This window comes from Streptomyces sp. NBC_01571 (genome assembly GCF_026339875.1).
In the GTDB taxonomy this organism is placed as follows: Bacteria; Actinomycetota; Actinomycetes; order Streptomycetales; family Streptomycetaceae; genus Streptomyces.
The window spans coordinates 7081057-7196399 of the sequence record NZ_JAPEPZ010000001.1; the positions used below are offsets into that span (position 1 = coordinate 7081057).

General features: G+C 70.9%; 104 protein-coding genes and 5 tRNA genes (2 of these 109 only partly in view). 73 read left to right on the plus strand and 36 right to left on the minus strand.

Annotated features, from left to right (window positions below; genetic code table 11):
• Together OHB41_RS31955 and OHB41_RS31960 are read left to right on the plus strand one after the other, a co-directional pair.
• Positions 1-1310, plus strand: partial view of an acyl-CoA carboxylase subunit beta gene (locus OHB41_RS31955; RefSeq protein ID WP_266701587.1) — the 3' portion only. It extends 280 nt beyond the left edge of the window; the window shows 1310 of its 1590 coding nt (coding positions 281-1590); its start codon lies beyond the left edge, outside the window; it ends in the stop codon at positions 1308-1310.
• 57 nt (positions 1311-1367) lie between these two features.
• Positions 1368-1562, plus strand: coding sequence for an acyl-CoA carboxylase subunit epsilon (locus OHB41_RS31960; RefSeq protein ID WP_148014275.1), 195 nt, complete (start codon positions 1368-1370; stop codon positions 1560-1562).
• A 370-nt stretch (positions 1563-1932) separates the two neighbouring features.
• Here OHB41_RS31960 and OHB41_RS31965 read toward each other — a convergent pair whose 3' ends face one another.
• The 8 genes from OHB41_RS31965 to OHB41_RS32000 form a co-directional block, all read right to left on the minus strand.
• Complete coding sequence (locus OHB41_RS31965) at positions 1933-2514, minus strand: GTP-binding protein (protein ID WP_030793786.1); 582 nt, start codon at positions 2512-2514, stop codon at positions 1933-1935.
• On the minus strand, positions 2495-3085 hold the full coding sequence (locus OHB41_RS31970; protein WP_266701590.1) for a DUF742 domain-containing protein: 591 nt from the start codon (positions 3083-3085) through the stop codon (positions 2495-2497). The genes OHB41_RS31965 and OHB41_RS31970 overlap by 20 nt, the downstream gene beginning before the upstream one ends.
• A gap of 94 nt (positions 3086-3179) precedes the next feature.
• Positions 3180-3593, minus strand: a complete 414-nt coding sequence (locus tag OHB41_RS31975) for a roadblock/LC7 domain-containing protein (RefSeq protein ID WP_005479603.1) — start codon at positions 3591-3593, stop codon at positions 3180-3182.
• Between the two features lie 10 nt (positions 3594-3603).
• Complete coding sequence (locus OHB41_RS31980; protein ID WP_266701598.1) at positions 3604-6834, minus strand: sensor histidine kinase; 3231 nt, start codon at positions 6832-6834, stop codon at positions 3604-3606.
• 350 nt (positions 6835-7184) lie between these two features.
• Positions 7185-7760, minus strand: a complete 576-nt coding sequence (locus OHB41_RS31985; protein WP_028802395.1) for a GTP-binding protein — start codon at positions 7758-7760, stop codon at positions 7185-7187.
• Positions 7741-8139, minus strand: coding sequence for a DUF742 domain-containing protein (locus OHB41_RS31990; RefSeq protein WP_148010631.1), 399 nt, complete (start codon positions 8137-8139; stop codon positions 7741-7743). Before OHB41_RS31990 ends, OHB41_RS31985 begins: the two co-directional genes overlap by 20 nt.
• 111 nt (positions 8140-8250) lie before the next feature.
• A complete protein-coding gene (locus tag OHB41_RS31995) occupies positions 8251-8664 on the minus strand; it encodes a roadblock/LC7 domain-containing protein (RefSeq protein WP_010984127.1) in 414 nt (137 codons plus the stop codon).
• A 9-nt stretch (positions 8665-8673) separates the two neighbouring features.
• Positions 8674-12477 carry a sensor histidine kinase gene (locus tag OHB41_RS32000; RefSeq protein ID WP_266701601.1) on the minus strand — a complete coding sequence of 1268 codons (3804 nt, stop codon included), beginning with the start codon at positions 12475-12477 and terminating at the stop codon, positions 8674-8676.
• Between the two features lie 598 nt (positions 12478-13075).
• Here OHB41_RS32000 and OHB41_RS32005 point away from each other — a divergent pair.
• The 10 genes from OHB41_RS32005 to OHB41_RS32050 all read left to right on the plus strand — a co-directional run bounded on the left by OHB41_RS32005 (position 13076) and on the right by OHB41_RS32050 (position 19485).
• Positions 13076-13264, plus strand: a complete 189-nt coding sequence (locus tag OHB41_RS32005; RefSeq protein WP_266701603.1) for a hypothetical protein — start codon at positions 13076-13078, stop codon at positions 13262-13264.
• A 120-nt stretch (positions 13265-13384) separates the two neighbouring features.
• Complete coding sequence (locus OHB41_RS32010; protein WP_266701605.1) at positions 13385-14173, plus strand: fumarylacetoacetate hydrolase family protein; 789 nt, start codon at positions 13385-13387, stop codon at positions 14171-14173.
• Entirely contained in the window at positions 14166-15680 is a 1515-nt protein-coding gene (gltX, locus tag OHB41_RS32015; RefSeq protein ID WP_266701607.1) for a glutamate--tRNA ligase, read from the plus strand. The genes OHB41_RS32010 and gltX overlap by 8 nt, the downstream gene beginning before the upstream one ends.
• A 174-nt stretch (positions 15681-15854) precedes the next feature.
• A complete protein-coding gene (locus OHB41_RS32020; protein WP_266701609.1) occupies positions 15855-18098 on the plus strand; it encodes a FlgD immunoglobulin-like domain containing protein in 2244 nt (747 codons plus the stop codon).
• Positions 18099-18134: 36 nt separating this feature from the next.
• Entirely contained in the window at positions 18135-18866 is a 732-nt protein-coding gene (locus OHB41_RS32025) for an HAD family hydrolase (protein ID WP_266701611.1), read from the plus strand.
• Positions 18867-18956: 90 nt separating this feature from the next.
• Positions 18957-19028 (plus strand) — tRNA-Gln (locus OHB41_RS32030).
• 42 nt (positions 19029-19070) lie between these two features.
• Positions 19071-19143: transfer RNA gene (locus OHB41_RS32035), tRNA-Glu, on the plus strand.
• 62 nt (positions 19144-19205) lie between these two features.
• Positions 19206-19278 (plus strand) — tRNA-Glu (locus tag OHB41_RS32040).
• A gap of 33 nt (positions 19279-19311) precedes the next feature.
• Positions 19312-19383: transfer RNA gene (locus OHB41_RS32045), tRNA-Gln, on the plus strand.
• 29 nt (positions 19384-19412) lie between these two features.
• A tRNA-Glu gene (locus OHB41_RS32050) sits at positions 19413-19485 on the plus strand.
• 102 nt (positions 19486-19587) lie between these two features.
• Here the strand turns inward: OHB41_RS32050 and OHB41_RS32055 are convergent.
• A complete protein-coding gene (locus OHB41_RS32055) occupies positions 19588-20232 on the minus strand; it encodes a MerR family transcriptional regulator (protein ID WP_266701613.1) in 645 nt (214 codons plus the stop codon).
• 81 nt (positions 20233-20313) lie between these two features.
• Between OHB41_RS32055 and OHB41_RS32060 the strand changes: the two genes are divergently transcribed.
• Entirely contained in the window at positions 20314-20865 is a 552-nt protein-coding gene (locus tag OHB41_RS32060) for a DUF4188 domain-containing protein (RefSeq protein WP_266701615.1), read from the plus strand.
• A gap of 330 nt (positions 20866-21195) precedes the next feature.
• Here the strand turns inward: OHB41_RS32060 and ndgR are convergent, their stop codons facing one another.
• The gene (gene ndgR / locus OHB41_RS32065; RefSeq protein ID WP_037625007.1) at positions 21196-21912 is read right to left on the minus strand and encodes an IclR family transcriptional regulator NdgR; all 717 of its coding nucleotides are present in this window, start codon (positions 21910-21912) and stop codon (positions 21196-21198) included.
• Positions 21913-22102: 190 nt separating this feature from the next.
• On the opposite strand from ndgR, the gene leuC reads away from it, so the two are divergent.
• From leuC to OHB41_RS32085, 4 genes are all read left to right on the plus strand, one after another.
• Entirely contained in the window at positions 22103-23530 is a 1428-nt protein-coding gene (gene leuC, locus OHB41_RS32070) for a 3-isopropylmalate dehydratase large subunit (protein WP_266701619.1), read from the plus strand.
• A 3-nt stretch (positions 23531-23533) separates the two neighbouring features.
• On the plus strand, positions 23534-24127 hold the full coding sequence (gene leuD / locus OHB41_RS32075) for a 3-isopropylmalate dehydratase small subunit (protein WP_266701621.1): 594 nt from the start codon (positions 23534-23536) through the stop codon (positions 24125-24127).
• A 289-nt stretch (positions 24128-24416) separates the two neighbouring features.
• Positions 24417-24647 (plus strand): SCO5555 family protein, encoded by a 231-nt coding sequence (locus tag OHB41_RS32080; RefSeq protein ID WP_266701623.1) that lies wholly within the window; start codon positions 24417-24419, stop codon positions 24645-24647.
• A 138-nt stretch (positions 24648-24785) separates the two neighbouring features.
• The gene (locus OHB41_RS32085; RefSeq protein WP_266701625.1) at positions 24786-25439 is read left to right on the plus strand and encodes an HU family DNA-binding protein; all 654 of its coding nucleotides are present in this window, start codon (positions 24786-24788) and stop codon (positions 25437-25439) included.
• A gap of 92 nt (positions 25440-25531) precedes the next feature.
• On the opposite strand, the gene OHB41_RS32090 is transcribed toward OHB41_RS32085, so the two are convergent.
• Together OHB41_RS32090 and cofC are read right to left on the minus strand one after the other, a co-directional pair.
• On the minus strand, positions 25532-25735 hold the full coding sequence (locus OHB41_RS32090) for a hypothetical protein (RefSeq protein ID WP_266701627.1): 204 nt from the start codon (positions 25733-25735) through the stop codon (positions 25532-25534).
• A gap of 715 nt (positions 25736-26450) precedes the next feature.
• Positions 26451-27098 carry a 2-phospho-L-lactate guanylyltransferase gene (cofC, locus tag OHB41_RS32095; protein WP_266701629.1) on the minus strand — a complete coding sequence of 216 codons (648 nt, stop codon included), beginning with the start codon at positions 27096-27098 and terminating at the stop codon, positions 26451-26453.
• A gap of 145 nt (positions 27099-27243) precedes the next feature.
• Here cofC and OHB41_RS32100 point away from each other — a divergent pair, with 145 nt between their 5' ends.
• The 3 genes from OHB41_RS32100 (at position 27244) to OHB41_RS32110 (ending at position 30402) form a co-directional block, all read left to right on the plus strand.
• The gene (locus OHB41_RS32100; RefSeq protein ID WP_266701631.1) at positions 27244-28080 is read left to right on the plus strand and encodes a lysophospholipid acyltransferase family protein; all 837 of its coding nucleotides are present in this window, start codon (positions 27244-27246) and stop codon (positions 28078-28080) included.
• The gene (locus OHB41_RS32105; protein ID WP_266701633.1) at positions 28077-29087 is read left to right on the plus strand and encodes an NAD(P)H-dependent glycerol-3-phosphate dehydrogenase; all 1011 of its coding nucleotides are present in this window, start codon (positions 28077-28079) and stop codon (positions 29085-29087) included. Before OHB41_RS32100 ends, OHB41_RS32105 begins: the two co-directional genes overlap by 4 nt.
• A gap of 157 nt (positions 29088-29244) precedes the next feature.
• Positions 29245-30402: a D-alanine--D-alanine ligase family protein gene (locus OHB41_RS32110; protein WP_266701635.1), complete on the plus strand. Its 1158-nt coding sequence runs from the start codon at positions 29245-29247 to the stop codon at positions 30400-30402.
• A 112-nt stretch (positions 30403-30514) separates the two neighbouring features.
• On the opposite strand, the gene OHB41_RS32115 is transcribed toward OHB41_RS32110, so the two are convergent.
• Together OHB41_RS32115 and OHB41_RS32120 are read right to left on the minus strand one after the other, a co-directional pair.
• Entirely contained in the window at positions 30515-31009 is a 495-nt protein-coding gene (locus OHB41_RS32115; protein WP_266701637.1) for a DUF3515 domain-containing protein, read from the minus strand.
• Positions 31010-31029: 20 nt separating this feature from the next.
• A complete protein-coding gene (locus OHB41_RS32120; protein ID WP_003997603.1) occupies positions 31030-31263 on the minus strand; it encodes an Lrp/AsnC family transcriptional regulator in 234 nt (77 codons plus the stop codon).
• 206 nt (positions 31264-31469) lie between these two features.
• Between OHB41_RS32120 and OHB41_RS32125 the strand changes: the two genes are divergently transcribed.
• On the plus strand, positions 31470-32435 hold the full coding sequence (locus tag OHB41_RS32125) for a thiamine-phosphate kinase (RefSeq protein WP_266701639.1): 966 nt from the start codon (positions 31470-31472) through the stop codon (positions 32433-32435).
• 143 nt (positions 32436-32578) lie between these two features.
• On the opposite strand, the gene rpmB is transcribed toward OHB41_RS32125, so the two are convergent.
• Positions 32579-32764, minus strand: coding sequence for a 50S ribosomal protein L28 (gene rpmB / locus OHB41_RS32130; RefSeq protein ID WP_003973430.1), 186 nt, complete (start codon positions 32762-32764; stop codon positions 32579-32581).
• A gap of 260 nt (positions 32765-33024) precedes the next feature.
• On the opposite strand from rpmB, the gene fakA reads away from it, so the two are divergent.
• On the plus strand, positions 33025-34782 hold the full coding sequence (fakA, locus tag OHB41_RS32135; RefSeq protein ID WP_266701642.1) for a fatty acid kinase ATP-binding subunit FakA: 1758 nt from the start codon (positions 33025-33027) through the stop codon (positions 34780-34782).
• Positions 34783-35255: 473 nt separating this feature from the next.
• Here fakA and OHB41_RS32140 read toward each other — a convergent pair whose 3' ends face one another.
• Positions 35256-38291 carry a tetratricopeptide repeat protein gene (locus OHB41_RS32140; protein WP_266701644.1) on the minus strand — a complete coding sequence of 1012 codons (3036 nt, stop codon included), beginning with the start codon at positions 38289-38291 and terminating at the stop codon, positions 35256-35258.
• Positions 38288-40126, minus strand: coding sequence for an HSP90 family protein (locus OHB41_RS32145; RefSeq protein WP_266701646.1), 1839 nt, complete (start codon positions 40124-40126; stop codon positions 38288-38290). The genes OHB41_RS32140 and OHB41_RS32145 overlap by 4 nt, the downstream gene beginning before the upstream one ends.
• A gap of 166 nt (positions 40127-40292) precedes the next feature.
• Between OHB41_RS32145 and recG the strand changes: the two genes are divergently transcribed.
• From recG to mutM, 8 genes are all read left to right on the plus strand, one after another.
• Complete coding sequence (gene recG / locus OHB41_RS32150; RefSeq protein ID WP_266701648.1) at positions 40293-42518, plus strand: ATP-dependent DNA helicase RecG; 2226 nt, start codon at positions 40293-40295, stop codon at positions 42516-42518.
• 384 nt (positions 42519-42902) lie between these two features.
• Entirely contained in the window at positions 42903-43490 is a 588-nt protein-coding gene (gene rsmD, locus OHB41_RS32155; RefSeq protein WP_266701650.1) for a 16S rRNA (guanine(966)-N(2))-methyltransferase RsmD, read from the plus strand.
• A gap of 26 nt (positions 43491-43516) precedes the next feature.
• On the plus strand, positions 43517-43996 hold the full coding sequence (gene coaD / locus OHB41_RS32160; RefSeq protein WP_266706294.1) for a pantetheine-phosphate adenylyltransferase: 480 nt from the start codon (positions 43517-43519) through the stop codon (positions 43994-43996).
• Positions 43997-44095: 99 nt separating this feature from the next.
• Positions 44096-45166 (plus strand): F0F1 ATP synthase subunit B, encoded by a 1071-nt coding sequence (locus tag OHB41_RS32165; RefSeq protein WP_266701653.1) that lies wholly within the window; start codon positions 44096-44098, stop codon positions 45164-45166.
• 135 nt (positions 45167-45301) lie between these two features.
• On the plus strand, positions 45302-45958 hold the full coding sequence (locus tag OHB41_RS32170) for a YceD family protein (protein WP_266706296.1): 657 nt from the start codon (positions 45302-45304) through the stop codon (positions 45956-45958).
• 2 nt (positions 45959-45960) lie between these two features.
• Positions 45961-46134 (plus strand): 50S ribosomal protein L32, encoded by a 174-nt coding sequence (gene rpmF / locus OHB41_RS32175; protein ID WP_006139588.1) that lies wholly within the window; start codon positions 45961-45963, stop codon positions 46132-46134.
• A gap of 19 nt (positions 46135-46153) precedes the next feature.
• Positions 46154-47011, plus strand: a complete 858-nt coding sequence (gene rnc, locus OHB41_RS32180; protein ID WP_266701655.1) for a ribonuclease III — start codon at positions 46154-46156, stop codon at positions 47009-47011.
• Between the two features lie 193 nt (positions 47012-47204).
• Positions 47205-48065: a bifunctional DNA-formamidopyrimidine glycosylase/DNA-(apurinic or apyrimidinic site) lyase gene (gene mutM / locus OHB41_RS32185; RefSeq protein ID WP_266701656.1), complete on the plus strand. Its 861-nt coding sequence runs from the start codon at positions 47205-47207 to the stop codon at positions 48063-48065.
• Between the two features lie 61 nt (positions 48066-48126).
• Here the strand turns inward: mutM and OHB41_RS32190 are convergent, their stop codons facing one another.
• Positions 48127-48534, minus strand: coding sequence for a winged helix-turn-helix transcriptional regulator (locus OHB41_RS32190; RefSeq protein WP_266701657.1), 408 nt, complete (start codon positions 48532-48534; stop codon positions 48127-48129).
• Positions 48535-48634: 100 nt separating this feature from the next.
• On the opposite strand from OHB41_RS32190, the gene OHB41_RS32195 reads away from it, so the two are divergent.
• Positions 48635-49219 (plus strand): flavodoxin family protein, encoded by a 585-nt coding sequence (locus OHB41_RS32195; protein WP_266701659.1) that lies wholly within the window; start codon positions 48635-48637, stop codon positions 49217-49219.
• Positions 49220-49382: 163 nt separating this feature from the next.
• On the opposite strand, the gene OHB41_RS32200 is transcribed toward OHB41_RS32195, so the two are convergent.
• Complete coding sequence (locus tag OHB41_RS32200; protein ID WP_266701661.1) at positions 49383-50351, minus strand: CAP domain-containing protein; 969 nt, start codon at positions 50349-50351, stop codon at positions 49383-49385.
• Between the two features lie 142 nt (positions 50352-50493).
• On the opposite strand from OHB41_RS32200, the gene OHB41_RS32205 reads away from it, so the two are divergent.
• From OHB41_RS32205 to OHB41_RS32220, 4 genes are all read left to right on the plus strand, one after another.
• Complete coding sequence (locus OHB41_RS32205) at positions 50494-50775, plus strand: acylphosphatase (RefSeq protein WP_266701663.1); 282 nt, start codon at positions 50494-50496, stop codon at positions 50773-50775.
• Positions 50776-51156: 381 nt separating this feature from the next.
• A complete protein-coding gene (locus OHB41_RS32210; RefSeq protein WP_107021972.1) occupies positions 51157-51360 on the plus strand; it encodes a hypothetical protein in 204 nt (67 codons plus the stop codon).
• Positions 51361-51567: 207 nt separating this feature from the next.
• Positions 51568-55278 (plus strand): SMC hinge domain-related protein, encoded by a 3711-nt coding sequence (locus tag OHB41_RS32215; protein WP_266701667.1) that lies wholly within the window; start codon positions 51568-51570, stop codon positions 55276-55278.
• A gap of 304 nt (positions 55279-55582) precedes the next feature.
• The gene (locus OHB41_RS32220; protein WP_266701669.1) at positions 55583-57001 is read left to right on the plus strand and encodes a sugar porter family MFS transporter; all 1419 of its coding nucleotides are present in this window, start codon (positions 55583-55585) and stop codon (positions 56999-57001) included.
• Positions 57002-57084: 83 nt separating this feature from the next.
• Here the strand turns inward: OHB41_RS32220 and OHB41_RS32225 are convergent, their stop codons facing one another.
• Entirely contained in the window at positions 57085-58065 is a 981-nt protein-coding gene (locus tag OHB41_RS32225) for an LLM class flavin-dependent oxidoreductase (protein WP_266701671.1), read from the minus strand.
• A gap of 46 nt (positions 58066-58111) precedes the next feature.
• A complete protein-coding gene (locus OHB41_RS32230) occupies positions 58112-59554 on the minus strand; it encodes a cytosine permease (protein ID WP_266701673.1) in 1443 nt (480 codons plus the stop codon).
• A gap of 132 nt (positions 59555-59686) precedes the next feature.
• Here OHB41_RS32230 and ftsY point away from each other — a divergent pair, with 132 nt between their 5' ends.
• Entirely contained in the window at positions 59687-60898 is a 1212-nt protein-coding gene (gene ftsY, locus OHB41_RS32235) for a signal recognition particle-docking protein FtsY (protein WP_266701675.1), read from the plus strand.
• 110 nt (positions 60899-61008) lie between these two features.
• Here ftsY and OHB41_RS32240 read toward each other — a convergent pair whose 3' ends face one another.
• Positions 61009-61671: a bifunctional DNA primase/polymerase gene (locus OHB41_RS32240; protein ID WP_266701677.1), complete on the minus strand. Its 663-nt coding sequence runs from the start codon at positions 61669-61671 to the stop codon at positions 61009-61011.
• Between the two features lie 483 nt (positions 61672-62154).
• Here OHB41_RS32240 and nsdA point away from each other — a divergent pair, with 483 nt between their 5' ends.
• The 6 genes from nsdA to ftsH all read left to right on the plus strand — a co-directional run bounded on the left by nsdA (position 62155) and on the right by ftsH (position 71997).
• Complete coding sequence (gene nsdA / locus OHB41_RS32245; protein WP_266701679.1) at positions 62155-63630, plus strand: transcriptional repressor NsdA; 1476 nt, start codon at positions 62155-62157, stop codon at positions 63628-63630.
• 337 nt (positions 63631-63967) lie between these two features.
• Complete coding sequence (locus tag OHB41_RS32250; RefSeq protein WP_266701681.1) at positions 63968-65305, plus strand: ammonium transporter; 1338 nt, start codon at positions 63968-63970, stop codon at positions 65303-65305.
• Positions 65302-65640 (plus strand): P-II family nitrogen regulator, encoded by a 339-nt coding sequence (locus tag OHB41_RS32255; RefSeq protein ID WP_054235369.1) that lies wholly within the window; start codon positions 65302-65304, stop codon positions 65638-65640. Before OHB41_RS32250 ends, OHB41_RS32255 begins: the two co-directional genes overlap by 4 nt.
• Before the next feature lie 26 nt (positions 65641-65666).
• Positions 65667-68237 carry a [protein-PII] uridylyltransferase gene (locus OHB41_RS32260; RefSeq protein WP_526024987.1) on the plus strand — a complete coding sequence of 857 codons (2571 nt, stop codon included), beginning with the start codon at positions 65667-65669 and terminating at the stop codon, positions 68235-68237.
• A gap of 117 nt (positions 68238-68354) precedes the next feature.
• Positions 68355-69908 (plus strand): signal recognition particle protein, encoded by a 1554-nt coding sequence (gene ffh / locus OHB41_RS32265; RefSeq protein ID WP_266701683.1) that lies wholly within the window; start codon positions 68355-68357, stop codon positions 69906-69908.
• Between the two features lie 151 nt (positions 69909-70059).
• Positions 70060-71997, plus strand: coding sequence for an ATP-dependent zinc metalloprotease FtsH (ftsH, locus tag OHB41_RS32270; RefSeq protein WP_266701685.1), 1938 nt, complete (start codon positions 70060-70062; stop codon positions 71995-71997).
• A 173-nt stretch (positions 71998-72170) separates the two neighbouring features.
• Here the strand turns inward: ftsH and OHB41_RS32275 are convergent, their stop codons facing one another.
• A complete protein-coding gene (locus tag OHB41_RS32275; protein ID WP_266701687.1) occupies positions 72171-73028 on the minus strand; it encodes a methyltransferase domain-containing protein in 858 nt (285 codons plus the stop codon).
• A gap of 199 nt (positions 73029-73227) precedes the next feature.
• On the opposite strand from OHB41_RS32275, the gene proS reads away from it, so the two are divergent.
• The 15 genes from proS to OHB41_RS32350 all read left to right on the plus strand — a co-directional run bounded on the left by proS (position 73228) and on the right by OHB41_RS32350 (position 85039).
• A complete protein-coding gene (proS, locus tag OHB41_RS32280; protein WP_266701689.1) occupies positions 73228-74643 on the plus strand; it encodes a proline--tRNA ligase in 1416 nt (471 codons plus the stop codon).
• A 251-nt stretch (positions 74644-74894) separates the two neighbouring features.
• A complete protein-coding gene (locus tag OHB41_RS32285) occupies positions 74895-75491 on the plus strand; it encodes a hypothetical protein (protein ID WP_054235363.1) in 597 nt (198 codons plus the stop codon).
• A gap of 286 nt (positions 75492-75777) precedes the next feature.
• Positions 75778-76206, plus strand: a complete 429-nt coding sequence (gene rpsP, locus OHB41_RS32290) for a 30S ribosomal protein S16 (protein ID WP_266701692.1) — start codon at positions 75778-75780, stop codon at positions 76204-76206.
• Between the two features lie 2 nt (positions 76207-76208).
• The gene (locus OHB41_RS32295; RefSeq protein WP_005479813.1) at positions 76209-76448 is read left to right on the plus strand and encodes an RNA-binding protein; all 240 of its coding nucleotides are present in this window, start codon (positions 76209-76211) and stop codon (positions 76446-76448) included.
• A gap of 107 nt (positions 76449-76555) precedes the next feature.
• Positions 76556-77110: a ribosome maturation factor RimM gene (gene rimM / locus OHB41_RS32300; RefSeq protein ID WP_266701694.1), complete on the plus strand. Its 555-nt coding sequence runs from the start codon at positions 76556-76558 to the stop codon at positions 77108-77110.
• Positions 77110-77931: a tRNA (guanosine(37)-N1)-methyltransferase TrmD gene (gene trmD / locus OHB41_RS32305; protein WP_266701696.1), complete on the plus strand. Its 822-nt coding sequence runs from the start codon at positions 77110-77112 to the stop codon at positions 77929-77931. The genes rimM and trmD overlap by 1 nt, the downstream gene beginning before the upstream one ends.
• 132 nt (positions 77932-78063) lie before the next feature.
• Positions 78064-78414, plus strand: coding sequence for a 50S ribosomal protein L19 (rplS, locus tag OHB41_RS32310; RefSeq protein WP_037741626.1), 351 nt, complete (start codon positions 78064-78066; stop codon positions 78412-78414).
• A 45-nt stretch (positions 78415-78459) separates the two neighbouring features.
• Positions 78460-79176, plus strand: a complete 717-nt coding sequence (lepB, locus tag OHB41_RS32315; protein ID WP_266701699.1) for a signal peptidase I — start codon at positions 78460-78462, stop codon at positions 79174-79176.
• Positions 79169-80251, plus strand: a complete 1083-nt coding sequence (gene lepB, locus OHB41_RS32320; RefSeq protein WP_266701701.1) for a signal peptidase I — start codon at positions 79169-79171, stop codon at positions 80249-80251. The genes lepB (OHB41_RS32315) and lepB (OHB41_RS32320) overlap by 8 nt, the downstream gene beginning before the upstream one ends.
• Positions 80136-81080 (plus strand): signal peptidase I, encoded by a 945-nt coding sequence (lepB, locus tag OHB41_RS32325; protein WP_266701703.1) that lies wholly within the window; start codon positions 80136-80138, stop codon positions 81078-81080. Before lepB (OHB41_RS32320) ends, lepB (OHB41_RS32325) begins: the two co-directional genes overlap by 116 nt.
• A gap of 81 nt (positions 81081-81161) precedes the next feature.
• Positions 81162-81908, plus strand: coding sequence for a signal peptidase I (gene lepB, locus OHB41_RS32330; protein WP_266701705.1), 747 nt, complete (start codon positions 81162-81164; stop codon positions 81906-81908).
• Between the two features lie 79 nt (positions 81909-81987).
• The gene (locus OHB41_RS32335; protein WP_266706298.1) at positions 81988-82524 is read left to right on the plus strand and encodes an NUDIX hydrolase; all 537 of its coding nucleotides are present in this window, start codon (positions 81988-81990) and stop codon (positions 82522-82524) included.
• 55 nt (positions 82525-82579) lie between these two features.
• On the plus strand, positions 82580-82888 hold the full coding sequence (locus tag OHB41_RS32340; protein WP_003965949.1) for a DUF2469 domain-containing protein: 309 nt from the start codon (positions 82580-82582) through the stop codon (positions 82886-82888).
• Positions 82889-83051: 163 nt separating this feature from the next.
• Positions 83052-83423 carry a YraN family protein gene (locus OHB41_RS32345; RefSeq protein ID WP_266701707.1) on the plus strand — a complete coding sequence of 124 codons (372 nt, stop codon included), beginning with the start codon at positions 83052-83054 and terminating at the stop codon, positions 83421-83423.
• Entirely contained in the window at positions 83423-85039 is a 1617-nt protein-coding gene (locus OHB41_RS32350; RefSeq protein ID WP_266701709.1) for a YifB family Mg chelatase-like AAA ATPase, read from the plus strand. The genes OHB41_RS32345 and OHB41_RS32350 overlap by 1 nt, the downstream gene beginning before the upstream one ends.
• Positions 85040-85104: 65 nt before the next feature.
• On the opposite strand, the gene OHB41_RS32355 is transcribed toward OHB41_RS32350, so the two are convergent.
• Entirely contained in the window at positions 85105-85398 is a 294-nt protein-coding gene (locus tag OHB41_RS32355; RefSeq protein WP_266701715.1) for a hypothetical protein, read from the minus strand.
• Here OHB41_RS32355 and dprA point away from each other — a divergent pair.
• From dprA to OHB41_RS32370, 3 genes are all read left to right on the plus strand, one after another.
• On the plus strand, positions 85393-86520 hold the full coding sequence (dprA, locus tag OHB41_RS32360; protein WP_266701718.1) for a DNA-processing protein DprA: 1128 nt from the start codon (positions 85393-85395) through the stop codon (positions 86518-86520). The genes OHB41_RS32355 and dprA overlap by 6 nt on opposite strands.
• Positions 86521-86791: 271 nt before the next feature.
• Positions 86792-87634, plus strand: a complete 843-nt coding sequence (gene whiG, locus OHB41_RS32365) for an RNA polymerase sigma factor WhiG (RefSeq protein ID WP_266701720.1) — start codon at positions 86792-86794, stop codon at positions 87632-87634.
• A gap of 133 nt (positions 87635-87767) precedes the next feature.
• Positions 87768-88325 (plus strand): TetR/AcrR family transcriptional regulator, encoded by a 558-nt coding sequence (locus OHB41_RS32370; RefSeq protein ID WP_266706300.1) that lies wholly within the window; start codon positions 87768-87770, stop codon positions 88323-88325.
• 514 nt (positions 88326-88839) lie between these two features.
• On the opposite strand, the gene OHB41_RS32375 is transcribed toward OHB41_RS32370, so the two are convergent.
• On the minus strand, positions 88840-89511 hold the full coding sequence (locus OHB41_RS32375) for a murein hydrolase activator EnvC family protein (RefSeq protein WP_266701722.1): 672 nt from the start codon (positions 89509-89511) through the stop codon (positions 88840-88842).
• Between the two features lie 270 nt (positions 89512-89781).
• Here OHB41_RS32375 and rpsB point away from each other — a divergent pair, with 270 nt between their 5' ends.
• The 5 genes from rpsB to OHB41_RS32400 all read left to right on the plus strand — a co-directional run bounded on the left by rpsB (position 89782) and on the right by OHB41_RS32400 (position 94409).
• Entirely contained in the window at positions 89782-90705 is a 924-nt protein-coding gene (gene rpsB, locus OHB41_RS32380) for a 30S ribosomal protein S2 (RefSeq protein WP_266701724.1), read from the plus strand.
• A gap of 95 nt (positions 90706-90800) precedes the next feature.
• The gene (tsf, locus tag OHB41_RS32385; RefSeq protein ID WP_266701726.1) at positions 90801-91637 is read left to right on the plus strand and encodes a translation elongation factor Ts; all 837 of its coding nucleotides are present in this window, start codon (positions 90801-90803) and stop codon (positions 91635-91637) included.
• 179 nt (positions 91638-91816) lie between these two features.
• A complete protein-coding gene (pyrH, locus tag OHB41_RS32390) occupies positions 91817-92587 on the plus strand; it encodes a UMP kinase (RefSeq protein ID WP_266701728.1) in 771 nt (256 codons plus the stop codon).
• A gap of 137 nt (positions 92588-92724) precedes the next feature.
• On the plus strand, positions 92725-93282 hold the full coding sequence (frr, locus tag OHB41_RS32395; protein ID WP_153288324.1) for a ribosome recycling factor: 558 nt from the start codon (positions 92725-92727) through the stop codon (positions 93280-93282).
• Complete coding sequence (locus OHB41_RS32400; RefSeq protein ID WP_266701729.1) at positions 93282-94409, plus strand: phosphatidate cytidylyltransferase; 1128 nt, start codon at positions 93282-93284, stop codon at positions 94407-94409. The genes frr and OHB41_RS32400 overlap by 1 nt, the downstream gene beginning before the upstream one ends.
• Before the next feature lie 121 nt (positions 94410-94530).
• Here OHB41_RS32400 and OHB41_RS32405 read toward each other — a convergent pair whose 3' ends face one another.
• Positions 94531-95511, minus strand: a complete 981-nt coding sequence (locus tag OHB41_RS32405; RefSeq protein ID WP_266701730.1) for an MBL fold metallo-hydrolase — start codon at positions 95509-95511, stop codon at positions 94531-94533.
• Entirely contained in the window at positions 95508-95966 is a 459-nt protein-coding gene (locus OHB41_RS32410) for a PaaI family thioesterase (RefSeq protein WP_266701731.1), read from the minus strand. Before OHB41_RS32410 ends, OHB41_RS32405 begins: the two co-directional genes overlap by 4 nt.
• 310 nt (positions 95967-96276) lie before the next feature.
• On the opposite strand from OHB41_RS32410, the gene rlmN reads away from it, so the two are divergent.
• From rlmN to OHB41_RS32430, 4 genes are all read left to right on the plus strand, one after another.
• On the plus strand, positions 96277-97383 hold the full coding sequence (gene rlmN, locus OHB41_RS32415; RefSeq protein WP_266701732.1) for a dual-specificity RNA methyltransferase RlmN: 1107 nt from the start codon (positions 96277-96279) through the stop codon (positions 97381-97383).
• A gap of 235 nt (positions 97384-97618) precedes the next feature.
• Complete coding sequence (locus tag OHB41_RS32420) at positions 97619-98713, plus strand: thiamine ABC transporter substrate-binding protein (protein WP_266701733.1); 1095 nt, start codon at positions 97619-97621, stop codon at positions 98711-98713.
• The gene (locus OHB41_RS32425) at positions 98689-100368 is read left to right on the plus strand and encodes an ABC transporter permease (RefSeq protein ID WP_266706302.1); all 1680 of its coding nucleotides are present in this window, start codon (positions 98689-98691) and stop codon (positions 100366-100368) included. Before OHB41_RS32420 ends, OHB41_RS32425 begins: the two co-directional genes overlap by 25 nt.
• A complete protein-coding gene (locus OHB41_RS32430; RefSeq protein WP_266701734.1) occupies positions 100368-101483 on the plus strand; it encodes an ABC transporter ATP-binding protein in 1116 nt (371 codons plus the stop codon). Before OHB41_RS32425 ends, OHB41_RS32430 begins: the two co-directional genes overlap by 1 nt.
• Positions 101484-101731: 248 nt before the next feature.
• On the opposite strand, the gene OHB41_RS32435 is transcribed toward OHB41_RS32430, so the two are convergent.
• The 7 genes from OHB41_RS32435 to OHB41_RS32465 form a co-directional block, all read right to left on the minus strand.
• Positions 101732-102415: an LAETG motif-containing sortase-dependent surface protein gene (locus tag OHB41_RS32435; RefSeq protein ID WP_266701735.1), complete on the minus strand. Its 684-nt coding sequence runs from the start codon at positions 102413-102415 to the stop codon at positions 101732-101734.
• A 149-nt stretch (positions 102416-102564) separates the two neighbouring features.
• Entirely contained in the window at positions 102565-103680 is a 1116-nt protein-coding gene (locus tag OHB41_RS32440; RefSeq protein ID WP_266701736.1) for an LOG family protein, read from the minus strand.
• 102 nt (positions 103681-103782) lie between these two features.
• Positions 103783-104190, minus strand: a complete 408-nt coding sequence (locus OHB41_RS32445; RefSeq protein ID WP_266701737.1) for a VOC family protein — start codon at positions 104188-104190, stop codon at positions 103783-103785.
• A gap of 105 nt (positions 104191-104295) precedes the next feature.
• Positions 104296-105561: a hypothetical protein gene (locus OHB41_RS32450; protein ID WP_266701739.1), complete on the minus strand. Its 1266-nt coding sequence runs from the start codon at positions 105559-105561 to the stop codon at positions 104296-104298.
• Positions 105543-106280 (minus strand): ABC transporter ATP-binding protein, encoded by a 738-nt coding sequence (locus OHB41_RS32455; RefSeq protein WP_266701740.1) that lies wholly within the window; start codon positions 106278-106280, stop codon positions 105543-105545. The genes OHB41_RS32450 and OHB41_RS32455 overlap by 19 nt, the downstream gene beginning before the upstream one ends.
• A 186-nt stretch (positions 106281-106466) precedes the next feature.
• On the minus strand, positions 106467-107846 hold the full coding sequence (locus OHB41_RS32460) for an aspartate aminotransferase family protein (RefSeq protein ID WP_266701742.1): 1380 nt from the start codon (positions 107844-107846) through the stop codon (positions 106467-106469).
• Complete coding sequence (locus tag OHB41_RS32465) at positions 107831-108349, minus strand: Lrp/AsnC family transcriptional regulator (protein WP_148010704.1); 519 nt, start codon at positions 108347-108349, stop codon at positions 107831-107833. The genes OHB41_RS32460 and OHB41_RS32465 overlap by 16 nt, the downstream gene beginning before the upstream one ends.
• 165 nt (positions 108350-108514) lie before the next feature.
• Here OHB41_RS32465 and OHB41_RS32470 point away from each other — a divergent pair, with 165 nt between their 5' ends.
• A complete protein-coding gene (locus OHB41_RS32470) occupies positions 108515-109954 on the plus strand; it encodes a gamma-aminobutyraldehyde dehydrogenase (RefSeq protein ID WP_266701745.1) in 1440 nt (479 codons plus the stop codon).
• A gap of 592 nt (positions 109955-110546) precedes the next feature.
• Positions 110547-111728 carry a polyamine ABC transporter substrate-binding protein gene (locus tag OHB41_RS32475; RefSeq protein ID WP_266706304.1) on the plus strand — a complete coding sequence of 394 codons (1182 nt, stop codon included), beginning with the start codon at positions 110547-110549 and terminating at the stop codon, positions 111726-111728.
• Between the two features lie 20 nt (positions 111729-111748).
• On the opposite strand, the gene OHB41_RS32480 is transcribed toward OHB41_RS32475, so the two are convergent.
• Positions 111749-112882 (minus strand): hypothetical protein, encoded by a 1134-nt coding sequence (locus tag OHB41_RS32480; RefSeq protein ID WP_266701747.1) that lies wholly within the window; start codon positions 112880-112882, stop codon positions 111749-111751.
• Between the two features lie 172 nt (positions 112883-113054).
• On the minus strand, positions 113055-114008 hold the full coding sequence (locus tag OHB41_RS32485; protein ID WP_266701749.1) for a 5'-nucleotidase: 954 nt from the start codon (positions 114006-114008) through the stop codon (positions 113055-113057).
• A gap of 494 nt (positions 114009-114502) precedes the next feature.
• Between OHB41_RS32485 and OHB41_RS32490 the strand changes: the two genes are divergently transcribed.
• Together OHB41_RS32490 and OHB41_RS32495 are read left to right on the plus strand one after the other, a co-directional pair.
• Complete coding sequence (locus tag OHB41_RS32490; protein WP_266701751.1) at positions 114503-114871, plus strand: Tat pathway signal sequence domain protein; 369 nt, start codon at positions 114503-114505, stop codon at positions 114869-114871.
• On the plus strand, positions 114868-115343 hold the 5' portion of the coding sequence (locus OHB41_RS32495) for a class F sortase (protein WP_266701753.1). 151 nt of this gene lie beyond the right edge of the window; 476 of the gene's 627 nt are visible here — the first part of the coding sequence; the start codon lies at positions 114868-114870; its stop codon lies off the right edge, out of view. Before OHB41_RS32490 ends, OHB41_RS32495 begins: the two co-directional genes overlap by 4 nt.

Sequence of the window (115343 nt, forward strand, 5' to 3'; positions counted from 1 at the left end):
GCACGGTGGAGGGCCGTACGGTATTCGTCTACGCCCACGACTTCCGTATCTTCGGCGGCGCGCTCGGCGAGGCGCACGCCACGAAGATCCACAAGATCATGGACATGGCCATCGCGGCCGGGGCGCCGCTGGTCTCCCTCAACGACGGCGCGGGCGCCCGGATCCAGGAGGGTGTCTCCGCGCTGGCCGGCTACGGCGGCATCTTCCAGCGCAACACCAAGGCCTCCGGCGTCATCCCGCAGATCTCGGTGATGCTCGGCCCGTGCGCGGGCGGCGCGGCCTACTCGCCGGCCCTGACCGACTTCGTGTTCATGGTCCGTGAGACCTCGCAGATGTTCATCACCGGCCCGGACGTGGTCAAGGCCGTCACCGGCGAGGAGATCAGCCAGAACGGGCTCGGCGGCGCCGACGTGCACGCCGAGACCAGCGGTGTCTGTCACTTCGCGTACGACGACGAGGAGACCTGCATCGCGGAGGTCCGCTACCTCCTGTCGATGCTCCCGCAGAACAACCGCGAGAACCCCCCGCGGGTGGCCTCCGAGGACCCCGCGGACCGGCGCGGCGACGTCCTCCTCGACCTGGTGCCCGCGGACGGCAACCGGCCCTACGACATGACGAAGGTCATCGAGGAACTCGTCGACGACGGCGACTACCTCGAGGTCCACGAACGCTGGGCCCGCAACATCATCTGCGCGCTGGCCCGCCTGGACGGCCAGGTGGTGGGCATCGTCGCCAACCAGCCGCAGACCCTCGCCGGCGTCCTGGACATCGAAGCCTCCGAAAAAGCTGCGCGCTTTGTCCAGATGTGTGACGCTTTTAACGTTCCGATCATCACCCTCCTGGACGTTCCGGGGTTCCTGCCCGGTGTGGACCAGGAGCACGGCGGGATCATCCGGCACGGCGCGAAGCTCCTGTACGCGTACTGCAACGCGACGGTGCCGAGGATCTCGCTGATCCTGCGCAAGGCGTACGGCGGTGCCTACATCGTCATGGACTCCCAGTCCATCGGCGCGGACCTCACGTACGCGTGGCCCACCAACGAGATCGCCGTGATGGGCGCCGAGGGCGCCGCCAACGTCATCTTCCGCCGCCAGATCGCCGACGCCGCCGATCCCGAGGGCATGCGGGTGCGCATGGTCAAGGAGTACAAGGCGGAACTCATGCACCCCTACTACGCGGCGGAGCGCGGGCTGGTCGACGACGTCATCGACCCCGCCGAGACCCGCGAGGTCCTCATCCGCTCGCTGGCGATGCTGCACACGAAGCACGCGGACCTGCCCTCCCGCAAGCACGGCAACCCCCCGCAGTAACCCTGCGGCTCCTCCGCGGCAGCGCCGCGGAAACCTCTCTCACGGAGACTGACACCTATGAACGACCCTGAGATCCGCGTCGAGAAGGGCCACGCCGAGCCCGAGGAAGTCGCCGCCATCACGGCCATCCTCCTGGCCCGTGCCGCCGCCCAGCCGGACACCACCCCCACCCACCGCGGCCGCGCGAAGGCCGGCTGGCGCCGCCTGGAGCGCGAGCCCGGCTTCCGTGCCCCGCACAGCTGGCACGGGTAGCCTGCGGCGCTCGTGCGTGACGAGGGGCCCGCTCCGTATCCGGAGCGGGCCCCTTCGCCGTACCTGTGGCGACCCCATGGGCTCCCGGCCCCGGGGGAGCGTCTCGGGGCGCGCGTGCCCCTGCCGTACGACCTACGGCACGGGCCCGCAGTCGTACGCCGGAAGGGCCACTGCCCCGCGTCCACGTGACCGGGAGGGAAGCGCCACCGCGGGAAGGCGTCACCAGCGGATGTCCCGTGGGGGAGGAACTCCACCGGAACGGAAACGCCCAGGGGGCGGAAACGCTGCCGAGGGTGGCGTGGAGCACGGCGGAGGGGCGGCTTCTCCAGGGAGAAGCCGCCCCTCCGTTGGCGTTCGTCGCGCGGAGCGGCTACCGCAGGCGGGCCATGAGCGCGTGCTCGACCAGCGTGATGAGCGCGCTCTTCGCGTCCGCGCGGTGGCGGGCGTCCGTCGTGATGATCGGAGCGTCCGGGCCGATCTGCAGCGCCTCGCGGACCTCGTCCGGGTTGTACGGCTGGTTGCCGTCGAACCCGTTGAGGGCGATGACGAAGGGCAGTCCGGAGTTCTCGAAGTAGTCGACCGCGGGGAAGCAGTCGGCGAGGCGGCGGGTGTCGACCAGGACGATCGCGCCGATGGCGCCGCGGACCAGGTCGTCCCACATGAACCAGAAGCGGTCCTGACCAGGGGTGCCGAAGAGGTACAGGATCAGGTCCTGGTCCAGGGTGATGCGGCCGAAGTCCATGGCGACGGTGGTGGTCGTCTTGTCTCCGGTGTGCGTGAGGTCGTCGATGCCCGCGGACGCGGACGTCATGACGGCCTCGGTGCGCAGGGGGTTGATCTCCGAGACGGCGCCGACGAACGTGGTCTTGCCCACGCCGAAGCCGCCCGCCACCACGATCTTCGCGGACGTGGTGGAGCGGGAAGGCCCTCCGCTAGAGCTTGCGAAGTCCACTGAGCACCCTTTCGAGCAAAGTCACGTCTGGCTGGCCGCCGGCGTTTTCGTCGCCGCCCGGCTGATGGATGGCGACCAGGCCCGCCTCCGCCAAGTCGGCGACGAGAATCCTGGCCACGCCGAGAGGGATGGTCAGCAGGGCCGAGATCTCGGCCACCGACTTGATCTCCCGGCAGAGATTGCAGATCCGCTGATGCTCGGGCAACTGGCCCTGCATCTGGTGCGGTTGTGCGGTGGTGTGCACCAGCGCCTCGATGGCGAGCTGGTAACGAGGCCTGGTGCGGCCGCCCGTCATGGCGTACGGACGCACCAGAGGGTTGTTCGACGAACCCGCGGGCGCCGCCTCCGGTGTGCGTCGCTGCGGCTGTACGGGCTGGATGCGCGGCGCCGGGGGCTGGTCGTACGGCGAGGGGCCGGGGCCCTGCGGCGTGTACGGCTGCTGACGGCGGTGGCTTGGTGCGGAGGGGAAGTTGTACCGGTTCGGGTTCTGCGAACCGTCACCCTGGCCCTGCCCCTGGCCGGGGCCGTACGACCAGTTGCCCGAAGACGAACCGCCTGGGGGTGTTGCCACTTTCTCCTCCTCCGACTGTGCCTGGCACCCATCCGTGTGGGACCGCGTCCCGAAACCTTACGGCCCCGGGACGCCAAAACGCACGGTCTGGCTGTTAGTTGAGAAGGCTCCCTTGGAGCTCCGCTCGAAGATCCGGTGTCAGGACCGTACCCGCACGGTCCACCAGAAGGGCCATCTCGTACCCGATGAGACCGATGTCCGCTTCGGGATGTGCAAGGACCGCGAGCGACGAACCATCGGAAACGGACATGATGAAGAGGAATCCTCGCTCCATCTCCACAACTGTCTGGTTCACACTGCCGCCCTCGAAGATGCGGGACGCACCCGCGGTCAGCGAGGTCAGACCGGACGCGACAGCCGCGAGCTGGTCGGCGCGGTCACGGGGAAAGCCTTCGGACATCGCCAGAAGGAGTCCGTCGGCGGAGACCACCACGGTGTGGGACACCCCGGGGGTGTTGTCCACGAAGTTGGTGATCAACCAGTTCAGGTTCTGCGCCGCCTGGCTCATCGGGCTCACACTAACGCTCCTGGTTGTAGGTGCTGTCAGAACCGAAGCCCTGACCGTTCGTGTCACTACTGGCATTGCGTCCCTGCTGCACGCCGCGGCGCAGGTTGCTGAGCCTGCCCCGGATGTCCTCGGGAGCACGGGAGACCTGAGGGCCACCCTGCGGGGTCGATTCCGCGGTTCCCTCGACCAGGTTGGCCTTGGGGACCCGACGCGGCAGCCCGGACGAGGTGACCCCGCCCGCCTTGGGCTTCTTGAGCTGCTCGGCACGCTGCCACCGGTCGTCGTTGTTCGAACGCCAGTCGTCGTTGCCGTTGCCGTCGCTGTTGCCCGCGGGCGGCGTCTGGACCTCCTGGGCACCCGGCACGGCAGGGCGCCGGCCGTTGGCCCCGTTCGCGGCGGATCCGCGGCGCGGCAGCCCGGCGTCGGTCATCTGGTGCGCGGACGAGGGGGCAGGACCCGGTCGGCCGAAGCCTACGCGGTCCTGCTCACCCGCGTCAGCGACCTGCGCGGATTCCGCCTCCGGAGCGTACCCGGACCGGTGGTCGTTCCGGTACGCGTCCCGCTGCGGCCAGTCGTCCTGGTAGGACGGCTCCTCGAACGCGGAGAACGTCTCCGGGGCGGCACCGCGGGCCTCCACGGGCTCCGCCTGGGAAGGCTCCGCGTACCCGGGTTCCGGGTAGCCGCCGTTCGTCGGGAAGTACGTCTCGTCGTACGTCGGCTGCTGCGGTGCCTCGTACGCCGACTGCTGGTCGTACGTCGCGGGCTGCTCCTCGTAGGCCCTCTGCCCGTTGCCGTACGCCGGCTGTCCGCCCTCGAAGGACGGCTGAGCGCCGTCGTAGCCGGGCTGGGGCGCGTTGAAGTTCTCCGGGTACTGCCCGGCCTCCAGCGCGTCCGGCTGGCCCGTCGTCTGGGCCTCCAGGGCCGCGCGGCGCTCCTCGCGGACCAGGGAGCGGCCGACGGGGTCCAACTCGCGGATGTCGTCGGGGACTTCGGCGTAGCGGCTGTCGTCGAAGCCGAGTTCCGCGGCGGTGCGTGTCGACTCGGCCTGGAAGGACTCCGCCCGGAAGGACTGCTGTTCCGGGATGATCTGCGACACGGTGAACTCGTCGCGCTGCACCTGCTGTTCGCCTCCACCACCATGGGTGATCGCGTCGGGGAGCATGACCAGCGAGGTCGTTCCGGCCTGCTCGCCCGAGGGACGCAGCTGGACGCGGATGCCGTGCCGGTCGGACAGCCGGCCGACCACGAACAGGCCCATGCGCTGGGAGATCGCGGCGTCCACGGTCGGCGGGTTGGCCAGCTTGTGGTTGATGTCCGCGAAGTCCTCGGCGGTGAGGCCGATGCCCTTGTCGTGGATCTCGACCATGACGCGGCCGTCCGGGAGGCGGGTCGCGGTGACGCGGACCTTGGTCTGCGGGGAGGAGAACGTGGTGGCGTTCTCCAGCAGCTCGGCGAGCAGGTGCACGAGGTCGGTCACGGCGCGGCCGTGGATCTCGGCCTCCGGGACGCCGGAGAGCTCGATGCGCTCGTACTGCTCCACCTCGGAGGAGGCGGCGCGCAGGACGTCCACGAGGGGCACCGGCTGGTCCCAGCGGCGGCCGGGCTCCTCGCCGGCGAGGACGAGGAGGTTCTCGCCGTTGCGGCGCATACGGGTCGCGAGGTGGTCCAGGCGGAAGAGGTTCTCCAACTGGTCCGGGTCGGCCTCGTTGTTCTCCAGGTCGGTGATCAGGGTCAGCTGGCCCTCGATCAGCGACTGGTTGCGGCGCGACAGGTTGGTGAAGATCGCGTTGATGTTGCCCCGGAGGAGGGCCTGCTCGGCGGCGAGCCGGACGGCCTCGCGGTGGACCTGGTCGAAGGCGCGGGCGACCTCGCCGATCTCGTCCGTGGTGGTGATCGGGATGGGCTGGACGCGGGTGTCGACGCGGCCGGGGTCGGTGCGCGAGAGCTGGTCGACCAGCATCGGCAGACGCTGTTCGGCGACACTGAAGGCCGCGTTGCGCAGCTGGCGCATCGCGCGGCTCATCTGGCGGGCCACCATGCCGGCCAGGATGAACGCGGCGAGCAGGGCGACCACGACGGCGCCGCCGGTGATGAAGGCGTCGGTCTTGGCGTTGTCGGCGATGTCGGCGGCCTCGGCCACCGCCTTGTCGGCGAGGTCCGACTCGATCTGCCGGTAGCCGTTGTACTTGGCGGTGTTGACCGCCCACCAGTTCTGCGGGGTGACGCCGTTCGTGGCGAGCTCGGCGCGCTCGGAGTCGAGCGGCGACTTCAGGCCGACGATCCGCGTGACCATGTCGGCCGGCGGGGGGACGTACTTCTGGCCCTGGGCCGCGGCGGCGGTCCCGGCCTGGGTGGCCTGGCTCTTGAGCTCGGCCGTGATCTGCTTCGTCACCGCGTCGAGCTTGGCGGCGTCGGCCGGGGTGCCACCGCCGAGGTACTCCTCGACGGCGATGCCCTCCAGGTAGGCGTACGAGGAGAGGGCGGTGCGCTGGGTGGCGAGAGCGCCCAGACCCGGGCCCGGCTTGATCAGGAGGTGCATGCCGATGGACCGCTCGAGGGACAGCGCGGCCTTGGACAGTGAGATCGCGTAGACCGTACGGCCGTAGCTGGTGATGTTTCCGGTGCCCAGGCCGAGCTCGTTGGCGAACTCCATCAGCGGGTGCTGGATCTGGAGGTAGCCCTCTTCGGTCTTCACGTTGTCGAGCTTGTAGGCGACCTTGCGCAGGTTGCCGAGACCGGGCTCCACCTTGCGGAAGTTGGCGAGCCGGCGCTCCAGGCCCGGCGTCTTCGGCATGTTCTGGGCGGCCCGGTTGAAGACGGTCGCTGCCGCGTCCGTGTCCTTGTAGGCCTTGACGACCGTGGGGTCGCTGGCGCCCTTGCCGTTCTTGTTCTCCAGCAGCGGCTGGGCGGTGACGTCACGCTCGACGAAGAGCTTGTCGCCGTAGGCCAGCGCGGCCTGCACCAGACGGGCCGTCTTCTCCGCGTCCTGAGCCTGCTGCCAGGTGTTGATGGAGCTCTTCACCTGGAAGCCGCCCATGACGAGGCCGACGACCACGGGTATGAGCAGGATCGCGTTCAGCCTGGTGGGTACGCGCCAGTTGCGGGGGGACAGACGACCGCCGCTCGGCGCGGGCGCCGGCACGGGCTCCGGAACAGGCACCTGTGCGGGCGCCGCTCCGCGCGGCGGCGGGGTGAAGTTGCCCCGTGCCGTCGGCTCGGGACCGTTCTTGCTTCGCCTCACTCGACCAACAACCTCTCGGCGTCGGCACCTACGTTGTGCCGCGGTGTCTCCAGCGCCCTTGACTACTGGGCAGTTCAGCGCATTCCAGCACGTCAGGCGGCGCCCTTCCAAACACTCGGAACCGAGGGTTCCGAGTGATGCATCCCCCAGATAAAACGGTCATAAAGAACGAGCCCCGTCAAAAGACGGGGCTTTTATGAGCACAGCGGCACCGGGTGACCGCGATGCGTGGTGGTGCCCATCGAATTCCATGTCGAAACGTTATGAACACTGTGGCCGGCCGTGTCAAACGACACAGCCGGCTCCAATGCGTCTACGACAACTTCCTTATGAAACTGTCGACTTGAGTGCTAGCGCAGACGTGCCATGAGTGCGTGCTCGACCAGCGTGATGAGCGCGCTCTTCGCGTCCGCGCGGTGCCGGGCATCCGTCGTGATGATCGGAGCGTCCGGGCCGATCTGCAGAGCCTCGCGCACTTCTTCGGGGTTGTAGGGCTGGTGTCCGTCGAACCCGTTGAGGGCGATGACGAAGGGCAGTCCGGAGTTCTCGAAGTAGTCGACCGCGGGGAAGCAGTCGGCGAGGCGGCGGGTGTCCACCAGGACCACGGCGCCGATGGCGCCGCGGACCAGGTCGTCCCACATGAACCAGAAGCGGTCCTGACCCGGCGTACCGAAGAGGTACAGGATCAGGTCCTGGTCCAGGGTGATGCGGCCGAAGTCCATGGCGACGGTGGTGGTCGTCTTGTCTCCGGTGTGCGTGAGGTCGTCGATGCCCGCGGACGCGGACGTCATGACGGCCTCGGTGCGCAGCGGGTTGATCTCCGAGACGGCGCCGACGAACGTGGTCTTGCCCACGCCGAAGCCGCCCGCCACCACGATCTTCGCGGAGGTGGTCGCCCGACCTCCGTCAGAGCTTGCGAAGTCCACTGAGCACCCTTTCGAGCAAAGTCACGTCTGGCGCGCCGCCGTTGTTCTCATCGCCGCCCGGCTGGTGGATGGCGACGAGTCCGGCCTCCGCGAGGTCCGCGACGAGGATCCTGGCCACACCGAGCGGCATGGACAGGAGGGCCGACACCTCGGCCACCGACTTGACCTCACGGCACAGGTGGCAGATCCGCTGGTGCTCCGGGAGCAGCCCCATCAACTGCGTGGGGTCGGCCGTGGTGCTGATCAGCGCCTCGATGGCGAGTTGGTACCGCGGCCGGGTCCGGCCGCCGGTCATCGCGTACGGACGTACCAGCGGCTGGTCGCCCTCGTCCCCGTACGGCTCAGCGTACGGATCATGAGAGGCGGTGGGCGGGGTCATGAATCCTCCGGGCGGGACAGCAGGTCGGTCAGTCGTGCCGTCTGTTGGGGCCGGTGGGGGGATTGTGGCGGCCGGACGGTGATTTCGTGCAGTCGGTAGAACCAGGAGCCGTCAGTGGAGCAGACTTCCCTGTAGTTCGGCGCGCAGGTCCGGAGTGAGTACAGCGCCCGCCCGGTCGACGAGCAGTGCCATTTCGTAGCCGACAAGGCCGATGTCGCACTCCGGGTGTGAGAGGACCGCGAGGGACGAGCCGTCCGAGACGGACATCAGGAAGAGGAAGCCGCGCTCCATCTCGACGACCGTCTGGGCCACCGTGCCGCCCTCGAAGATCCGGGAGGCCCCGGCGGTCAGTGAGGTCAGCCCGGACGCGACGGCCGCGAGCTGGTCGGCGCGGTCGCGCGGGAATCCTTCGGACATCGCCAGAAGGAGCCCGTCGGCGGACACGACGACGGTGTGGGACACCCCGGGGGTGTTGTCCACGAAGTTGGTGATCAACCAGTTCAGATTCTGTGCGGCCTGGCTCATCGGGCTCAACTAACGCTCCTGCTGGTGAGTGGGGCTGGGGAAGCTGCCGGTCTGGCCGGTACCGGCCTGGCGACCCTGCTGAATGCCCCGACGGAGATTGGTCAGCCGGCCGCGTACGTCATCGGGCGCACGGGAGACCTGCGGACCTGTTTGGTGCTGTTGCTGCTGTGCCGTGCCCGCGACGAGGTTGGCTCGCGGGACCCGGCGCGGCAGGCCGGAGGTGGTGACCCCGCCTGCCGACGGTTGACGGACGCGCTCGGCCTGACGGACGAGGTCGTCGTTCGGGGACGTCCGCCAGGAGGCGGAGGCCTGTGGGGTGGCGGCCCGCTGGGGGGCGGCGGGAGCCTGGGGCTGCTGCTGGGGAAGCTGCGAGCCGTTGGCGTGGGCGCCGTTCTGAACGCCGCCCTGGGCGCCGTTCTGAACGTTGTGGTGAGCTCCCGTCTGGGAGCCGTTCGCCTGACCGTGGAACCAGTTGGTCTCCAGCGTGTCGTACAGCGGCGTACGTCCGTCACCGGGTCCGGCGGCCGGCGGCAGCGCCTCCGGCTCCTGGGCACGCGCGGGCCGCTGCTGCGGCCGCTCGTACTGACCGGTGGACGAGGGGTCCTGGCCGTTGCCGTAGCCCGGGGCGGCGAACTGGCCGGTGGACGAGGGGTCCTGGCCGTTGCCGTACCCCGGCCGCTGGAACTGGCCGGTGGACGAGGGGTCCTGGGGGTTGCCGTAGCCCGGGTTGGCGAACTGGCCGGTGGACGCGGGGCCCTGGCCGTATCCCGGGTTCGCGAACTGACCCGTGGAGGACGGATTCGTGGTCGCGGTGCCGAACACGTCCGGGCGCACGAACTGGCCGGTGTTCTGGCCGTGGTTCTGCCCGTTGTTCTGCGGCGCGCCCATACCGGGGCGCGGGCCGTCGAAGTCGGGGCGGGCGAACTCGGAGGTGACGGCGGGACCTTGACGGTCGTCGATGCGCGGCATCTCCGAGGTCGAGGCCGGGCCGTGCCGGTCGTCGATCCGCGGCATGCGCGAGGTGGCGTCGGGCTCCTCGTGACCGCGCGGGGAGTCCAGCGAGGCGCGCGGCACGGGCGGCTGCGCGTTCTCGTCGCTCCAGCTCGGCCGGGACTGCTGCGGGCTGCCACCGGGCAGCTCGGCACGCGGACCACCGCGTCCCGGCAGCTGCGGCCGACGACGGCCGCCGCCCTTGTTGCCCGAGGGCTGCTGCTGCGGGGGCGTCGCCGCGGGGGCGCTGTCACCGAAGCTGAAGCCCTGGCGGGTACCGGGTCCGTCGCCGAAGCCCTGGGGCGTGCCGGCTCCGGTGGCCTGCAGACCCTGCGAGGCTCCGGGCGCGCTCTGTCCGAAGACACCCGCACCGGCACCGGCACCGGCCGGGGCCGGCCTGCCCTGCTGCGGGTTGCCCGGACCCTGCGGTCCGCGCGCTCCACCCGGAGCACCCGGGTGACCACCCTGGCCGCTGCCGGGAAGAGCGGCCCGCGGGCCCTGTCCGGCGCCGACCTGGCCACGCTGCGGCGCGCCGCCGAGCAGACCGCCGCCGCCGGCGGGCGCGCCCGCTCCGAGGGACGGACCGCCCTGACCGCCTCCGCGGCGGGCCGCGGCCACACCGGCCGAGGCCTGCGCGGCGGCCGGGCCGGCGGAGGAGGGAGCGCCCTGGCCCGGCTTGCCCGGAGCCTTCTTGCCGCCCTGGGCGACATCGACGGGGAGCATGACGAGCGCGGTGGTGCCGCCGGAGTCCGACGGACGCAGCTGGATACGGATGCCGTGACGCTGCGACAGACGACCGACCACGAAGAGGCCCATGCGCCGGGAGACGGAGACGTCCACGGTCGGCGGCGCGGCGAGCCGCTCGTTGATCGCGGCGAGGTCCTCGGGGGACAGGCCGATACCGGTGTCGTGGATCTCGATCAGCACCCGGCCGTCGGGCAGCGCGTGACCGGTGACCTTGACCTTGGTCTGCGGGGAGGAGAACGAGGTGGCGTTCTCGAGGAGCTCGGCGAGCAGGTGCACGAGGTCGTTGACGACCCGGCCCGCGACCTGGGTGGTGGGGACCGAGGACAGCTCGATGCGCTCGTACTGCTCCACCTCGGAGGCCGCGGCGCGGAGCACGTCGACCAGCGGGACCGGGCGGGTCCAGCGGCGGCCGGGCTCTTCACCGGCGAGAACGAGGAGGTTCTCACCGTTACGGCGCATGCGGGTCGCGAGGTGGTCGAGCTTGAACAGGGAGGACAGCTGGTCCGGGTCGGCCTCGCGGGACTCCAGTTCGGAGATGAGCGAGAGCTGACGCTGGATGAGGCCCTGGGAACGGCGCGAGAGGTTGGTGAACATCGCGTTGACGTTGCCTCGCAGGAGGGCCTGCTCGGCGGCGAGGCGGACGGCCTCGCGGTGCACGTCGTCGAAGGCCGCGGCCACCTTGCCGATCTCGTCCCGGGAGTGCACACCGACCGACTCGACGGAGGTGTCGACGTCCTGCGGGTCCGACTCCGAGAGCTGCTTGACCAGCTCGGGCAGCCGGTCCTGGGCGACCCTGGTCGCGGTGTCCTGCAGCCGGCGCAGCGAGCGGATCATGGACCGGGCCACGACGAAGGCGCCGACGAGGGACACGCCGAGGACGAGGAGGATCAGCGCACCGGAGATGATCGCTTCCTGCTGGGAGGCGTTCTTCAGCTCACGGGACTTCTGCGTCATCTCGCCGAGCAGCGAGATCTCGATCTTCGCCATCTGGTCGATCTTGGCGGTGTCGGCGTCGAACCAGTCGCTGTACGACTTCTTGTCCTGGGTGCTCAGGCCACCCGCCGAGTCCAGTACGCGCTTGGAGTACTGGTCGGCCGCCTGGATGGTCGGGTTGCCCTGGTCGATCGGCTCGGTGAGCTTCTCGGCGCCGGCGCCGTAGATGCTCGCGAAGCTGGTGCGCTCGGAGGCCTCGCTGTCCTGGGCCGAGGTCGCGTACAGGCGGTCGTTCTCGGAGAGCTTGCCGAAGGTGTCGTCCTTCGTCGGCAGCGCGGCGGCGATGATCGCGCGCTGGACGGAGGCGTACTCCTTGGCCGAGGAGAAGGCCGACAGGGCGCGGGTGCGCTGGATCATCTCCGGGTTGCTGGTCGCCTCCGCCATGTCCTGCGAGAGGTCGATCAGCTCGGTGATGAGGCGGTGGTAGCCGTCGACCGTCTGCGAGGCGTTCTGCGGGTCGCTGTAGGACGAGTTGCGGATGGTGCCGAGCTTGTTCAGCTCGCCCGCGATGGCGACGAGGCTGTCACGGACACCGGAGAGCTGTCCGCTCGCACTGGCGTCGTCGATCTCCTGGGTCCCGGAGAGGAACTGCGTCTTGGCGCGGTCCGTCGCGTCGCGGATCAGCGTGATCCGGGAGTCCTTGGCCGTAACACCGTGCGCCAGGGGGCCGGCCGACCCGTCGCGCTCCTTCTGGAGCGCCGCGGCGAGCTCGGTCGCCTGCTTGGTCATGTCGGTCAGCAGCTTCATGTTCTCGAGCTGCTGGATGTCGTCCATGGACTGGTTGATGCGCAGCGCGCCCAGTGTGGTCGCGGCGACCACGGGGAGCGCGAGCAGCGACACCAGTCGCGTGGAGATGCGCCAGTTGCGCAGAGCCACTCGGGGGCCGGGGCCCGGAGGGGCCTTCGGCTTCACGGGCGGTGTGTCGGGAGCCGTAGCGCCGGGGCGCGCGGAGCGCTCACCACCACCGCCGAGCTCTGATTGTCCCGGGTTCTGGGCGTGCTGGGGCGAGGAACCGCGGTCGGTCCCGCCGTGCGGCTCCGGCTCCGCCGAAGCGCTGCCATCCCTCTTGAAACGTCCCTGCACTAGCGTCGCAACCTCTGGACCAGGCGCCCCTCCGCGCAAACGGCGGGACGGTGTCGGCGTCGTTCAGGGGCGCAGACGCGCCCCCTGGTGTGGTCGTGAGTGACCGGCGCTGCTCCCCCTCCCCGCCGCCACTCGGCGCTGAGTCGCGCCTCCTGCGCGCCGGTTCGATCCCGCGGCGGTCCGTGGAATTCCAGCACAGTGCAGGATCTCCAACAAGGGCCGTGTACCAGGCTGTGACCACCGTGACAGCTTGTGAGGGCAAGGTCACGACACGTAGAAAGTGATCTCGTACATTCCGGTCGTATCCCTACGATCCAGCGACGTGCGAGGGGTGTCCCAGTCGCCATGATCAGGAGCGGAATGTTGGGTTCAGTGAAGCAATGTCCGTTTCGCCGGAGCGCGTTGACGGCCTGAATTGACCGGTTTGGCAACCCCCGAGTGAGCAAACTCACACGTCGATCATGAGGTCTTCACGGCTTCCACCGGGAATCGCATGTTTAGCCTGGCGCTTTACAGGGATGGCAAATCCGACAACCTGCGCCGACGCGGGGGCTCTTGAGCCCACCCGGCGCCCGCTCTGACGAGGTCGAAGAGAACAGTGAAGACGACGATGATGTTCCGCAACATAGCCAACCCGCGACGCACCACGCTGGCGCACCTCGAGGACGCCGACGCGCTGCAGGCGCAGGAGCAGCCGGAGCACTCGCTCGACCTTCCCGCCCAGACCGCCAACCCGCGCCGCACCATCCTCATGGAAGCCCCGGTGGCGGCCTCCGTCGCCGACTAGTACGCACGCCGGCCCCCGCCCGCTCACCGCGCCGACGGATATGCGCGGGGCGCGGACCCCTCTCCGCGTTAGCCTGGAGCGTCAGACTCCAGCCAGCTCAGTGAGGGGCGCAAGGATCCCGTGCGCATCGCCAGGTTCTCCATCGACGGCAACGTCGCGTTCGGCGCGGTCGAGGGCGACAAGCCGGACGAACTCGTCCTCGACATCATCAAGGGCATCCCGTTCGCGGACTTCGAGCTCTCCGGTACGAAGGTCCCCCTCAGCAAGGTCCGGCTCCTGCCGCCGGTGCTCCCGAACAAGGTCGTGGCCTTCGGCCGCAACTACGCGGAGCACGCGAAGGAGCTGGGCAACGAGGTGCCCGACGCCCCGTTCGCCTTCTTCAAGCCGTCGACCTCGGTGATCGGCCCCGGCGACGACATCCAGTACCCCTCCTTCTCGAACGAGCTGCACCACGAGGCCGAGCTCGCCGTGGTGATCGGCCGGATGTGCCGCGAGGTGCCGCGTGAGCGCGTGAAGGACGTCATCCTCGGCTACACCTGCGCCAACGACGTCACCGCGCGCGACGTCCAGAAGCGCGAGAAGCAGTGGGCGCGGGCCAAGGGCTTCGACAGCTCCTGCCCGCTCGGCCCCTGGGTGGAGACGGACCTGGACCTCGCCGCGATCTCCGAGGGCATCACCATCCAGTGCACCGTCAACGGCCAGCAGCGCCAGCTCGGCCGCACCAGTGAGATGACCCACTCCGTCGAGGACCTGATCGTCAACATCACCGAGGCCATGACGCTGCTCCCCGGCGACGTGATCCTCACCGGCACCCCCGCGGGGGTCGGCCCCCTGAACGTCGGCGACGAGGTCGCCGTCACCATCGAAGGCATCGGCACTCTCACCAACAAGGTGATCAAGCGTGGCTAACGCGAATTCCCCCAAGTCCTCGGCGCCGCTCGGACAGGGGGTGCCCCCACGCGTACGTTTCTGTCCGTCCCCGACCGGCAACCCCCATGTGGGCCTGGTCCGTACGGCCCTGTTCAACTGGGCGTTCGCCCGGCACAACGAAGGCACTCTGGTCTTCCGCATCGAGGACACCGACGCGGCCCGCGACTCCGAGGAGTCGTACGACCAGCTGCTCGACGCGATGCGCTGGCTGGGCTTCGACTGGGACGAGGGCCCCGAGGTCGGCGGCCCGCACGCGCCCTACCGTCAGTCGCAGCGGATGGACCTCTACAAGGACGTCGCCCAGAAGCTGCTGGACGCCGGCCACGCGTACCGCTGCTACTGCTCCACCGAAGAGCTGGACGCCCGGCGCGACGCCGCCCGCGCCGCCGGCAAGCCCTCCGGCTACGACGGTCACTGCCGCGACCTCTCCGCCGAGCAGAAGGCCGCGTACGAGGCGGAGGGCCGCACCCCGATCGTCCGCTTCCGGATGCCCGACGAGACGATCACCTTCACGGACCTGGTCCGCGGCGAGATCACGTACCTCCCGGAGAACGTGCCGGACTACGGGATCGTACGAGCCAACGGCGCGCCCCTGTACACGCTGGTCAACCCGGTCGACGACGCCCTGATGGAGATCACCCACGTCCTGCGCGGCGAGGACCTGCTCTCCTCCACCCCGCGGCAGGTCGCCCTCTACAAGGCGCTGACCGAGCTGGGCATCGCCAAGGAGACCCCGGCCTTCGGTCACCTCCCGTACGTCATGGGCGAGGGCAACAAGAAGCTCTCCAAGCGTGACCCGGAGTCCTCGCTCAACCTCTACCGGGAGCGCGGGTTCCTCCCCGAGGGGCTGCTGAACTACCTCTCCCTGCTCGGCTGGTCGCTCTCGGCGGACCGCGACATCTTCGGCATCGACGAGATGGTCGCCGCCTTCGACGTCACGGACGTGAACCCGAACCCGGCCCGCTTCGACCTCAAGAAGGCCGAGGCGATCAACGCCGACCACATCCGGCTGCTCGACGTGAAGGACTTCACGGAGCGCTGCGCCCCCTGGCTGAAGGCCCCCTTCGCCCCCTGGGCGCCGGAGGACTTCGACGAGGCGAAGTGGCAGATGATCGCCCCGTACGCGCAGTCCCGGCTGAAGGTCCTCTCCGAGATCACGGACAACGTCGACTTCCTGTTCCTGCCGGAGCCGGCCCACGACGAGGCCTCCTGGACGAAGGCGATGAAGGAGGGCTCGGACGCGCTCCTGCGTACGGCCCGCGAGAAGCTGGACGCGGCCGACTGGTCCTCCCCGGAGTCCCTCAAGGAGGCCGTCCTGGCCGCCGGCGAGGAGCACGGCCTCAAGCTCGGCAAGGCCCAGGCCCCCGTCCGTGTCGCCGTCACCGGCCGCACGGTCGGCCTGCCGCTCTTCGAGTCCCTGCAGATCCTGGGCAAGGAGAAGGCGCTGGCGCGGGTCGACGCCGCGCTCGAGCGGCTCACCGCGTAGGCGCACGGCGTACGCACAGGGGGGCGGTGCCCGGTTCGGGCGCCGCCCCCTCGTTCGTGTACCGACCCGTCACCCGGAGTTCACCGATTCTCTCAACTCCCGCTCTTGTGGCGACAGTTGGATATCCCCTGTGCGCATGACGCGTCTGTGCGCCATGCCTCAGGGGAGGGGAACGTGACCCGTTCACGAAGACTTGCCGCACTGGCCCTCAGCGGGGCCGCAGCCCTGTCGTGCGCCGTGCTCACCGCGCCCGCGCCCGCGCACGCCGCGCCGGCCGTCGACACACCCGTGGCCACCGTGCAGCTGAGCAGCACGCTGCCGACCGAGATCGACTACACCTGGGCGGGATCATCCGGGTTCCGCTACCGGCTGCCCGAGAACTCGGGTGCGCTCCAGTGGGCCGACTACCCGGGTGTCACCCCGCCCGCGCACGCGGGCCCGGACGACCTGTCCACCGGCACCGACGTCCTCACCACCGTCTCCGGCGCCACCGTGACCCAGCGGCACCGTTCCACCGGCGTGACCGCCACGGTCACCGTCCCGTCCGGCCAGACGTACCGGACCGCATCGGGCTGGAGCGTGCTCACCCAGGACGCCGCGGGTGCCCCGCACGTGCTGCGCGCCGCCGCCGACGGCACCACCACCGATCTTCCGGTGACCGGGCTCCCCGAGGGCGCCCAGCTCACCGGCACCTTCGTCACCGGCGGCTCGGTCCGCCGCCTCGCGGTCGTCTACACCCGCGACGGCGCCACCGACGTGGGGCTCGTGGACCTCGCGGACGGCACCTTCCGCACGTACCTCACCGGTGTCGGCACCTCGCCCCGGGTCGTCTTCAACGACCGCTGGCTGGTCGACGGCACCAGGGCGATCCGCGTGGACTCCGCCCCCGGCACCGCCCCCAGCACCATCACGGCGCCCTTCTTCGGCGAGGCGCAGGCCGTGGTGGGCGACCAACTCCTCGCCGCCAACGCCATGTTCCTGCCCGGCGGCACCACCCCCGAACTCACGGCCGTCTCGCTCACCGACAACACGGCCCGCACCCTGCTCGCCGACTCCAAGGGGTCCTACCTCGCCACCCCGGACGGCGGTGCCCTCGCCACCGCCGGACCGTCGAGCGTCGACTGGCACGTGTACCGCGTCGCCCCCGCCGAGGACGGCACCGCCGCCACCGGGAAGGCGCTCGACCTGCCCGCCTGGCAGGCCGCGCCGGACGGCATGACGCTCGCCGGGGGCGAGCTGCTGATGTACGGCAACACGACGCACACCGGCGGCATCTACGGCTTCTACGGCATCCCGCTGGACACCGCCGGCAGGCCCACCGGCCTGCAGTCCCGCCGCGGCCCCACCCTCCAGGGCGCGACCTGCCCGGGCGGCGACGCCGCATGCCCGCAGCTCGAAGCACTGGGTGACGGCCGGGTGGCCTCGCTGTGGACCGACACCCAGGGCGAGGAGCACGTCCTGGCCGTCGGGCTCGACACGACCACCGTCGCCGACGCGCCCACCGGCGACGCGGGCGGCCGCATCGGCACCGGCACCGGGCGCTACGTCCTCTACAACGGCGGCACCCCCGGCAGCCAGCGGGTCACCGACGTCCCCCGCGGTGCCACCGCCGGTGCGACCGCGCTCGACCGCACCCGCACCGCCGCCGCGGTCTGGGGCCAGCGCCTGTGGACCCCCGGCAGCACCCAGGGCACCGTCGTGGCGTACGACCTCAAGACCAAGAAGAACGTCGCCACCGTCGACACCGGCGCCCCCTGCGCGCCCAGCGAGATCCAGGCCGTCAACGCCTGGCTGTACTGGAGCTGCGGCACGGCCGGCCCCGCGGGCGTCTACGACCGTGCCACCAACCGCGCCATCACCGTCCCGGCCGGCCAGGCCCGCCTCGCCGACGGCTGTCTCGTCCGCGAGAACCGCACCACCCACGAACTGCTGCTCACCGACTTCCACGCCGGCACGGCGACCACCCGGACCGTGGCCGTGCTGCCCGGCGCGGACCAGAACACCGGCGGCAGCACCGGCCGCTGGGCGGTCGACCGGTTCGGCGGCAACGTCGCCTACCTCACGGACAGACGTCAGGTGGCGATCGTCACGGCGGGCGTGCCGACCTCGGCGCTCGCCCAGATGGAGGCACAGACCGACCCGCAGCCGGGCGGCCCCACCACGGCGAACCCCTGGCGGCCCGTGTGGCAGCTGAACAAGCCCTCGACGTGGCGGCTGACCCTGAGCAACGCCTCCGGCACCGTCGTGCGCACGCTCACCGGTGCCTCCACCGCCGCCGCGGTCCGCCCCTCCTGGGACGCCCGTACCGACTCCGGCACCTTCGTACCGCCCGGCACCTACACCTGGAGACTGATCGCCGAGCCGCGCGACGGCCAGGGGGCCGCGCTCGCCCTGACCGGCACGACCACCGCCGGCTGAGGGACAACCGCCCGCACCCGGGGATACGGTCGGTGCATGAGCATCGACGCGGTGGTCTGGGACATCGACGACACGATCTTCGACTACACGGCCGCGGACCGGGCGGGCATGCGGAACCATCTGGCGGCCGAGGGCCTGCTCGGCGACGCGTCCGTCGAGCAGGCCCTCGCGCGCTGGCGCGAGGTCACCGACGCGCAGTGGGCGCGGTTCTCGGCGGGCGAGACGGACTGGCAGGGCCAGCGCCGGGAACGGGTCAGGGTGTTCTTGGGGGAGTCGCTGAGCGACACCGAGGCCGACGCCTGGTTCGACCGCTACATCACGCACTACGAGTCCGCCTGGACCCTCTTCCCGGACGTCCTGCCCGTCCTGGACGACCTCGTCACCAGCCACCGACACGCGGTCCTGTCCAACTCCAGCCTTCTCGTACAGGACCGCAAGCTGCGCGTCCTCGGCGTGCACGACCGCTTCGAGGCGATCCTGTGCGCCGCCGAACTGGGCGTCTCCAAGCCCGCCGCGGCCGCCTTCCACGCGGCCTGCGAGGCCCTGGACCTGCCGCCGCACCGGGTCGCCTACGTCGGTGACCACCCGGAGATCGACGGACGGGGCGCCGCCGAGGCGGGCCTGCTCTCCGTCTGGATCGACCGTGACGGCACTCACACCGCCGTCGGCGACCCGCGGACGGGTCCGCACCGGATCGTCTCGCTGGCCGAACTCCCCGCGGTCCTCCGCGTCGATACCCGTTTTGGAGCGCCGTCCACCTTCAGGTAATGTTCTTCCTGCGCCGCCGAGAGAAGGCCGAAAGGCCGGAGCTCGGAGGCGCAAGCTAAAACGAGATCCCAACAGGGGATTGAGTTTCAGTGGCCTATGGTGTAATTGGCAGCACGACGGTTTCTGGTTCCGTTAGTCTAGGTTCGAGTCCTGGTAGGCCAGCTCGCAGAGCTCATCTGCAAACGCGGAGATCAATTCCGCAACGCCCCCGTTGTGTAGCGGCCTAGCACGCTGCCCTCTCACGGCAGTAGCGCCGGTTCGAATCCGGTCGGGGGTACAGATCCTTCCCAGGAAGGCAGTCAGGGTCGCACCCGCTGCCTCTCATGCAGGATCGCTAGGGCCCCCGTTGTGTAGCGGCCTAGCACGCTGCCCTCTCACGGCAGTAGCGCCGGTTCGAATCCGGTCGGGGGTACTGATCTAAACCATCTAATGGTCTAGACCACCATGGGCTATGGTGTAATTGGCAACACTACGGTTTCTGGTACCGTCATTCTAGGTTCGAGTCCTGGTAGCCCAGCTCGGATCTGCGGAAACGCAAGATCCAAGGCCCCCGTTGTGTAGCGGCCTAGCACGCCGCCCTCTCAAGGCGGTAGCGCCGGTTCGAATCCGGTCGGGGGTACAAGAGTCCTACGGGCCTCCACTTCGGTGGGGGTCCGTAGGCGTTTCCCGGGCGGCCCCGGACCTCGTCGTACGGATCGACGAGCCCCGCCCGGACGGCCGCTCACTCGATGCCGTACCGCCGCGCCGACTCCTGCTCCTGCGCCAGCCGGTGCAGCGCCCGCAGCACCGGCTCGAAGAGCACGGCCGAGGCGACCGCGGTCTCCACCCGCTCAGCGTCGGACGTGTGCGTCTCCAGGTAGTCCAGGTCCCGCACGGCCACCTGACGCATCAACTCCGCGTACGGCGTGAGGAGTTCGGCATCCCAGGAGTAGCCGAGCCGGATCAGCGTGGCCACCGCCGCCACCAGCGAGCGGTGCACGGGGGAGAGCGGGGCGAGTTCCCGCGCGGTCTCCCAGCCCAGGTCCGCCAGCAGCCGGTCCACCTCGCGGCGCGCGGACCGGACGGCCGGGTCCTGGTCGTCCGGCTCGGGCTCCTGCGGCAGCGCCCACAGTGCCGCCCCCAGCCGGATCGTCGTGCCCAGGGACTCGTCGTCGACGTGCCCGAGGACCTCCCTGGCCGTGGCCACCGGCACCCGGCCCACCTGGATCAGCGCCCGCACCAGCCGCAGCCGGCGCAGATGACTCTCGTCGTAGTCCGCCGTCGTCGCGTTGACCTGGCGCCCGGGAGTCAACAGCCCTTCCCGCAGGTAGTACTTGATCGTCGCGGTGGACACTCCGCTCCGCTCGCTCAACTCCGCAAGCCGCATCTCTTGCGTCCTTCCTTGGATGGCGCGACTATCCAAGCATGGCGCCATCGGATAGCGTCGCTCGCCAACGGAGGGGACGAGATGTCCGGCACCCGCGTGACCGCAGGCCGTACCACCGCAGCCGCCGAGGGGGACGTGGTCGTCCTGCTGATCGGTATGCGCGTCAACCACTTCTGGGCGGTGCACCAGTGGGTACCGGTGTTCCTCGCCATGCTGCGCATGCTGCGGGGCCTGGAGAAGGAGCCCGGCCGAGGCCTCCTCGGCCGCATCCTGCTGACGGCGTCGCCGCGGACGTACTACGTCGTCCAGTACTGGGAGTCCAAGGACAAGCTCTACGCGTACGCGTCGGCGCCCGACATGTTCCATCACCAGGCGTGGGCGATCATCAACCGCAAGGAGCGGGCGGGCGAGCTCCGGCAGCACGTGGGGCTCTGGCACGAGACGTACGTCGTGCCGGAGGGGTCGTACGAGTCGATCTACGCGGACATGCCGCCCTTCGGACTGGCCGCCGCGCACGGGGTCCTGCCGGTGGAGAAGCGGGGACGGCGGGGGGCCGACCGGTTCGCGCACCGGTCGCCCCGGGCCGAGGCGGGAGCGGAAGCGGGAGCGGAGGCCGGGGGAGGGGCGGGCTGACCGGACGGCGCGGGCCGGCTGCGGCGGGGTGCGCGGTTCCTCGCGCCCCTGGGGGTGCTGGTTGGTGGGCCCGTGCCGGGTCGTGTGTGGTTGAGCGCGCAGTTCCCCGCGCCCCTATGGGGGGGGTGGCGATGGGGCGGGCTGTGCCGGTTGTGCGTGGCTGGGTGCGCGGTTCTCGCGCTCCTGTGGGGCGCTGGTCGGTCGGACGGCGCGGGTTGTTCGTGTAGTTCCCCGTGCCCCTCGCGGGCGGTCGGGCCGGGGGGTCCCCGGGGGACGAGCCTGCCGCGGCGTTGAGACCGGCCCGCTCCCGTGACGTGTGCGGGGTGTGGGTCAGCCCGTGCGGCGCAGGGCCTCGGAGAGGCGGCCGGCGGCGTCGATGACCGCCTGGGCGTGCATCCGGCCCGGGTGCCGGGTCAGACGCTCGATCGGCCCGGAGACCGAGACGGCGGCCACCACGCGGTTCGACGGTCCGCGCACCGGCGCGGAGACGGAGGCGACGCCCGGCTCGCGCTCGCCGATCGACTGGGCCCAGCCCCGGCGCCGTACGCCCGACAGCGCCGTCGCCGTGAAGCGGGCGCCCTGCAGACCGCGGTGCAGCCGCTCCGGCTCCTCCCAGGCCATCAGGATCTGGGCCGAGGACCCGGCCTTCATGGTGAGCGTGGAGCCGACCGGGACCGTGTCCCGAAGGCCGGACAGGCGCTCGGCCGCGGCGACACAGATACGCATGTCGCCCTGGCGGCGGTAGAGCTGGGCGCTCTCGCCCGTGATGTCGCGCAGGTGCGTGAGCACCGGGCCCGCCGTGGCGAGCAGGCGGTCCTCACCCGCGGCCGCGGCCAGCTCGGAGAGGCGGGGGCCGAGGATGAAACGCCCCTGCATGTCGCGCGCCACCATCCGGTGGTGTTCCAGCGCCACGGCGAGACGATGTGCCGTGGGTCGTGCCAGTCCGGTCGCCGCGACCAGGCCCGCGAGGGTGGCCGGACCGGACTCCAGAGCGCTCAGGACAAGGGCTGCCTTGTCCAGAACGCCGACGCCGCTACTGTTGTCCATGAAACGATACTCGCGTCTCACTCTGTGAAACGCAAGTTCAATTTTCGGTGGAACGCGCCACCCTTGTAGACACAGCGGCCCGCGGACCAACGGGCCTGGCGGACGACGTCCGGACGAGGGGTACGAACGTCTGCCGCACCGGAAATCTCTAGTTGGGCCGGCGCCACACAAGCCGGCCGGAGGGAAAGCGATGGGTAGGACACTCGCGGAGAAGGTCTGGGACGACCATGTCGTCCGGCGCGCCGAGGGCGAGCCCGACCTCCTCTTCATCGATCTGCACCTGCTGCACGAGGTGACCAGCCCCCAGGCCTTCGACGGCCTGCGTCAGGCGGGACGCCCCGTGCGCCGTCTCGACCTCACCATCGCCACCGAGGATCACAACACCCCGACCCTCGACATCGACAAGCCCATCGCGGACCCGGTCTCCCGGGTCCAGCTGGAGACGCTGCGCAAGAACGCGGCCGAGTTCGGTGTGCGCCTGCACTCCCTGGGCGACGTCGAGCAGGGTGTCGTCCACGTCGTGGGACCGCAGCTGGGCCTGACCCAGCCGGGCACCACCGTGGTCTGCGGCGACTCGCACACCTCCACGCACGGCGCCTTCGGCGCGCTGGCGTTCGGCATCGGCACCTCGCAGGTCGAGCACGTGCTGGCCACCCAGACGCTGCCGCTGGCCCGCCCCAAGACCATGGCCATCACGGTCGACGGCGAACTGCCCGAGGGCGTCACCGCCAAGGACCTGATCCTGGCGATCATCGCCCGGATCGGCACCGGCGGCGGCCAGGGCTACATCCTGGAATACCGCGGCTCCGCCATCGAGAAGCTCTCGATGGAGGCCCGGATGACCATCTGCAACATGTCGATCGAGGCCGGCGCCCGCGCGGGCATGATCGCCCCCGACGAGACGACCTTCGCCTACCTGCGGGGACGCGCCCACGCGCCCGAGGGCGAGGACTGGGACGCGGCGGTCGCGTACTGGAAGACGCTGAAGACGGACGAGGACGCGGTCTTCGACGCCGAGGTCGTCATCGACGGTCCCTCGCTGGCCCCGTTCGTCACCTGGGGAACCAACCCCGGTCAGGGCGCGCCGCTTTCGGCGTCCGTCCCCGACCCGGCTTCGTACGAAGACGCTTCGGACCGCCTGGCCGCCGAAAAGGCCCTGGAATACATGGGGTTGACCGCCGGACAGCCGCTGCGCGACATCGAGGTCGACACCGTCTTCGTAGGTTCGTGCACCAACGGTCGCATCGAGGACCTGCGGGCCGCCGCCGCGATCGTCGAGGGCCGCAAAGTCGCCGAGGGCGTACGGATGCTGGTGGTCCCCGGCTCGGCGCGGGTCGGTCTGCAGGCCGTCTCCGAGGGCCTGGACGTGGTCTTCAAGGAGGCCGGCGCCGAATGGCGGCACGCGGGCTGCTCGATGTGTCTGGGCATGAACCCCGACCAGCTGGCCCCCGGTGAGCGCTCCGCGTCCACCTCCAACCGCAACTTCGAGGGCAGGCAGGGCAAGGGCGGCCGTACGCACCTGGTCTCCCCGCAGGTCGCCGCCGCCACCGCCGTGCTGGGCCATCTGGCCTCCCCGGCCGACCTGTCCGACGCCCGTACGCCCGCTGGAGTCCGATAAGCCATGGAAGCATTCACCACGCACACCGGCCGGGCCGTCCCGCTGCGCCGCAGTAACGTCGACACCGACCAGATCATCCCCGCCCACTGGCTCAAGAAGGTGACCAGGGACGGCTTCGAGGACGGGCTCTTCGAGGCCTGGCGCAAGGACTCGTCCTTCATCCTCAACCAGCCCGAGCGCAAGGGCGCCACGGTCCTGGTCGCCGGCCCGGACTTCGGTACCGGCTCCTCGCGCGAGCACGCCGTCTGGGCGCTGCAGAACTACGGCTTCAAGGCCGTCGTCTCGTCCCGCTTCGCGGACATCTTCCGGGGCAACTCGCTCAAGAACGGCCTGCTCACGGTGGTTCTGGAGCAGAAGACCGTGGACGCGCTGCAGGAACTCACCGAGAAGGACCCGCAGGCCGAGATCACGGTCGACCTGGAGGCCCGTGAGGTACGCGCCGAGGGCATTACCGCGGCCTTCGAGCTCGACGAGAACGCCCGCTGGCGGCTGCTGAACGGCCTGGACGACATCTCCATCACCCTCCAGAACGAGGGCGACATCGCGGAGTACGAGGCCAAGCGGCCGTCGTACAAGCCGAAGACGCTCCAGGTCTGACACGCGGCGGGCCGCGCGACCCGTCGCGCGGCCGTCGCACAGCTGATTTCAGCCACCGCAACACCCCTCTGTACCCCCAATCGTGGACGGTTGGGGGTACAGCTGTGTCGGCCCCCGGAAGGCCTCCGCGCGCCGTCTCGATTGCCTCCAACTACCCCATTTACAAAGGGAATTGCCTGGGTACGCGGCTCTTGCGGCCGTGGCCTCCGGAGGCGTCCAGGACCCCCTCGGGGCGCGGCAGTTACCCCCTGGGCAGGCGACAACTCGCCCCAGATGGCACAATCTGTGCATGGAACACGACGGCCAACTCGAGCTCTATACGGCAGTCGCGGTCCAACTCAAGGAAGCGCACACAAGAGTGCGTGCACTGCAAGTCCCGGAGGGCGTACGGATGGCGCTGACCCGGAAGCTGCTGGTCATTACGGCTGCGGCCAAGCACGATCTCGCCGATGCGGCAAGGCGGCTGGAGCGGTTCACCACCGACCTCGACGAGGGTCGATTCCTCGAAGGGGAACGCTGAGGAACTGCGCTGCAGCCCGAGTTCGTTGCGGCACAAGGGTGATTAGCCCGTTTCGTGTTTGATTTGCGGTATATATCTGCCTAACGTGCGAAAAAGCTTGAACGCATTCGTTCGGGCAATGTCTCCGAAGGGGAAGACGTGAACAAGGCGCAGCTCGTAGAAGCGATTGCCGACAAGGTCGGCGGGCGTCAGCAGGCCGCCGACGCGGTCGACGCCGTACTGGACGCCCTCGTCCGTGCAGTTGTCGGCGGCGACCGGGTCTCGGTCACCGGCTTCGGTTCCTTCGAGAAGGTCGACCGTCCGGCTCGTTACGCCCGCAACCCGCAGACGGGTGAGCGCGTTCGGGTCAAGAAGACCTCTGTGCCGCGCTTCCGCGCCGGTCAGGGCTTCAAGGACCTGGTGAGCGGCTCGAAGAAGCTCCCGAAGAACGACGTGGCGGTCAAGAAGGCCCCGAAGGGCAGCCTCTCCGGCGGCGCCTCGGCCACCGTCAAGAAGGCCGCGGCCAAGAAGGCCACCACCGCCAAGAAGGCGGCGGCCAGGAAGACCACCGCCGCCGTGAAGAAGACGGCCGCGAAGAAGACCACCACCGCCGCCGCGAAGAAGACCACGACGGCGAAGAAGGCCACCGCCAAGAAGACCACGGCGACGGCCAAGAAGGTCGCGGCGAAGAAGACGACGGCCAAGAAGGCCACCGCCAAGAAGGCCCCGGCGAAGAAGGCCACGGCCAAGAAGGCGCCCGCCAAGAAGTCGACGGCTCGCAAGACCACCGCCAAGAAGGCCACCGCCCGCTGAGAAGCAGGGGCGCAGGGCAACTCACGCGCCGGGCCGGGCTCCCACGGGGAGCCCGGCCCGCGGCGTGTCCGGGGGCGGTCCGGCGGGTCCGGTCAGAAGGTCTGGAGCGTCACGAGGATGATCCGCCGTGCCGCGCCGTCGCCCTCCGTCTCGATGCGCACGCGCTGCCCCGGGCGCAGCAGCCGCAGGCCGCCGGCGTCGAACGCCGCGCCGTCGAAGGGCACGGGGGTGCCGTCGTCGAGCAGCACCTGCCCGCTGCGGGTGTCGGGGTCGTACGTGTACGCGGTCGCCTGCATGCCGAGAGCTTATCCAGCACCGGTCCGGCCGGGGGTGTGCACCGGGGGACTGGCGGGGGCCGCGGCCGGGCGGACGGGAGGGGCCGCGGCGGCGGAGGCATGACGGGGCGCCGCACGGTACCGAGGGGCCGCGGACACACCGCCGGTCGCGGTCCGGGCTTCGCGCAGCCCCGGTCAGGGTGCCGCACCGTACCGAGGGCCGCGGACACACCGCCCGCCGGTCGCGGTCCGGGCGTCACGGAGCCGCAGTTTGGGCGTCGGAGGGCGCGTCGCGGGCGCTGGAGCCCCGCGGACCGGCCGGAGGCGGCGCGGGTCCGGTGCCGGGTCCTGGAGGACCGGCGGACGGACGTCGTGCGCTCGGTGCGCGGGTGTCCTCACGGCTCCGGGGCGTGGACCGTACGTGGTCGGCGGGCGGGCCCGACACCGGCGCGCGAGCGGGGCGCGGGACGCAGGACCCGGCATCCGGTGTCCGGGTGGCCGGAGTCCGGTCCGCAGGGGCCCGCCGGGTGCACGGGGACACCGGCACACCGGACATGGGCCCTCGACGCGAGCCGTCGGCGTCAGCCGGCACGGACCGAGGACGGCGCCCGAGGGCGGGTCGGTGAGTCCGTGGACCGGCGGCGGGGAGCGAGGGCCGGTGACGGGGACGGTGGCGGCCGAGGACCGGCACCGCGGAACCGCGGGCACGAGGATCTGGTGCCACCGCGGCCCGGCGTCAGGTGCCGGGGTGGCCAGGGATGAGGAGTCTGGCCGCCACCGCGGCCGTGCGCGGGCCCACGCCCAGGGCGAGCGCCGCGCGCAGGTCGTCTCCGGTGTCCACGTCCTGACGTACGGAATCCACCGTCGCGAGGGGGAGTTCCACGGCTCCCGAGTCGCGATGACGGGCACGGGAATCGGTGCCGAAAGCGGGGCACAATTCATGGCCCGGTGAGGCCGCCAGCAGCGTGGTCCCGATTGCAGCCGCGTCGGCGAGAAAAGCGCGCGGGAATTCGGCCGCGGCGGCGAGTACCCGGGCCAATTCCGGGGGGCGCAGCGCGGGCAGATCGGCGTTCAGGGCCGCCACGGCGCATTCGGGGCTGCGGGAACGTACGACGGCCGCGGCGTGCGCCAGCGCGGCGTTCAGGCCGCCGCCCGGCTCGTCCGGGACGATGCGCGCACCCAGTGCCGCCAGCTCCCGCCCGGCCAGTTCGTCGTCCGTGACTACCGCCACATCGCGGACCGCGGCGCAGGCCAGCGCGGCGGCCACGGTGTCCTGCGCGAACGCGAGGGCGAGCCCCGGGCGCACTCCGTCGGCGGCGGTGTCCGACAGCCTGCTCTTGGCCCGCGCCAGGGGTTTGAGGGGTACGACCAACGTCCACTGCACGGGCGCTCCGTTCCTGCCTTGTCGCGCCCATTGTGACCCGGTGGCCCTGGCGGTCCGGACGTCGGGGCGTACGGTGTTCTCGACAGACTGGCGGCCTGGGGCGACACTTGTGCGGCCCCCCAGGCCCTAAGAGGAAGGTGCCCGCGTGCCCCGCCGCAGAATCGGCTTCTGGTACCGCTTCGCAGCGGTTCTCTGCAAACCGCCGCTCGTGGTTCTGATCAAGCGGGACTGGCGTGGAATGGAGAACATTCCGGCCGAGGGCGGATTTATCACCGCGGTGAACCACAATTCGCATGTGGACCCGTTCGCGTATGCCCACTATCAGTACAACACCGGGCGTGTTCCGCGTTTCCTGGCGAAGGCCGGGCTTTTCAGGAAGGGATTCGTGGGGGCCGCGATGCGCGGCACCGGACAGATCCCCGTCTACCGCGAGAGCACCGACGCGCTGAGCGCCTTCCGGGCCGCGATCGACGCCGTGGAGCGCGGCGAGTGTGTCGCGTTCTACCCCGAGGGCACCCTCACGCGGGACCCCGACGGCTGGCCGATGACCGGCAAGACCGGCGCCGCCCGGGTCGCCCTGCAGACCAAGTGCCCGGTGATCCCGGTCGCCCAGTGGGGTGCCAACGAACTGCTGCCGCCGTATGCCAAGAAGCCCAACCTCCTTCCGCGCAAGACCCACATCGTCCTCGCGGGCCCTCCGGTGGACCTGTCGCGTTTCTACGACAAGGAGATGAGCCCGGACCTCCTCAAGGAGGCCACCGAGGTCATCATGGCCGCCGTCACCGTCCTGTTGGAGGAGATCCGCGGCGAGAAGGCGCCCGGGACGCCCTACGACCCGCGTCAGGTGCGGATCGAGCAGCGCCGGCGCACCGCGGCCCAGGAGAAGGCCCAGGCCCAGGCACAGGCCCATGCGCAGGCCCGGACCCACGCCCAGGGAAAGGCGCAGGTGCAGGCACAGCGTGAAGAGGGGCAGGGCACGTGAGCAAGCCCGTCAAGGCGGCCGTCTTCGGGTCCGGGTCGTGGGGGACGGCCTTCGGCATGGTGCTCGCCGACGCGGGGTGCGAGGTCACCCTGTGGGGGCGGCGCCCGGAACTCGCCGAAGCGGTCAACTCCACGCACACGAACCCGGACTACCTGCCGGGCGTCGAACTCCCGGGCAACCTGCGGGCCACCACCGACGCCGCCGAGGCCGCGCGCGACGCCGACTTCACCGTGCTCGCGGTGCCCTCCCAGACCCTGCGCGCCAACCTCGCCGACTGGGTGCCGCTGCTGGAGCCGGACACCGTGCTCGTCTCCCTCATGAAGGGCGTCGAACTCGGCTCCGCCATGCGGATGAGCGAAGTGATCGAGGACGTCGCCAAGGTCGGTGCCGACCGCGTCGCCGTGGTCACCGGGCCCAACCTCGCGCGGGAGATCGCCGCCCGGATGCCGGCCGCCGCCGTCGTCGCCTGCACCTCCGAAGCGGTCGCACGGCGTCTCCAGGCCGCCTGCCACACCCCGTACTTCCGCCCGTACACCAACACCGACGTGGTGGGCTGTGAACTCGGTGGCGCGGTCAAGAACGTCATCGGTCTCGCCGTCGGCATCGCGGACGGGATGGGCCTCGGGGACAACGCCAAGGGCTCGCTCATCACGCGCGGGCTCGCCGAGACCACCCGGCTCGGCCTCGTCATGGGCGCCGACCCGCTGACCTTCTCCGGTCTGGCGGGCCTCGGTGACCTGGTGGCCACCTGCTCGTCGCCCCTCTCACGCAACCACACCTTCGGCACCAACCTCGGCAGGGGCATGACCCTGCGGGAGACCATCGCCGTCACCAAGCAGACCGCCGAGGGCGTCAAGTCCTGTGAGTCCGTGCTGGATCTGGCCCGCCGGCACGGCGTCGACATGCCCATCACCGAGACGGTCGTCGGCATCGTCCACGAGGGCAAGCCGCCGGTCGTCGCGCTCAAGGAACTGATGTCGCGCAGCGCGAAGCCCGAACGCCGCTGAGCCGTCGCGGCACCGCCGCGCGGCCGTCCGGACGGCCCCTGGCGACGCCTCCCGCGACACCGGGGATCAACGCTGTGCGACCAGTCGCGCGACGCTGAGCAACGGCCGCAGCGGGGCGCTGACTCAGCGCCGGACCACCGGGTACTCTCAACGCGATATGAGCACCGAGAACCTCCCCCAGAGCCCTGAGCAGGCGCCTCGCAAGCCGCGCGTGGCCGTCGTCTTCGGCGGGCGCAGCTCCGAACACGGGATCTCCGTGGTCACGGCCGGCGCCGTCCTGCGCGCCATCGACCGTACGAAGTACGACGTCCTGCCGATCGGCATCACCCTGGACGGCCGTTGGGCGCTCACCGCCGACGAGCCGGAACGGATGGCCATCGTCGACCGGCAGCAGCCGAGCGTGGACCTCCTCGCGGAGTCGGACGAGGGCGCCGTGATCCTGCCCGTCGACCCGTCCAACCGCGAAGTCGTCTACAGCGAGCCCGGATCCGTCCCCAAGGCCCTGGGCGAGGTCGACGTCGTCTTCCCCGTGCTGCACGGCCCCTACGGCGAGGACGGCACGCTCCAGGGCCTCCTGGAGCTCTCCGGGGTCCCGTACGTCGGCTCGGGCGTGCTCGCCTCGGCCGTCGGCCAGGACAAGGAGTACATGAAGCGGGTGTTCACCTCCTTCGGGCTGAAGGTGGGCCCGTACACGGTGATCCGCCCCCGGGAGTGGGAGCTCGACCCGGCCGGCGCCCGCAGGCGGGTCGCGGAGTTCGCGGGGGAGCACGGCTGGCCGCTGTTCATCAAGCCCGCCCGGGCCGGCTCCTCGTTCGGCATCACCAAGGTCGACTCCTTCGAGGGCCTGGACGAGGCGTTCGAGGAGGCCCGGCGCCACGACCCGAAGATCATCGTGGAGGCGCTGCTGCGCGGCCGGGAGATCGAGTGCGGGGTCCTGGAGTTCGAGGACGGCCCCCGCGCCAGCGTGCCGGCCGAGATCCCGCCGGTGCAGTCCCACGACTTCTACGACTTCGAGGCGAAGTACATCGACTCGGCCTCGGGCATCGTTCCCGCGCCGCTCACCGAGGAGCAGACCGCCGAGGTGCGGCGACTGGCGGTGGAGGCCTTCGACGCGGCGTCGTGCGAGGGTCTCGTCCGCGCGGACTTCTTCCTCACCGAGGACGGCGAGTTCGTGATCAACGAGATCAACACGATGCCGGGCTTCACGCCGATCTCCATGTACCCGCGGATGTGGCAGGAGACCGGGGTCGGCTATCCGGAACTCGTCGACCGCCTCGTGCAGGCGGCGCTGCGGCGCTCGACGGGCCTGCGCTAGCGCCTCGACCCGGGCCGCTCCGGCCCGGTCGCTCCCGTCCGGCACTACGGCCCGGTCGCCACGGGCCGGTCACTCCGGTTCGGTCCGGACACTCCGGTACTGCCCGTTCGTCTCAGTCGGCGATCCCTGCGGGGATCGCCTTCTTGATGGGCGCCGCCAGGTCGACGAGCGCGGCCGAACCGTCCCGCTGGGCCCACTTCTTCGGCACGCTGACCTCGACGTACGCCCGGCGCAGGCTGCTGGTGAAGCGGTACGACCCGTCGCTCCGCTTCTCCATCAGCCAGCCGACGCCGTCCACCTCGCCGCTGAGGGCGTCCTCGTCGCTCATCTTCGAGGGTCGTTCGACACCGCAGCGCAGTATGATCGCCGGGCTTCCCCAGCCCGCGGTCAGCGCGGACCGGGGCTCGGGATCGTTCCGGTCGAGGCCGTCCACCTTCTTCGGCAGCGCCTTGTCCAGGTTCTGGCACAGCGCGGAGACCTTCGCGTCCGGACCGGGAACCACGGCCGAGGCGCCGTCGTCTGCTGAGGAGCAGCCCGTGGCGGAGATCAGCAGGGCGAGGACGGGCAGCCCGAGAAGAGTGGTGTGCCGGTGACGGGAAGAGTTCACCGGCCAAGGGTAGACGGGGGCTAGAGGTGCACCACCGGGCAGGTCAGGGTGCGGGTGATGCCATCCACTTGCTGGACTTTCGCGACCACCATGCGGCCGAGATCGTCCACGGTGTCGGCCTGGGCCCGCACGATCACGTCGTACGGTCCTGTCACGTCCTCGGCCTGGATCACCCCCGGGATCTTGCTGATCGTCTCGGCGACGGTCGACGCTTTGCCGACCTCCGTCTGGATCAGGATGTACGCCTGTACCACGGAACCTCCAGGGCGGCCACGAGGATCATGTGGGGAAAAGGAACGCCACGGTATCGCGTCGCCGCACGCCGCGGGGAGACCCCCGGTGACTGGGGCTTGCGCGCCGGGGTGCGCGGACTGCACAAGTTGACGGTCAACTCGACCGTACCGAGGACAGAGACGGCTCGCGACCGGGCACCGGTAGCGGCAGAGGGAGCAGTACGACGATGAAGGGCACCGTGGGCGAGTTGGGGGAGTTCGGGCTCATCAAGGAGCTCACCTCGCGTCTGACCACCACCCCGGCGGTCCGGGTCGGCCCCGGCGACGACGCCGCGGTGGTGGCCGCGCCCGACCGCAGGGTCGTGGCGAGCACCGACATCCTCCTGGAGGGCCGGCACTTCCGCCGCGACTGGTCGACGGCGTACGACGTCGGGCGCAAGGCGGCCGCCCAGAACCTCGCGGACATCGCCGCGATGGGCGCCGTACCGACCGCGCTGCTGCTCGGTCTCGTCGTACCGGCCGAACTGCCGGCGACCTGGCCGTCCGAGCTGATGGACGGGCTGCGCGACGAGTGCCAGGTCGCGGGTGCGGCCGTGGTCGGCGGCGATGTCGTACGGGGCGACACCATCACCGTCGCGATCACCGCGCTCGGTGATCTGCGCAACCACGAGCCGGTGACCCGGGGCGGCGCACGGCCCGGCGACGTGATCGCCGTGACGGGCTGGCTGGGGTGGTCGGCGGCCGGGCACGCGGTGCTCTCCCGCGGCTTCCGTTCGCCGCGTGCCTTCGTCGAGGCGCACCGGCGCCCCGAACCGCCGTACCACGCGGGTCCCGCGGCCGCCGGGCTCGGCGCGACGGCGATGTGCGACGTGAGCGACGGGCTGATCGCCGACCTGGGGCACATCGCCGAGGCGAGCAAGGTCAGGATCGACATCCGCTCGGGCGCCATCGACATCCCGTCGCAGATGAACGACATCGGTCAGGCCGTCGGCGTCGACCCGATGCAGTGGGTGCTCACCGGCGGCGAGGACCACGCGATCGTCGCGGCCTTCCCGCCGGACGTGAAGCTGCCCGCGCGCTGGAAGGTGATCGGCGAGGTCCTCAACCCCTCCGCGCTGCCGCAGGTCACGGTGGACGGCGCACCCTGGACCAGCAAGGGCGGCTGGGACCACTTCGGCGACATCGAGTCGTGAGACCGTCGGGGCCGGTGCGGTGCGCGTCGAGGGCGTGCGCCGCGCCTGCCGTGAGTCCCCGCGCGGACAGCAGAAAACCCGCCCACCGTGAGGTGGACGGGTTCAGTGCAAGCGAACCAGCAGTGGCCGCGCGCTGGCGGTTGTCAGCGCGATACCTTGCCGGCCTTGATGCACGAGGTGCAAGCGTTCACGCGCTTCGGCGTCCCGCTCACCACGGTACGTACACGCTGGATGTTGGGGTTCCAGCGGCGGGACGTACGGCGGTGCGAGTGCGAGATGTTGTTGCCGAAGCCCGGCCCCTTGCCGCAGACGTCGCAGTTGGCAGCCACGGGTCACTCCAAAGACTTCAGATGCACTTACGGTGGATCCCGGCATGCCGGGATCAAGATCTAGGATCTGAGTGGCGGTGCCAGGGGGAAGACCCGATCGGAATCGGGCAACTGGAGCAGCATACAACGACTGCGTCCAGACAACGAAACTACCATGCCCGCCCCGGGGCGGGCCCCGGCCATCCTCCGGACCCGCTACCGTCAGTAACCCGCTCTGGGTCTACGCTGCGTCCCACGTCCAGCAGCTCAAGGAGGCGCAGGTGCCGCAGGTGCCGCAGACATTGGATGCTCTCGCGGTGCGCACCTGGTGCGGCCTCGCGCTGGAGGCGCTGGGCCGGGCCCGCGAGGAGATCGACGCCATCAATGTCTATCCGGTGGCCGACGGGGACACCGGGACGAACCTCTATCTGACCGTGGAGTCGGCGACGGCGGCGGTGGAGGCGGTCTTCGCGGGCCACGAGACGGTGGCCGCCGCGGGCGACGGCCGCGCGAGCGCGGGGGACGGGCGGCCCACTCTCGCCGACGCCGTGCGGGCGATGGCGCACGGGGCGCTGATCGGGGCCCGCGGCAACTCCGGGACGATCCTCGCGCAGCTGCTGCGCGGTATGGCGCTGGTGCTGGCCGCCGACGGCGAGAGCGGTCGCACCGGTGCCGAGGGACTCCGTCTCGCCCTGCGGCAGGCCGCCGACTCCGCGCGCGACGCCGTAGCGCACCCGGTCGAGGGCACGGTCCTCACGGTCGCCGCGGCCGCCGCCGAAGCGGCCGGCGGCGCCGAGGGGGACTGCGGCACCGTCGCGCGCGCGGCCTACGAGGGAGCACGGGCGGCCCTCGTGGCGACCCCCCGGCAGCTCGCCGTCCTGGCCCGTGCCGGTGTGGTGGACGCCGGCGGGCGGGGGCTGGTGGCGGTGCTGGCGGCGCTGGTGGAGACGTTCACAGGGGAGTCCCCGCGCGCCGGGTGGGCGCTGGGGGAGGTGCACACGCGTGTGGCCGTGGCGGCCGGGCCCGTGACCGCCGCCGGTCACACCGAACCGGGTCCCGTCGAGCCCGGTCACGCCGAGCCCGGATGCGTGGACGACCGGCCGGACGACGGAGGGCCGGCCTTCGAGGTCATCTACCTCTTGGAGGCGCAGGACGCGGCCGTGACGCGGTTGCGCGACCGGCTCGACCGCCTCGGGGACTCGCTCGTGGTCGTCGGCGGCGACGGACTGTGGAACGTCCACGTCCATGTGGACGACGCGGGTGCCGCGGTGGAGGCGGGCGTCGAGGCCGGGCGGCCGCACCGCATCAGGATCACGCACTTCGGGCTCGGTGACGCGCACACCGCGGGCGCGGCGGGGCTGCCGCCCCGGGAACGGGCGCAGCGGGCCGTCGTGGCGGTGGTGCCCGGCGAGGGACTGGCCGGGCTGTACGCCGAGGCCGGGGCGACCACCGTGCTCGCGCGCCCCGGCGAGCCGCCCGCCAGCGGGGAGCTCGTGGACGCCGTACGAAGGGCCCACGCGCGCGAGGTGGTGCTGCTGCCCAACGACGCCGACCTGCGGCACACCGCGGCGGCCGCGGCCGAACAGGCCCGTACGGAGGGGGTGCGGGTCGCGCTGATCCCGACCCGTTCCGCGGTCCAGGGCATCGCCGCGCTGGCCGTGCACGAGCCCGGGCGGCGCTTCGACGAGGACGTCGTCGCCATGACCTCGGCGGCGGGTGCCACCCGGTATGCCGAGGTCGCCGTCGCCGAGCGGCAGTCCTGGACCATGGCGGGCATCTGTCAGGCCGGGGACGTCCTCGGTCTCATCGAGGGGGATGTCGCGGTGATCGGTGCGGACATCGCGGCCACGGCCGAGGCCGTCATCGACCGTATGCTCGCCGCCGGTGGTGAGATGGTGACCCTGGTCGTCGGTGACGAGGCGCCCGGCGCCATCGCCGCGCGTCTCGAATCCCGGGTCAGGGAGGGCTACTTGGCGGTCGACACGGTGGTGTATCGAGGGGGGCGGCAGGGCGCGTTGCTGCTGATCGGCGTGGAGTAGCGCCGGCCGCTTGCCACAACCCCGGGTTCTCTCGCCCCCGCCGCCCCTACCCTCCCCCAACCTCTCGACTTGGCTCGAGCAGGGGGGACCCCATCGGTCCCCGGGGCTCCGCCCCGGACCCCGCCAGGGGCGCTGCGCCCGCTGGACCCCCGCCGTCGCCCGAAGGGCTCGTCCTCAAGCGCCGGACGGGCTGAAAGACATGACCCCGGACGCCAGCCTTCGAGGGCGACCCAGCAGCGCGGGCCCGCACCTCCAGCCCGTCCGGAAACATCCAGCTCACGTCGAAATCTCCAGCGCACGCCGAAGTCCCCGGCGCGGGCTCGCACCATCAGCCCGTCCGGCGCTTGAGGACGAGGCCGTTCAGGCCGAACGGGGGTCTGGGGGCGGAGCCCCCAGGGGCGGCGGGGGCGAGGGCAAGGCGGGGGACCGGCAGGCGGGCGTGGAGCTTGCGCACCGGTCACCCCTGCTCCTCGCTACCCCTCACCCCGCTCCTCCATCAGCCTCAGCATGTTCTCGGCCTCGGCGCGGCGCGCCCCCGCCGGCCCGTCCCCCTCCGACGCCCCCGCGTAGGCGGACAGAACTCCGCGCGCCCGCGCCGCCGCGGCGGCGGGACGGAGCAGGTCCGCCTCCAGCCACCCCGCGGCAAGCTCCGCACCGGTCCGCGCGTCGAGCGCCTCGTCCCCGAGGGACGCGAACACCGACACGGCCCGCGTGACATGACCCAACGCCTCCTCGAAGAGTCCCCGGGCGACGCCCTCCTCCACGTCGTCGGTGACGGACCGGGCGACGAGGTCGCCGAACTGCCGGTGGGTGTGGCCGAGTTCCGCGACGAGGCGGAGAGGGACCTGCGGATCCTGCTCGCCCACCGCCCCGGAAAGCCGCACCCCCTCCTCGCAGTCCCGCACCGCCTCCGCCATCAGCTCCCGTGACCGGTCCAGCCCCGCCCCCGTACGCAGGGAGGCCCAGGCCCGGGCCCGCAGCGACCGGACCAGTGCGTGCACGTTGCCGAGCTCCCGCCACAGGTCGCCGGCCCGGGCGTACGCCCGCTCCGCCTCGGCGGGCAGCCCGGCGTGCCCGAGCGCTTCGGCGGCGAGATGGGCGAGCGTCGCGTGGTCGCGCTGCTCGGGCCAGTGCCGGGCGATGTCCGCGGCCCGCAGCCAGTTCTCGGCCGCGTCCCGGTGCTCGCCGAGCTCGGTGAGACAGTCACCGAGCCACCACCGTGTCTGCACGATCGCACCGTCGCCGTGCATGTCGCCGGTCAGATCGGGCAGCGCCGACTCCAGGATCTCCGCGGCCTCGGCCCAACGCCCCTGCCGGAGCAGGAAACCGCCCAGCTGGTGGCGCGCCCAGGCCCCGAGCGTGGGACCCTGCCCGGCCTCGTCGGCCCAGTGCGCGGCCTCCAGCGCGTGTTCCGCGGCGTCCGCGACCTGCTCGGTCTCGCCGAGGATCTCGGCGAGCTGGAGGTGCAGCTGCGCCTGTCCCATCGGCTCCAGGCGGGGCCCGCCGTGCTCCAGCGCGGCCCGTGCGGCCCGCTCGGCGCCCTCCGCGTCGCCCAGGTGCCGGGCGATTCCGGCGAGCCGGGACTCGTACTCCACGGCGAACGACGGCAGCCCGGCCGCCACGAACGCCTCCGCCGCCCGTCCGAGCAGTTCCGCGGCGGCCTCGGCGTCCCCGGAGTGAGCGGCGAGCTCGCCGAGCATGGCCTGCGCCTCCGCGGCCCGCGAGGCCATCCGTACGTCCGCGACGTGCGGCTCGGAGAGCGTCAGCAGCTCCCGCACGGCCGCCTCGGCGGCCCTGATCCCGTCGGCGCCGGCCGGATCGGGCCGGCCCGGCCCGGACCCGTCCGCGTCGCCGCTCTCCTGCACCCGGTGCACCAGGATCCGTGCCCGTCCCACCAGCACGGACGCCGTCTGCGACACCCCCGTCCCGCCGTCCGCGAAGAGAGCGAGCGCCTTCTCGTGCAACTCCGTGACGGCCGCCAGTGCCTCCTCGGACCCGCCGACGAGGGCGAGGACGTACGCGGCGCGGGCCCGGGCGGCGAGCGCCTCGCCGGGGTCGCCCGCCGCGTCGTACAGCTCCGCGGCCTCGTGGAAGAGTTCGATGCCCTCGGGCCCGCGCTCCATCGCCGCGTGGTCGGCGATCTCCGCGCGGTCGCGGGCCTCCAGCTCCCGGCCCTCGGCTGCGCGCGAGACCGCCGCCCAGGCCGCCACGGCGTCCGGGTCGCGGGACCGCGACAGCCGCCGGGCCTCGGCGAGCAGCGCGGGCAGGTCCGACCCGGTGGCCCGGTCAGGGCCGTCTTCCCCAGGCCGCGGTGCCGTGTCCGGGCCCGAGCCCGACCCGGGACGCGCATCCGTGTCCGACGCCGCGGCGGCCGCGGCCGCCGGTACGTGCCGCGCCGACCGCACGCCCAGCGGCAGCCGGTCCACCAGCGGACGCCGGTCCATCCGCGCCCGCGCCCGCCCGCTGACGTACGACGTGCCGTTGCGGGCGTCGAAGCGCGCCGCGAGGGAAAGGGCCTGCTCGCGCGCGTGGGCGGCGAGTTCGCCCGCGGTCCACGTGTGCCCGGCCGGCCCCGGCACCGTCCGTCCGCCGAGGCCGAGCCCGGTCAGGCGGTCCATCACCAGGGCGGTGACGGCCATGAAGTCGAGCTTGCTGCGCGGGTCGCCGGAGTCCGTGAAGTAGGCGGGCCGCTCGGCGAGCAGTTCCAGGGCGCGCGCCTCGTTCCCCGACAGCGCGCAGAACTCCACGTGGTCCGCGTAGGCCGCGCGCATGCTCTCCATGGGGCGCACCAGACGCAGGCCCCGGAGGTGATGGGCGCGGGCCTCCTCCAGACGGCCCAGGCGCAGCAGCGGGACGAGGGAGGACGCCAGCACGGTGTGCGGCTCGTGGGCGCAGCTGTGCTCGCCCTCCAGGACCGGGCGCCACAGCTCCAGCGCCTGCGCGTCGGCGTCGCGTTCGGCCTGCCACCAGCCCTGGCTGTGCAGCTCGCACGCGTGGCAGTCCGCCATGCTGTCGCGGTCGGCGGCCAGCCAGGCGGCATAGGCGCGTTCCGCGCGCTCCATGTCCCCCAGGTGCGCGGCCACGCTGAACTCGGCACCGCGCACGGCCCGTTCGGAGTGCCCGGCGAGCCGGTAGCGGTACTCCATCTCGCCGAGCCACTTCTCGATGGAGGCGAGCGGGATGTGCGGCTGGTCGAGCATGCCGGCCGACATCCACTTGAAGACCCAGTGCAGCGAGTGGATCTCGTACTCGTCGAAGTCCTCGGGGTGTTCGTCCCACAGGCGCAGCAGGCGCGCGAAGGGGACGAACATCTTGTCCTTCTCGGAGCTGTAGTTGTAGACCTTCAGCTGGTGTCCGAGCGCCTCGATCACGGCGAGCGGGATGTCCAGCTTCTCCGCCTCGGCGAGCAGCTGTTCCGCGCGCGCGTTGCGGGCGGGCCCCTCCGGCTGCTCGTAGTTGTCCCCCATCGCCTGGCGCAGGGTGTCGAAGTCCATGGCCGGGCCGTTCATCGGCGGTCGTCCTCTCCGGTGTCGGGGTGGGTGGCCCATTCCAGGAGGCCGATGAACGCGCGGTTCAGGAGCGCCGAGTCGGCGGGCCGCAGCGGGCGCTGCGCCATCAGGAGGGCCTGGCCGTAGAGGGACTCGGTGGCGGTGCCGATCAGCTCCGGGTCGCGAAGCGAGCTGATCCGCCGGATCAGCGGGTTGAGATGGTTGAGCACCAGACGCGCGCGCGGAGCGCTGCCGCGCAGCGAGCCGAGAATGCCCGCCCACAGGTCGTCCGCCTGCTCCTCCGCCTCCGCGCGGGCCTGCTCATGGCGGGCCGCCCGGTCGTCCAGGTGCAGGGCCGGGACCGAGAGCGGGTGGAAGGCGCGCAGCGACACGTCGCAGCCCAGCGGGTCGAGCCTGGCCCGCGCGGCCGCCAGGAAGCCCGACAGGGCCAGCTCCTCGGCGGGATCGATCGCGTCCAGGTGCGCCGTGACGGTGTCGGCGTCCAGCTCCGCGACCACCGAGCCCGGACGCACCGACGGCAGCGCCTCCACCAGCTCGCTGTCGTAGGTGTAGCCACCGTTGACGACGCCGATGCCCTGTGCGGAGGCGATGGGCGCGACCTGGCGGTACTCCTCGACCGTGCGCGTGAAGTGCACCACCGGGTGGCGCAGCGCGAACTCCTCCAGGGAGAGCCGTCCGTCGGTCGTCTCGAAGGGCAGCCACGGCAGCATCGTGCGCAGCATCTCCTTGTCGTGCCGCGCCAGTGACTTCACGCCCAGGTGATGGACGGACAGGAAGGCCGCCAGCCGCTCCGGGTCACCCGCCGCGAGTCCCGTCAGCCACGACCGGATGCGCTCGCCGAGGGCCTCGCGCACGGCCGCCAGGGTCTCGTCCTCGTAGAGCGACTCGCGCGACGCTGTGGGCCGCAGGCTGTCGGTGTCCAGGACACAGCGCACGAAGAACGCCCAGTCGGGCAGCAGCTGTTCGGCCCGCTCGGTCAGCAGCATGCCCTTCAGGTGCACCCGGTGGCTCGCGCGCTGCGCCGGGCTGACCGCGGACGGCAGGACGTACGCGACGCCCCGCACCCCCGCGAGCGGCACGTTCAGTTCGATCGAGTCCAGCGGAGTGAAGCCGAACAGCTCGTGGCAGTGCCGGGCCAGGGCCACCCTGCGGGTGGTGGGGCTCGGGTGGGCGCGGTCCCAGGGCGCGGGAAGGTCCGCGATCGGCTCGTCGCCGACACGTACGTCGTACGGCAGCAGGGAGCCGAAGTCGCGGGCCAGTGACCGCACCCGCTCCTCGGTGAGCCATTCGCCGGCTCCGGCGCGCGCCACCAGGTGCACGGTGGTGCCCGGGTCGGTGCGGGCCTCGTGCGGCAGCGTGCGCACGGTGTACGAGCCGTCGTCGGTCGCCGTCCACTCGACGGGCGCCGCGTCGGGCGTCCGGGCGCTGCGGCTGACGACCCGGATGCGCTCGGCGACCACGAAGCACGCCAGCAGTCCGATGCCGAACTGCCCGAGGAAGTCGGAGCGGGCCGCCTGGATGCCGTCGTCCCGCTTGGAGCTGCGGCCGATCGTCGCGAGGAGGCTGTGCACGTCGGACTCGGTGAGCCCGATGCCGGAGTCCTCCACGCGCAGGGTGCCGTCCACCGCGTGCAGCCGCACGGTGGCGGGCGCGTCCGGCTGCTCGGCACGCCGGGCGGTGATCGCGTCCACGGCGTTCTGCAGCAGTTCGCGCAGATAGACCTTGGGGCTCGAGTACAGGTGATGGGAGAGCAGGTCCACCAGACCACGCAGGTCGACCTGGAACGAATGGGGTGACGGGGATGCCTGTGATGGCTGTGAGGTCTGGGAGTCCATCGTCGCTGCGCCGAGGGTGGGGGGACGGGCGACGGCGCGGGGTCGGGCGGTCCCGGCGGACGGTGACCGCGAAGAGGTCCGGAGCGCGCCATCCTAGGCCCGGAACGAGCCGTCTGACCAGCGGATTTCCAGGACGTATACGGCATTGTCGGTGGTGTGGTGTGCAATGGATCTCGTGCCCGCGCTCGATGAACCACTGAAGAAGGTGCTCGGTCCCCCCACCGCGAAGGTGATGGCCGAGCATCTCGGCCTGCACACCGTCGGTGATCTCCTGCACCACTATCCGCGCAGATACGAGGAGCGCGGCCAGCTCACCCACCTCGCCGACCTGCCCATGGACGAGCACGTGACGGTGGTCGCCCAGGTCGCCGACGCGCGCCTGCTCACCTTCGCCTCCGCCAAGGCGCCCCGCGGCAAGGGCCAGCGTCTGGAGGTGACCATCACGGACGGCAGCGGCCGCCTCCAGCTGGTCTTCTTCGGCAACGGCGTGCACAAGCCCCACAAGGACCTGCTGCCCGGCACCCGCGCGATGTTCTCGGGCAAGGTCTCCGTCTTCAACCACCGCCTCCAGCTGGCCCATCCGGCGTACGAGCCGCTGCGCGGCGAGGGTGCCGACGACACCGCCGCCGCCGAGAGCGTCGGTTCCTGGGCGGGCGCGCTCATCCCGATCTACCCGGCCACCGCCAAGCTGGAGTCCTGGAAGCTCGCCAAGGCCGTCCAGACGGTGCTGCCCAGTGCCCAGGAAGCCGTCGACCCGCTGCCGGACTCCCTGCGGGAGGGCCGTGGCCTGGTCTCCCTGCCGGAAGCCCTGCTGAAGATCCACCGTCCGCACACCAAGGCGGACATCGGCGACGCCCGCGCCCGCCTGAAGTGGGACGAGGCCTTCGTCCTCCAGGTGGCGCTGGCCCGCCGCCGGCACGCCGACGCCCAACTCCCCGCCGTGGCCCGCAGACCCCGCCCGGACGGCCTGCTCACCGCTTTCGACGCCAAGCTTCCCTTCACCCTCACCGAGGGCCAGCAGAAGGTCTCCAAGGAGATCTTCGACGACCTCGCCACCGAACACCCGATGCACCGGCTGCTCCAGGGAGAGGTGGGCAGCGGCAAGACGATGGTCGCCCTGCGCGCCATGCTCGCCGTCGTCGACGCGGGCGGGCAGGCCGTGATGCTCGCGCCCACCGAAGTGCTCGCGCAGCAGCACCACCGGTCGGTCACCGAGATGATGGGGGAGCTGGCCGAGGGCGGGATGCTGGGCGGCGCCGAGCACTCCACCAAGGTCGTGCTGCTCACCGGATCCATGGGGGCGGCGGGGCGCCGGCAGGCGCTGCTCGACCTGGTCACCGGCGAGGCCGGCATCGTCATCGGCACGCACGCGCTGATCGAGGACAAGGTGCAATTCCACGACCTGGGCCTGGTCGTCGTCGACGAGCAGCACCGCTTCGGGGTCGAGCAGCGCGACGCCCTGCGCGGCAAGGGCAAGCAGCCCCCGCACCTCCTGGTGATGACCGCCACGCCCATTCCCCGCACGGTCGCGATGACCGTCTTCGGCGACCTGGAGACCTCCGTCCTCGACCAGCTCCCCGCGGGGCGCTCACCGATCGCCAGTCATGTCGTCCCCGCCGCGGACAAGCCGCACTTCCTCGCCCGCGCCTGGGAGCGCGTGCGCGAGGAAGTGGACAACGGCCACCAGGCGTACGTGGTCTGCCCCCGCATCGGGGACGAGGAGGACGATCCGAAGAAGAGCGGCAAGAAGAAGTCGCCCGAGGACGAGGCCGAGAAGCGCCCGCCCCTCGCCGTCCTCGACATCGCCCAGCAGCTGGCCAAGGGGCCTCTCCAGGGGCTCCGGGTCGAGGTCCTGCACGGCCGCATGCCGGCCGACGACAAGGACGCCGTGATGCGCCGCTTCGCGGCCGGTGAGACCGACGTCCTGGTCGCCACGACCGTCATCGAGGTCGGCGTGAACGTGCCGAACGCCACGGCGATGGTGATCATGGACGCCGACCGGTTCGGCGTCTCCCAGCTCCACCAGTTGCGCGGCCGGGTGGGCCGGGGTTCCGCCGCCGGACTCTGCCTGCTGGTCAGTGAGATGCCGGAGGCGAGCCCGGCCCGTCAGCGGCTGAACGCGGTGGCGTCCACGCTCGACGGTTTCGAACTCTCGCGCATCGACCTCGAACAGCGCCGTGAGGGCGACGTCCTGGGCCAGGCCCAGTCCGGCGTCCGCTCGTCGCTGCGCATGCTCACCGTCATCGAGGACGAGGAGATCATCGCCGAGGCCCGTGAGGAGGCGGCCGCGGTCGTCGCCGCCGACCCGGAGCTCACCGGCTTCCCGGGCCTGCGCACCGCCCTGGAAGCGCTCCTGGACGAGGAACGCGAGCAGTATCTCGACAAGGGCTGACGGGACTTCGCGGCAAGGGCCGACCGGACCTCCCGGCGGGTCGACAGGAGCCGAAGGGAACTCCCGGCGGGGACAGGAGCCGAAGGGAACTCCCGGCGGGCCGACAGGAGCCGAAGGGCGCCGACCGGGCAGCCGGCGACCGACGGGAGCCCGGCCCGGACCGGGAAGCACCTCGGACGGAAGCGCTCCGGAGGGGTAAGCACCTCGGACGGGGAAGCCTTGGACGTGAAGCGCTCCGGAACGGGAAGCGCTCCGGAACGGGAAGCGCTCCGGAACGGGAAGCGCCCCGGACGGGCGAGCGCCCCGGACGCGGGGCGGGGAGGCGGGATCCGGGCTCCGGCTGAGACACTGGCAGCCGACACGTCACCAGCGCAAAGGACCCTCATGACCCGCGTGATCGCCGGCCGGGCCGGCGGACGCCGTCTGGCCGTCCCGCCGGGCACCGGCACCCGGCCCACCTCCGACCGGGCGCGCGAGGGCCTCTTCTCCACCTGGCAGTCCCTGCTCGGCGGCCCGCTGGAGGGCGAACGCGTGCTCGACCTGTACGCGGGCTCCGGCGCCGTGGGCCTGGAGGCGCTCAGCCGCGGTGCCGGCCACGCCCTGCTCGTCGAGGCCGACGCCCGCGCCGCCCGCGTCATCCGGGAGAACGTGAAATCACTGGGCCTGCCCGGCGCCGAGGTCAGGCCGGGCAAAGCGGAACAGATCGTTCAGACGCCGGCTCCCGCAGAACCGTACGACCTCGTCTTCCTCGACCCGCCGTACGCCGTGTCGGACGACGATCTTCGCGAGATTCTGCTCACACTCCGGACGCAGGGCTGGCTCGCGGGCGAAGCGCTCGTCACCGTGGAGCGCAGCACCAGAGGCGGCGAATTCGGGTGGCCGGACGGTTTTGACGCGCTCCGGGCCCGTCGTTACGGCGAGGGGACCTTTTGGTACGGTCGCGCCGCCTCTACGTGCGAAGACGCACGATGACCGGACCGGAGAGCGAGGGACCACAGTTGCGCCGCGCCGTCTGTCCGGGGTCATTCGACCCCATCACCAATGGACACCTCGACATCATCGCCCGCGCTTCCAGGCTCTACGACGTCGTGCACGTCGTGGTGATGATCAATCAGTCGAAGCAGGGCCTGTTCACCGTCGACGAGCGGATCGAGCTGATCCGCGAGGTCACCGCGGATTTCGGCAACGTCCAGGTCGAGCCCTACCACGGCCTGCTCGTCGACTTCTGCAAGCAGCGGGACATCCCCGCCATCGTCAAGGGCCTGCGCGCGGTCAGCGACTTCGACTACGAACTGCAGATGGCCCAGATGAACAATGGCCTCTCGGGTGTGGAGACGCTGTTCATCCCGACCAGCCCCACCTATAGCTTCCTCTCCTCCTCGCTGGTCAAGGAGGTCGCGACCTGGGGCGGCGACATCTCCCACCTGGTGCCGCCGGTGGTCCTGGAGGCGCTGAAGGGGCGGCTCGGCCAGGACTGACGGGCTGACAGTCCGTCACCCGGTGTCGGGTGGGGCGGGAGTGGTCGTACAGTCGAACCGTCCGTCTCCATCACAGCTGTAGAGAGTGGCGAGCACACGGTGGACGTGCAGAAGAAGCTCGATGAGATCGTCTCGGCGGTCGGCAGCGCCCGCTCCATGCCCATGTCGGCCTCGTGCGTGGTCAACCGCGCCGAGCTGCTCTCGATGCTCGAAGAGGTGCGCCAGGCCCTGCCCGGCTCCCTCGCCCAGGCCGAGGAGCTCATCGGCGGCCGCGAGCAGATGGTCGAGCAGGCCCGCATGGAGGCCGAACGGATCATCGAGACCGCGCACGCCGAGCGCGGCTCCCTGATCTCCGACACCGAGGTCGCCCGCCGTTCCCAGAACGAGGCGGACCGCATTCTCGCCGAGGCCCGCCAGGAGGCGGAGGAGATCCGCGCCGAGGCCGACGACTACGTCGACTCCAAGCTCGCCAACTTCGAGGTCGTCCTCACCAAGACCCTCGGCTCCGTCGGCCGCGGCCGCGAGAAGCTCCTCGGCACGGGGCCCGGCATCGACGAGCAGGGCTACGAGGACGAGGACGCCCCCGAGCGCAGCCACGACCCCGAGACGCTGCGCCGCAACGCCGACGAGTACGTCGATGTGAAGCTCGGCGCCTTCGAGGCCGTCCTCGCCAAGACCCTGGACGCCGTCGGCCGCGGCCGGCAGAAGCTGCACGGCCGGATCGCCAGCGACGACCTGGGTGACCTGGGCGCCTTCGCCGAGGACGGGAACACCGTCCAGCACACCAGCGACGCCGACTACCTGGCCGGTCTCGCCGAGCTCTCCGAGGCCCCCGAGCGGGTCGTCCCGGCCCCCGAGGTGCCGGCCCAGCCGTCCTACGCGCAGCAGCAGGACGCCTACGCGTACCAGCAGCAGGCGGACCCCTACGGCTATCAGCAGCAGTACGCCCAGCAGGACGCGTACGGCTACCAGCAGGCCGATCCGTACGCCGCCTACCCGCAGCACGGCTACGACCAGCAGCCGGCGTACGACCAGGGCGGTCAGCAGGGCTATCCGCAGCAGCCGACGCACGCCCATGACCCCCACGCGAACGCCCTGGACGAGACCAGCCTCTTCGACACCACCATGATCAGCGCCGAGCAGCTGCGGGCGTACGAACAGGGTCGCTGACACCGGATTGGGCCGAGAGCGAAAGGTCCAGTATCCTGGCTCTTCGGTCGCGTGTACGTCCGCGATCACCGCTGCCCGGGAGCACCAGGGGCGGCGGTGCCCCTCGAGTTTTGAAGATCGAAAGCAGGAACGGCTCTGAACACCCACCTCGACCACCGCAACCCTCTCGTGTTCGACACACACGAGCTGGGCCGGCGTCCTGGTGCGCTGCAGCGCCTGACCCGCACGATCGACGCCCCCTCGGATCTCGGGATCCAGGGAGTCATCGGAGTGCCGGAAGGCGCCCCGGTGGAACTGGAGATCAGGCTCGAGTCGGTCATGGAAGGTGTGCTCGTCACAGGCACCGCCCGTGCACAGGCCGAGGGGGAGTGCGTAAGGTGTCTGGAGCCGCTCGAGCAGTCGCTCGCCGCGGACTTCCAGGAGATGTTCTCGTACCCTGACGCCGACGACCGGAGCCGCGCCAAAGCGGAGCCGGCCGACGACGCCGGGGAATCCACGGATAACGAGGACAGGCTCTTCATCGAGGACGGCCTGTTCGACCTCGAACCCGTGCTGCGTGATGCGGTGGTGCTCGCACTGCCGATGCAGCCGGTGTGCCAGGACGACTGCCCCGGCCTGTGCTCCGAATGCGGAGTGCGGCTCGCGGACGACCCGGACCACCACCACGACGCCGTCGACATCCGTTGGGCGGCACTGCAGGGACTCGCTGGTTCATCCGGAGACGGCGAGAAGGACGAGTTGAGCGGCGGCGCGCTTCCATCAGCGCACGTCGACGAGAAGCAGGAGAAGTAGCCGTGGCTGTTCCGAAGCGGAAGATGTCGCGCAGCAACACGCGCCACCGCCGGTCGCAGTGGAAGGCTGCGGTCCCCACCCTGGTTGCGTGCGAGCGCTGCCACGAGCCCAAGCTGCAGCACATCGCGTGCCCGGCTTGCGGCACCTACAACAAGCGCCAGGTCCTCGAGGTCTGAGCGGCCGGTGAGAGGTCTGATGTCTGACGCCAAGGCGGAAACCAACGCCAAGAAAAAGGCGGAGAACACAGCCTCGTCCCACACGCTTCTGGAAGGGCGGCTCGGGTACAAGCTCGAGTCCGCCCTTCTGGTGCGTGCGCTGACCCACCGTTCCTACGCGTACGAGAACGGCGGTCTGCCGACCAACGAGCGGCTGGAGTTCCTCGGGGACTCCGTGCTCGGCCTCGTGGTCACGGACACGCTGTACCGCACCCACCCCGACCTGCCCGAAGGCCAGCTGGCCAAGTTGCGGGCCGCGGTGGTCAACTCGCGTGCGCTGGCGGAAGTGGGCCGCGGCCTCGAACTCGGCTCCTTCATCCGGCTCGGCCGGGGCGAGGAAGGCACGGGAGGCCGGGACAAGGCATCCATCCTCGCCGACACCCTTGAAGCGGTGATCGGCGCGGTCTATCTCGACCAGGGTCTGGACGCGGCGGGTGAGCTCGTCCACCGGCTCTTCGACCCGCTGATCGAGAAGTCCTCGAACCTGGGCGCCGGCCTGGACTGGAAGACCAGTCTCCAGGAGCTCACCGCGACCGAGGGGCTCGGCGTACCCGAGTACCTGGTCTCGGAGACCGGCCCCGACCACGAGAAGACCTTTACTGCTGCCGCCCGCGTCGGAGGCGTCTCGTACGGCACCGGCACCGGCCGCAGCAAGAAGGAGGCGGAGCAGCAGGCCGCGGAGTCCGCGTGGCGTGCGATCCGCTCCGCCGCGGACGAACGCGCGAAGTCGGCCCAGGCCGCCGAGCAGGTGGCTCAGGCCGCTCAGCAGGCAGCCAAGGCCGCCGAGGAGGCCGCCGACGCCGCCTCGGCTCCGACGAGCGACCCGGCCACGGCCTGATTCCTTCGCAGAACGCCGCCGGCACCCGCGGCGGCCGCCGAACCCGCCCACCAGCGGTCTCAGCGGTCCCGCGGCGACAGCGGCACCCGTAGCAACAGCAGTACCGCAGTAACCGCAGGGCCCGAACCCCGTCGCAGCGTCCGTGCCGCGGCGGGGTTCGAGCATCCCCGCAACCACACTCCGAAGGAGCGCCGTGCCCGAGTTGCCCGAGGTCGAAGTCGTGCGGCGCGGCCTGGAGCGCTGGGTCAGCGGGCGGACCGTGACCTCGGCCGAGGTACGGCATCCACGGGCCGTACGCCGTCACCAGGCCGGGCCCGAAGCCTTCGCCGGTGCGCTCGCCGGGCAGCGCGTCGGACCGGCGATGCGCCGCGGCAAGTACCTCTGGCTCCCCCTGGACGACTCCCCGTTCTCCGTACTCGCGCACCTCGGGATGAGCGGTCAGCTCCTGGTGCAGCCGGAGGACGCCCCGGACGAGAAGCACCTGCGCATCCGGGTCCGTTTCGACGACGACCAGGGCACCGAACTGCGCTTCGTCGACCAACGCACCTTCGGCGGCCTCTCCCTGCACGAGACCACCCCGGACGGCCTGCCGGACGTCATCGCGCACATCGCCCGCGACCCACTCGACCCGCTGTTCGACGATGCCGCGTTCCACACCGCCCTGCGTGCCCGCCGTACGACGATCAAGCGCGCCCTGCTGGACCAGTCGCTGATCAGCGGCGTCGGCAACATCTACGCGGACGAGGCGCTGTGGCGCTCCAGGGTCCACTACGAACGGCCGGTGGGCAGCTTCACCCGGCCGCGCACCGCCGAACTCCTCGGCCACATCCGTGACGTCATGAACGAGGCCCTCGCCGTCGGCGGCACCAGCTTCGACAGCCTGTACGTCAACGTCAACGGCGAGTCCGGCTACTTCGACCGTTCACTCGACGCCTACGGGCGCGAGGACGAGCCCTGCCGCCGGTGCGGCACGCCGATGCGCCGGCGCGCCTGGATGAACCGGTCCAGCTACTTCTGCCCCCGCTGCCAGCGGCCGCCCCGGGTGACCGGCTGACGCCGACGCGCCCGCGAAGTGCCCGGCGCCTGCGCGCGACGGTGCGCCTTCAGAGGCTCTCTCAGGCCTCGCGCGTCCCGTCGTAACGCTCGCGCGCCTCCAGGACGTCGTCCATGCGTCCCTCCAGGAAGTGGATGAGGGTGAGCAGCCGCTCCGCGACCTCGAGCCCGAGCGGCGTGAGGGTGTAGTCGACGCGCGGCGGGTTCGTCGGCCGGGCGTCGCGGTGCACCAGGCCGTCGCGCTCCAGCGCGTGCAGCGTCTGGGAGAGCATCTTCTCGCTGACACCGTCGACCCGGCGCCGCAGCTCGTTGAAACGGAACGTGCCGCCGTGCAGCGCTCCGAGCGTGAGCGATCCCCAGCGCCCGGTCACGTGTTCGAGCGTGCCCCGGGACGGGCAGCTGCGCGCGAACACGTTGTACGCGAGGTCCTGACACTCACCGCTCTCGGCGGTCGGCACGGCGATTTCCATGGCATCACCATACTCCCGGACAGCGCTATCCAAAAGGTTGCACTAACTAGAAGTTAGTGCTTTCCTTTGGTTCGTCGTCACCACCTGGAGGAGTCCCATCGTGAGCACCCCTGTTGTCTCCATCGCCTACCACTCCGGCTACGGCCACACCACCGTTCTCGCCGAGGCAGTCCGCTCCGGTGCGGCCGACGCCGGTGCGGAGGTCCACCTGATCAAGGTCGACGGGATCACCGACGCGGAGTGGGAACGCCTCGACGCGTCGGACGCGATCGTCTTCGGTTCGCCGACCTACATGGGCACGGCGTCCGGCGCCTTCCACGTCTTCGCCGAGGCGTCCTCGAAGCGCTGGTTCGGACAGGACTGGCGGGACAAGCTCGCCGCCGGGTTCACCAACTCCGGCTCCAAGAGCGGCGACAAGCTGCACACCCTGCAGTTCTTCCAGATCCTGGCCGCGCAGCACGGGATGAACTGGATCAACCTCGGTCTGCACCCGGGCTGGAACAGCAGCTCGGCGTCGGAGCACGACCTCAACCGCCTCGGCGTCTTCGCCGGTGCCGCCGCGCAGACCAATGTCGACGAGGGCCCCGAGACCGTGCACAAGGCCGACATCGCGACGGCGGAGCACCTCGGCCGCCGGGTCGCGGAGGCGGCGCGGGTGTTCTCACTGGGGCGCGCGGCCGCGTAGACGGCGGTGGGAGCGCCCCGGGTGTTCCTCGGCGGCCCGGCCCCGCACCCACGGCCGCGCCGCTGAGCCAGGCCGCGCCTGCCACGACAAGCCCGCACCTGCCACGACGAGGCCGCGCCCACCGTTCTCGGCGGGCGCGGCCTCGGTCGTGCGTCGGGGGCGGTCAGTACCCGAAGTCCTGCGTCCACCAGGGACCGCCGGCGCCGAAGTGCGCACCGACGCCCAGGGTCTTGAAGTCGCAGTTCAGTATGTTGGCGCGGTGGCCCTCGCTGTTCATCCAGGCGTCCATGACCGCTGCCGCGTCCGCCTGGCCACGGGCTATGTTCTCGCCGCCGAGCGCGGTGATGCCCGCCTTCGCCGCACGGTCCCAGGGGCTGAGCCCGCTCGGGTCGGTGTGGTCGAAGAAGTCGCGCAGGGCCATGTCGTCGCTGAAGGACTGGGCGAGGTCCGTCAGGGCGCTGTTCCCCGTGACCGGGGTGCAGCCGGCCTTGGCCCGCTCCTCGTTGACGAGCTTGAGCACCTCGGCCTCCGCGGCGGCCTCGGACGTCACCGGGGCGGTGGTCACCGGCGCCTTCGGCCTCGCCACCTCGGAGACCGGAGCCGAGGGCTCCGCGGGCTCGGCGGTCTTGCCCGGCTTGGTGGTGGCCGGCTCCTGGGAAGGTGTCGCCGTCGGCGCGGCGGCCGCAGACGTGGAGGGAGGCGCCGAAGGAGAGGAGGCACGGTCGGAGTCGCGGCTCGTCGACTGGTCGTCGCGGCTGTCCGCACTGCCCGAGGTGCCGCCCTGCTGGGTCTCCTGGCCGGACGGGGAACCGACGGCCTGCACCTGGTCGGAGTTGTTGCCCCCGCCGCCGAGCGCGTAGTTCTCCGCGCCGGGCACTACTCCCGCCGCGACGGCGACGGTGCCCAGGGCCACTGCCGCCGAGACACCGAGCAGACCCGTGCGAACGGGCGTCGCGGCCTTCCTCTTGCGGTGCGAGCGCGCGGCGGCGTTGCCGGGGAGGTCGGCGATGGCGGCATAGCCGTACAGGTTCTCCGGCCCGTAGCTTTCCGTGAGGGGTCCGTGCGTATCGGTGACCCCGGTGGCGCGGCTTGTGGCGGCGCGGCCGGCGGCGGAGCGTCGGTGGCGTCCCATCTCCTGGCCTTCCTCGATCTTTCGGTCAGCGTCCCTCACTCGAAAGAGTGAGTTTCATATGAGACTCATTGGACCGGGACGGTACCGCATGGCGAGAGGGGAGGAAGTGCCCGGAGAGACTTTGTCCGGTTAGCGTGCACGCATGAACGAGGTTGTACGACTGGTTGTCTGGGTACGCGGGCGTGTCCAGGGTGTGGGTTTCCGCTGGTTCACGCGGGCCAGGGCGCTGGAGATCGGCGGCCTGAGTGGTTTTGCTCTCAACCTGGACGACGGACGGGTCCAGGTGGTCGCGGAGGGCCCCAGGTCCGCGTGCGAGGGACTGCTGGACTGGCTGCAGGGGGACGACACACCCGGGCGGGTGGACGGAGTCACTGAGATCTGGGACACGCCCCGGGGCATCTACGACAGCTTCGCCATCCGGTGACGGTGACGGGCGCGCAGCCCCCGCCGGACGCGGCGGCGCGTGCCTCCGGCACCTGCCGGGAGCGGAAACGGCCTGGTGGTTGCCAAGAACGGCTTGTCGTGGCAGGCTCCCGGGAGAAGGATGATCTCCACACCCCCAGGGTCCCGCAGGAGTCGCAGCGCAGCCGCCCCAGAGCCGCGCGACAGCGGGTTGCCCCCCAATACGGGGTGTGATCGTGTTGACCGTCAAACTTTTTGGTGAGACGCTGAAAGCCCCGCGCACCTTAGCTGTTTGGCATGTGGAACCGCAGCAAGAATTTAGCAAGTGTCAAGCATCGCGGGTGCGATTCCCTCACGACCCACACCGCTTCGGTCGGTCACTCAGTGTGGAGGACCATCCATCATGGCAAAGGCGCTTCTCGGTTACGTCGGCGGTTCCGACCCGCGACTCATTGCCGAGATGCGACGGCTCCAGCAGCGCGTCCAGGACCTCGAATCCGAGCTCGGACGGATTCAGGCCGAGAACGACGCGCTCGCGGCTGCCGCTTCTCACGACTCGCTTCTCGAGAGCATCGACGTACCCCAGGCGGAGCCTGCGCTCACCTGATCACTGCACCGCACCACGACAGCAGTGGTTGGGCAGCCCCTATCAACCGCTAAGTTGTCAGATTTGCAAGGGACGCCTCTTCGGCGTCCCTTCTTCTTTCCCCCGCCTGTACTTCAAGCTCTTGTACGTCTGGTGTGCCCTGCACGTTCATGGGTGAAACCGCGGGTTCATGGAGTGAGACCGGCCCGAAAGGTAGAGTCCGGCGGCGTGCACCTCAAGGCCCTGACCCTGCGCGGGTTCAAATCGTTCGCCTCGGCGACCACGCTGCGGTTCGAGCCGGGCATCACCTGCGTCGTGGGCCCCAACGGCTCGGGCAAGTCCAACGTCGTGGACGCCCTGAGCTGGGTGATGGGCGAGCAGGGGGCCAAGTCGCTGCGCGGCGGGAAGATGGAGGACGTCATCTTCGCCGGCACCACCGGCCGCCCGCCGCTGGGTCGTGCCGAGGTGTCCCTGACCATCGACAACTCCGACGGGGCGCTGCCCATCGAGTACGCCGAGGTCACCATCACGCGGATCATGTTCCGCAACGGCGGCAGCGAGTACCAGATCAACGGCGACACCTGCCGGCTTCTCGACATCCAGGAACTCCTGTCCGACTCCGGCATCGGCCGCGAGATGCACGTGATCGTCGGGCAGGGACAGCTCGACTCCGTCCTGCACGCCGATCCCATGGGCCGCCGCGCGTTCATCGAGGAGGCGGCCGGCGTCCTCAAGCACCGCAAGCGCAAGGAGAAGGCGCTGCGGAAGCTGGACGCGATGCGGGCGAACCTCGCCCGGGTCCAGGACCTGACCGACGAACTCCGGCGCCAGCTCAAGCCCCTCGGCAGGCAGGCCGCCGTCGCCCGCCGCGCCGCCGTCATCCAGGCCGACCTGCGCGACGCCCGGCTCCGCCTCCTCGCCGACGACCTCGTACGCCTCAGGCAGGCGCTCCAGACGGAGATCGCGGACGAGGCGGCGCTCAAGGAACGCAAGGACGCGGCCGAGGCCGAGTTGAAGAGGGCGCTGCAGCGCGAAGCACTCCTGGAGGAGGAGGTGCGCCGCCTCACGCCCCGCCTCCAGCGTGCCCAGCAGACCTGGTACGAGCTGTCGCAGCTCGCCGAGCGGGTGCGCGGCACGATCTCGCTGGCCGACGCGCGCGTGAAGAGCGCCACCTCGGCGCCTCCCGAGGAGCGGCGCGGGCGCGATCCCGAGGACATGGAGCGCGAGGCCGCGCGCATCCGCGAGCAGGAGGCCGAGCTCGAAGCGGCCCTGGAGGCGGCCGAGCACGCCCTGGAGGACACGGTCGCGCACCGGGCCGAGCTGGAGCGCGAACTCGCCGTCGAGGAACGCCGCCTCAAGGACGTGGCCCGCGCCATCGCCGACCGCCGTGAGGGCCTGGCCCGGCTCAACGGCCAGGTCAACGCCGCGCGTTCACGGGCCGCCTCCGCCCAGTCCGAGATCGACCGGCTCGCCGCCGCCCGCGACGAGGCCCAGGAACGGGCGGTCACGGCGCAGGAGGAGTACGAGCAGCTGAAGGCCGAGGTCGACGGCCTCGACGCCGGCGACGCCGAACTGACGGAGCGGCACGAGGAGGCCAAACGGGCGCTCGCCGACGCCGAGTCCGCCCTCACCGAGGCGCGCGAGGCGGCCACGGCGGCCGAACGCAGGCGTGCCGCGACCCAGGCCCGCCACGAGGCACTGGCGCTCGGCCTGCGCCGCAAGGACGGTACGGGCGCGCTGCTGGGAGCGAAGGATCGGCTCACCGGGCTTCTCGGCCCCGCCGCCGAACTGCTGTCCGTCACCCCCGGGTACGAGGTCGCCCTCGCCGCCGCCTTCGGTACGGCGGCGGACGCCATCGCGGTCACCACCCCGGCCTCGGCGGCCGAGGCCATCCGCCTGTTGCGCAAACAGGACGCCGGACGGGCGGCGCTCCTGCTGGCGGGGGCCCCGGAGGAGCCGGCTGCGCCACGGACCGGGGACGGCGTCGCGACGAGCGGGACCGTGGGCCGGGACGCGCGCACCGGTGCACCGGGCGAGGGGGACCGGGCCGGCGGGCACCCCGACACCCGACAGCCCGCCCGGCACCATGGTGACGGCGACGACCAGAACGCCGGGACCGTGCCGGCGCACCCCGTTCATCCTCCCCACGCCGCGGACCTCGTCCGGGGACCCGCGGAACTCATGCCGGCGGTACGGCGGCTGCTGCGCGGGATCGTCGTGGTCGGCACCCTGGAGGACGCCGAGGACTTGGTCTACGCGCGGCCGGGGCTGACCGCGGTCACCGTCGAGGGGGACCTGCTCGGGGCGCACTTCGCGCACGGCGGCTCCGCGGGGGCGCCGAGTCTGCTGGAGGTGCAGGCGTCCGTCGACGAGGCCGCGGCCGAGCTCGAAGAGCTCGCCGTGCGCTGTGAGGACCTCGGCGAGGCGCAGCACCGGGCCGTCGAGCGGCGCAAGGAGCGGGCGGCGCTCGTCGAGGAGCTGGGGGAGCGGCGGCGGGCCGCCGAGCGGGAGAAGTCGTCCGTGGCCCAGCAGTTGGGGCGGCTGGCCGGGCAGGCGCGCGGTGCCGCCGGGGAGGCCGAGCGGAGCACCGCCGCCGCCGCGCGGGCCCAGGAGGCGCTGGACCGGGCGGTGGAGGAGGCGGAGGTGCTGGCCGAGCGGCTGGCCGTCGCCGAGGAGATGCCCGTGGAGGAGGAGCCCGACACCGCCGTACGGGATCGGCTCGCCGCCGACGGGGCCAACGCGCGGCAGACCGAGATGGAGGCGCGGCTCCAGGTGCGTACGCACGAGGAGCGGGTGAAGGGTCTCGCCGGGCGGGCCGAGGGGCTCGACCGGGCCGCGCGTGCGGAACGCGAGGCACGCGCGCGTGCGGAGCAGCGGCGGGCCCGGCTGCGGCACGAAGCGGCGGTCGCGGAGGCCGTCGCCTCCGGCGCCCGGCAGCTGCTCGCGTACGTCGAGGTCTCGCTGGGGCGGGCCGAGGAGGAGCGGGGCGCCGCGGAGAACGCCAGGACTTACAAGGAGCAGGCGCTCGGGGCCGTCCGGGGCGAGGGGCGCGACCTCAAGGCGGAGCTGGACAAACTCACGGATTCGGTTCACCGCGGCGAGGTGCTCGGCGCCGAGAAGCGGATGCGCATGGAGCAGCTGGAGACGAAGGCGCTGGAGGAACTCGGCGTCGAACCGGCGGGGCTGGTCGCGGACTACGGTCCGGATCAGCTCGTACCGCCGTCGCTGCCCGCCGAGGGCGAGGAGCTGCCGGAGGATCCGGAGCACCCGCGCAACCAGCCCCGCCAGTTCCACCGCGCGGAGCAGGAGCGACGGCTCAAGTCGGCGGAGCGGGCCTACCAGCAGCTGGGGAAGGTCAACCCGCTCGCGCTGGAGGAGTTCGCCGCGCTGGAGGAGCGTCACAAGTTCCTCAGCGAGCAGCTGGAGGACCTGAAGAAGACGCGTGCCGACCTCCTCCAGGTGGTGAAGGAGGTGGACGAGCGGGTCGAACAGGTCTTCACCGAGGCGTACCGGGACACCGCACGGGAGTTCGAAGGCGTCTTCAGCCGGCTGTTCCCCGGGGGTGACGGGCGGCTGATCCTCACCGATCCCGACAACATGCTCACCACGGGGGTGGATGTCGAGGCGCGGCCGCCGGGCAAGAAGGTGAAGCGGCTGTCCCTGCTGTCCGGTGGGGAGAGGTCCCTCACGGCCGTCGCGCTCCTGGTGTCGATCTTCAAGGCACGGCCCAGCCCGTTCTATGTGATGGACGAGGTCGAGGCGGCACTGGACGACACCAATCTGCAGCGGCTGATCCGGATCATGCAGGAGCTGCAGGAGGCCTCGCAGCTGATCGTGATCACGCATCAGAAGCGCACGATGGAGGTGGCCGACGCGCTGTACGGCGTCTCCATGCAGGGCGACGGTGTGTCGAAGGTCATCAGCCAGCGGCTTCGCTAGTCAGCGGCCTCGGCGGCCGCACGGGTCGGCGGCTTCCCGGAGCGAAGCGGCGTGCCTCCCGTTTCTCGGGGTATCCGCACCACGTCAGCTCTATTCCTTCAAGACTTGAACATGATGGCCTGACCGGACCAGGGAAAAGTCACAGCAATCTGACTATTGACTTCGATACTTGAAGGCATAGTCTCTGCAACGTTGCTTTTACCTTCAGGTGTGGTTGGCGTGCGGCTGTGCGCCACTGGAACCACCACCGAAGGGCTTGCCCCCACACCCCCGGCAGCGAGGCCGGTGGCCCGAGGAGTTACACGTGACCAGCACTGCGCAGGCACCCCAATCAGGAGCCGGGACGGCTCACCCCGAACATCTCGGGCACGTCATCTTCATCGCGGCGGCCGCCGCGATGGGCGGCTTCCTCTTCGGTTACGACAGCGCCGTGATCAACGGCGCCGTCGAAGCGATCCGAGGCCGCTACGACATCGGTTCCGCGGCCCTGGCGCAGGTCATCGCCATCGCACTGATCGGCTGCGCCATCGGCGCGGCGACCGCGGGCCGGATAGCCGACCGCATCGGCCGTATCCGCTGTATGCAGATCTCCGCCGTCCTCTTCACGGTCAGCGCCGTCGGTTCCGCGCTCCCGTTCGCGCTGTGGGACCTCGCCCTGTGGCGCATCATCGGCGGATTCGCCATCGGCATGGCCTCCGTCATCGGCCCCGCCTACATCGCCGAGGTCTCCCCCGCCGCCTACCGCGGCCGGCTCGGCTCCTTCCAGCAGGCCGCGATCGTCATCGGCATCGCCATCTCGCAGTTGGTCAACTGGGGCATCCTGAACGCCGCCGGCGGCGACCAGCGCGGCAAGCTCATGGGGCTCGAGGCCTGGCAGGTCATGCTCGGCGTCATGGTCATCCCGGCCGTCCTGTACGGTCTGCTCTCCTTCGCGATCCCCGAGTCGCCGCGCTTCCTGATCTCCGTGGGCCGGCACGACCGCGCCCACGAGGTGCTCAAGGAGGTCGAGGGCGACAAGATCGACCTGAACGCCCGCGTCGCCGAGATCGAGCACGCCATGAAGAGCGAGCACAAGTCGAGTTTCAAGGACCTGCTCGGCGGCAGCTTCTTCTTCAAGCCGATCGTCTGGGTCGGCATCGGACTCTCGGTCTTCCAGCAGTTCGTCGGCATCAACGTCGCGTTCTACTACTCCTCGACGCTGTGGCAGTCGGTCGGTGTCGACCCCTCGCAGTCGTTCTTCTACTCGTTCACCACGTCGATCATCAACATCATCGGCACCGTGATCGCCATGATCTTCGTCGACCGGGTCGGGCGTAAGCCGCTCGCGCTCATCGGCTCCGTGGGCATGGTCATCGGCCTCGGCCTCGAAGCCTGGGCGTTCTCCTACGACCTGGTGGGCGGCAAGCTGCCGGCCACCCAGGGCTGGGTCGCCCTGATCGCCGCGCACGTCTTCGTCCTCTTCTTCGCCCTCTCCTGGGGTGTCGTGGTCTGGGTCTTCCTCGGCGAGATGTTCCCGAACCGGATCCGTGCCGCCGCCCTCGGCGTGGCCGCCTCCGCGCAGTGGATCGCCAACTGGGCCATCACCGCGAGCTTCCCGTCGCTGGCCGACTGGAACCTCTCCGCGACCTACGTGATCTACACGGCCTTCGCCGCGCTCTCCATCCCCTTCGTGCTCAAGTACGTGAAGGAGACCAAGGGCAAGGCCCTGGAGGAAATGGGCTAGGCCCGCACCCCCCGGACTCGGGGAGAAGGGCCAAGTCCCCGCTGCCCCTCTCCTCGTACTCGTGAGAGACGTACTGCCCCGGCTCAGCCTTCGAGGTCCCTGAGCCGGGGCAGTACGTCTTCGCAGAACAGGCGCAGGCTGCGCCAGCCCTCCTCGACGGGCATGCCACCGGACAGCGGATGGAGCACGTAGTTGTCGAGTCCCTGGGCCGCACACGCTTCGGGCGTCAGGACGCGGTACACGCCCTCGTCGCGCAGCTCCTCGACCGTGGTGGCCGCCGACTTCACCGCCGAGCGGATGTCACCGGACTGCCAGGAGGCGTACGTCCGTGCCTCGTGCAGGAAGTGCCGGCCGTACGCGGCCCACGTCCGGTCCGGGTCCTCGGCGACGTGCAGCAGCGGGGTCTCGGCGGCGGGCATCATGGTCCAGCCCTCGGTGCCGTACTCGGTCAGCCGCTCCTTGTAGTACGCCTCCAGGTCGGGAAGGTGCGCGCTGGGGAAGAACGGCAGGCCGAGCCGGGCGGCGCGACGGGCGGCGGCCCGCGAGGATCCGCCCACCAGCAGCAGGGGATGCGGATCCGAGAACGGGCGCGGGGTGACCCGTACCGTGCGGCCCCGGTAGGTGAACTCCTCGCCCGTCCATGCCTTCAGCACCGTCTCCAGCACCTCGTCCTGGAGCCGGCCGCGCCGCTTCCAGTCGACGTCGAACAGGGCGTACTCCTCCGGCCGGTAGCCGATGCCCGCCACCGTGACCAGCCGCCCGCCGCTCAGCAGATCGAGTACGGCGACGTCCTCGGCGAGCCGCAGCGGATCGTGCAGCGGGCCGATGATCGCCGAGACGGTGACCGCGAGGTGCCGGGTCGCGCCGAGGACCGCACCCGCGAAGGTGAACGGCGAGGGCAGCCAGTTGTCGGCGACGCCGTGATGTTCCTCGGTCTGCACGGTGGTGACGCCGTGGTCGTCGGCGTAGGCGGACATCTCGACGGCGGCCCGGTAGCGGGCGCTCAGCGACGCGGGGGTCGCGTCCGGGTCGACGAGGTTGAAGCGCACGACCGTCACGGGCATGGGGAGCCCCCTTCGTGTGTGGAGAGGGACGGTAGCTGACGGATCGTCAGACAGCCATAGCCGCGCGCTCCTCGGCGGATTCCGCCCCGGGGGCCACCGGGGGTTTCGGCAGGACGGCGTAGAGGACGAAGGAGGTCGCCATCGTCGCCGCCCAGCCGAGGCCGTACGCACCGACCGGGTTGCCCGTCGCCAGCGGGCCCGTGAACCAGTCGGACGTGGTGAACAGCAGTCCGCAGCCGAGGCCGAGCGCCCACGCCGCGACCGCGGCCGGGCTGAAGCCGCCCCGGTACCAGTAGGCGCTGGTCCGTGTGGTGTCGAGCAGGGCCCCGGCGTCGTACGCCGGTCGGCGCAGCATGTCCGCGCCGAAGACGCCGGCCCAGGCCGAGAACGTGACCGCCAGCAGGGTCAGGAACGCGAGGAACGAGCCGATGAAGGACGGCGCGACCAGCATCAGGACGCCGCCGAGGAGCAGCGAGATGACGGCGTTGACCGCGACCGCCCAGGGGCGCGGCAGTCTGATGCCGAGGGCCTGCGCGGTGAAGCCCGCCGAGTACATCGACATGGCGTTGATCAGCACCATGCCGACCAGGGCGATGAGCAGGTACGGCACCGCCATCCACAGAGGGAGGACCGAGCCGAGGAACGAGACCGGGTCGACGGCCGAGGCCAGGTCCGGTGTGGCGACCGCCATGACCGCGCCCATCAGGGTCAGCGGGAGTACGACGACGACGGCGCCGCCGAGGGAGTTGCACACGATCGCGGCGGACGAGGCCCGGCGCGGCAGATAGCGCGTGAAGTCCGGAGCGGAGGGCACCCAGCTGATCCCGCCCGCCGCGATCAGGCCGATGCCCGTGATCATCAGGTGCGTCGGCCCCGCCGGCCGCCGCAGGACCTCGCCCCAGTCCGTCCTGGCGATCAAACGGCCGAGAACGAGCAGGGAGAACGCGGCGAAGAGACAGGTCGCCCACCTGTTGCACCGGCGCACGGCGTTGATGCCGAGGCCGGAGATCACGAACGTCGCGACCACGAAGAGCAGCAGGGTCACGAGGATCAGGAACGTGCTGCTCTCGATGCCGAAGACGATGTCCAGGACGGTCAGCAGGGCGTAGGCGCCGGTCACCGCGTTGATCGTCTCCCAGCCCCAGCGCGAGACCCAGATCAGCGAGCCGGGCAGGAGGTTCCCGCGCTGGCCGAAGACCGCACGGGACAGGGCCATGCCCGGGGCTCCGCCCCGTTTGCCCGCGATGCCGATCAGCCCGACCAGGCCGTACGACACGGTCGGCGCCACGGTGGCGACCACCAGGATCTGCGAGAGATCGAGTCCGTACGAGACGGCCAGGGTGGCGCCCATGGTCAGCAGCAGGACGGTGATGTTGGCGGCCACCCAGGTGGGGAAGAGGTCGCGGGTTCGCGCGTGCCGCTCGGAGTTCGGCACGGGCTCGATGCCACGCGTTTCGAGGGCGCCATCGGTGGGCTCGGTGGTGCTCATGGACAATGATCATAGATTATGTCGGTTTGTCGCCTTTGGTCCTTCCTTGCCTCCCCCGTGTGAGGTCACGGGTTCCCTTCCCGGCAAGGGAATCTCCCTCCCCGGGGAGCGATGACTGATACTGGGGGCGTTATGGAAACCGTCATCCTTGCTGTAGTCATCGCCGTGGTCGTGATCGGCGCACTCGGCGGGCTCGTCATCGGCAGTCGCCGGAAGAAGCCGCTGCCCCCGGCGCCCCCCACCACGCCCGACATCACCGCCCCTCCCGCCGAGCCGCACCTCGGCGACGAGGCCGAGACCCCGCGCGACGAAGCGCGCCGGACGATAGAGGAGGTGGACCTTCCGGACGGCTCGTCGCCGTCCGGCGTCGCCGTCGAGGAACCCGCGCCCGTCATCGAGGCGCCCGCGATCGAGATCCCGGAGCCCACCGCCGGACGCCTGGTGCGGCTGCGCAGCCGGCTCTCCCGCTCGCAGAACGCGCTCGGCAAGGGGCTGCTCACGCTCCTCTCGCGCGAGCACCTCGACGAGGACACCTGGGAGGAGATCGAGGACACGCTCCTGACCGCGGACGTCGGCGTGCAGCCCACCCAGGACCTGGTCGAGCGGCTGCGCGCGCGCGTGAAGGTGCTCGGCACCCGCACGCCCGACGAACTGCGCTCGCTGCTGCGCGAGGAGCTCCTGCAGATCCTCGTCCCCGAGTTCGACCGCACGGTCAAGACGGACTCGAACCTCGACACCCCGGGCATCGTGATGGTCGTCGGGGTCAACGGCACCGGTAAGACCACCACCACCGGCAAGCTCGCCCGCGTGCTCGTGGCCGACGGCAAGAACGTGGTGCTCGGCGCCGCCGACACCTTCCGCGCCGCCGCCGCCGACCAGCTGCAGACCTGGGGCGAGCGCGTCGGCGCCCGCACCGTGCGCGGCCCCGAGGGCGGCGACCCCGCCTCGATCGCCTTCGACGCGGTCAAGGAGGGCATCGAGGAGGGCGCGGACGTCGTCCTCATCGACACCGCCGGGCGCCTGCACACCAAGACCGGCCTCATGGACGAGCTCGGCAAGGTCAAGCGGGTCGTCGAGAAGCACGCGCCGCTCGACGAGGTGCTGCTCGTCCTCGACGCCACCACCGGCCAGAACGGTCTCATCCAGGCCCGGGTCTTCGCCGAGGTCGTCGACATCACCGGCATCGTGCTGACCAAGCTGGACGGCACCGCCAAGGGCGGCATCGTGATCGCGGTCCAGCGCGAGCTGGGCGTACCGGTCAAGCTGGTGGGTCTGGGCGAGGGCGCGGACGACCTGGCCCCGTTCGAGCCCGAGGCGTTCGTGGACGCGCTCATTGGCGAGTGATCCCGGCTTAGGCGTACAGGAAGCGCCCGTTCCCCCGGTGCGACGGGAACGGGCGCTTCGTCGTACCGGGGGAACGGGCGCCCTGTCGTACCGGCGCGCGTCGGCCGGGGTTACGCGCGCGACCGGTGCGCCACGTAGGCCAGCGTCCCCAGCAGCAGCCGTGCCTGCGGCGGCCTGGTGGCCGAGTCCAGCGCGGGGGAGCGCAGCCAGCGGACCGGGCCGAGGCCGGCGCGATCGGAGGGCGGCGCCGTGATGAACGTACCGGGACCCAGGCCGTGCAGGTCGAGGGAGGCGTCGTCCCAGCCCATCCGGTAGAGCAGCTCGGGAAGTTCGGCCGCCGCGCCGGGGGCGACGAAGAAGTGGGCGCGGCCGCCCGGGGTGGCGGTCACGGGGCCGGTGGGCAGCCCCATCCGCTCCAGCCGGACCAGCGCGCGCCGTCCGGCGGGCTCGGCGACCTCGATCACGTCGAAGGCGCGGCCGACCGGCAGCATCATCGCGGCACCCGGGAACTCGGACCAGGCCCCGGACACCTCGTCGAGCGTCGCGCCCGCCGGGATCACCGGTGCGAAGTCCAGCGGATGCGCCCCCGGCGCGCTGCAGCCGGCCCTTCCGCACGAACACGCTCCCGCGGCGGCCCGGGCGCCGGGAACCACGTCCCACCCCCACAGTCCGGTGAACTCTGCCACCGCGGTGCACTCCGACGAGCGGCCGCGGCGGCGGGAGCCGGGCCGGATCTCGCGAATCCCCCGGCTGCTGCCGATCGTGAAGCCCATGCCCCCTCCAACGGGTCCGACGCACCCGCGGTTACGACCCGGATGCAAACCGTTACTCACTGTGCCCGCGCCTGTGTCCGTGCCCGTGCCCATGTCCGTGCTCATGCCCCTGGATGCCGCGCGGCTCCGGCGGCGCGCGGGAGCGCTCCGAGGGTTGCGTTCCACCCTGTGCGCCCCCGCGTGCATCGCTACGCCCACTTCTGGCTGTCCTATGTCAAGTGAATCGCGTACTGGCGATCCGGAGTTCATTCGAAGGGGTGGCGAAAGGTGGCGTTTCGTGGATCGCCATGGCTGGACGGGTGATCGTAGGATTACTTTGAGTGCACGAGTCCCGAGGACGAATGCACTCGTGGGTATGCCGGAGGCAACTCGGCTTCCCGTTCGAAGGGTGAGAACCACCGGACGTGCGGCCGTATTTACCGGCATTCTGATAGGGCTTGGCGCACGCAGCGTACAAGTGGTCTCAGGGATGGGGGCGTTCCAGTGGGCGGCAACGGCGGAAGCGGTGTGAACGCTGACAAGCGCCCGAATGAGCTGTTGGGCTCGTGGTTCGTGCGCAGTGGCTGGTCGAAGGGCGAGCTGGCGCGCCAAGTGAACCGCAGGGCCCGTCAACTGGGGGCCAGTCACATCTCCACGGACACCTCACGGGTGCGCCGCTGGCTGGACGGCGAGAACCCGCGTGAGCCGATTCCGCGGATCCTGTCCGAGCTGTTCTCCGAGCGGTTCGGCTGTGTCGTCGCCGTCGAGGACCTCGGCCTGCGCGCCGCCCACCAGTCACCTTCCGTGTCGGGTGTCGACCTGCCCTGGACCGGCCCGCAGACCGTGGCCCTGATCAGCGAGTACTCGCGCAGCGACCTGATGCTCGCGCGGCGCGGCTTCCTCGGCAGCTCGCTGGCCCTCTCCGCCGGGCCGGCCCTCATCGAACCGATGCAGCGCTGGCTGGTGCCCACCCCCACCCCGCCCCCGGAGGAGCCCGAGCACCCGGCGGCAGCCCGCCGCGCCGGCCGGCTCTCCGCGCCGGAGCTGGATCTGCTGGAGTCCACCACCATGATGTTCCGCCAGTGGGACGCCCAGTGCGGCGGCGGCCTGCGGCGCAAGGCGGTCGTCGGCCAGTTGCACGAGGTGACCGACCTGCTCCAGGAGCCCCAGCCCGCGGCGACCAGCCGGCGTCTGTTCAAGGTCGCCGCCGAGCTGGCCGAGCTGGCGGGCTGGATGAGCTACGACGTGGGTCTGCAGCCCACCGCGCAGAAGTACTTCGTGCTCGCCCTGCACGCCGCCAAGGAGGCCGGCGACAAACCGCTGGGCTCGTACATCCTCTCCAGCATGAGCCGCCAGATGATCCACCTCGGCCGGCCCGACGACGCGCTGGAGCTGATCCACCTCGCGCAGTACGGGAGCCGGGACTGCGCGAGCCCGCGCACCCAGTCCATGCTGTATGCGATGGAGGCCCGCGCCTACGCCAACATGGGACAGCCGGGAAAGTGCAAGCGTGCCGTCCGGATGGCCGAGGACAGCTTCGAGGACGTCCACGACTGGGACGACCCCGACCCCGACTGGATCCGGTTCTTCTCGCAGGCCGAGCTGCACGGCGAGAACTCGCACTCCTTCCGCGACCTCGCCTACGTCGCGGGCCGCAGCCCCACCTACGCCTCGCTCTCCGAGCCCCTGATGCAGAAGGCCGTCGACCTCTTCGCCAAGGACTCCGAACACCAGCGTTCGTACGCACTCAACCTCATCGGCTTGGCCACCGTGCACCTGCTGCGGCGCGAGCCCGAGCAGAGTGCGGTATTGGCCACGGACGCGATGGCGGTCGCCAGGAAAGTGCGCTCGGAGCGCGTCAACACTCGTATCCGAAAGACGGTCGACACGGCCGTCCGTGACTTCGGTGAGCTCGCGGAGGTCGTGGACCTCGCCGAGCAGCTCGCCGTGAACCTGCCGGAGACCGCGGAAGCGGTCTGAGCCCAGGCCGCACAGGCGGTCCGATCCCAGTACCCCGGCCACGGCCGGCCGTCCCGAACTGCCCGACTCGGCTCCCCCATGCCAGGTCATCGGACGACCGACCGTGGCCGGTTTCTTCGTCTTCGGGGAAGGTTGCGCAACAATAACGATCGCTCCGCCCGGTATCGGGCAGTTCATGCACGCGTAACACACGAGACGCCTTCGTCACTGCGGCGAAACATCGAGGGGCGTCGACGGAAACCGCGCTGCGTCAATCTCATGGCGCATAACCGGCCCACCCCTCATGACCGCTCAGGCTTCGCCCGCACGGGGCCGTACCAACGACGAGGAGACGCCGATGGCACCAGCCATCACGCTAGCCGCAGAAGCTCCCAAGCTCTCGGCCGCCAACACCGGGTTCATGCTCATCTGTTCCGCCCTGGTGCTGATCATGACCCCCGGCCTGGCCTTCTTCTACGGAGGCATGGTCCGTGTCAAGAGCACCCTGAACATGCTGATGATGAGCTTCATCAGCATGGGGATCATCACGATCCTGTGGGTCCTGTACGGCTTCTCCCTCGCCTTCGGCACGGACAAGGGCTCCTTCATCGGCTGGACCTCGGACTGGGTCGGCCTCAGCAACGTCGGCCTGACGGAGCTGTGGCCCGGATACACCATTCCGATCTTCGTCTTCATGGTCTTCCAGCTGATGTTCGCCATCATCACGCCCGCGCTGATAAGCGGTGCGCTGGCGGACCGGGTGAAGTTCACGGCGTGGTCGCTGTTCATCGCGCTGTGGGCCACGGTCGTCTACTTCCCGGTCGCCCACTGGGTCTGGGGCGCCGGCGGCTGGGCGTTCGACCTCGGCGTGATCGACTTCGCAGGCGGTACGGCCGTCCACATCAACGCGGGTGCCGCGGCGCTCGGCGTGATCCTCGTCATCGGCAAGCGCGTCGGCTTCAAGAAGGACCCGATGCGCCCGCACAGCCTCCCCCTCGTGATGCTCGGCTCCGGTCTGCTGTGGTTCGGCTGGTTCGGATTCAACGCCGGTTCGTGGCTCGGCAACGACGACGGCGTCGGCGCGCTGATGTTCGTCAACACGCAGGTCGCCACCGCCGCCGCCATGCTGGCCTGGCTCATCTACGAGAAGATCCGCCACGGCGCGTTCACCACGCTGGGCGCCGCCTCCGGCGCGGTCGCCGGTCTGGTCGCCATCACCCCGTCCGGCGGCGCGGTCTCCCCGCTCGGCGCGATCGCCGTCGGCGCCATCGCCGGTGTGGTCTGCGCCATGGCCGTCGGCCTCAAGTACAGGTTCGGCTACGACGACTCCCTCGACGTGGTCGGCGTGCACCTCGTCGGCGGTGTCATCGGCTCCCTGCTGATCGGCTTCTTCGCCAGCGGCAAGGGCCAGTCCACCGTCGAGGGCCTCTTCTACGGCGGCGGCCTCACCCAGTTCTGGAAGCAGTGCGCCGGCGTCTTCGCCGTCCTCGGCTACTCCCTCGTCGTCTCCGCGATCCTCGCCTTCCTCATCGACAGGACGATGGGCATGCGGGTGAGCGAGGACGAGGAGATCGCCGGCATCGACCAGGCCGAGCACGCCGAGACCGCATACGACTTCAGTGGAGCGGGCGGCGGCATCGTCGGCGGCTCGGTCTCCGCCCTCGCGGGTACGCAGAGCAAGAAGGTGGACGCATGAAGCTCATCACCGCCGTCGTGAAGCCCCACCGGCTCGACGAGATCAAGGAGGCCCTGCAGGCCTTCGGGGTGCACGGTCTGACGGTCACCGAGGCCAGCGGCTACGGTCGCCAGCGGGGACACACCGAGGTCTACCGTGGTGCCGAGTACACCGTCGACCTGGTCCCCAAGATCCGCATCGAGGTGCTGGCCGAGGACGACGACGCCGAGCAGCTGATCGACGTCGTCGTGAAGGCGGCCCGCACGGGCAAGATCGGTGACGGCAAGGTGTGGTCCATCCCGGTCGAGACGGCCGTCCGGGTCCGGACCGGCGAGCGCGGCCCGGACGCGCTCTAAGCGGAAGAACAGAACAGGAGCGCTGGGTGACGAGTACGGACATGCGTACGGAAGCAGGGGACTCGGAACCCAGCGGCTACGCGGCGGCCCGGCTGCGCCTCCTCCAGGAGGGGGCGCGGTCCGGGCCGCCGCGCCGTGCCGCCCTCGCTGAACTGACGGACGAGTGGCTGACCGGCCTCTTCGGCGCGAGCACCCAGGACGGCAAGGACAGCAAGGACCGCAAGGACCGCAAGGACCGCAGGGACAGCGAGAGCGGCAGGGACGGCGGCGAGGACGCGGCGCGGCTCCCCCAGAAGGACGGTGGCGGCCGGCGGGAGAACCTGCGCGGGGTCTCGCTCGTCGCCGTAGGCGGCTACGGCCGCGGCGAACTCTCCCCGCGCAGCGATCTCGATCTGCTGCTCCTGCACGACGGCAGCGACTCCGGCGCGGTCGCCGCCCTCGCCGACCGCATCTGGTACCCCGTCTGGGACCTCGGTCTCGCGCTCGACCACTCGGTCCGTACGCCCGGCGAGGCCCGCAAAACGGCCGGCGACGACCTCAAGGTGCAGCTCGGGCTGCTCGACGCGCGCCACATCGCCGGCGACCTCGGCCTCACCGCCGGACTGCGTACGGCCGTCCTCGCCGACTGGCGCAACCAGGCGCCCAAGCGTCTCCTCGAACTCCAGGAACTCTGCCTCGAACGGGCCGAACGCCAGGGCGAGCTGCAGTACCTGCTGGAACCGGACCTCAAGGAAGCCCGCGGCGGCCTCCGCGACGCCACCGCCCTGCGCGCCGTCGCCGCCTCCTGGCTGGCCGACGCCCCCCGCGAAGGCCTCGCCGACGCCCGACGCCGCCTGCTCGACGTACGCGACGCACTGCATCTGGCCACCGGACGCGCCACCGACCGGCTCGCGCTCCAGGAGCAGGACCAGGTCGCCGCGGAACTGGGACTGCTCGACGCCGATACCCTGCTGCGCCAGGTCTACGAGGCCGCGCGGGTCGTCTCGTACGCCAGCGACGTCACCTGGCGCGAGGTCGGACGCGTGCTCAAGTCACGCGCCGTACGGCCGCGGCTGCGCGCCATGCTCGGCGGCGGCGCCAAACCCGCGGCCGAGCGCTCACCCCTCGCCGAGGGGGTCGTCGAGATGGACGGCGAGGTGGTGCTCGCCCGCGCCGCGCGTCCCGAGCGCGACCCCGTGCTCCCGCTCCGCGCCGCGGCCGCCGCGGCGCAGTCGGGAATCCCGCTGTCCCTGCACGCCGTACGGCGCATGGCCGCCGTCGCCCGCCCGCTGCCCACGCCCTGGCCCGCCGAGGCGCGGGAACAGCTCGTCACCCTGCTCGGCTCCGGACGCCCGACCATCGAGGTCTGGGAGGCACTGGAGGCCGAGGGCCTGATCACCCGGCTGCTGCCCGACTGGGAGCGGGTGCGCTGCCGGCCGCAGCGCAACGCCGTGCACGTCTGGACCGTCGACCGCCACCTCATCGAGACGGCCGCCCGCGCCTCCGAGCTGACCCGCCGGGTGGGCCGCCCCGACCTCCTCCTCGTCGCCTCCCTGCTGCACGACATCGGCAAGGGCTGGCCAGGCGACCACTCCGTCGCGGGCGAGATCATCGCCCGCGACGTGGCCACCCGGATCGGGTTCGACCGCGCGGACGTGGCCGTGCTCGCCACCCTCGTACGCCACCATCTGCTGCTCGTCGACACGGCGACCCGGCGCGACCTGGAGGACCCGGCGACCGTCCGCTCGGTCGCCGAGGCCGTCGGCTCGCAGGGCACCCTCGAACTGCTGCACGCGCTCACCGAGGCGGACGCGCTGGCCACCGGCCCGGCCGCCTGGTCCACCTGGCGCGGCTCCCTCGTCACCGACCTGGTCAAGCGGGTCGCCGCCGTGCTCGCCGGGGACGCCCCCGAGGAGCCCGAGGCGGCGGCCCCCACGGCCGAACAGGAACGGCTCGCGATCGAGGCCTTCCGCACCGGCGGCCCCGTCCTGGCCCTGCGCGCGCAGACCGAGCCGCCCACCGAGGAGGAGTCCTCGGGAGATCCGGAACCCCTCGGTGTGGAACTGCTGATCGCCGTCCCCGACCAGCCCGGGGTGCTGCCCGCGGTGGCGGGCGTCCTCGCGATGCACCGCCTGACCGTCCGCACGGCCGAGCTGCGCGCTTTCGACCTGCCCGACGGCGTGCGGGGCTCGGTGCTGCTCCTCAACTGGCGGGTCGCCGCCGAGTACGGCTCCCTCCCGCAGGCCGCCCGGCTGCGCGCCGACCTCGTCCGCGCCCTGGACGGTTCCCTGGACATCGCCGCCCGGCTCGCCGAGCGCGACGCCGCCTATCCGCGGCGCCGCGGAACCATCGCGCCGCCGCCCCGGGTCACGGTCGCCCCGGCGGCCTCCCGGCACGCCACGGTCATCGAGGTCCGCGCGCACGACGCCCCCGGCCTGCTGCACCGCATCGGCCGTGCCCTGGAGGACGCGAGCGTACGGGTGCGCAGCATGCACGTCTCCACGCTCGGCGCCAACGCCGTGGACGCCTTCTACGTGACCGGACCCGAGGGCGCCCCACTGCCGGGGGAGGAGGCTGCTTCCGTGGCCCGTGGGCTGGAGGAGATGCTGCGGGGATGACCGGGACCGGGGCCGTTACCGGTCCCGTACGAACGCGGTGGAGACCCCACGCCACGCGGCCGGATACCCTGGAGGGCGATTCCCATCGCCCCCGACCCCTGAGGACAGACGAGCGCCGTGTTCGATACTCTCTCCGATCGCCTCTCAGCGACGTTCAAGAACCTGCGGGGCAAGGGCCGGCTGTCCGAAGCTGACATCGACGCCACCGCACGCGAGATCCGTATCGCGCTCCTCGAGGCCGACGTGGCCCTGCCGGTCGTGCGGACCTTCATCAAGAACGTCAAGGAACGTGCCCTCGGCGCCGAGGTCTCCAAGGCGCTGAACCCGGCCCAGCAGGTCCTGAAGATCGTGAACGAGGAACTCGTCACGATCCTGGGCGGCGAGACCCGCCGTCTGCGGTTCGCCAAGAACCCGCCCACCGTGCTCATGCTCGCCGGTCTGCAGGGTGCAGGTAAGACCACCCTCGCCGGAAAGCTCGGCAAGTGGCTCAAGGACCAGGGCCACTCGCCGCTCCTGGTGGCCGCCGACCTCCAGCGCCCGAACGCCGTGAACCAGCTCAGCGTCGTCGCCGAGCGCGCCGGTGTGGCCGTCTACGCGCCCGAACCGGGCAACGGCGTCGGCGACCCGGTCAAGGTCGCCAAGGACTCCATGGAGTTCGCGCGGACCAAGGTCCACGACATCGTGATCGTCGACACCGCCGGCCGCCTCGGCATCGACCAGGAGCTGATGCAGCAGGCCGCGGACATCCGTGACGCGGTCAGCCCCGACGAGATCCTCTTCGTCGTCGACGCGATGATCGGCCAGGACGCGGTCAACACCGCCGAGGCCTTCCGCGACGGCGTCGGCTTCGACGGTGTGGTGCTCTCCAAGCTCGACGGCGACGCCCGCGGTGGTGCCGCGCTCTCCATCGCCTCGGTCACCGGCAAGCCGATCATGTTCGCGTCGAACGGCGAGAAGCTCGACGACTTCGACGCCTTCCACCCGGACCGGATGGCCTCCCGCATCCTCGACATGGGTGACCTGCTCACCCTGATCGAGCAGGCGGAGAAGACGTTCAGCCAAGAAGAGGCCGAGAAGATGGCCTCCAAGCTGGCGTCCAAGAAGGGCCAGGACTTCACCCTGGACGACTTCCTGTCCCAGATGGAGCAGGTCAGGAAGATGGGCAGCATCAGCAAGCTGCTCGGCATGCTCCCGGGCATGGGTCAGATCAAGGACCAGATCAACAACCTCGACGAGCGCGACGTCGACCGCACGGCCGCCATCATCAAGTCGATGACCCCGGCCGAGCGCCAGGAGCCGACGATCATCAACGGCTCGCGCCGCGCCCGTATCGCCAAGGGCTCCGGCGTCGAGGTCAGCGCGGTCAAGGGCCTGGTCGAGCGCTTCTTCGAGGCCCGCAAGATGATGTCCCGCATGGCCCAGGGCGGCGGCATGCCGGGAATGCCCGGAATCCCGGGCATGGGCGGCGGCCCCGGCCGCACCAAGAAGAAGGTCAAGCAGGCCAAGGGCAAGCAGCGCTCCGGCAACCCGATGAAGCGCAAGCAGCAGGAGGAAGAGGCCGCGGCGCGCCGCGAGGCCGGGGCCCAGCCGGGCGGCGCCTTCGGACTGCCGGCCGGCCGGCAGGGCCAGGACTTCGAGCTCCCGGACGAGTTCAAGAAGTTCATGGACTGATCGCACCGCCGCATGGACGGACGGTTCGTCCGTCGCACCGCCGCCGTCCCGTACGTCACCGGGGGCGCCCCTCGACCAAGGGGCGCGCCCGGCGCCGTTCCGCCGGCTCCCTGCGCGTGCTGGCGCGCATTACGTGGCGTAACGTCCTGATATGACCAACCCCGTGCCGCCACGCAAGGACCCTGATCAGCCGTGGCGTACCGAGGGCACGCCACCCGAGCCGACCCCGCCGCCCTCCGGGCGGCGGAAGATGCCGGGTGGCTGGATAGGCCTGGCGGTCGCCGCTCTGATCGTGTTCGTGATCGCCGTCCTGGCCCTGTCCTTCTTCAACGAGGGCAACGAGCCGACGATCTCGTACACGGAGTTCAGCAAGCAGATCGACGGGGGCAACGTCACCAAGATCTACTCCAAGGGTGACGCGATCCAGGGCGAGCTCAGGACCGCCCGGGAGAAGCCGGACGGCGGCGGGAAGTACACCAAGTTCAAGACACAGCGCCCGTCCTTCGCCGACGACAAGCTCTGGCAGAACCTGGAGAAGCGCGGCGTCACGGTGACCGCCTCGCCGGTGGTCCAGCAGCGCAGCCTGCTGTCCAACCTGCTGCTCTCCCTCGCCCCGATCCTGGTCCTGGTGGTGCTGTGGTTCTTCATCGCGCGGCGGCTGCGACCGGGGATGGGCGGCCCGGGCGGCATGCTCGGCCGCAAGGCACCCCCCAAACCCGTGGAACTGCAGCCCGGCGCGCAGCGCACGACCTTCGCGGACGTGGCGGGCATCGACGAGGTCGCGGGCGAGCTCAACGACGTCGTGGACTTCCTCAAGAATCCGGGCGCCTACCGCAGGATGGGCGCCAAGATGCCGCGCGGTGTCCTCCTCGCGGGCCCTCCCGGCACCGGAAAGACCCTGCTCGCGCGGGCGGTGGCGGGAGAGGCCGGGGTGCCGTTCTTCTCGGCCTCGGCGTCGGAGTTCATCGAGATGATCGTCGGCGTGGGTGCCTCGCGCGTCCGTGAGCTCTTCGCCGAGGCCCGCAAGGTCGCCCCCTCCATCATTTTCATCGACGAGATCGACACCATCGGACGGGCCCGCGCCGGCGGCTCGGCGATGGGCGGCCACGACGAACGCGAGCAGACCCTGAACCAGATCCTCACCGAGATGGACGGCTTCTCCGGCGCCGAGGGCGTCATCGTCATCGCCGCGACCAACCGCGCCGACATCCTGGACCCGGCGCTGACCCGACCCGGCCGCTTCGACCGGGTCGTCAACGTCTCGCCGCCCGACCGCGGTGGCCGCGAGGCGATCCTGGAGATCCACACCCGCGAGATCCCGCTCTCCCCGGACGTGGACCTGGCCCAGGTGGCCCGGACGACCCCGGGCATGACGGGTGCCGACCTGGCCAACCTCGCCAACGAGGCGGCGCTGCTCGCGGTCAAGCGCAAACAGGAGCGGGTGACGCGGACGGACCTCTCCGAGGCACTGGAAAAGGTGCAGCTGGGTGCCGAGCGACCCCTGGTCATGCCCTACGAGGAGCGCCGCCGCACGGCGTACCACGAGAGCGGCCACGCCCTGCTCGGCATGCTGCGACCGGGCGCCGACCCGGTCCGCAAGATCACCATCGTCCCGCGCGGGCGTGCGCTGGGCGTCACGCTCTCGACCCCGGACGCCGACCGCTACGCGTACACCGAGGAGTACCTGCGCGGCCGGATCATCGGCGCCCTGGGCGGCATGGCCGCCGAACACGTCGTCTACGCAGTCGTCACCACCGGCTCCGAGAACGACCTCGAACAGGTCACCAACATCGTCCGGGGCATGGTCGCCCGCTGGGGCATGACCGAACGTGTCGGCCGGCTCTCCGCCCTCCCGGGCGACGCCCAGCAGGCCTACGGCCTCTCCGCCGCCCCGGGGACCCTCGACTCCATCGACCACGAGATGCGCCGCATCGTCGACGAGTGCTACGAGGAGGCCTGCCAGAACCTCCGCGACCATCGCGACCAGCTGGACGCCCTGGCGGAGGCGCTGCTCGCCAACGAGACGCTGGAGGAGGCGGACGCGTACCGGATCGCGGGCATCACCCGGATCCGGAAGGAGGAGGGCTGAGCCTCCACCCTCCGGGGCGGCGCCGGACTCTCAGGCGTGCCTGGCCCGGGCCGCCTCGCCCGGGCACGACCGCGTGGCGGTCCCGTCCGGAGACCGCATGCCTGTCCCGTCCGGACGATCGGGTGCCTGCGTCCGATCGACCGCTTGCGTGCGCGTCCGGACGGCCGGAATGTCTACCTCGTCCGGGCGACCAGATACCGGAAGACGTTCGGCATCCACACCGTCCCGTCCCGCCGGCGGTGGGGGTGGAGCGCTTCGGTGAGTTCCTTGTCGACCTGGACCTCGTCCGTCGCCGCCACCGCCGCGTCCAGCAGCCCGGTCGACAGCAGGCCCCGCACCGCGCTCTCCACGTCCGCGTACCCGAAGGGGCACGCGACCCGTCCCGACCCGTCGAGCCCGAGCCCGGCCCGCTCGGCGATCTCCTCCAGCTCGTCCCGCCGAGGGGCCCGCCATCCGCCGCCGCCCGGCAGCGGTTCTGCCAGTCTGCCGACGCCCCGCAGCACGGCGGACGTGGCGCAGCGCTCCGGCGGCCCCCATCCCACGAGGACCACGGCCGCGCCCCGCTCGGCGAGCGGCGCGGCCGTCTCCAGCACCTCGACGAGCCCTTCGGAGTCACCCGCCACCCCTCCGACCGGCTCGAACGCGGTCACCAGGTCGTACGCGGGTTCCCCGGAGCCGGCCAGGTCCGCGGGCGTGCCCCGCACGATCCGGGCGTTGCCGCGCGGGTGCGTGCCGTGCCCCTCCGGCACCAGCCGTTCCCGCGCGAGCCTCACCCGTTCGGGTGAGGAGTCGTCGACCCCGGTCACCGCGGCGCCCCGGGCGGCCGCCGTCAGCAAGGCCAGTCCGGAACCGCAGCCGAGGCCCAGCAGCCGTGTCCCGCCGTCGACTTCGAGTCGCTCGTAGACGGCCTCGTGGAGCGGTACCAGCATCCGCTCCTGGATCTCGGCCCAGTCACGCGCGCGTACCCGCGAGTCGACACGGGAGGGAGGTCCCGTGTGCCGCAGGTGTTGCCGCACGAGCGTAGGTGTCATCGAAAGCGCCCCAATCCGCCGAGAGTTGTCGCTGTGCCCCGTTTCCCCGACCCCCGCGCAGTGCGCGCGCACTTCCCCCGTATGTCAGGTAACTCCGCACTCGTCGCGGCGTCCAGGGGTTGCGGCGCGCTGCTTGTGCGCTGTCCGCGCGCGGCGCAAGAATTCACGTCCCGGCAACGTGTGCCCGTACGATCGCGCCATGGCAAAGGCACCTGTTCTCACGCCCCAGGCGGACGACTTCCCGCGCTGGTACCAGGACCTGATCAACAAGGCCGAGCTGGCCGACAACGGGCCGGTGCGCGGCACCATGATCATCCGGCCCTACGGGTACGGGCTGTGGGAACGGATGCAGCAGGAGATGGACGCCCGCATCAAGGCGGCGGGTGCCCAGAACGCGTACTTCCCGCTCTTCATCCCGCAGTCGTACCTGACGAAGGAGGCCGAGCACGTCGAGGGCTTCGCCCCCGAGCTCGCGATCGTCACCCACGGCGGCGGCAAGGAGCTGGAGGAGCCGGTCGTCGTCCGCCCCACCTCCGAGACGATCATCAACGCCTCCTTCTCCAAGTGGGTGCAGAGCTACCGCGACCTGCCGCTGCTGATCAACCAGTGGGCGAACGTGGTCCGTTGGGAGATGCGCCCGCGCGTGTTCCTCCGCACCACCGAGTTCCTGTGGCAGGAGGGCCACACCGCCCACGCCACGTACGAGGACGCCCGGGACTACGCCGCGTACATCCACAAGGAGGTGTACGAGGACTTCATGGTGAACGTCCTCGGCATCGACGTGGTGCTCGGCCGCAAGACCCCGCGCGAGCGGTTCGCCGGCGCCGTCAACACCCTCACGCTCGAAGGCATGATGGGCGACGGCAAGGCCCTCCAGATGGGCACCAGCCACGAACTCGGCCAGAACTTCGCGAAGGCCTTCAACACCCAGTACCTGTCCAAGGACGGCCGACAGGAACTCGTCTGGCAGACCTCCTGGGGGTCCTCGACCCGCATGGTCGGTGGCCTGATCATGTCGCACGGCGACGACAGCGGGTTGCGGGTGCCGCCACGGCTCGCCCCCGTACAGGCCGTCGTCCTCGCGATCAAGGACGACGAGGCGGTTCTGGCCAAGGTCCGCGAGATCGGCGACCGGCTCTCGGCGGCGGGCGTACGGGTCCAGGTGGACGACCGCACGGACACCCCCTTCGGGCGGCGCGCGGTCGACTGGGAACTCAAGGGCGTACCGGTACGCGTCGAGGTCGGCCCCCGTGACCTGGAGAACGGCACCGCGATGCTGGCCCGCCGCATCCCCGGGGGCAAGGAGCCGGTCGCCCTCGACGCCCTGGCGGGACTGCTCCCCGCCCTCCTCGAGGAGGACCAGGCGCTCCTCCTCGAGCAGTCGCGCGAGCGGCGTGAGTCCCGTACGTCGGACGTGACGACGATCGAGCAGGCCGTCGAGGCCGCCACGGCCGGCGGCTGGGCCCGCATCCCGTGGGCCGACCTCGGCGAAGAGGGCGAGGCCAGGCTCGCCGAGCACTCCGTGACCGTACGGTGTCTGGTCGCGGAGGACGGGTCGGTGCCCGACAGCGACGACGCACCCGGTAACGTCGCCGTCGTGGCGCGCGCCTACTGAACCGTCCCCGAGGGCGGCCGAAACGCCTCTTGCGCATCTGATGACGACAGGCACCCCGGCGCGCGGACAGCATCTACGCGCCGGGGCGTACGCGTGACTACGTACCAGCTTGGTGCGAGCTGTGAGGCTTCTCCGCAGATCAGCGCACCCGCCCTCGTCAGGACACATCAGGGGCAACTGACGGGTACGTGCAAATTATTTGGGATGCCCCGGAATAGGAACACACAGGGCCCCCGGCTCGTTGTCACGACGTGAGCACGACACCACCTGTTCTTGCCGCAGAGCTGGCAGGGGCGTGGGCCGACATTCAGCGGCACCACCCCGAACTGCCGGATCTGGCCGCGCCCGAGTCCCTGATCGGAGAGTCGTCGTCCGCCTGCGGGCACGAACTCTCCTTCGAACGCCTGTTGCACGAGGCAGTCCATGGCATCGCCGCCGCCCGCGGAGTCCGCGACACCTCGCGCGCCGGCCGCTACCACAACCGCAGATTCCTGGCGATCGCCGAGGAGCTGGGCCTTGACCACCCCGAGGAACCGCATCCCAGCAGCGGATTCTCGCTCGTCACGCTCAACCCCGAGGCCAAGCGCCGCTATCGCCCGACCATCGAGCGGCTGCAGCGCGCCCTCAAGGCCCACACCGCCGCGACCGCCGCCGACACGGCCCGCTCGTTCCGGGGCCCCGCCGCCCGGCACGGCTCCTCCGGAGGAGGCGTCCGCGTCAAGGCGGTCTGCGACTGCGGCCGCAACGTACGGGTCGTCCCGTCCGTGCTGGCACAGGCGCCGATCGTGTGCGGGGGGTGCGGCAAGCCCTTCCGGATTCCGGAGGTGGTCGGAGCGGCGGCGAGCTGAGGGGACGGCTGCTCGTGGCAGCCGTGCTCGGCCGCGCCGCCCGGTGAGCGCCGGGAGACACCGCCGGCGCCCGGTGGTCGGCGCCGGGTGCCGGTCAGGCATGGGTCCGCGCCCAGGGCCGGTGAGGTGAACCTCCGGGGTGTGGCACAATGTCTAGCTGTACTCGACAGTCGCATAGGACCCCTCTCTCCTCCGGCTGACGCGTCCATCGGGCACTCGGGTACCGCAACCCCACGCGGCCATCTCGCCGTGCCCAACCACGTCAAGACCAGGAGACACCACTTCCGTGGCAGTCAAGATCAAGCTGAAGCGTCTGGGCAAGATCCGTTCGCCTCACTACCGCATCGTCGTCGCCGACTCCCGTACCCGCCGTGACGGCCGGGCCATCGAGGAGATCGGCCTGTACCACCCGGTGCAGAACCCCTCGCGCATCGAGGTCGACTCGGACCGCGCGCAGTACTGGCTGGGAGTCGGCGCGCAGCCGACCGAGCCCGTGCTCGCCATCCTGAAGCTGACCGGCGACTGGCAGAAGTTCAAGGGTCTGCCCGCCCCCGCTCCGCTGCTCGTCGCCGAGCCGAAGGCGTCGCGCCCCCTGTTCGACGCCCTGGGCGGCGACGACGAGGGCAAGGGTGAGGCCATCACCCAGAAGAAGAAGGCTGAGAAGAAGGACGAGGCCCCGGCCGCGTCCTCTTCGTCTGAGTCGACCGAGGCCTGAGCATGCTCGAGGAGGCTCTCGAGCACCTCGTGAAGGGCATCGTCGACAACCCCGACGATGTGCAGGTCGCCTCGCGCGACCTGCGCCGCGGGCGCGTACTCGAGGTCCGGGTCCACCCCGACGACCTCGGTAAGGTGATCGGCCGCAACGGCCGCACCGCGCGCGCCCTGCGCACCGTCGTGGGCGCCATCGGCGGCCGCGGTGTCCGCGTCGACCTCGTCGACGTGGACCACGTCCGCTGACGTAACAGGCAGCACCGGCTCGGGCCGGGGAGGGCCATCCGGCCGTCCCCGGCCCGTAGTCGTCTGCGAAGCAACGCCGCAGGCACACCGACAGGAGATCAAGCACAGTGCAGCTGGTAGTCGCTCGCGTCGGCCGCGCCCACGGCATCAAGGGCGAGGTCACCGTCGAGGTACGTACCGACGAGCCGGAGATCAGACTCGCCCCCGGTGCCGTCCTGGCCACCGACCCCGCCTCCACCGGTCCGCTGACCATCGAGACGGGCCGCGTGCACAGCGGCCGTCTGCTGCTCCGCTTCGAGGGCGTACGCGACCGCAACGCCGCCGAGGCGCTGCGCAACACCCTGCTCATCGCCGACGTCGACCCGGACGAGAAGCCCGAGGACCCGGACGAGTACTACGACCACCAGCTGATGGACCTGGACGTGGTCACCAAGGAGGGTGACGAGGTCGGACGGATCACCGAGATCTCGCACCTCCCCTCCCAGGACCTGTTCGTGGTCGAGCGGCCGGACGGCACCGAGGTCCTGATCCCGTTCGTCGAGGAGATCGTCGTCGAGATCGACCTGGACGAGCAGCGGGCCGTCATCGACCCGCCGCCGGGCCTGATCGACGACCGCGCCGAGATCGCGTCCACCCGGGACTCCACCGAGGAAGAGGCGTAATGCGGCTGGACGTCGTCACGATCTTCCCGGAGTACCTGGACCCCCTGAACGTCTCGCTCGTCGGCAAGGCACGCGCGCGCGGACAGCTGAACGTGCACGTGCACGATCTCCGGAAGTGGACGTACGACCGCCACAACACGGTCGACGACACCCCCTACGGCGGCGGCCCCGGCATGGTCATGAAGACCGACCCGTGGGGCGAGGCCCTGGACTCCGTGCTGGCCGACGGCTACGAGACGGGCGCGCACGGGCCCGTCCTCGTCGTGCCCACACCCAGCGGACGCCCCTTCACCCAGGAACTCGCCGTCGAGCTGTCCGAGCGCCCCTGGCTGGTCTTCACACCCGCCCGCTACGAAGGCATCGACCGCCGCGTCATCGACGAGTACGCCACCCGCATGCCGGTCCACGAGGTGTCCATCGGCGACTACGTGCTCGCCGGCGGCGAGGCGGCCGTCCTCGTCGTCACGGAGGCCGTGGCGCGCCTGCTGCCGGGCGTCCTGGGCAACGCCGAGTCCCACCGGGACGACTCCTTCGCCCCCGGGGCCATGGCCAACCTCCTGGAAGGGCCCGTCTACACCAAGCCCCCCGAGTGGCGCGGCCGGGAGATCCCCGAGGTGCTGCTCAGCGGCCACCACGGCAAGATCGCCCGCTGGCGTCGCGACGAGGCCCTGCGCCGTACGACGGCCAACCGGCCCGACCTCATCGAGCGCTGCGAGGCGTCCCTCTTCGACAAGAAGGACCGCGAGATGCTCTCGATCCTGGGGTGGCAGCCGGATCCCGACGGCCGATTTTGGCGCAGGCCGCAGACCGTGGAAGAATAGGCCGCTGCTCTACGTCGTCCGGCGTGCGCCCCTGCCACAGGGGGACACGACGCCCGCCCCGACGCGGCAGCACTCTCCTGAAAACCCTTCTCCCGTCGATGACCTGTGGCATCGGCGAAGAAAGCAGACCCAATGTCTCACCTGCTCGACTCCGTCGACAGCGCGTCGCTGCGCACCGACATCCCGGCCTTCCGTCCGGGCGACACCGTCAACGTCCACGTGCGCGTCATCGAGGGCAACCGCTCCCGTGTGCAGCAGTTCAAGGGCGTGGTCATCCGTCGCCAGGGCGCCGGTGTCCGCGAGACCTTCACGGTCCGCAAGGTCTCCTTCTCGGTCGGCGTCGAGCGCACCTTCCCGGTGCACACCCCGATCGTCGAGAAGATCGAGCTCGTCACCCGCGGTGACGTGCGTCGCGCGAAGCTGTACTACCTCCGTGACCTGCGCGGCAAGGCCGCGAAGATCAAGGAGAAGCGCGACAACTGAGCTCGCACGGAGGCTCATACGGACGCCGGATAACATCTGGCTCCGATGAACACCGAAGCACAGCACACGGAGCGCGACCGCTCCTCCCGCCCTGCCGGGTCCGAAGAGATCTCGGACACTCAGGGGCCGGAGGGACGGTCGCGTTCCGCGTTGCTGGACCGGGTCGCGGAATGGGTCCCCGGCGGGCGGATCACTCTGACCGTCCTGGTCTGTCTGCTGTTCCTGGCCGGCTTCAGCACCTTCGTGATGCAACCCTTCGAGATTCCCAGCAGCTCGATGGAGCGCGGATTGAGGATCGGGGACCGCGTTCTCGTAAATAAGTTGGCGTACCGTTTCGGTGCTGAGCCGCAGCGGGGAGACATCGTCGTGTTCGACGGCACCGGCTACTTCGGGAACGCCGACTACGTCAAACGCGTCGTCGGTGTGGGGGGAGACCATGTGGTCTGCTGCGACAAGGAGGGGAGACTCGAGGTGAACGGCCGTTCGGTCGACGAGTCGACGTTTCTGTATCCCGGGGACACCCCGTCGGAGGTGCCCTTCGACGTCGTCGTGCCCGCCGGCAGCCTGTTCCTCCTGGGCGACCACCGCAGCGACTCCAGCGACTCCCGGGACCACCTGGGGTCCCCCGGAGGCGGCATGATCCCCGTCGGCGACGTCATCGGCCGCGCCGACTGGATCGCCTGGCCCTCGGCCGACTGGGCCCGGCTCAGGCGCCCCGGCGCCTACGCGCGCGTGCCCGCCGCGGACGGTGCCCATGGGTAACCGCGGAAGGCCGCGCGGGGTCTCCGAGCACGCGGCCGACAACCTGCTGCCCACCGGGACGCGGCGCGCCTCCGGCGGCGCGGTACGCCCCGGCCGCGCCGAGCGCCGCAAGCTCCAGCGCAAGGTGAAGCGACGACGGAGGCGCTCCGCGGTCAAGGAGATCCCGCTTCTCGTCGGCGTCGCGGTGCTCATAGCCCTGGTCCTCAAGACCTTCCTCGTCCAGGCCTTCGTCATCCCGTCGGGCTCCATGGAGAGCACGATCCAGATCGGCGACCGGGTGCTCGTCGACAAGTTCACGCCATGGTTCGGCTCCAAGCCGCAGCGCGGTGACGTCGTCGTCTTCAAGGACCCCGGGGACTGGCTGGCCGGGGAGAAGACCACCAAGAAGAACGACCCCGTCGTCATCAAGCAGGTCAAGGAGGGGCTGACCCAGATCGGTCTGCTGCCCTCCGACAACGACAAGGACCTCATCAAGCGGGTCGTCGCGGTCGGCGGCGACACCGTCAAGTGCTGCGACACGCAGGGGCGCGTCACGGTCAACGGCATGCCGCTCGACGAGCCGTACATCCACGCCGACAACAAGCCGTCGGACTTCCCCTTCGAGGAGACCGTCCCCAAGGGCCGCCTCTGGGTCATGGGCGACCACCGGGCCAACTCGGCCGACTCCAGGTACCACCGGAAGGAGAAGTACGGCGGTACCGTCTCCGAGAAGTCCGTCGTCGGCAGGGCCATGGTCATCGCCTGGCCCTTCGGGCACTGGACTCGCCTGAAGGAGCCGGACACGTACGCGTCGGTGCCGAGCGGGTCGGCCACGGCCATGGGACCGTCGCATAGGGTGGCGTCCGCGGATCTCAATGGATTGATCCCGCTCCCGAGCCCTGCGGAACTCCCGCTCGTTATGGGAGTGGTGGGCCTGCGTCGGATCCGGGGCAGGCGGCAGCACGGAGTGAGGAGTGGATGTGGGGGATTTGGCGGTCGGCGCACGATCCGGACACGATGGCCCCGAGGAACAGCCGGAGCGAGCCGACGGATCGGCCACCCCGGCCACGAGCGAGGTCGTCGGTCCCGGGAGTGACTCCGGGGACGGCGGCGGTACGAAGGGGCACGGCGGGCAGGACGAGAAGCCCAAGAATCCGCGTTCCTTCTGGAAGGAACTGCCGCTCCTCATCGGTATCGCACTGGTCCTCGCGCTGCTGATCAAGACCTTCCTGGTGCAGGCGTTCTCGATTCCCTCGGACTCGATGCAGAACACCCTCCAGCAGGGCGACCGTGTACTGGTCGACAAGCTCACGCCGTGGTTCGGCTCGGAGCCCTCACGCGGCGAGGTCGTCGTCTTCCACGACCCCGACAACTGGCTGGCGGGCGAGCCGACGCCCAACCCGAACGCCGTGCAGCAGGTCCTCAGCAAGATCGGCCTGATGCCGTCCGCGGACGAGAAGGACCTCATCAAGCGGGTCATCGGCGTCGCCGGTGACACGATCGAGTGCGAGAACTCGGGCCCGCTGACGGTCAACGGCAAGGCGCTCAACGAGACGTACGTGTACGCCGGGAACACGCCGTGCAGCGTCGACGACCAGGGCGGCCAGTTCAAGGTGACGGTACCCCCGGGCAAAATCTGGGTCATGGGTGACCACCGGCAGAACTCGCTGGACTCCCGCTACCACCAGCAGGACAAGTACCAGGGCTTCGTGCCCGTGGGCAATGTCGTGGGCCGCGCCATCGTGATCGCCTGGCCGCCCACCCGCTGGAACACGCTGCCGATTCCGGACACCTTCGACCAGAACCTGAGCGCGGCCGCCCCGGGCGCTCTGGGACTGGCCGGCGCGGCGCCTCTGGTGCTGTGGCGCAGGCGTCGCCTTACCGCCGGAAACCCCAGGGTTTCTGGGCGGGGTACCGCCGGGTAGGGTGCCGTCCCAGATCACCGATCTTCCGCGGCCCGTACCCAGGACCGCGGGGTCGATTCTCCGAGTCGGGGGAGCACTGGGATGAGCAGGACGTCAGGTCGTACGGACGAGGGCCACGGTCGGCTCGGCAGCGTGCTGTCGGGACTGACCGTGGCCCTCGGCTGTGTGCTCTTCCTCGGCGGCTTCGCCTGGGGCGCGGTCGTCTATCAGCCGTACACGGTGCCGACCGAGTCGATGGTGCCGACCATCAAGGTGGGCGACCGCATCCTGGCGGAGCGGATAGACGGCAAGGACGTCAAGCGCGGTGACGTCATCGTCTTCAAGCAGAAGAGCTGGGGCGACATGCTGATCGTCAAGCGGGTCGTCGCCGTCGGCGGTGACACCGTCGCCTGCTGCACGGACGGCAAGCTGACGGTCAACGACAAGAAGATCGACGAACCGTATCTCCCCAAGGGCCAGGCCGCCGAGATGAACCGGATCCCGACCGTCGAGGTCCCCGAGGGACGGCTCTTCCTGCTCGGTGACGAGCGCAGCGGCTCACTGGACTCGACGGCGCACCTCACCGAGGCCTTCAACGGCACGGTGTCGCGCGCCGCGGTGAAGGGCCGCGTCGACGCCATCGCCTGGCCCATGAAGGGCATGCTGAAGCGCCCCACGGGCTTCAAGACGCTCGGCGGGATCTCGACCCCCGGTCCACTGCGGCCGATCCTGACCGCCGTGGTGGCGGGCGCGGTGCTCGTGCTGGGCGGGGCGGCCTACGGCCCGGTCGCCAAGCGGCTCGGGCGGCGGCGGGGGCGGAGGCGGACGGAGCCGGTCGGTGTCGGCTGAGCCGGCCGGATCGTCCGGGCCGACCGGATCACAGGCTGGACGGGTCGCCCCGTCCGGGGCGTCCCCCGGGCCGTCCTCCGTGCCGTCGGAGCGGGTCGTCCCGGGCGCGGACCCGAGCGGAGACTCGTACGACGGCGGACTGCGGAAAGTCGCCAGGGTGGTGCTCCTCGACGCGCAGGAGCGCATCCTGCTGCTGCACGGCCATGAGCCGGACGATCCCGCGGACGACTGGTGGTTCACTCCCGGCGGCGGCCTGGAGGGCGACGAGACCCGCGAGGAGGCCGCGCTGCGGGAACTCGTGGAGGAGACCGGCATCACCCAGGTCGAACTGGGCCCGGTGCTGTGGCGGCGCAGATGTTCGTTCCCCTTCGCGGGACGCCGCTGGGACCAGGACGAATGGTATTTCCTGGCCCGTACGACCCAGACAGGAACCGTCGCCACCGGGCTGACGGAGCTGGAAGGGCGAAGTGTCGCCGGAGCGCGCTGGTGGACGTGCCAGGAACTGACCGAGGCACATGAGACGGTGTATCCGACCAGGCTCGCCGAGCTGCTGCGCAGGCTGCTCGACGAGGGTCCCCCGGCCAGACCCGAGGTCCTCGACACCGAAATCGTCTAGGGGCTCGCGGGGCTGGCGCACAATAGGGGGACGCACGGCTGAAGGGGAACATGCCATGAGCGCCGAGGACCTCGAGAAGTACGAGACCGAGATGGAGCTGAAGCTCTATCGGGAGTACCGCGATGTCGTCGGTCTGTTCAAATACGTGATCGAGACCGAACGGCGCTTCTACCTCACCAACGACTACGAGATGCAGGTGCACTCGGTCCAGGGTGAGGTTTTCTTTGAGGTGTCCATGGCGGACGCCTGGGTGTGGGACATGTACCGGCCCGCGCGCTTCGTGAAGCAGGTACGGGTGCTCACATTCAAGGACGTGAACATCGAGGAGCTGAACAAGAGCGATCTGGAGCTGCCCGGCGGTTGACCGCCCCGGTGGATCCGCTGATCGCTTGAGGGTGACCGGCGGCCGCCGACGGACGATGATCACTCGTGAGGGTGATGGAGTTGTCCCCAGTCGGCCGCCTGTCCACCAAGATCCAACAGCGGGCGGGGACGGCCGCATTGTTGGCGCCGGAGGTGGTGCCGACATGAAGACGTCCAAGGCACGCAACGCACTCGGCAAGTACGGCGAGGACCTGGCCGCGCGGCGGCTGACCCAGACCGGAATGACCGTCCTGGCGCGCAACTGGCGCTCCGGCAGGACCGGTGAGATCGACATCGTGGCCCGGGACGGCGACGCGCTCGTCGTCTGCGAGGTCAAGACACGCAGGACAGGGGCCTTCGAGCACCCGATGGCCGCCGTCACCCCGGCCAAGGCACAGCGCCTGCGCGGCCTGGCGGAGCGCTGGCTCCAGGAACACGGCGGGGCCCCGCCCGGCGGTGTCCGCATCGACCTGATCGGTGTCCTCCTCCCCGACCGCGGCGCACCCCTGGTCGAGCACGCGCGAGGGGTGGCCTGATGGGGTTCGCGCGCACCTGCTCGGTGGCCCTGGTCGGCGTCGAGGGCGTTGTGGTGGAGGTCCAGGCGGACCTGGAGCCGGGCGTCGCAGCGTTCACCCTGGTCGGCCTCCCCGACAAGAGCCTCTCGGAGAGCAGGGACCGGGTCCGCGCGGCCGTCGTGAACTCCGGCGCGGTGTGGCCCCAGAAAAAACTCACGGTAGGGCTGAGCCCGGCCTCGGTGCCCAAGGGCGGCAGCGGATTCGACCTCGCCGTCGCCTGCGCGGTGCTGGGCGCCGCGGAGCGGATCGACCCCCGGGTGCTCTCCGACATCGTGATGATCGGCGAGCTCGGACTCGACGGGCGGGTCCGGCCGGTCCGGGGAGTGCTGCCCGCGGTCCTCGCCGCGGCGGACGCGGGGTACGAACAGGTGGTGGTGCCCGAGTGCGCGGCGGCCGAGGCCTCGCTGGTGCCGGGGATCTCCGTGCTCGGCGTGCGCAGCCTGGGCCAGCTGATCGCCGTGCTCACCGACGAGCCGGTCCCCGAGGAGGATCCCGACGAAGCGGGCCGGCTCCATCCGCTGACCGCCGGCCTGCGCATGCCGGGCACCGCCGCGGCCACCGGCATCCACGGCGCCCAGCACGACCACGGCCATGACCTCGCCGACGTCGTCGGCCAGCGCTCCGCGCGCACCGCCGTGGAGGTCGCGGCGGCAGGCGGACACCACCTCTTCCTGGAAGGCCCACCAGGGGCGGGCAAGACCATGCTCGCCGAGCGGCTGCCCGCCGTCCTGCCGCGGCTCACCAGGGGCGAGTCCCTGGAGGTCACGGCCGTCCACTCGGTCGCCGGCCTGCTGCCACCGGGCAAACCCCTGGTCGACGTCGCCCCCTACTGCGCGCCCCACCACTCGGCGACCATGCAGGCCCTCGTCGGAGGAGGCCAGGGAGTCGCACGTCCGGGCGCCGTGTCGCTCGCCCACCGGGGGGTGCTCTTCCTCGACGAGACCCCCGAATTCAGCGGCCAGGCCCTCGACGCGCTGCGCCAGCCCCTGGAGGCGGGGCATGTGGTGATCGCACGCAGCGCGGGCGTGGTGCGGTTTCCCGCGCGGTTCCTGATGGTGCTCGCGGCGAATCCCTGCCCGTGCGGGCGCTTCTCGCAGCGGGACGACCTGTGCGACTGCCCGCCCTCCGCGATCCGGCGCTATCAGGCCAGGCTCTCCGGCCCGCTGCTCGACCGGGTGGACCTGCGCGTCGAGGTGGACCGCGTCACGCGCTCCGAGCTGACCGGGCGCGGGGCACGGGGCGAATCCACGGAGACCGTCGCCGGCCGCGTACGAACGGCCAGAGAACGGGCCGCGGTGCGGCTGACGGGCACCCCCTGGCGGACGAACAGCGAAGTGCCGGGGCGCGAGCTGCGCAGCCGGTGGCACGCGTCGCCGGGCGCGCTGGACGAGGCGGAGCGGAGCCTGGAGCGGGGCGTCCTGAGCGCCCGGGGCCTCGACCGGGTGCTGCGCGTCGCCTGGACCGTCGCGGACCTGGTGGGGCACGACCGGCCCGACGCGACGGATGTCGCCCTAGCGCTGCAGCTGCGCACCGGGGTGCCACGCGGGGTACCGATGGCGATCGGCGCACTGTCGTGAACCACGACGGCGCACCCCGGCAGCGCATGCGCGGAGAGGGCGCGCGCGAAGAGGACACGCGCCGATCAGGCACGCGTCGAGAAGGAGCGGGCCGGGAGGACAGGTGCCGGGAGTGCGCCCACGGGGGACGTGCGGACCGGGCGGACGCCCATGGGGCGGGTGCGCGCGAGGAGGGCGAGGGCGTCTGCGGGGCGGGCGCGCACGACGGGCATGCCCACCGGGAGGGCGCGCATCAGGAGTGCGCCTGTCGCAAGGGCGCGCACTACGGGGACGGTTTCCGCGCGGACGCGCACGTGGAGGACGTCCGCCGGGAAGGAGCGCACCGGCAGGACCCGGACCGTGCGGACGAACGGATGCACCGGGCATTTCTCACCCGTGTCGCCGAACCGGGCGACGAGGTCTGCGGGCGCTGGATCCGTGAGGCCGGGGCGGAGCGGGCGGTCCAGGGGCTCCTGGACGGCGGGGAGCGGCCGCGGGGTGTGACGGACCGGAGATGGGCGGGACTGCGGGCGCGGGCCGAGCGGGCCGACCCGGAAAAGGACCTCGCGGAGGCCCATGCCGCCGGGATCAGGTTCGTGTGCCCAGGGGACTCCGAGTGGCCCGCACAGCTCGACGATCTGGGGGACGCGCGGCCCACCGGACTCTGGGTACGGGGACGCCCCAGCCTGCGGATGTGGGCGCTGCGGTCCGTCGCCCTCGTCGGAGCACGGGCCTGTACGGAGTACGGCGCCCACATGGCGACCACCCTCGGCGCCGGACTGGCCGAGCGTGGCTGGGTCGTGGTGTCGGGCGGCGCCTACGGCGTGGACGGCGCCGCGCACCGGGGCGCCCTGGCGGCAGGCGGCGCCACCGTCGCCGTGCTGGCCTGCGGAGTCGACCGGCCCTACCCTCGCGGCCACACCGAGTTGATCACCAGGATCGCCGAACAGGGCCTGGTCGTGGGTGAGTTGCCGCCGGGAGAACACCCCACGCCGAGCAGGTTCATCCTGCGCAACCGGGTCATCGCGGCGCTCACCCGGGGGACCGTGGTCGTCGAGGCCGCCTATCGCAGCGGTGCGCTGGTCACGGCGCGCGCCGCACAGCGGCTGGGCAGGTTCGCGATGGGCGTGCCCGGCCCCGTCACCAGCGGGTTGTCGGCCGGCGTGCATGAACTGCTGCGCGGGGAGGCGGTACTGGTCACCGACGCCGCGGAAGTCGCGGAACTGGTCGGCGACATGGGTGAACTGGCCCCGGACCGGCGAGGGCCCGTGCTGCCACGTGACCTGTTGGACCCGGGCGCCGGACGGGTTCTCGCCGCGCTGCCGGCACGCGGACTGGCGGGAGCGGAGGAGATCGCCCACGGTGCGGGAACCACGACGGACGACGCGGTCGGGAGACTGTACGAACTCCGCTCGCTCGGGTTCGTCGAACGACACGGCGACGGCTGGAAGTTGACACGCCAGATGATGATCCCGGTCCGTGATGATCGTCGCGGGTGTTGACCGAGCGTGTTCGTCCGTCCGGGCGAACGCCGACACCCTTGGCAATAACCGCAGTTGGCGTCCGCGGGCGGTCACGGACGGCGACGAGGGCGACCGAGGCAAACGTTCAGCGGAACGTATCTGCGCACGGCCCGCCCTCGGCCCTTCGCGCACTGCGACACTCCAGTCACGCTACGCTCACCTGGGTTCTGACGCAGACAGGCAACTCGGCATCAGAGCGACAGCTCACCCAGGTACCCACAGTTCACGGCAGAACGGCACAAGGCGACGAATGCCCCAGCACACCTCCGGGTCCGATCGGGCGGCGATCCCCCCAGCCGCCCGCGACGGCGGTAGCAGGCGGCCGCCCGCTCCCTCGACGCTCGACGAGCTGTGGCGGTCGTACAAGACGACGGGTGACGAGCGGCTGCGCGAGCAGCTGATCCTGCACTACTCACCCCTGGTCAAATACGTCGCGGGACGGGTCAGCGTGGGCCTGCCGGCCAATGTGGAGCAGGCGGACTTCGTCTCCTCAGGGGTGTTCGGGCTGATCGACGCGATCGAGAAGTTCGACATCGAGCGGGAGATCAAGTTCGAGACGTACGCGATCACGCGCATCCGGGGCGCGATGATCGACGAGCTGCGCGCGCTGGACTGGATCCCGCGCTCGGTGCGGCAGAAGGCGCGCAACGTGGAACGCGCCTACGCGACACTGGAGGCGCGACTGCGACGCACGCCGTCGGAGGGCGAGGTGGCCTCCGAGATGGGGATCGCGGTAGAGGATCTGCACGCCGTCTTCAGCCAGCTGTCGCTGGCCAACGTGGTGGCCCTCGAGGAACTGCTGCATGTCGGCGGCGAGGGCGGCGACCGGCTGAGCCTGATGGACACGCTGGAGGACACCGCGGCCGACAACCCGGTCGAGGTTGCCGAGGACCGGGAGCTGCGGAGGTTCCTGGCGCGGGCGATCAACACACTCCCCGACCGGGAGAAGACCGTGGTCACGCTCTACTACTACGAGGGCCTCACGCTCGCGGAGATCGGGAACGTCCTGGGCGTGACCGAGAGCCGGGTGAGCCAGATCCACACCAAGTCGGTACTGCAGCTGCGCGCGAAGCTGGCCAGCTTCGGTCGCTGATCCGGAGCGTGGCGTGGTGCTGAATCGTCCCTTCGTCATCAGGGTCGCGATTCCTCCAGGTGGTGGGAGTGGCTGCCGCCGTCCGCGGTCCGTCCGTAAAGTGGAGGGCGTGCCAAGGATTCGAGCGGCCTCCGTGGCCGAGCACCGGTCGATGCAGCGAGCCGCCCTGCTGGACGCGGCCCGGTCCCTGCTGTCCGAGGGCGGGACGGAAGCGCTGACCTTCCCCGCCCTCGCCGAGCGGACGGGGCTGGCTCGGTCGTCCGTCTACGAGTACTTCCGGTCCCGCGCCGCCGTGGTCGAAGAACTGTGCGAGGTCGACTTCCCCCTGTGGGCGGCCGAGGTCGAAGCGGTGATGGCCGCGGCCGACGGGCCCGAAGGCAAGGTCGAGGCCTACGTCCGGCAGCAGCTGGCGCTGGTCGGGGACCGGCGGCACCGTGCCGTGGTGGCCATCTCCGCGAGTGAACTCGACGCCGGGGCTCGCGAGAAGATCCGCGCGGCGCACGGCGGGCTCGTCGCGATCATCGCGGAGGCGCTGCGGGACATGGGCCATGCCGAACCGCGACTGGCCGCGATGCTGCTCCAGGGCGTGGTCGACGCGGCCGTGCGGCGGATCGAGCTGGGGGCGGCGGAGGATCCCGAAGCGATTACGGACGCGGCCGTCACGATGGCCCTGCGGGGCGTGCGCGGCTGAACCTCCGAGCTGAACCCGGGGCAGGGGAGCTCAGGGAGGTTCCGCCGCCTGCCGCGCCCACCGAGCGCGCCGTGCTCGCTGTGCCGGCCACCTGCCATGCCTCGCGCACCTGCCACATCTTGCTCCCCTCCCGCCCCGCCCCCCGCCCCCCCGCCCCCGCCCCCTCCCACCCCACCCCCTCGCCGCGCCAGCCGCCCTCGGCGCACGCGGATCACACCCATCCGCCCACCCACTCGCGGCCCCGCCCACCCACTCGCGCCCGGCCACTCATGCCCCGCGCGCTCCTCCGCGACCCCGCGCGCCTGCCGGGTGTCACGGCGCCACCGGTGCCGTCCTCACGGCAAGCGCGCGCCCGCGCCGTACCGGTACCTCGTACCCGCGCCGTACCGGTACCTCGTACCCGCGCCGTGCCGGTGCCCCGCGCCCGCGCCGTGCCGGGGCCGCGCGCCCGCGCCGTGCCGTACTCGCGCCGTGCCCGTGCCCCTACCCGTGCCCATACCCGCGTCCGCGACGCTCACGGTCGTCTGCGTGCCGTCGGCACCGGCAGCAGCCGGGACGGCGCGCCGTGCAGCAGCCATGCGGGGAGCAGGGAGAGCGGGTCGAGGTAGGTCCGGTCTCTCAGCAGGCCCCAGTGGAGGCAGCTCGTGGGGCAGTGGGAGGCGTCCGGTTCGAGCGTGCCCACCACGTCGCCCGCGGCCACCTCGTCGCCCTTTCTCACCGTGGCCCTTACCGGGGTGAAGGTGGTGCGCAGGGGTGGGTCGCCGGTGCCCGCCAGCTCGACGGTGACCGCCCCGCGACCTGCGACCCGGCCGGCGAAGGAGACCCGGCCCGGGGCGACGGACCGGACCGGGGCGTCCGGGGGCGCCGCGAGGTCCACGCCCCGGTGGCCGCGACCGTAGGGCGTCGCCGGGGGTTGCCAGGCCCGCAGGACCGAGGGGCGCGTGCCCACCGGCCAGAGGCGGGCGACCGCCCGGACCTCCGTGTCGGCGCCGGGCGGCTCCACGGGGACCGGAGGCTCCGGACCGTTCGTCCGCGACAAGGACGTCGACGTGGCCAGGGTGACCGGCGCGGGCGCCGGTACGGCAGGCGCGGGTGACACCGTCAGCGCGGCCAGCACGACCGGCGCGGCCACCGTGATTCCCGACCGCAACCGCGGCCACGTACGCACACATCGTTTCGCTCGCATGCGAGAACGGTCCCGCATCGGGCGGATCCTGACCGGGAGCTGTGGACCACCGGCCGGTTGTGGACAGCGGCGTCACCCCGCACCTCGCGGGTCCCGTACACTTCTCGTGGCGATCCGGGTCACCGGGTCGACTTCGCACGCCCCGACACGCGGTCATCAAAAGCCGGTGTCAGCGCCCCTCGGTCCCTCGTGGCAAGGCGCATCGCGGGCGTCAGGCGCGAGTGCCGTCCGGCACACGCGGCACAACCGAGAACACCAAGGAGAACGGCCATGGCCGTCGTCACGATGCGGGAGCTGCTGGAAAGCGGCGTCCACTTCGGTCACCAGACCCGTCGTTGGAACCCGAAGATGAAGCGCTTCATCTTCACGGAGCGCAACGGCATCTACATCATCGACCTGCTCCAGTCGCTGTCGTACATCGACCGCGCCTACGAGTTCGTCAAGGAGACCGTCGCCCACGGCGGCACGGTCATGTTCGTCGGCACGAAGAAGCAGGCGCAGGAGGCCATCGCCGAGCAGGCCACCCGCGTCGGCATGCCCTACGTCAACCAGCGCTGGCTGGGCGGCATGCTCACCAACTTCTCGACCGTCTACAAGCGTCTGCAGCGCCTCAAGGAGCTCGAGCAGATCGACTTCGAGGACGTCGCCGCTTCCGGTCTCACCAAGAAGGAGCTTCTCGTGCTCTCGCGCGAGAAGGCCAAGCTGGAGAAGACCCTCGGTGGTATCCGCGAGATGCAGAAGGTGCCCAGCGCCGTCTGGATCGTGGACACCAAGAAGGAGCACATCGCGGTCGGCGAGGCCCGGAAGCTCAACATCCCGGTCGTCGCCATCCTCGACACCAACTGCGACCCCGACGAGGTCGACTACAAGATCCCGGGCAACGACGACGCGATCCGCTCCGTCACCCTGCTCACCCGCGTGATCGCCGACGCCGTCGCCGAGGGCCTCATCTCCCGCTCCGGTGCCGGCAAGGCCGAGGGTGACAAGGCCGCGGGTGAGCCGCTCGCCGCGTGGGAGCGCGACCTCCTCGAGGGCGAGAAGAAGGCCGACGACGCCGAGGTCCAGACCTCCGCCGAGACGGAGAAGGTCGCCGACGCCGAGCAGGCCGAGGCCCCCGTCGCCGAGGCCGAGGCCGTCGAGGCTGCCGCCGAGGCCCCCGCCGAGGCCCCCGCCGCGGACGCCGAGCAGGCCTGACCCCTCACCCCTTCGGGTCACGGACGGCGGGGGCACACCAAGCCCCCGCCGTCCGGCCCGTAGATCTTCAGACTTCGAGAGAGATTCCAGGAATCATGGCGAACTACACCGCCGCCGACGTCAAGAAGCTCCGTGAGCTCACCGGCGCAGGCATGATGGACTGCAAGAAGGCACTGGACGAGGCCGACGGCAACGTCGACAAGGCCGTCGAGGAACTGCGCATCAAGGGCCAGAAGGGCGTCGCCAAGCGCGAGGGCCGCTCCGCCGAGAACGGCGCCGTGGTCTCCGTCATCGCCGACGACAACACCTCCGGTGTCCTGGTCGAGCTGAAGTGCGAGACGGACTTCGTCGCCAAGGGCGAGAAGTTCCAGGCCGTCGCCGGCCAGATCGCCGACCACGTCACCAAGACCTCCCCGGCCGACCTCGAGGCCCTCCTGGGCTCCGAGATCGAGCCCGGCAAGACGGTTCAGGCGTTCGTCGACGAGGCCAACGCCAACCTGGGCGAGAAGATCGTCCTGGACCGCTTCGCCCAGTTCTCCGGTGCCTACGTGACCGCGTACATGCACCGCACGATGCCCGACCTGCCCCCGCAGATCGGTGTCCTCGTCGAGCTGGACAAGGTCAACGCCGAGCTCGCCAAGGGCGTCGCGCAGCACATCGCCGCCTTCGCGCCGAAGTACCTCTCCCGCGAGGACGTCCCGGCCGAGGTCGTCGAGTCCGAGCGCCGCGTGGCCGAGGAGACGACCCGCGCCGAGGGCAAGCCCGAGGCCGCCCTCCCGAAGATCGTCGAGGGTCGCGTCAACGCCTTCTTCAAGGAGGCCACCCTGCTGGGCCAGCCCTATGCGCTGGACCAGAAGAAGTCCGTCCAGCAGGTCCTGGACGAGGCCGGTGTCGCCCTGAAGCGCTTCGTGCGCATCAAGGTCGGCATCTGAGTCCGTACAGCGATCGACGCGCGACCCCTATAGGGTCGACAGCAGTCGTCCGCGTACGTCGGCACGCGCGCGTGCGTGCCGGACGACAGCAGATCTGACGAGGAGGCCATTGCCGAGCATGGGAGCCAACACCCCACCGGCAATGGCCTTCTTCGTATGTGCACCATGAGGAGATCTCCATGACCAGCACCCAGGCCGACAAGGGCGAGAAGACCGACGACGGCAAAGGCGCCGGACGCTTCATGCTGAAGCTTTCCGGCGAGGCGTTCGCCGGTGGCGGCGGACTGGGCGTCGATCCCGACGTGGTGCACAAGATCGCCCGCGAGATCGCGGCCGTCGTGCGCGGGGGCGCCCAGATCGCCGTTGTCATCGGCGGCGGCAACTTCTTCCGCGGCGCGGAACTCCAGCAGCGCGGCATGGACCGGGCGCGCTCCGACTACATGGGCATGCTCGGCACGGTGATGAACTGCCTCGCCCTCCAGGACTTCCTGGAGAAGGAGGGCATCGACAGCCGCGTACAGACCGCCATCACCATGGGACAGGTCGCCGAGCCGTACATCCCGCTGCGCGCCGTACGGCACCTGGAGAAGGGCCGTGTGGTCATCTTCGGAGCCGGTATGGGCATGCCGTACTTCTCCACCGACACCACGGCCGCCCAGCGTGCCCTGGAGATCGACGCCGAGGCCCTGCTGATGGGCAAGAACGGTGTGGACGGGGTCTACGACTCCGACCCCAAGACCAACCCCGAGGCCGTCAAGTTCGACTCGCTCAGCTACGGCGAGGTCATCACCCGCGACCTCAAGGTCGCCGACATGACCGCGATCACGCTGTGCCGTGACAACAAGCTGCCGATCCTGGTCTTCGAGCTCCTGGCGGAGGGCAATATCGCGCGGGCCGTCAAGGGTGAGAAGATCGGCACACTCGTGGGTGACCCAAGCGGCCGGGCCTGACCCGGGACGGACCCTGACCGGGGGATGGACAATGTCCTGCCGGTCCGGAACCGTGCAGGAACAAGACGCGACGCAGCCGGCTGCCACCCCGACGAGGAACAGCTGCCGGGCCTACTCAAGACACGCAGGAGCAAGTGGTGATCGAAGAGACCCTCCTCGAGGCCGAGGAGAAGATGGAGAAGGCCGTCGTGGTCGCCAAGGAGGACTTCGCCGCGATCCGCACCGGCCGTGCGCACCCGGCGATGTTCAACAAGATCGTGGCGGACTACTACGGCGCGCTGACGCCGATCAACCAGCTGGCCTCGTTCGCGGTCCCCGAACCGCGCATGGCCGTGGTCACCCCGTTCGACAAGAGCGCGCTGCGCAACATCGAACAGGCGATCCGCGACTCCGACCTGGGTGTCAACCCGAGCAATGACGGCAGCATCATCCGCGTGGTGTTCCCCGAGCTGACCCAGGAACGCCGCAAGGAGTTCATCAAGGTCGCCAAGACCAAGGGCGAGGACGCCAAGATCTCGATCCGCTCCGTGCGCCGCAAGGCGAAGGAGACCATCGACAAGCTGATCAAGGATGGCGAGGTCGGCGAGGACGAGGGCCGCCGTGCGGAGAAGGAGCTCGACGACACCACCGCGAAGTACGTCGCCCAGGTGGACGAGCTCCTGAAGCACAAGGAAGCGGAGCTGCTCGAGGTCTGATGAACGACTCTTCCTGGGGGGCGCCGCCGCAAGCCGGGTACTGGGGGCCCTCCGACCAGGGGTCTGCCCAGGGGGCAGGCCCGGCGGGTCCCGCGTACGATGCGCATGACGCGCAGCACACTCGCCCCATGCCCATCGTGCCCGAGGGACCCGCACACGGCGGAGACCAGGATGACGACCGGGGGGCCGCTCGGCTGGGCGGCCCCCCGGTCCGCGACGACACACCGTCGGCGGGGTCCTACGGGAACCCGTCGCAGAAGCCGCAGGAGCCCATGCCCAGCGCCACCCCGCAGCCCGCGCCCGCACCGAAGAAGAGTGCAGGCCGTGACCTGGGTGCTGCGATAGGGGTGGGCGTCGGGCTCGGTGCGGTGATCGTCGCGTCGTTGTTCGTCGTCAAGGCCGTCTTCGTCGGTGTGATCGCCGTCGCCGTCGTGGTGGGGCTGTGGGAGCTCACCTCGCGGCTCGAGGAACGCAAGGGCATCAAGGCGCCGCTCGTGCCACTGGCGGTGGGCGGTGCGGCCATGGTCGTCGCCGGCTATGTACGGGGCGCCGAGGGCGCGTGGGTGGCGATGGCACTCACCGCGCTGGCGGTACTGGTCTGGCGGATGACGGAACCGCCCGAGGGATACCTCAAGGACGTCACGGCGGGGGTCTTCGCCGCCTTCTACGTGCCGTTCCTGGCGACCTTCGTGGCGATGATGCTGACCGCGGACGACGGTCCGCGCCGCGTCCTGACGTTCCTGCTCCTGACGGTCGTCAGCGACACCGGCGCGTACGCGATCGGCTGGCGCTTCGGCAAGCACAAGCTCGCGCCCCGCATCAGCCCCGGCAAGACCCGCGAGGGCCTGGTCGGAGCGGTCGTCTTCGCGATGGTCGGGGGCGCGCTGTGTCTGCAGTTCCTGATCGAGGACGGCACGTGGTGGCAGGGCCTGATCATCGGCCTCGCGGTCGCGGCCACCGCCACGCTCGGTGACCTCGGCGAGTCCATGATCAAGCGGGACCTGGGCATCAAGGACATGGGCACCCTGCTGCCGGGTCACGGCGGCATCATGGACCGCCTGGACTCGCTCCTGCCGACGGCTCCCGTGGTCTGGCTGCTGTTGGTGATCTTCGTAGGGTCGAGCTGACCTGCGTTTTTGTCGGTGAGGGGTCCGTCGTCCACAGGGTGGCGGGCCCCTTCCGTATGTCCGGGGCATGGGGGAACACGAGCGCTCGGCACCGCCGGCGGAAGTGGATTTCTCGTGCTCCTCAGCGCTGTGCCGCCGGCCACGCACGCGGGTACGGCACGCGAAGCGACCGGGCCGCGACCGGCGTGTGTTCCGCGGCTGCGTGGAGGCGCCCTTCGCGCCGTACGACGGCACCGCTGCCGAGCATGGACGTGACCAGCTCGTTGGCGAGCACCTCTGGGGTGAGGTCCAGCAGACGCGCGGCATCGGTCACCCAGGCGCGTGCATGGAGGTAGGGCTCCACCTCGTCGGCCGGGATCCCGTCGCGGATCATCAGGGCGAAGGCGAAGATGCGCCGGGCGCCGTACCAGAGCGCGCCGGCGGGGTCGTCGACGAGGCGCTGAGCGCGCCGGAGGGCGGTGTTGAAAGCGGCCGTCGGATCGGCGGGGACCGGGCCGTGCGAGGGGAGGACCACCCGCGGGGCGAGACCGGCAATCCGGTGGAGGGAGTCGAGCGCCGCCGTGGCCGCGCCCGCTCCGTCGAGGGCGAGATTGACCCAGCCGACGTCGTAGTCCGACAGCGCGTCACCGACGACGAGCAGTCGCTCCTCCGGCTGCCACAGGGCCAGGTGCCCGGGCGTGTGCCCGGGAGTGCGGATGACCTCCCAGTCGGCCTCACCGAGTCGGAGGACCTCCCCGCCGTCGAGCGGCATATCGACCGTGTACGGGGCGACCGGCTGGTCGAGGTACTCCGCGGTGCAGCAGCCGGGGTCCCGACGCGAGATCGCCTCCGCCTCCGGAGCTCCGGCCGCGATGCCCGCGCCACCCGCCTGAAGGAGCGCGTTGCCGCCGACGTGATCGGAGTGCCAGTGCGTGTTCACGACCAGGCCCACGTCGCCTCCGCGCGCGCGTGCCCAGGAGGCTGTTTCGGCCGCGTGGCCGACGAATCCGCTGTCGACCAGGGCCGGTTGCCGCCCCTGGAGCAGCAGCAGGTTCGCGTCGGGGAACGGCCGTTGCCGCCAGTTCACCCAGGACGGCAGCAAGGGCGCAGACGGACGGCTCACTGTTCCGGCCGGTTCACGCGGATGAGTGTCTGCTGTCCGTTGGCGACGAGCTTCCGGGCGCCGTCGCTCCGGACGCCGAACACCTCCAGCCGGCACACGCTCAGAGTCCGGCCGGCCTTCAGCACGGTCCCGACGGCCTCGATGCGGTCACCGGTGGCGGGTGCGAGAAGGTTGATCTTGTATTCGACGGTGAGGACGTCGGCGTTCTCCGGGAACAGCGTGTACGCGGCGTAGCCACCGGCGCTGTCCGCGACGGCGCTGGTCGCCCCGGCGTGGAAGTAGCCGTGCTGCTGGGTCACTTCGGGGCGCGCGGGAAGCGTGATCTGGACGCGGCCCGGGGCGATGTCGGTTATCCGCGCACCGAGGTGGGCCATCAGCCCCTGGCGGTCGAAGCTGTCCTGGACGCGCTTTCGCACCTCGGGGCTCGCTTGGTCCTGGTCGGTCCGGTCTTCCACGTGCTCTCCTTCGGCAGACATCAGAGTGTGCGCGGAGGCGCGGCGGGTGGTCAGCCGACCAGTCGTTCCACCAGCGGCTCCCGTGGCCCCTCCCCGATGAGTCGCGCTCGACGGTCGTCGCACCATAGCCATCGACACCGACATCAGCCATCGACACCGATATCGCCAGGAGCGTCCGGCCGAGTACAGCGCTGGGCCGTCCCTGGGCCGTGCGAGGTCGACCAGTTCCGGCAGACGGTACCCGCGGGTGACCACTCCCACCCCGCTCCGGCCTGGGCGGGTCCAGTTGATCTGCGACACTGGAAGGGTTATGCCGAAGCCCGGAGAACTCACATTCGTCGCCCCCCGCGGAGCCAAGAAGCCGCCGCGGCACCTCGCCGACCTCACGCCCGCCGAGCGTAAAGAGGCCGTTGCCGCGATCGGGGAGAAGCCGTTTCGCGCCAAGCAGCTGTCGCAGCACTACTTCGCCCGGTTCGCGCACGACCCCGCGGAGTGGACGGACATCCCGGCCGCCGCGCGCGGCAAGCTCCAGGAAGCGCTGCTTCCCGAGCTGATGACCGTCGTGCGGCATCTGTCGACCGACCAGGACACCACGCGCAAGACCCTGTGGCGGCTCTTCGACGGCACGCTCGTCGAGTCCGTGCTGATGCGCTACCCGGACCGGGTGACCATGTGCATCAGCTCCCAGGCGGGGTGCGGGATGAACTGTCCGTTCTGTGCCACCGGCCAGGCCGGGCTCGACCGGAACCTGTCGACCGGCGAGATCGTGCACCAGATCGTGGACGGCATGCGGGCGCTGCGGGACGGGGAGATCCCCGGGGGCCCGGCGCGGCTGAGCAACATCGTCTTCATGGGTATGGGCGAGCCGCTCGCCAACTACAAGCGGGTCGTGGGCGCCATCCGCGCGCTCACCGACCCCGAGCCGGACGGCGTCGGACTCTCCCAGCGTGGCATCACCGTGTCGACGGTCGGACTGGTCCCGGCCATCCACCGGTTCTCCGACGAGGGCTTCAAGTGCCGCCTCGCCATCTCCCTGCACGCGCCGGACGACGAGCTCCGCGACACCCTCGTCCCCGTGAACACGCGGTGGAAGGTGCGGGAGGTGCTCGACGCTGGCTGGGAGTACGCGGCCAAGTCGGGGCGCCGGCTCTCCATCGAGTACGCCCTCATCCGGGACATCAACGACCAGGCGTGGCGCGGTGACCGGCTCGGGCGGCTGCTCAGGGGAAAGCCCGTGCACGTCAACCTCATCCCGCTGAACCCGACCCCGGGCTCGAAGTGGACCGCCTCGCGGCCCGAGGACGAGAAGGCGTTCGTCGAGGCCATCGCGGCCCACGGCGTGCCGGTCACCGTCCGGGACACCCGGGGCCAGGAGATCGACGGGGCGTGCGGCCAGCTCGCGGCGACCGAACGGTAGTCTGACCCGGCACGTACATTTTCATATTCCGACATCTTCATATTCCGACAGGGGAGCGCCACAGCGCTGAGAGTGCGGCAGCCGGAGCACCGGTGGGCCGCAGACCCTCTGAACCTCGCCCAGGTCATTCTGGGTAGGAAGTTCGGGCATCACTCAAGCTGTTGCGCCCTGCCTGGGAACCGCCGAGTTCCCGGGCAGGGCCGCGTCTCTTCCTGGTCACCCCAGGAGGAATTCAGTGAGCACCAAAGCGAGCACCAAGAGGCGGACGGCCGCGGCCGTGGTCGTCGCGCTGGGCCTTGTCACGCTGTCCGCGTGCGGCTCGTCCGGCTCCGGCGACAAGACCGCCGACTCCAGGACCGTGACCCTCGTCAGCCACGACTCCTTCGCCTACTCCAAGAGCTTGCTGCACGCCTTCGAGCAGGAATCGGGCTACAAGGTCAGGATCCTCAAGGACGGAGACGCCGGCCAGGCCGTCAACAAGGCCATCCTGACCAAGGACAACCCGCAGGGCGACGTCTTCTTCGGCGTCGACAACACCCTGCTCTCCCGGGCGCTCGACAACGGGCTGTTCCAGCCGTACGAGCCCAAGGGCTCCGACCAGATCGTCCAGCGCTACCGGGTCGACCAGGAGAAGCACCGGGTCACGCCCATCGACTCCGGCGACATCTGCGTCAACTACGACAAGGCCTACTTCAGCAAGCACGAGCTGGCGCCGCCCACCTCCTTCGACGACCTGATCAAGCCCGCGTACAAGAACCTCCTCGTCACCGAGAACGCGTCCACGTCCTCGCCCGGCCTCGGTTTCCTGCTCGGGACCGCCGCGAAGTACGGGGACGCCGGGTGGCAGGGCTACTGGAAGAAGCTCAAGGCCAACGGCGTGAAGGTGGTCGACGGCTGGGAGCAGGCCTACAACGACGAGTTCTCGGGGTCCGCCGGCGGCAAGAAGGCCAAGGCCGACCGGCCGCTGGTCGTCTCGTACGCCTCCTCGCCGCCCGCCGAGGTGGTCTACGCCGACCCGAAGCCGAAGACCGCGCCGACCGGGGTCGCGAACGGCACCTGCTTCCGTCAGGTCGAGTACGCGGGGCTGCTCAGCAACGCGAAGAACACGAAGGGCGGCAAGGCGCTCCTCGACTTCCTCATCAGCTTCAGGTTCCAGGAGGACATGCCGCTGAACATGTTCGTGTACCCGGTCCGTGAGACCGCGAAGGTGCCCGAGGTGTTCGTGAAGTTCGGCCCGCAGGCCGCGCACCCCGAGACCCTGGCCCCCGCCGAGATCGCCAAGAACCGTGACCAGTGGGTCAAGTCGTGGACCTCGCTCGTACTGAAGTAGCCGGGGCGGCGCCCCGGAGGCGTGGGAGCGCGACGCGGCTGTGGCTCATGGCCCTGCCGGTCGTGTTCTTCGCCGTCTTCTTCGCCTACCCCGTCGCGGCGATCGTGGCCCGCGGTCTCGAGGTCGACGGGGTCTGGCGGCCCGGACGGATCGGTGAGGTGCTCGGCCAGGCCGACATCCGGCACGTGCTGTGGTTCACCACCTGGCAGGCGCTCGCCTCGACAGCGCTCACGCTGCTGATCGCGCTCCCCGGCGCGTACGTCTTCGCGCGCTTCGACTTCCGGGGCAAGCAGGTGCTGCGCGCGGTGGTGACCGTCCCGTTCGTACTGCCCACCGTCGTCGTCGGCACGGCGTTCCTGGCGCTGATCGGCCGCGGCGGACTCCTGGACGGCCTGTGGGGCGTCCGCCTCGACACCACCGTCTGGGCCATCCTGCTCGCGCACGTCTTCTTCAACTACGCGGTGGTCGTCCGCACGGTCGGCGGGCTCTGGGCGCAACTCGACCCACGCCAGGAGGAGGCCGCGCGCATGCTCGGCGCATCCCGGTTCGCGGCCTGGCGCACGGTGACGCTCCCGGCCCTGAGCCCGGCCGTCGCCGCCGCCGCGCTCATGGTCTTTCTCTTCACCTTCACCTCGTTCGGGGTGGTCCAGATCCTCGGCGGGCCGACCTTCTCCACCCTTGAGGTCGAGATCTACCGGCAGACCTCGGAGATCTTCGACCTGGCGACGGCGGCGGTGCTGACGATCATCCAGTTCGTGGCCGTCGGCGCGATCCTCGCCGTCCACGCCGCGACCGTACGCCGCCGGGAGACCGCTCTGCGCCTGGTGGCCCCGGAGACGACCGCCCGCAGGCCGCGCGGGGCCGGGCAGTGGGCAGTGCTCACGGGAGTGCTCGCGAGCATCGCGGTCCTGCTCGTGCTGCCGCTCGGAGTCCTGGTCCAGCGATCCCTGGACACCCCCGGCGGCTTCGGATTCGGCTACTACCGGGCGCTCGCCTCCGACGACGGCGGCATCTTCCTGGTGGCCCCGATCGAGGCGATCGGCAACTCGCTGGAGTACGCGCTCGCCGCCACCGCGATCGCCGTGGTCATCGGAGGTCTGGCGGCCGCCGCTCTCACCGGCCGCGCCGGTCGGCTAGTACGGGGGTTCGACGTGCTGCTGATGCTGCCGCTCGGCGTGTCCGCCGTGACCGTCGGTTTCGGGTTCCTGATCGCGCTGGACGAGCCGCCGCTCGACCTCAGGAGCAGCTGGATCCTGGTGCCGCTCGCGCAGGCGCTGGTGGGCGTCCCCTTCGTCGTGCGGACGATGCTGCCCGTGCTGCGGGCCGTGGACGGACGGCTGCGGGAGGCGGCGTCGGTGCTCGGGGCCTCGCCGTGGCGGGTGTGGCGGGAGGTCGATCTGCCGATGGTGCGGCGGGCGCTGCTGATCGCGGCGGGGTTCGCCTTCGCCGTGTCGCTCGGTGAGTTCGGGGCGACGGTCTTCATCGCGCGCCCCGACAACCCGACGCTGCCGGTCGCGGTCGCGCGGCTGCTCGGGCGCGCCGGGGACCTCAACTACGGGCAGGCGATGGCACTTTCGACGATCTTGATGGTGGTGTGCGCGGTGGCGCTGCTGCTGTTGGAGCGCATGCGGACCGACCGGACGGGGGAGTTCTGATGGCGAAGCTCGTCACGAAGGCGACGGCTGGGACGACGGGGACGGCGGCGGGGGTGCCCGCGCCGGCGCCGGCGTCGGACGTTCTGCTCGGCATCGAGGCCGCGACCGTGCGCTTCGGCGGCCGGCCCGTGCTGGACGCCGTCGATCTGGAGGTCGCCGAGCACGAGATCGTGTGTGTGCTCGGGCCGAGCGGCAGCGGCAAGTCCACGCTGCTGCGGGTGGTGGCCGGACTGCAGCCGCTCGACGCGGGCCGTGTGCTCCTGACCGGCCACGACCAGGCGGGGGTGCCCGCGCACCGCCGGGGCGTCGGGCTGATGTTCCAGGACCACCAGCTCTTCCCGCAGCGCGACGTGGGCGGCAACGTCGCCTTCGGGCTCCGGATGCACGGCACATCGAAGCAGCAACAGGCGCTGCGCGTCGGTGAGTTGCTGGAACTCGTCGGGCTGCCCGGCGCCGCCTCCCGGGCCGTCGCGGCACTGTCCGGAGGCGAGCAGCAGCGGGTCGCGCTGGCCCGTGCCCTCGCCCCCCGCCCCCGGCTGCTGATGCTCGACGAACCGCTCGGCCAGCTCGACCGCTCGCTGCGCGAACGACTGGTCGTCGAACTCCGCGAGCTTTTCGGCCGGTTGGGAACGACCGTGCTCGCCGTCACGCACGACCAGGGCGAGGCCTTCGCGCTGGCCGACCGGGTGGTGGTGATGCGCGACGGGCGGATCGCCCAGTCCGGTACGCCCCTTGAGGTCTGGCAGCATCCGGCGGACGAGTTCGTGGCACGCTTCCTCGGCTTCGACAACGTCGTCGACGCGACGGTGACCGGCCGGGTGGCGGACACGCCGTGGGGGAAGCTTCCGGTACCCGACGGCGCCCCGCAGGGGCCCGGCACGCTGCTCGTGCGGCCCGCGGGCGTACGGCTGGTCGGTGCCGAGGACGGGCTGCCCTGCACCGTGACCGCGCGCACCTTCCGGGGCACCCACGTCGCCGTCCATCTCCAGCCGGAGGGCGCGCCGCGGCTGGAGGCGGCGTGCGCGCTGCGGGCGGCGCCCGCACCCGGCGACCGGGTCGCGGTGGTCTTCGACGCGGCCGACGTCGTCGTGCTCGGGGAGGCCTCGGCCGGGTAGACCTCCGACCACCGCCACGGGACCGGGGCCTCCGCGCGGCACCGTGACCGCGCCGCACGCCATCGGGGGGCGAGTGACGCTGCCGAGGCGCGTACGGCCCCGCGGGCCACTGTCCGAAGGCAGCTCCCGCCGTCCTCGCCGGCCGCATTCGGGTGGTGGACGCCCTTCAACCAGTGCTCCCGCACAGACGTGTGGCCCGCCCCCTCCGGGAGGGGACGGGCCACACGGTCCTACAGGCGTGGTGCGGTTCAGCCGGCCTTCGAGGCGCCGCGGCGGCGCATACCGAAGAAGACCGCTCCGCCGCCGACGACCACGAAGGCACCGGCGATGCCGGCGATCATCGGGGTGTTGGAGTTCGCACCGGTCTCGGCGAGGTTGGAGTCACCGACCGCGGGGGACGGGGCGTTGTCTCCCGGCGTCGCGGGCGCGGCGCTGCTCTCCGACTCCGACGGGGTCGCGGAAGCCGACTCCGAGGGGGCGGGCGAGGAGGAGGTCTCCGACGGCTTGGGCGTCGGAGAGGACGACTCCTCGGACTTGCACGCCTTGGAGGGCGTGGTCAGCTGGGGGGTGACGTCCTCGTTGACGATCTTCCCGGCCGTGACGTGGATACGGTACGTGGCGTTGGGCGCCCAGTCCTCGGAGAAGGTGACAGTGGCGCCCTCACGGGTGCCCTTGACCGTCTCGGAGCCGACCTGGCGGGCGTCCGCGCCGTTGGCCTCGAGGAAGACGGAGACCGTGGCCTCGACGCCGGAGGCGTCGTTGTCGGTCACGGTGATGATGCCCTTCCCGTTGTCGTCGCACGAGGCGACGGCCGAGAAGTCACGGATGTTGCAAGCAAGTGCGTTGCCGGCGACACCGAGCGCGAGCGCGGCCGTGGCGGAGGCAACACCGAGGATGCGCACTGAACGTGCGGTACGGCGAGATATGGACACGATTGCCCTTCACAGATTGCGCAACTGCGGGGGGTTTGAGGGGAGTTCTGCTGTGGCAACAGGACTCCCTTAGGCCACACAGGTCTATAAGTGCCAGCTAAGTGCTGTCAATGCATATGCCCTGCCGTGCCGTCGGCTTTGCCATGTCGTTAACCACCGAGGCGTTTGAGAGCCTCCGGGGCTTCCTCGATCCGGTCCACCAGAGCGATCCGGGACTCCATCGACCGCTCACGGGCGAGGGATTGGAGGAGAGGCCAGGTCGGGTACCGCTCCGTCCAGTGCGCGCGGTCCACGAGCACCATCGGGGTGGGCTCCCCGCGCGACTCGTAGTAGTTCGGGGTCGCGTTGTCGAAGATCTCCTGTACGGTCCCGGCGGCACCCGGCAGGAAGACGACGCCCGCGTCCGAGCGGGCCAACAGCCCGTCCTCACGGGTCGCGTTGGCGAAGTACTTGGCGATGTGCGCGGCGAACGGGTTCGGCGGCTCGTGACCGTAGAACCAGGTCGGGAGACCGACCGAGGCGCCACCGGCGGGCCAGCGGTCCCGCACCGTGAACGCGGCCCGCGCCCAGTCGGTGATCGAGGGCCTGAACGAAGGTGCCCCGGCGAGCAACCGGAGTGCCTCGGTGAGCATCGCGTCGTCGAACGGGGCCGCGTACGCGCCGAGGTTCGCGGCCTCCATCGCGCCCGGCCCGCCGCCGGTGGCCACCATGAGGCCGGAGCGCGCCAGTTCGCGGCCGAGCAGCGCCGCGCCCTCGTACGCCCGGGTGCCGCGCGCCATGGCGTGACCGCCCATCACGCCCACCACCCGTGTGCCGACGAGGAGTTCGTCGAGGGCGTCCGACACCGCGTCGTCGTGGATCGAGCGCAGCATCGACGCGAAGACGTCGCCGTCGGCCTTGGTCTGCTGGAACCAGGTGTACGTGCGGGCGTCCGGTGTCGCCTCGTACCCGGCGTCGAGGGACTCGAAGAGCTCGTCGGGGGAGTGGAGCATTCCCCGGTACGGATCGAAGGGCAGCCCCGGTATGGGCGGGAAGACCAGCGCGCCCGTGGCTCTCACGCGAGCCGCCGTCCGGGGATCCATCGGGCAGCCGAGGAAGACGGCGCCCGAGGTGTCCACGGAGAGCAGGGCGTCCGTACGGTCCGTCAGATCCACGGACTGGACACGGAACCGGGTGAGCGAGCCGCGCTCGGAGACGACCTCGTCGAACTCGGCGAGGGACTCGATCTCACGGTCGTGACCGGCGTGGAGGGGAGTTGGCTGCACGCGGCCATGCTAGGGGGTGGGTCAAAACGGGCCCGGGGGCGGGGCGTTGGCGGCCGCGGGCATCAGGCCGCGACGGCCGCCGGCTCCGGGCGCCCGCGACACTCAGCCCTGGACGGCCGCCGGGTCCATCCACATGACCTCCCAGGTGTGGCCGTCCGGGTCGTCGAAGGAACGGCCGTACATGTAGCCGTGGTCCTGGGCCTCCCGCGTGCCCGAACCGCCCGCCGAGAGGGCCTTGTCGCACAGCTCGTCCACCTTCTCGCGGCTCTCGGCGCTCAGACACAGCAGCACCTCGCTGGTCCGGGCCGGGTCGGCGATCTCCTTCTTCGTGAAGTCCGCGTAGCGCTGCTTGCTCAGCAGCATCGCGACGATCGTGTCGCTGATGACGACACAGGCGCAGTCGTCCGTCGAGAACTGCGGGTTGATCGTGTAGCCGAGCTCGGTGAAGAACTTCTTCGAGGCGTCGACGTCGTTCACGGCGAGGTTCACGAAGATCATCTGCTGGTACATGAGCGGTCTCTCCCGGTGGAGGTGAAGTCGTGTGCCGTACGGAGAGGTGGACCGTCCGTCCGCGCGGAACTCATCGGTCGCGGCGAAGACGTTTCGTACCTCTGTTCAGCGGGCCAGCGGCATCGCGGCCAGCTCCGCGACCAGCCAGGTCAGCGGGCCGAACACGGCGAGCAGCATGCCCGCGCGCAGCAGCGCCGCGCCGCGCAGCACCGAGGCGGGTGCCCCCAGCCGCAGCAGCGCCGCCGTGGTGTCGGCACGCACCTGCTTGGTCTCCAGCGCCGCCGTGAACAGCGTCGCGACGGCGCACCCGGCCACGAGCAGCGCTCCGAGCGTGCTGAGCGGCCCGATCGAGGGCCGCGCTCCCGCGTATACGGTCGCCACGGCGTACGCGCCCGACGCCACCGCGCACACCACTCCCAGCGGGCGCCCGATGCGCCGGGCCTCCCCCTGGAGACCGCGCCCGGCGAGCAGGCGCAGTGCGCCGGGGCGCACGGCCTGGAGCAGCCACCCGCACAGGTGGGTGATCGCGGGTCCGGCCAGGGCCAGTCCGACCGCGGTGAGGGCCCAGCCGCCCAGCACCCCGGCGGGGCTGCCCGCGAACCGGCTCGTCAGGTCGGAGCCGGGTGCGGCTCCGGAACGGCTCCCGTACGACTCCACGGCGAGCCCCGCCGCGATGACGGCGGTGCCCCAGGGCAGTCCGGCGGGCGCGGGAAGCGGAGGCGCGAGCGGTTGCGGGTCCGGCGGGAGTTCCGGGTGGTCGGCGTCCGGGGCGGACTCGGCCGTCACGGGAGCGGAGTCCCCGGACGTGCCGGGGGCTCCCGCGACGGTGGCTCTCGGCCGGCCCGCCCGGCCGCGGCCGAGGCTCCGCGGGCGCAGTGCGACCGCACTGGCCAGCGACGCGGCGAGCGGCACCAGGAGCAGCAGGGTCAGGGTCGCGGGCAGCGGCAGTGGCTGGTCGGCGGCGAGGAAGGCCGTCGCGGAGCCGTCGAAGGGCATGCCCGCCAGATCGCCGCGCAGGTGCAGGAAGACGAGCAGCGCGAGCATCGAGCCCAGCGTGGTCGACAGGGCGGTGGTCACCGCAGAGACGGCCATGAGGCGCCCGGGGCCGAGTCCGACCGCCGCGAGTCCGGGGCGGGGCCGGGTCCCCGGATCCGTACGGGCGACCGCGACCGCGAGGTGGACGCTGGCGGCGACGGGCGCGAGGCACCACAGCAGCCGGAGCACCGAGCCGGTCGAGGCGTCGGGATGCGCCATGGCGTATCCCAGCGCGCTCAGCAGCAGGAAGCCGGTGCCCGCCGACGCGGCGACGACCAGCAGCCTGCGCAGTTGGACCAGGGGATGTGCCCCGCGGGCTAGACGGAGAGCGAGCACGCGGCCCGGCCTTCCGTCTCGGTGACCGGGGGCAGGTGGACGGTGTTCACGCGCCGTCCGTCGAGCAGCGTGATGGCGCGGTCGGCGAGAGCAGCGGTGTCCGCGTCGTGCGTGGCGAGGACCACGGTGATGCCGTGCGAGCGGGCGGCGGTGGTGAGGGTGCGCAGCACGTGGGCGCGGTCGGCGCGGTGCAGCGGGGCGGTCGGCTCGTCGGCGAAGAGCACCTGGGGGGCGGGCACGAGCGCGCGGGCGATGGCGACGCGCTGCCGCTCGGCCTGGAGCAGGGCGTGCGGCCGTTTGCGGGCGCAGTCGCCGATGTCCAGGCGTTCGAGCCATTCCAGGGCGGCGGTCTTCGCGGCCCGGCGGCCGGAGCCGCGCAGCATCAGGGGCAGCGCCGCGTTCTCCCAGGAGTTCAGCTCGGGCACGAGGACGGGCACGGGGTCGATCCAGCCGAAGCGGTCGCGGCGCAGGCGTTCGCGGGCCAGCGCGCCCATGGTGTGCACGGGCACGCTGTTGAACCAGACCTCGCCCTGCTGCGGCAGGAGCTGCCCGGACAGGCACTGGAGCAGTGTGGTCTTGCCGCTGCCGCGCGGGCCGCCGACGGCGAGGATCTCGCCCTCGCGGACGCCGAGCGAGACACCGCTGAGCGCGGGCGAGCCGTTGTGCTTGACGTGCAGGGCGCGTGCCCAGAGCACGTCGTTGTCCGGCGGGGCCACCATCGCGTACACCTCGTTCAGATCTGATTTGCGCTGCCAATCCCCCGGACGGGGGAACGAAGACAGGGCCGATCGGTCACTGGGCACGCTAGGGAGTCGGGGGCGGGAGGCCGGACAGCACGCGGCCCCGGGGCGCCCATTCTCACTCGAACGGGCGCCCCGGGGCCGTTGTGGATCAGCCGGGCGGAATCAGAGCTTCGCCCACGCCTCCGTCAGCACCTGACGGACGATCCCCTCGATCTCGTCGAAGGTCGACTGGTCGGAGATCAGCGGCGGCGACAGCTGGATGACCGGGTCACCGCGGTCGTCGGCGCGGCAGTAGAGGCCGTACTCGAAGAGCTTCTTGGAGACGAAGCCGTAGAGCACGCGCTCCGACTCCTCGTCCGTGAAGGTCTCCTTGGTGGCCTTGTCCTTCACGAGCTCGATGCCGTAGAAGAAGCCGTTGCCGCGGACGTCGCCGACGATCGGCAGGTCGTGCAGCTTCTGCAGGGTCTGCAGGAAGTTGGCCTCGTTGTCGAGCACGTGCTGGTTGAGGCCCTCGCGCTCGAACAGGTCGAGGTTGGCGAGACCCACCGCGGCGGAGACCGGGTGGCCGCCGAAGGTGTAGCCGTGCAGGAAGGTGTTGTCGCCCTTGTAGAACGGCTCGGCGATCCGGTCGGAGACGATGCACGCGCCGATCGGGGAGTAGCCCGAGGTCATGCCCTTGGCGCAGGTGATCATGTCCGGTACGTAGCCGAACTTGTCGCAGCCGAACATCGTGCCGAGGCGGCCGAAGGCGCAGATGACCTCGTCCGACACCAGCAGCACGTCGTACTGGTCGCAGATCTCGCGGACCCGCTGGAAGTAGCCGGGCGGCGGCGGGAAGCAGCCGCCGGCGTTCTGCACCGGCTCCAGGAAGACCGCGGCGACGGTCTCCGGGCCCTCGAAGAGGATCTCCTGCTCGATCTGGTCGGCGGCCCAGCGGCCGTAGGCCTCGGGGTCGTCGCCGAAGAGCGGGGCGCGGTAGATGTTGGTGTTGGGGACCTTGTGGGCGCCGGGGACCAGCGGCTCGAAGGGGGCCTTCAGGGCCGGCAGGCCGGTGATCGACAGGGCGCCCTGCGGGGTGCCGTGGTAGGCGACCGCACGCGAGATGACCTTGTACTTGGTCGGCTTGCCCTGGAGCTTGAAGTACTGCTTGGCGAGCTTCCACGCGGTCTCGACGGCCTCGCCGCCGCCGGTGGTGAAGAAGACCTTGTTCAGGTCGCCCGGCGCGTAGTCGGCGAGGCGCTCGGCGAGCTCGACGGCCTTGGGGTGGGCGTAGGACCATACCGGGAAGAAGGCCAGCTCCTGCGCCTGCTTGAACGCCGTCTCCGCGAGTTCGGTGCGGCCGTGGCCCGCCTGGACCACGAACAGACCCGCGAGACCGTCGAGGTAGCGCTTGCCCTTGTCGTCGTAGATGTAGGTGCCCTCACCACGGACGATGGTGGGAACGGGCGCGTTCTCGTACGAGGACATGCGGGTGAAGTGCATCCACAGGTGGTCGTACGCGGTTCGGCTGAGGTCCTTGCTCACGGCTATCGGGTTCCCCACATGTAGGTCTGTTTCTTGAGCTTCAGGTAGACGAAGCTCTCGGTGGAGCGCACGGCGGGCAGCGCCCGGATGCGTTTGTTGATGACGTCCAGCAGGTGGTCGTCGTCCTCGCAGACGACCTCGGCGAGGATGTCGAACGAGCCCGCGGTCATCACCACGTACTCGACCTCCGGCATGGCGGTCAGCGCTTCGGCCACCGGGTCGAGGTCACCCTCGACGTTGACGCCCACCATCGCCTGCCGGCGGAAGCCCACGGTGAGCGGGTCCGTGACGGCGACGATCTGCATCACGCCCTGGTCGAGCAGCTTCTGCACACGCTGGCGCACGGCCGCCTCGGACAGGCCCACGGCCTTGCCTATGGCGGCGTACGGGCGGCGTCCGTCCTGCTGGAGCTGCTCGATGATGGCGAGGGACACGGAGTCCAGCTGGGGACTGCCGTTCCTGGACTCGCGGGTGGAGTCCCTGGGGTCTGCGCTTCGACTGGCCACGACCTCACTGTGCACGACGTCTCGACGGTTCCGCAAGGCTGTAGCGATGAAATTCGTTGTTTGCGGGGACGTTGCTTGCGGATTTCGCAGTCACGGGGTCGCCGGGGGTGTTGAAAACGTGGAGGCACGGATTAGTGTGGGTGTCTCAGCGATTGGACACCTGAACTTGGAGGGCCGGCAGTGAGCACCGAGCTGCGTCGTCTGCGCAATTACATCGACGGTGAGTTCCGGGACGCCGCCGACGGGCGGACCACCGAGGTCGTCAACCCCGCGACCGGCGAGGCGTACGCGACCGCGCCGCTGTCCGGTCAGGCGGACGTGGACGCCGCGATGGCGGCCGCCGCGGCGGCCTTCCCGGCCTGGCGCGACCAGACCCCCGCCGAGCGCCAGAAAGCCCTCCTGAAGATCGCGGACGCGTTCGAGGAGCGGGCCGAGGACCTCATCGCGGCCGAGGTGGAGAACACCGGCAAGCCGATCGGACTGACCCGGTCCGAGGAAATCCCGCCCATGGTCGACCAGATCCGCTTCTTCGCGGGCGCGGCGCGGATGCTCGAGGGCCGCTCGGCCGGCGAGTACATGGAGGGCATGACCTCCATCGTCCGCCGTGAGCCGGTCGGTGTCTGCGCGCAGGTCGCGCCGTGGAACTACCCGATGATGATGGCGGTGTGGAAGTTCGCGCCGGCGCTCGCGGCGGGCAACACGGTCGTCCTCAAGCCCTCGGACACCACCCCCGCCTCCACCGTCCTGATCGCCGACATCATCGGCGGCATCCTCCCCAAGGGCGTCTTCAACGTCATCTGCGGCGACCGCGACACCGGCCGCGCGATGGTCGAGCACCCGACCCCGGCGATGGCCTCCATCACCGGCTCGGTGCGCGCGGGCATGTCGGTCGCCGAGTCGGCGTCCAGGGACCTGAAGCGGGTCCACCTGGAGCTCGGCGGCAAGGCCCCGGTCGTGGTCTTCGCGGACACCGACATCACCAAGGCCGTGGAGGACATCTCGGTCGCGGGCTTCTTCAACGCCGGCCAGGACTGCACGGCCGCCACCCGTGTCCTGGTCCAGGAGGGCATCCACGACGAGTTCGTGGCCGCGCTCGCCAAGGCCGCGGCCGAGACCAAGACCGGTCAGCCGGACGACGAGGACGTGCTCTACGGCCCGCTCAACAACCCCAACCAGCTCCAGCAGGTGACCGGGTTCATCGAGCGGCTGCCCGCGCACGCGAAGGTGGAGGCCGGTGGCCACCGCGTCGGTGAGAAGGGCTTCTTCTACGCGCCGACCGTCGTCTCGGGCCTGAAGCAGGACGACGAGATCATCCAGAACGAGGTCTTCGGACCGGTCATCACGGTCCAGTCCTTCACCGACGAGGCCCAGGCCATCGAGTGGGCGAACGGCGTGGACTACGCCCTCGCGTCCTCCGTCTGGACGAAGGACCACGGCCGGGCGATGCGGCTGTCCAAGGCCCTCGACTTCGGCTGCGTGTGGATCAACACCCACATCCCGCTGGTCGCCGAGATGCCGCACGGCGGCTTCAAGAAGTCCGGCTACGGCAAGGACCTGTCGGGGTACGGCTTCGAGGACTACACGCGGATCAAGCACGTGATGACGTCGCTGGAGGCGTAGCCCCGGGCGGTGAGGCAGGGCCCCAGGCGGTCAGCGCGCGGCCCCGGACGGTGGTGATCCGTCCGGGGCCGCGGCGTTTCCTTTTTCTCCGCGTCTCTGCGCGCCGGCGCGCAGTGCTCGGTGCGCGGCGCTCGGTGTCGGTGGCCGGTGGCCGGTTGGTCAGTGGTGTCCGCCGGGGAGCAGGGGTCTACGGGGTGCAGGGCTCGCCCCGGGGGAACGGCGGCGCGGCATACTGGACGGTATGCGTGTGCTGGTGGTCGAGCGGCACGAAGAGCTCGCCGGGCCCCGGGCCGCCGCGCTGTGCCGGGAGCGCGGGGGGACGTACGCGGCACCGTACGGTCCCACCGCTCCGGAGTGCGCGGAGAGCGACGGTCGCGAAGTCGTCGTGCGCGGACTCGAAGCCGCCGCACGGGTCGTGGGCCGGCGTCACAGTCACAGCCCCCGCCCCGGCGGCCGGCGCCGGAACGACACCGTACGGAGCGACCGCCCGTCGCGCCTTGATCGACAGGGTGTCGGTTCGGTGGGCCAGTGCTCGACGCAGCGTCCATTGTCCCGGCGTTCCCGGGAACGGGATGCTGCCCGCGTGCCAGTGATGCGGAAGACCCCGACCCTGTCCCGCCGGTCCCTGCTGCGCGCCCTGGGCGGGGGTGCGGCGCTCGGCGCCCTGGCGGGATGCGGGGTGCCCGCCGCGTACGTGTCGCCCGGTGACCGTGCCGGAGTCGACCTCTCCGCCCGCGACAAGCGGCTGACCTGGGCGAACTGGCCGCTGTACATCGACACCGACGACAAGGACCACACGAAGCGGCCCACGCTGGACGCCTTCGAGAAGCGGACCGGGATCTCCGTCGACTACATCGAGGAGATCAACGACAACGACGAGTTCTTCGGCAAGATCAGCCCGTCCCTGATGAACCACCAGCAGACGGGCCGCGACCTCATCGTCATCAGCGACTGGATGTGCGCGCGCTTCGTCCACCTCGGCTGGGTCCAGCGGATGAACCGGGCCGAGCAGCCGAACGTCGCCAAGTACCTGGACCCGCTGCTGAGTTCACCGGCCTTCGACCCCGGTCGCAGGTCCACCGTGCCGTGGCAGTCGGGGATCACCGGCATCGCGTACAACCGCCGCAAGGTCGGCCGCGACATCAGGCACGTCTCCGACCTGTGGGCCGGCGACCTGAAGGGCCGGGTCACCCTGCTCTCCGGTCTGGACGAGGCGTTCGCGCTGCTCATGCAGGGCAACGGTGTCGACATCACCCGGTGGACCGCCGGCGACTTCCACCGGATCTGCGACCAGGTCGAGAGGCACGTCCACAGCGGCCAGATCCGGCGCTTCACCGGCAACGACTACACCAAGGACCTCGTCAGCGGGGACGTACTGGCCTGCCAGGCGTACTCGGGCGACGTGATCCAGCTCCAGGCCGACAACCCGGACATCCGTTTCGTCGTCCCCGAGGAGGGCGCCGAACTGTGGTCCGACTCGCTGATGATCCCCAACCTGGCGCACCACAAGGCCAACGCGGAGAAGCTCGTCGACTACTACTACCAGCCGGAGGTGGCCGCGGAACTGGCCTCCTGGGTCAACTACGTCTGCCCGGTCCCGGCCGCCCAGGACGTCCTCGCCTCCTCCGGCGACAAGGACACCGCCGCCCTCGCCGAGAACCCGCTGATCTTCCCCAACGCCACCATGCGCAAGCGGCTCGCCATCGCCCGCGACATCACGTCCACCGAACGCACGGAGTTCGCGAAGCGCTGGAACGCGATCGCGGGGCTGTGACGCCGCCCGGTGAGGCTTTCTCACTGACCGACGGTGAGGAACAGAGCTCCGACCAGAACTGACAGGAGGATCTCGTAGCCGAGGACGATGCAGGCCAGGACCAGCACTCCCTTCTGCCACGGACGCGGTCCGCGGTAGGGAAGGAGCGGTGGCTGGTCCGGGGGTTGGAGCGCCGCTTCGGCCGGGGTCGTGCCGATCTCCGCGTGGGTGCGCCACCAGTGACGTAGCGTTTGGATCTTGGCTTCGAACTCCGAGTCCCAGAGCACGCGTCCGACACGCGGTACGGGCAATGGCGTTCGGCGACCGCCCGCTTCGAGGACGACCGGCCTGCGCCCGCCGCGGTGGCGCTCGACGGCGATCCCCTGAATCTCGTCCCAGGGAACGGTTCGGGGCCGCAGCCCTCGTATGACCAGGTGGTCGGCGGTGAGGGTGACGCCCCTGCCGAAGCTCAGGAAGCCCGCGCCCAGCAGCAGCGAGATCGCGACGAGTGCGCCGAGCATGCGGCCGAGGAGCGTCGGGTGATCAGCGTCGGGCCCCACGGCGAAACCCGCCATCACCGCCTCAGCCGCAAGCCAGCCGAGCAGCAGGGCCGTGGGCACCGACCGGCTTGGCGCGGGTCGCATGCCCAGACGCTCGGCCGGCCGGCCGTAGGTATGCCCCCAGGCGCCGAATTCACCGGCTGTGTCCGCGGCTTGGGCCGCGCCGCCGTTGGCAACCCACCAGCTGCGGATCGTCGCGACCTTGTCGTCGAACCGGCGGTCGCGGGACAGGAAACCGGAGCTGGGCATTCGTAGCGGGGTGCGGCGTCCGTCCGTCTCGTAGAGGACCACCCGCCGACCGCCGGTGACCGGTTCGACCGCGACCTCGGCCACGTCGGTCCACGGGATGGTCCGGCGGCGCAGGTTGTGGACGACGACCGCCTCAGGGGTCAGGGTCACCCCGACGTAGTGGCTCAGCACCCACAGTTCGAGCATGACCAAGAACACCGGCACCATGGCCAGGACCCGCGAATCGAACGGCAGGCCGGTCAGCCCGGACCGGTGGTGCGCCCACAACAAGGGGTTCGACAACTGCGTCAGCACGACGACGCCGAGGATCAGGCCCAGTGGCAGGGACTGCTGCCACGAAGCCCGATAGCGGACTCGATCGACCATTCCCGACAATTCCGCTCCGCCACCGCGGGCTTCCTGGTTCACAGATGTTCCACCCCTGTCGCACGAACAACGCGGGGCATCATCCCTGGCCAGGAGTGTTCGCGCAATGGTTTTCGGCGGCCCCGGTCCGACAGGGCGACTGGCAGGGTCCCGGCACCTCGGTGCGGGAAATCTACCCGGACGTATCGGTGCTCTGCCCCTGGTTGACGACCCCGAAGGGAATGTGGACGCTCGGGGTCGTCTGGGAGGTTCCTTTGAGGTGGATCTCCTGGTCGTCGAAGAAGATATGGGGCCTCAGCACATCCATGATCGAACTCTTGTCGATGCCGCCGAGAAAGAATGCGTCATTGACGGTCACTCCCCATTTGTTCAAACTCATTATGGCGCGCTCATGTGCTGGTGCGTTGCGTGCGGTGACGATGGAGACGTGAACGCGGATCGTGTAGTCCTCGTTCTCCCTGCGGCGTTCCTCCTCTCTCCGCTGCAACTTGTTGATCTCGCGCAGGAAGTCCCGCAGGGGGCCCGCATCGTGGGGGGTGGCCACGTTCATGGTCTCGTGGGCGCGGAATCTCTCTATGCCGTCCTGCCGGAAGACGCGCTCCGATTCGTCGCCGGCGAGAACGCCGTCGAAGTCGAAGGCGATCCGGAGATCCCTGTCCTCCGGATCGTCGGCGACGGCGGAGCCGAGGACCCGGCCGGCGGGCAGCCCCGCGGCCACCGCCTCCCGGACGTCGTTCTCGTCCGCGGACAGGAACAGTGACATGTGCAGGGCCCGCACGAACTTGTACGGTGCCCGGCCCTGCATGAATATGGCGCGGCTTATCGGCAGGCCATGTGACTTGATGGACCGCATGACACGAAGACCCGTGTCGGGGTCGTTGCGGGACAGGATGATCACCTCGACCAGAGGGTCGTCCTCCGGATTCAAGTCGTTCAGCGACAGGATGCGGCGAATGAAAGAGAAGGCGACACCGGGTCGGAGAGTGTTGTCGAGATGGGCTCGCTGATAGGTGCGATAGCCTTCCTCGCCTTCCTTCCGGAACACCCCGTCGGACTCCGCGAGGTCGAAGAGTGCGCTCGAGGCTATTCCGATGACCAGCCGGTTTTCGAGGCTATAGGGCGGCATGGCGAATTCCCTTACGTGCCGGAAGGATGTGCGGGGGCGTCCTGTTGTGCGCTTTCCGTGCGTGCTCCTTCGGCCTTGCGGCGCGCCCGCTCCGGCGGGGCGACCGAAGGGGCGATCGAAGGGGCGACCGACCGGATCCGCGCGGTGCGGCGGGTGCCGGTCCGTCGACGACCGGTGCGGAGACTCGCACGCTCGGTCCACCCACACCGACACGGAAAGCGAATCCCATGCCCACCCCTTTCCCCGGGGGCACAGTGTGGCACCGGCCGACGCTTCGAGGGCAGGTGCGCCGGGCCGCGACCCCGGCTGGGCCGGTCTCGTCACGACCACGGTCCCGCGGGCGAATCGGAGCCGTCGGAGCCGGCCGCACCCCGGCCCCCGACGGCTTTGCCCGTTCTTTACAACCCGGTCCGCCGCTGTGTCGTCTCTCCGCCCGATCCACCACACAGCCCCCCGGGTGACCGGGCGGGCGGTCCGAGGAAAGAGAGCGATTCATGCGCCGAACAGTCCTGAGCGCCGTGGCCCTCGCGTGCCTGGCCGTGCCGGTGGGCACGGTGTCCGCGTTCGCCGACGGGGCGAGCCCGAGCACCCGCCCCAGCGCCACCACCGCCCCGGCCCCCAGCGCCGAACCCAGCAGGGCGCCGGGCGGCGACGCCCAGGCCCCGAGTCCCGTACCGAGCCGGGCGTCGACGCCGGGCCAGGTCGCCGTCGTACCGAACGGCGCGCCCGACACCGGTGTGGCGCCGACGTCCACGGGGTCCGGATCGCAGGGCACGCTGATCGGCGGGGGCGCCGCCGCGGTGCTCGTCGGCGGGGGCGCGGCGGTCCTCCTCGTACGCCGCCGGCGGGCGACCGGGGCATGACCCCACCCTCCAGGCGCGCCTTCGCCACCGCTGCGCTGGCCTCGCTGCTCGTGAGCTGCGGTGGCCACCCGGCGGACCGGACCACGACGACCCCGCGCCGGGGAACCACGCCACCGCCCACGCCACCGCCGTCACGGCACTCCGCGAACGCGGCGCGTGCCCTGCGGCGTTCGGTCCCGGTCAGGTTGCGGATCCCGGCCATCGAGGTCGACACCCCGCTCATCCGGCTGGGGCTGACCCCGGGCGGCGGTGTGGAGGTGCCTCCGGTCACGGCAGACGACCGGGCGGGCTGGTACCAGTTCTCGCCGACGCCGGGTCAGACCGGTCCGTCGGTGATCCTCGGTCACGTCACGGTCGGCGCCTACGGGGACGGGGTCTTCCGGCACCTCGGCCGGTTGCGCCGGGGCGACCGTGTCGAGGCGCGTCTGGAGAACGGCACGACGGCGGTGTTCACCGTCGACTCCGTACGCAC

What these genes read in the sequence shown, in the direction of transcription:
- OHB41_RS32025 (WP_266701611.1), top strand. Translation starts at nt 18,135, where the DNA reads ATGAGCATCGACGCGGTGGTCTGGGACATCGACGACACGATCTTCGAC.
- OHB41_RS32110 (WP_266701635.1), top strand. Translation starts at nt 29,245, where the DNA reads ATGAGCACCGAGAACCTCCCCCAGAGCCCTGAGCAGGCGCCTCGCAAG.
- OHB41_RS32230 (WP_266701673.1), bottom strand. Translation starts at nt 59,554, where the DNA reads ATGAGCACCACCGAGCCCACCGATGGCGCCCTCGAAACGCGTGGCATC.
- OHB41_RS32430 (WP_266701734.1), top strand. Translation starts at nt 100,368, where the DNA reads ATGGCGAAGCTCGTCACGAAGGCGACGGCTGGGACGACGGGGACGGCG.
- OHB41_RS32225 (WP_266701671.1), bottom strand. Translation starts at nt 58,065, where the DNA reads ATGCCCGTGACGGTCGTGCGCTTCAACCTCGTCGACCCGGACGCGACC.
- OHB41_RS32350 (WP_266701709.1), top strand. Translation starts at nt 83,423, where the DNA reads ATGGGGTTCGCGCGCACCTGCTCGGTGGCCCTGGTCGGCGTCGAGGGC.
- rpsB (WP_266701724.1), top strand. Translation starts at nt 89,782, where the DNA reads ATGGCCGTCGTCACGATGCGGGAGCTGCTGGAAAGCGGCGTCCACTTC.
- lepB (WP_266701699.1), top strand. Translation starts at nt 78,460, where the DNA reads ATGAACACCGAAGCACAGCACACGGAGCGCGACCGCTCCTCCCGCCCT.
- OHB41_RS32445 (WP_266701737.1), bottom strand. Translation starts at nt 104,190, where the DNA reads ATGTACCAGCAGATGATCTTCGTGAACCTCGCCGTGAACGACGTCGAC.
- OHB41_RS32140 (WP_266701644.1), bottom strand. Translation starts at nt 38,291, where the DNA reads ATGAACGGCCCGGCCATGGACTTCGACACCCTGCGCCAGGCGATGGGG.
- OHB41_RS32485 (WP_266701749.1), bottom strand. Translation starts at nt 114,008, where the DNA reads ATGCCGCCCTATAGCCTCGAAAACCGGCTGGTCATCGGAATAGCCTCG.
- OHB41_RS32080 (WP_266701623.1), top strand. Translation starts at nt 24,417, where the DNA reads ATGGAACACGACGGCCAACTCGAGCTCTATACGGCAGTCGCGGTCCAA.
- recG (WP_266701648.1), top strand. Translation starts at nt 40,293, where the DNA reads ATGGATCTCGTGCCCGCGCTCGATGAACCACTGAAGAAGGTGCTCGGT.
- OHB41_RS32490 (WP_266701751.1), top strand. Translation starts at nt 114,503, where the DNA reads ATGCGCCGAACAGTCCTGAGCGCCGTGGCCCTCGCGTGCCTGGCCGTG.
- OHB41_RS31975 (WP_005479603.1), bottom strand. Translation starts at nt 3,593, where the DNA reads ATGAGCCAGGCGGCGCAGAACCTGAACTGGTTGATCACCAACTTCGTG.
- OHB41_RS32090 (WP_266701627.1), bottom strand. Translation starts at nt 25,735, where the DNA reads ATGCAGGCGACCGCGTACACGTACGACCCCGACACCCGCAGCGGGCAG.
- OHB41_RS32295 (WP_005479813.1), top strand. Translation starts at nt 76,209, where the DNA reads ATGCTCGAGGAGGCTCTCGAGCACCTCGTGAAGGGCATCGTCGACAAC.
- OHB41_RS32455 (WP_266701740.1), bottom strand. Translation starts at nt 106,280, where the DNA reads ATGGTGGCCCCGCCGGACAACGACGTGCTCTGGGCACGCGCCCTGCAC.
- OHB41_RS32275 (WP_266701687.1), bottom strand. Translation starts at nt 73,028, where the DNA reads ATGACACCTACGCTCGTGCGGCAACACCTGCGGCACACGGGACCTCCC.
- trmD (WP_266701696.1), top strand. Translation starts at nt 77,110, where the DNA reads ATGCGGCTGGACGTCGTCACGATCTTCCCGGAGTACCTGGACCCCCTG.
- OHB41_RS31990 (WP_148010631.1), bottom strand. Translation starts at nt 8,139, where the DNA reads ATGACCCCGCCCACCGCCTCTCATGATCCGTACGCTGAGCCGTACGGG.
- OHB41_RS32145 (WP_266701646.1), bottom strand. Translation starts at nt 40,126, where the DNA reads ATGGACTCCCAGACCTCACAGCCATCACAGGCATCCCCGTCACCCCAT.
- OHB41_RS32200 (WP_266701661.1), bottom strand. Translation starts at nt 50,351, where the DNA reads ATGGGACGCCACCGACGCTCCGCCGCCGGCCGCGCCGCCACAAGCCGC.
- pyrH (WP_266701728.1), top strand. Translation starts at nt 91,817, where the DNA reads ATGACCAGCACCCAGGCCGACAAGGGCGAGAAGACCGACGACGGCAAA.
- tsf (WP_266701726.1), top strand. Translation starts at nt 90,801, where the DNA reads ATGGCGAACTACACCGCCGCCGACGTCAAGAAGCTCCGTGAGCTCACC.
- dprA (WP_266701718.1), top strand. Translation starts at nt 85,393, where the DNA reads ATGCACCGGGCATTTCTCACCCGTGTCGCCGAACCGGGCGACGAGGTC.
- leuD (WP_266701621.1), top strand. Translation starts at nt 23,534, where the DNA reads ATGGAAGCATTCACCACGCACACCGGCCGGGCCGTCCCGCTGCGCCGC.
- OHB41_RS32480 (WP_266701747.1), bottom strand. Translation starts at nt 112,882, where the DNA reads ATGGTCGATCGAGTCCGCTATCGGGCTTCGTGGCAGCAGTCCCTGCCA.
- rlmN (WP_266701732.1), top strand. Translation starts at nt 96,277, where the DNA reads ATGCCGAAGCCCGGAGAACTCACATTCGTCGCCCCCCGCGGAGCCAAG.
- OHB41_RS32250 (WP_266701681.1), top strand. Translation starts at nt 63,968, where the DNA reads ATGGCACCAGCCATCACGCTAGCCGCAGAAGCTCCCAAGCTCTCGGCC.
- OHB41_RS31960 (WP_148014275.1), top strand. Translation starts at nt 1,368, where the DNA reads ATGAACGACCCTGAGATCCGCGTCGAGAAGGGCCACGCCGAGCCCGAG.
- rnc (WP_266701655.1), top strand. Translation starts at nt 46,154, where the DNA reads ATGTCTGACGCCAAGGCGGAAACCAACGCCAAGAAAAAGGCGGAGAAC.
- OHB41_RS32055 (WP_266701613.1), bottom strand. Translation starts at nt 20,232, where the DNA reads ATGCGGCTTGCGGAGTTGAGCGAGCGGAGCGGAGTGTCCACCGCGACG.
- OHB41_RS32205 (WP_266701663.1), top strand. Translation starts at nt 50,494, where the DNA reads ATGAACGAGGTTGTACGACTGGTTGTCTGGGTACGCGGGCGTGTCCAG.
- lepB (WP_266701701.1), top strand. Translation starts at nt 79,169, where the DNA reads ATGGGTAACCGCGGAAGGCCGCGCGGGGTCTCCGAGCACGCGGCCGAC.
- OHB41_RS32375 (WP_266701722.1), bottom strand. Translation starts at nt 89,511, where the DNA reads ATGCGAGCGAAACGATGTGTGCGTACGTGGCCGCGGTTGCGGTCGGGA.
- OHB41_RS32190 (WP_266701657.1), bottom strand. Translation starts at nt 48,534, where the DNA reads ATGGAAATCGCCGTGCCGACCGCCGAGAGCGGTGAGTGTCAGGACCTC.
- OHB41_RS32475 (WP_266706304.1), top strand. Translation starts at nt 110,547, where the DNA reads ATGCGGAAGACCCCGACCCTGTCCCGCCGGTCCCTGCTGCGCGCCCTG.
- OHB41_RS32255 (WP_054235369.1), top strand. Translation starts at nt 65,302, where the DNA reads ATGAAGCTCATCACCGCCGTCGTGAAGCCCCACCGGCTCGACGAGATC.
- ndgR (WP_037625007.1), bottom strand. Translation starts at nt 21,912, where the DNA reads ATGGACAACAGTAGCGGCGTCGGCGTTCTGGACAAGGCAGCCCTTGTC.
- whiG (WP_266701720.1), top strand. Translation starts at nt 86,792, where the DNA reads ATGCCCCAGCACACCTCCGGGTCCGATCGGGCGGCGATCCCCCCAGCC.
- OHB41_RS32400 (WP_266701729.1), top strand. Translation starts at nt 93,282, where the DNA reads ATGAACGACTCTTCCTGGGGGGCGCCGCCGCAAGCCGGGTACTGGGGG.
- leuC (WP_266701619.1), top strand. Translation starts at nt 22,103, where the DNA reads ATGGGTAGGACACTCGCGGAGAAGGTCTGGGACGACCATGTCGTCCGG.
- lepB (WP_266701705.1), top strand. Translation starts at nt 81,162, where the DNA reads ATGAGCAGGACGTCAGGTCGTACGGACGAGGGCCACGGTCGGCTCGGC.
- ftsH (WP_266701685.1), top strand. Translation starts at nt 70,060, where the DNA reads ATGACCAACCCCGTGCCGCCACGCAAGGACCCTGATCAGCCGTGGCGT.
- OHB41_RS32210 (WP_107021972.1), top strand. Translation starts at nt 51,157, where the DNA reads ATGGCAAAGGCGCTTCTCGGTTACGTCGGCGGTTCCGACCCGCGACTC.
- ftsY (WP_266701675.1), top strand. Translation starts at nt 59,687, where the DNA reads ATGGAAACCGTCATCCTTGCTGTAGTCATCGCCGTGGTCGTGATCGGC.
- OHB41_RS32345 (WP_266701707.1), top strand. Translation starts at nt 83,052, where the DNA reads ATGAAGACGTCCAAGGCACGCAACGCACTCGGCAAGTACGGCGAGGAC.
- OHB41_RS32060 (WP_266701615.1), top strand. Translation starts at nt 20,314, where the DNA reads ATGTCCGGCACCCGCGTGACCGCAGGCCGTACCACCGCAGCCGCCGAG.
- rplS (WP_037741626.1), top strand. Translation starts at nt 78,064, where the DNA reads ATGTCTCACCTGCTCGACTCCGTCGACAGCGCGTCGCTGCGCACCGAC.
- OHB41_RS32125 (WP_266701639.1), top strand. Translation starts at nt 31,470, where the DNA reads ATGAAGGGCACCGTGGGCGAGTTGGGGGAGTTCGGGCTCATCAAGGAG.
- proS (WP_266701689.1), top strand. Translation starts at nt 73,228, where the DNA reads ATGGCAAAGGCACCTGTTCTCACGCCCCAGGCGGACGACTTCCCGCGC.
- rsmD (WP_266701650.1), top strand. Translation starts at nt 42,903, where the DNA reads ATGACCCGCGTGATCGCCGGCCGGGCCGGCGGACGCCGTCTGGCCGTC.
- OHB41_RS32340 (WP_003965949.1), top strand. Translation starts at nt 82,580, where the DNA reads ATGAGCGCCGAGGACCTCGAGAAGTACGAGACCGAGATGGAGCTGAAG.
- OHB41_RS31995 (WP_010984127.1), bottom strand. Translation starts at nt 8,664, where the DNA reads ATGAGCCAGGCCGCACAGAATCTGAACTGGTTGATCACCAACTTCGTG.
- OHB41_RS32240 (WP_266701677.1), bottom strand. Translation starts at nt 61,671, where the DNA reads ATGGGCTTCACGATCGGCAGCAGCCGGGGGATTCGCGAGATCCGGCCC.